This is a genomic window from Arthrobacter sp. zg-Y895, from assembly GCF_020731025.1.
Lineage (GTDB): Bacteria > Actinomycetota > Actinomycetes > Actinomycetales > Micrococcaceae > Arthrobacter_B.
In genome coordinates this window covers 340764-456106 of the sequence record NZ_JAJFZY010000004.1, presented here as the reverse complement: position 1 = coordinate 456106, position 115343 = coordinate 340764, and the positions used below count along the sequence as shown (strand labels likewise).

Sequence of the window (115343 nt, the reverse complement as noted above, 5' to 3'; positions counted from 1 at the left end):
GGCCGGCGTCGGCGGACTCGTACTGGCCGGCAAGGTCGAAGCTGAAGGCGAAGTATCCCGCCGCCGCCAGTTCCGGCAGCATCAGTGAGAAGTCCTCCTTCGACCCCATGGCGCCGGGCACCAGGACCACCGCCGGGCTGCCGGGGTCTCCCATGCTGATGGCCGCGAGGGACCCGCTGGGTGCCGGAAACCGGGAACGGAGGCAGCCGGCGGGAAGAGCGGACCAGTCGACGTCGCCGAGTTGCGCGTCGCGGGCGGCAGCAGGATCGGCCGGGGCAGCCGGTTCGGTGCGCGGCTTTCCGCCCGGCCCCCGGCCGGCGAACCTCCCGCGTATCACCATGGCTAAAAAGATAGCCGCCAAACGGGTCCCCGTCTGCTGGTCCCGGACCTGGGGAGCACGGGGCAAGCCATTTCCCCGCCGCGCGGACAAGCAGGTCAGCGGCCATCGGGCACCGCGGTAGAATTTCGTTGCCTGCCCCGAAATTCCACCGACTCAGGAGCCGACGTTGCCCGCAAAGCGTAACCCCAACAAGTTCGTCTATCGAGGCATCGTATTTACGGGCCTCACTGCCCGCAGCCTCTTCAGGGTTCCCGTGATCCCCTCCGGCCTGGAGAACCTTCCCTCCCACGAGGACATCAGCGGACTGAACCGCGCCGTCGTGCCCGGCAAGGGGGCAGTGGTGGCCATTACGCACTTCGGCTACCTGGACTTCGCGTTCGCGGAGCTCCTGATGTGGAGGAAGCTCAAGGTCCACATGCGATTCCTCGTCACCAAGAAAGCCACGAAAAAGAAGTTCGTCAAGGCTGTCTGCGACTGGTGCGAGCACATCGTGGTGGACCGTGCCGACGGCGCAGCAGCCTACAAGGAGTCCGTAGAAAAGCTGCGCGGCGGTGATTACCTTGCGGTCCTGCCCGAGGCAGGCGTCAGCCGCAGCTTCACCGTGCGGCAGCTGAAGACCGGCGCCGTGCGCATGGCCGCCGAGGCCGGTGTCCCGATCATTCCGGTATCGGTCTGGGGCGGCCACCGCATGCTGACCCGCGGGCACGGCCTAAGCATCAAGGCCGTCTGGAAAACCCCGGTGCGCGTGCACGTGGGTGAAATCATGCGCGTCGAATCGGATGCCGACGTCGTCGAAGAGACCCGCCGGCTGCAGGAGGAACTGCAGGAGGGAATCGATTACTGCATCGATACCTACCCCGTGACGCCCGAACCCGGCGCGTGGTGGATGCCGCGGAGCCGCGGCGGCAGCGCCATGTCCGTGGAGGAACAGCAGGTTCTCGACGCCGCGGACCGCGAAAAGTACAAAATCACGGGTTAACACCAAAGAACTGACAACGGCAGCCGCAGGTGCGGCTGCCGTTGTCAGTTGGCGGACCGGTTAGGCGAGGGAATCCAGGGCCTCGGCAACCGGCGTCGAGCCGTTGTTGAACTCGATGGTCTTTCCGGCGGTTTCGGGGCGTTCGAGGACTTCGGCGGCCACATGGGCAACGTCTTCGCGCGAAACGGACTTGCCCTCGACTCCCGCTCCCGTTTCGATCCGGCCCGTGCCGGGATCCATGGTCAGCGCGCTGGGGCCAAGGATGGTCCAGTTCAGGCCGCTGGCCCGCAGGTGCTCGTCCGCGTCGGCCTTGGCCTCGGCGTAGGCAAAGAACCCGTCGTCTTCGGGGACGCCGTGGTCCTTGCCGGCACCGAAGTAGGAGACCATCACGTAGCGGCTGGCGCCTGCTGCTTCTGCGGCGTCCATGGAGCGGATCGCGGCGTCCCGGTCAACGGCAAAAGTGCGTTCGGGGGTACCGCCCCCGGCACCGGCGCTCCAGACGACGGCGTCCTGCCCGCGAAGCAGTTCGGTGATCTGTTCGGTGGAGAGATTTTCCACGTCGGCGACGACGGCTTCCGCGCCGGTCTGTTCAACATCCGCTGCGTGGTCCGGATTGCGGAAGAGGGAGGTGACGGTGTGGCCCTTGTCGGTCAGCCGTCGGGCCAGGTGCAGGGCGACTTTTCCGTGACCTCCGATAATGGCGATGCGGGACATGCGTTACTCCTTTGGTTGGTGACGGTCCATCCACCATAAGCATGCTGTCGAACCCGTGCAGGGTCCGCGCCCTGCCGTCCGCCAAGGGCTTAGCAGTTCGTGCGAATAGCATCGGCGGGGATAGCGGCGGCCTCCGGGGCTTGGTTATGATCGCGCTGGGCTCGAAAAACCGCGGAAGGAACGCTGTGGCAACAACTACGGCTCAGCCGGACCTCACTGTTTCGACGTCGGACGGAACGGTGCGGGGAACAATAGTGAACGGCGTGCGGGTGTGGCGGGGAATACCGTACGCGGCCCCGCCGATCGGCGGGCTCCGGCTGCGCCTGCCGCGTCCGGTGCAGCCGTGGGAGGGCGTGCTGGACGCCGGCCGTTACGGTCCCGTACCGCCCCAGGAACGCGGGCTGCCGTCCATGGGCGCCGGCCGGAAAACTCCCATGGACGAAGACTGCCTCACCATCAACGTCACCGCACCGTTGGACAAGGCACCGCCGCGCCCTGTCCTGGTGTATTTCTACGGCGGGGCGTTCACCATCGGGGCCGCGTCCGCGCCGGACTATGACGGCCGGAATCTCGTGGAACGCGGGGATGTGGTCTACGTCTGCATGAATTATCGGCTGGGAGCACTCGGCTTCATGGATTTCCGCCGGTATTCGACGCCGGAGCGGCCGTTCGATGTAAACGTCGGGTTGGCGGACCAGGTCGCGGCCCTGCGCTGGGTCCAGCGCAACATTGCCGCCTTCGGAGGGGATCCCGGGAACGTGACGGTTTTCGGCGAGTCTGCCGGGGCTGTGTCGATTACTGCGCTGATGTGCGTTCCGTCTGCCGAGGGGCTCTTCCACCGGGCCTTTGTGCAGAGTTCGGCACCGGCTACTGCCTATGGCCCCGGCCTGCCGGAAAAGTGGGCAGGCAGCCTGATCGAACTGCTGGGGGTCGCCGAAGAGGATGCGTCGAATGCCCTGGCCACGTTGCCTGCCCAGCGCCTGGTGAAGGCAGTCGGCAAGCTCACCGGCAAGGTCACGCCTGAGTCCGAGCCTGGTGCCCTGGCCGTAGCACCGGTGGTCGACGGGGAGTTCCTGCCCCTGCATCCCATCGATGCCTTCCGGACGGGCAAGGCACACCGGATTCCGCTCGTCATCGGCAATATGTTCCGCGAAGGCGCGCTGTTCGACCGGGTGCAGGACATCCTCCCCACCACGGAGGAACGGATCGACACGATGTTTGCCCGCACGGAACCGGAGCTCAAGGAACAGGTCCTCGCCGCCTACCCCGGCTACCCGTCCAAGCGCGCCGCCGTGGACGTAGGCGGGGATGTCGTCTTCTGGCTGCCCAGTATCCAAGTGGCCGAAGGGCACAGCGCGTACGCGCCCACGTGGTCCTTCCGGTTCGACTATGCCCCGCGGATGGCGAACCTGCTGGGAATGGGTGCCACCCACGGTATGGACATCCCTGCGGTGTTTGGAAACTACGACCGCGGACTGGGCAGGTTCCTGACGCTGCTCGGCGGCAAGCGCACTGCCGTTTCCGTTGGCAACCGGTTCCGCGGCGCGCTGCTGCGCTTCGCCCGCACCGGAGGTCCGGGCCTGTGGCCGGCGTACAGCATCGAGACGCGAGCCACCAAAGTCTTCGACGGCACCGACAACGTTATCCATGATCCGCACCGGGACCGCCGGGAAGCGTGGAACGGGTACCGCGGCTACCGCTGACCTAGACCGGCAGGTCCCGCAGCAGTCCGCCCAGGCGAAGGAGCTCCAGCGGCGCGTGCTGGGCGAGCGAGAGACCGACTATCTCCCCGGCATCGCCCAGGGCGTCGATAATCCGAAGCAGGTCCGGCACCCGCATGCCCCGGGTGCCGTTGCCTGTGGTTCCGGTGAAATCCCGCCGGTCCAGCACATCCAGGTCCACATGGATGGCCAGCTTCGTAGCTCCGGTGAGCGCCAGCCAATCCAGGATCCGGCGGGTGTCCTCCGGAGTGTCCGTGATCCCGACGCTGGAGATCCCCAGCCGGCGCTTATTGGCCATGCCGGGATCCTGCCAGTCCTGCAGGCCGACGTGGAGGACGTTCGACGGCGCCACCACTGCCGGCAGCGCGGCCAGGAATTCGGCGTCGCCCTCCCCGGCGAGCGTCGACAGGGACATGGAACGGAACCCGGTATAGCTGTCGCCCGGGGTCCCGGTGTCCGGGTGCGCATCCACCCACAGCACCGCCAGGTCCGGCCCGTACCTGGCGGCCAGGTAACTGAACGGGGCCACGCTCACCGAACATTCCCCGCCGAAAGTGACCACTGACGCCGGATCGGCTTCCGACACCAGCCGGAGCCCTTCCCGGAGCTGGCGCAGGACCGCTTCGCGGGCATAAATGCCGTCCACCGTCTCCACTGCCTCGTCCGTTGTGTCGGTGCTGACCGGCACAAAAGCGGTGGGACCCTCATGGGCGGGGGAGAGCAACTCGAGCAGGGAAGGTCCGAGATGGTACGAAAGCTGGGTCTGGTGCGGCAGACCCGCAGGCAGCGAACCGACAGCGCCTGCTCCGGCAGCACCCTGCCACTGCGGAAAGATCAGCCGAAGGGACCCGGGACCGGATGGATGCATGGAGGTCATGATCGTCCTTAAGTGCGGAACAGATGCTTACCTTACCGCCGCGGACCTGAGCCGAAACAGGTGCGTGCACAAAATAGAATGGAGGCATGACTGCAACCCTCGTCGCCCGGGACCTTTCCGGCGGCCACGCCCACCGCACCCTTTTCGAGCATCTTTCCCTCACCGTCGCGCCGGGAGACGTGGTGGGCGTGGTGGGCGCCAACGGTGCCGGCAAATCGACGCTGCTGCGGTTGCTCGCCGGAGCGGCCGAACCGCAGGCCGGTACGGTCAGCACATCCCCTGCCGATGCCTTTGTCGGCTGGCTGCCGCAGGAACACGAACGGCTCGCCGGTGAAACGGTGGGCGCGTATCTGGCCCGGCGTACCGGGGCGGCGGCTTCTACTGTTGCCATGGAGGCTGCAGCCGAAGCGCTGGGATCCGAACTCCCCGGAGCGGATGACGCCTATGCGGCTGCACTGGACCGGTGGCTGGCGTCCGGTGCAGCCGACCTCGAAGACCGGGCACCCGCCGTACTGGCGGACCTGGGCCTGCAGCTCGGCCTGGACACCGGGATGGCCGGGCTTTCGGGCGGACAGGCGGCACGCGTGGCGCTGGCCGCCCTGCTGCTGAGCCGCTTCGACATCGTCCTGCTCGACGAACCCACCAATGACCTTGACCTGGACGGCCTGGCACGTCTGGAACAGTTTGTCCGCGGACTCCGCGGCGGCGTCGTGCTGGTGTCCCATGACCGTGAGTTCCTCGCCCGGTGCGTAACCACCGTGGTGGAGCTGGATCTGGCACAGAACAGCGTGGCGGTCTACGACGGCGGCTACGAGGCGTACCTGGAGGAACGCGCCGTGGCCCGCCGGCATGCCCGCGAGGCCTACGACGAGTTCGCTGACAAGAAGGCGGATCTGGTGTCCCGCGCCCGGACCACCCGGGAATGGAGCTCGCAGGGCGTGCGCAACGCCATGAAAAAGAACCCTGACAATGACAAGATCAGGCGCAAGGCCAGCACCGAGTCATCCGAAAAGCAGGCACGGAAAGTCCGCCAGATGGAGTCACGTATCGCCCGCCTGGACGAGGTGGAGGAACCACGCAAGGAGTGGCAGCTGCAGCTGCGCATCGGCTCGGCGCCCCGCTCCAGCTCGGTGGTGTCCACGTTGAACGACGCCGCACTCACCCGCGGCGGATTCACCCTCGGTCCGGTATCGGTGCAGGTGAATGCGGGGGAGCGGATCGGCATCACCGGCCCCAACGGTGCCGGCAAATCCACGCTGCTGCGGCTGCTGCTGGGACGCGAGGTGCCCGACGCCGGTACGGCCTCCCTGGGTGCCTCAGTCGCGGTGGGGGAAATCGATCAGGGCCGCGGCCAGCTCCCGCCCGACCTGCCGCTGGGGGAAGCCTTTGAAGCGGCCGTTCCGGAACTCTCGTCCGCGGAGGCACGGACCCTGCTGGCCAAATTCGGGCTCAAGGCGGATCAGGTGGCGAGCCGGGTCGACGCGTTGTCCCCGGGCGAGCGTACCCGCGCTTCGCTGGCCCTCCTGCAGGCCCGGGGCGTAAACCTGCTGGTCCTGGACGAGCCCACCAACCATTTGGACCTGCCCGCCATCGAGCAGCTCGAAGAGGCGCTGGAAAGCTACGAGGGGGCCCTGCTGCTGGTGTCCCACGACAGGCGGCTGCTGGAGAACGTCCGCCTCGATACCCGCTGGGAAGTCGCGGACGGGAAGGTCAACGCAGCCTAGCCCGGGTGGCCGCCGGGCACCCGGCGGATCCGGCACCGGGCTTCGACCCGTCAGCACGGTGCCGGATGTGATACAAAGTATGCTGTGACGCATCCTTGGGAGGTGCGGAACGTAGGTCTCGGACGATTTCACGGAAGAAGTGTCCTCATGGCTCCAAGGATGGAATACCGTAGTGCTGCCTCAGCGGCCTGCGGGAGCAGCGGCATAACGGTTCGGTACAGGTGCGCAGGGAATCCGCGCACTCCATTTGCGCGCGCCGGAAACGCCCTGTGAAGGCGTTAAGGTCGGCGGAGGTACCCGTCCTGATCCTCGTCTGGATCTTGTGCGTCGGAACCGATTGGTCAACCGGCACGAAAATCGCCCTCAACGTTGCAGCAGTTGCTGCGCTTTGCCTTCGGGAAGCCATCCTGCACCGCCGCCTGGGGGCGAGGCCCGCCCATGGACGGCGCAGCGCCGGTTCACGGCAGCAGCTCGCCACCGCAGCCTAGGCGCAAGCCTAGGCACCGGCCCGGATGTCGGACCCGGATGTCGGACCGCGGGGGTGTTGGGACCGCGGTGTTGGGCCGGGGATGTTGGGCCGGGACGGCCGGCAACGGGTCGTGATCTGGTGGCCCAATCGACGCACGCCTATCGTAGGTAGTCGCAAGGCAGCGGTTATCCCGGGCGAAAAGAGTCGATTGTGGCTATTGACGTTGCTTCACTGGTGGTTGAAACCGGCAGCGGGCTGGTTCAGGGCATAGTCGACGAAGGCGTGCGCACCTGGCGCGGCATCCCCTACGCGGCTCCGCCCGTCGGTGGCTTCCGGCTCAGGGCACCGCAGCCGCCGCAGAGCTGGAGCGGTATCCGCTTCGCCGGCAGCTTTGGGCCGGTTCCTCCCCAGTCCAAAGCTCCCAGCCTCACCGGAACCCGGCGCCGGGTGGCCATGGACGAGGACTGCCTCTCACTGAATGTCTCTGCACCGCTGGAACCCGCGGACGGGCTGCTGCCGGTCCTGGTCTACCTGTACGGCGGCGGCTTCAGCTCCGGCTCCTCCGCGGAGCCTACGTACCGGGGAACAAAGCTGGTCCGGGACGGCGGCGTCCTCTATGTCTCGCTCAATTACCGCATCGGTGCGCTGGGATTCATGGACTTCCGTGCGTACTCGACGCCGGAACGGCCGTTCGACGCCAACATGGGCCTGCGTGACCAGCTCGCCGCCCTGAAATGGGTCCAGCAGAACATCGAAGCCTTCGGCGGCGACCCGGACAATGTCACCCTGTTCGGGGAATCGGCGGGAGGGCTCGCCGTCACCACCCTGATGTGCATTCCCGCCGCCCGGGGCCTGTTCCATCAGGCCTACGCGCAGAGCCCGGCACCGTCCGCAGCCTATTCATCGGAGCTGCATGCGGCCTGGGCGGCCGACCTGCTGGAGATTCTGGGAGTGTCACCCTCCGCAGCCGCGGAAGCCCTGACCCGCTTGCCGGCGGCGAAGCTGGTCAACGCCACCCGTAAACTGACAACGAAGATCGGTCCCGTCAAGCAGCCCGGCTCACTCAGCGTCTCTCCGGTCATTGACGGGGATTTCCTGCCCAGGCATCCCATAGACGCCTTCTTTGCGGGCGAGTCCGCTCCGGTTCCCCTGGTGCTGGGCACCATGGCCCGGGAGGGCGCGCTGTTCGCGAAGGTTTCCAACATCCTGCCGTCAACGCCCGAACGGATCGAGAAGATGTTTGCGGGCACCGATCCACTGGCGCGGGACCGGGTGGTTGCCGCCTATCCCGGATACCCGTCCCGCCAGCGTTCAGTGGATATCAGCGGCGACCTGGTTTTCTGGTATCCCAGCCAAATGGTTGCCGAGGGCCACTCACGCGTGGCGCCCACCTGGGCATACCGCTATGACTATGCGACACCGGCAATGAACCTGCTGGGGTTCGGCGCCACCCATTCCTTCGATGTGCCGGTGATGTTCGGGGATATCGGAATCGGAACCGCCAAGGCCTTGACCCTGCTGGGCGGAGCAGAAGACCTGAAAGCCCTGTCCAAACGGTTCCAGGGTTCGTTGCTGAGCCTGGCCCGGCATTCCCACCCCGGCAGTGACTGGCCGGCCTACGACGAAGTCCACCGGCAGACCCGCGTGTTCGACAAGCTGGACCGGATTGAATCGGATCCGTTCCCGGAACGGCGCCGGGCCTGGTCCGGCTACCGGGGCTACACCTGAACGTTCCCCGGCACCCGTGCCCTAGGCGGCACCTGCGTGAGAGCCTTAATCCGGCTGAGAAATTGTCCCGCACCCCCACGCAAGGAGAGTTGGTTCCCATGAGCGAACATTACGACGTCGTGGTCCTCGGGGCCGGACCGGGAGGCTATGTGGCCGCCATCCGCGCCGCGCAACTGGGCTTGAAGACGGCAATAGTGGAGGAGAAATACTGGGGCGGCGTCTGCCTCAATGTCGGGTGTATTCCGTCCAAGGCACTGCTGCGCAATGCCGAACTGGCGCAGCTTTTCACCAACCAGGCCAAGACGTTCGGCATGACCGGTGATGTCACCTTTGATTACGGGGCGGCCTTTGACCGCAGCCGCCAGGTGGCTGACGGCCGGGTCAAGGGTGTCCACTTCCTGATGAAGAAGAACAAGATCACCGAATACGACGGGCACGGCGTCTTCACCGACGACCACACCGTCGAGGTGGACCTGTCCAAGGGCGGCAGCGAGACGATCACCTTCGATAACGCGATCATCGCCACCGGCACCTATGTGCGGCTGCTTCCCGGCGTCGAACTGAGCGAGAACGTGGTGACGTATGAGGCCCAGATCATGGACCGGGACCTGCCGAAGAAGATCGTGATTGTGGGTGCAGGTGCCATCGGAATGGAGTTCGGCTACGTACACCGCAGCTACGGCGTGGACGTGACCATCATCGAGTACCTGGACCGGGCCCTGCCCAACGAGGATGCGGACGTTTCCAAGGAAATCACCAAGCAGTACAAGAAGCTCGGTATCCCCATCCTCACCTCCACCAAGGTGGAAACGGTGAAGGACAACGGCTCGTCCGTCACGGTCACCTATACGGACAAGAACGGCCAGCAGGGCAGCATCGAAGCGGACCGGGTCATGATGTCCATCGGCTTTGCCCCGCGCACCGAGGGATTCGGGCTGGAGAAAACCGGGGTGGAGCTGACGGAACGCGGTGCCATCGGCATTGACGACTACATGCGCACCAACGTCCCGCACATCTACGCGATCGGTGACATCACCGCCAAGCTGCAGCTGGCCCACGTGGCGGAGGCCATGGGTGTGGTGGCAGCAGAAACCATCGGCAAGGCGGAAACCCTGCCGCTGGGCGACTACCGCATGATGCCGCGTGCCACCTTCTGCCAGCCGCAGGTAGCCAGCTTCGGGCTCACCGAACAGCAGGCCCGCGACGAGGGTCACGACGTCATAGTCAGCACCTTCCCGTTTTCCGCCAACGGCAAGGCCCACGGGCTGGGCGAACCGGTGGGCTTCGTGAAACTGGTGGCCGACGCCAAGTACGGGGAACTGCTGGGCGGGCACCTGATCGGCCCCGACGTCTCGGAACTGCTGCCGGAACTGACCCTGGCACAGAAGTGGGACCTGACAGCGGCTGAACTTGCCCGCAACGTGCACACCCACCCGACCCTCAGTGAGGCGCTGCAGGAAGCCTTCCACGGACTGACCGGCCACATGATCAACTTCTAGCCGGGGTACCGCTTTCCATCGAGCGAAGGGCACCGCCATGAATGCAGGCAGAATCGTTCTGATCGTTATTGGTTCCCTGCTCGTCCTTGCCGGACTGACTGCGGGGGCAGGTGCCGCCGGCTTGGGGATACTGGCCGCCGCCCAGCGCGACGACGGCTACTTATCCGTTCCCGAAGAGACCTACAGTGTCGGCTCGTACGCCCTGACCAGCGAGAATGTCGAGGTGAGTCCGGGCATCCGGGCGGAGGACAATATCGGGACAGTGCAGGTCCGGGGAACCGACCCCGACGGCGAGCTGTTCATCGGGATTGCGTCCGAGGCCGACGTCGACCGGTACCTTGCCGGCGTCGCCCATTCGGAACTCGGAGACGTAACCTTCGATCCCTTCTCCGCGGAGTACGAGGAGATCCCGGGTACCGCCGCACCGGCCCCGCCGGGGGAGCAGGACTTCTGGTCCGTCTCTTCCGCAGGAACCGGCACGCAGGAGCTTGAGTGGCCGCTGCAGGAGGGCGAGTGGACCGTCGTCGTGATGAACGCCGACGCCGCGCCCGGGGTCACGGCGGACCTGCAGGCGGGAATCCGGTCGGATGTTCTGGGGCCGCTCGCCTGGTGGCTGCTAATCGGAGCCGTCGTCCTGGTACTCGGCGGCGCGGCGCTGATCCTCGCTGCGATCCTGGCCGGCCGGAAGCATGGAGGCGGATACCCCGGGCCCAACGGCGGGCACGGACCCTACGGCTACACAGCGGCAGGCCCACCACCGGGCACCGCGGAGGCACCGGTGTTATCCGGCGCCCGCGCAGCGCAGCTGACCGCCGGAGGCGCCGGGGCACCGTATCCCGCCCGGCTCTACGGGGAACTGGACCCCGGGCTGTCCCGGTGGTTGTGGCTGGTGAAGTGGTTCCTGGCCATTCCGCACTACATCCTGCTGGCCTTCCTATGGATCGCCTTCTGGGTAGCCACCGTCATTGCGGGTTTCGCTATCCTCTTCACTGCCCGTTATCCGCGGGCGCTCTTCGACTTCAATGTGGGGGTGCTCCGCTGGAGCTGGCGGGTGGCGTTCTACGCCTCCGGAGTGCTGGGCACGGACAGGTATCCGCCCTTCAGCCTGGAGCGGACCAACTATCCGGCGGACTTCGACGTCGCCTACCCGGAACGGCTTTCGCGGGGGCTGGTGCTGGTGAAGTGGTGGCTGCTGGTTATCCCGCAGGCGCTGATCGTGGGGGCCTTCACCGGGTCCGGCTATGTCATTGTGCGCCAAAACGGCCCGTTCGGCGGGTGGGACCGGAGTATGGGCGGCGGCGACGGCGGTTCAGCGGTGAACTGGGCAACGGACCCGGCCGGCGAAGGGCTGCGGTCGGCGGGTGCTTGGACAGTGGGCATATCCCTGCTGTCCCTGCTGGTCCTGGTTGCTGCAGTGGCTCTGTTGTTCACCGGACGCTATCCGCGTCCGCTGTTCGACTTCGTTATGGGCCTGCAGCGCTGGTCCTACCGCGTCCTGGCTTACACGGCGCTGATGCGCGACGAATACCCGCCGTTCCGGCTGGACCAGGGGCCGGTTGACGCGCGGGACCTGCCGGCTGCCGGGGGTGCGGCACGTTCCGGCTAGCCGGCCGATCCGCCTGCGGCCAGGCGGCCCTTGCCGCAGCGGCACCCGCTGCAGGGCCCGGTAGGGCATACTGGGCCGCATGACGAGCTTGGAAGGGCCGCTTTCCGACCCGCAGTCCGGAGTTTGGATCGCGGAGCGGCTGGCTGAGCCCGGTACAGTTGCGGGCACCGTTCCCGGCGGGTTCGAGGCCTACGCGCGGGTTTTCCACCCGATCCGGGCGCAGCTGCTGGGCGGGCAGCAGGACGGGCCGGTACGTGCCGAGTCCCGCCCCATGCGCTGGGAAGAGCTGGCGGGGGTGCGCGGCACGGTGGCCCACCCGATGATGCAGTGGTCCTCCATTCTGGCCGGCTACCGCAATCCGGTATCGAATGAACCGGGGTGGCACTATGAAGACCCGTTGGTCGGCGCGCTCCCGGCGGGCACCCTGGCCGAGGTCAGCCGCATTCTCGGTGCACACTCACAAACCCCCGGCCGTTGCTTCGCCGGGCTGTGGGACGGGTACGGCTGGGTGGCCGGCAGCGGGGAGACCCTTCCCCGGTCCGGCCCGGGCGCCGGGGACCCGGAGGTGCAGCCGCAGCCCTTCCGGGGCTACGACGCCGTGCAGACCGTGCGCCGCCTCGAACTGCCGCTGCGCGACTACCTGTTGTTTGCCGGCAGCCTGGCGGTCTTTGCCGAACCGGGCTGGCAGGAGCTCAACGGCTGGGATCCGATCCAGAGCCCCAATCTGCTCTGGCCGGCCGACGGCGCATGGTTCCTGGCCTCCGAGATCGACTTCGACTCCACGATCGTGGGCGGGTCGGCGGAACTGATCCGGGACCTGCAGCAGGCCGCAGCGCTCGAAGCCATGGAGGTTCCGCCGGACGGTGACCTGACCCACCTCGGCGACCAGCTGAATGAGGCCCCGGACTGAAGCGGCGGCAGCCGGCCCGGGAGCGCCGTCACAGCAGCGTCAGACAGCTAACAGGGGTCTGTGAGCAAGGCGTCCACGGATCCGGCCGATCGGCAACAGTCCTGTGGATAAGCTGAATATATGCCCCTTGAGAACATAAATTTCCACACCCGCAAGTGGGTCCGCCCCGAGGACCTGAACGCCAACGGCACCCTGTTCGGCGGCAGCCTGCTGCGCTGGATCGACGAAGAAGCTACCGTCTATGCCATCCTGCAGATGGGCAACGGCCGGGTGGTCACCAAATTCATGTCGGAGATCAACTTCGTCAGTTCGGCGGTTCAGGGCGACTTGATTGAAATGGGGCTCACGGCAACCAAGTTCGGCCGTACGTCGCTGACCATGCAGGCAGAAGTGCGGAACATGATTACCCGCCGCAGCATCCTGACGATCGACAAGATCGTGTTCGTCAACCTGAATGAAGAAGGCAAGCCCGTCCCGCACGGCTACACCACCATCAGTTACGACCGCGACCGCCTGCCTTCCCACCACATCCCCCCGGTGCCGTTCGGGGCGGAACCGTTCTCCGCCTAGCGGCCCCGACTGGCTGAACCCGCCTGTCAGTACCCGCCTGCCGGCTCAGGTGCGGGACGCGGATACAAGGCATACTTACTAATATGAGTCTTGACTTCCCCCTGCCGCAGGGGCGCGCGGCAGGCGGGAAACCATTGCGCATAGCCGTCCTGTCGCACCTGCACCACCCGATCTCCAGCCCGTTCCAGGGCGGACTTGAAATGCACACCTCGCTGATGGCGGAAGAACTCGTGTCCCGCGGCCACGATGTCACGCTCTTCGCCAAGGCCGGCTCCCTGTCCAGCGGCCGGGTGGTGGAGGTCCTCCCGGAAACCTTCGAATTCCGGCGCGGGCTGGCTCCCGCACAAATGCAGCGGCAGCAGCAGTCCCTCGACGCCGCGCTGGGCTCGGCCGTCGCCGCGGTCCGGGCCGGCGGTTTCGACGTCGCCGTGAACAACTCCCTGAGCCTGCTCCCGTACCTGGAGCTGGCGGATGTGCCGATGCTGACCATCCTCCACACCCCGCCGTTGCCGTGGATTGTGGACGCCGTAGAGGATGGACGTGCCCCGCTCTCACCGCTGCACCGCTTCGTCAGTGTTTCGGCCCGCAATGCCACCGGCTGGTCTCCGCACCTGCCGGACCTGCACATCATCCACAACGGCATCCGGCTGGCGGACTGGCCCGCGGGCACCGGACACCGTACCGGAACCGTCGTCTGGGCCGGACGGGTCACACCCGAAAAAGGCCTGCACATAGCGATTGCTGCGGCCCGGATGGCAGGGATGGAACTGCACTTCGCCGGGCCGATCAGCGACGCGAAGTATTTCGAACGCACCGTCGCCCCGCATCTGGGCCGCGGAGTGCAGCACGTCGGCCACCTCGACCACCGGGAACTGGCCGCCTTCCTTGGGTCCGGAGAAGTCTTCATTGCCTCGCCTGTCTGGTCCGAGCCTTTCGGATTGACCGCGCTGGAGGCGATGGCCTGCGGCACGCCGGTGGCGGCCCTGCCGCTGGGAGCCATGCCGGAGATCATCGACGCCGACGGCGGCCGGCTCGCCGAAGGCCTCGGTGCCGATGCCCTGGCCGCGGCCGTCACGGACGCCCGCGGCCTCGACCGTGAGCGGGTACGGAAATCCGCGGCCCGCTTCAGCGCCTCAGCCATGGTGGATGCCTACGAGGACCAGCTGCACTCCCTGCCCCAACCGGACGGACAGCCCGACTCCGGCCGTCCCGACACCGTCCTCGTGCCGTAACAGGAGCAGCACTTGCCTTCTTCCCGCATGCCCCGCGTGGCCTACTACGCGCACCACCACGGCACCGGCCACCTGCGTCACGCCGCCAACATTGCCCGGCTGGCTGCCGTAGAGCTGCTTGTCACCGGAACCGCCCCGCCCGGGGGACCTCCACGCCTGCCCGGCGGAGCGCGGTTCGCGCCGCTGCCGCCCGACGTCGGACCTGACGGCCCCTTCGAGCCCGGGCCGGGGGACTTCCTGCACTATGCGCCGGCAGGTCCGGCGCTGCAGTCCCGCTTCAGCCAGCTGCACCGGCTCTGGGAAGGATTTGCCCCGGACGTGGTGGTCGTGGATGTGTCCGTGGAGGTCGCCGCCTTTGCGCGGCTCGCTGGCTATCCGGTCATCCACCGCCGGATGCACGGGGAACGGACCGACACGGCACACCGGCTGGCCTACGACTCCGTTCACCGGCTCATCGCCTACTTCCCGAAAGCCGTCGAAGATCCGGCGCATCTGCAGGCTTACGGCTCCAAGAGCACCTATCTGGGCATGCTGGCTCCGGACACCGCTCCCGCCGCCGGGCTCATCCCCGTGCGGCCCCGGACCGTCGCGGTGCAGACCTCCCTGGGCGGCAGCGGCGTAGCGCTCAAGGACGTGCTTGCCGCGGCCCGGCAGACCCCGGGATGGCAGTGGGACGTTATGGGACATACCGCCGGCACCCCGGGCGAGGTTCCCGCGAATGTATCGCTGCTGGGCGTGGTCGCGGATCCGGGACCCCGGCTGGCCGCCGCGGATGTGGTGGTCACCTCGGCCGGCCACAATGCGGTGGCCGCCGCAGCTGCCGCACGCCGTCCGGCGCTGCTGATTCCCGAACCCCGGCCGTTCCGGGAGCAGGCCGTTTTCGCCTCTTCGCTCGCGGCAGCGGGTGCAGCCGCCGCGGCAAGCTTCGCCTCAGTGGCGGACTGGCCGAGCCTGCTGGAAGAACTGCGCGGAACGGATCCGCAGCTGCTGGCCAGGACCCTCCTGGTTTCCCCCGCCCACTACCGGGACCGGTTCCTGGCCGCCGTCGAGTCGGCCGTCTCCGGTGGCGAGGGGGATCCCGTTCCCGGCGGCCGGGACGTCAGTACGGCGCATTGACGCGGGCCGCGGCGAGCTCGTCGGGACCCGGACGGCGCAGCAGCCGCAGGTCCCCGCCGTCGCGCTCCCAGGACACGTAGCCTTCCCGGGCGAAGGCTTCGAGCCAGCCGGTCATCGGCCAGCTGCCCCATTTGGCCCGGAACGCCCTGGCGTTAATGACAATGGAGTTCAGGTGCTGCAGCGGCGGCCGGTGAACGCCGTGGTGCTGGTGGAACATGGTTGCGCCGGAGAACGCCAGCGGGACCGCCTTCCGCTGCGCTGTGAAGGCGAAGTCCGTGTCTTCGCCGCCGTACCCGGCAAAGGACTCGTCAAAGCCGCCGATCCGTTCGAAGATCTCCCGGTGCACGGCAAACCCCAGGGACCAGAACAGGGCGTATTCCTGGGAGGCACGTGCCGGTTCTCCCGGCGCCGGTGCCAGGGCAGCACGTGCGTGGTGCGGCACGGAGTCCCGGTGCAGCACCTGATCGTCGCCGTCGGATACCCACGCCGGCACGTCCGCGTCCGCCGTGAGGTAGCGGGGTGCGGCCATCACCAGTCCGCCGGTGCGGTCCAGATCCGCCAGCAGGTGCCCGAACATGCCAGTTGCGGGAATGCAGTCCACGTCGAGGAAGACCAGAACGGCGGACCGCGCCGCCGCAGCAGCGGCGTTCCTGCCTGCCCCAAGGGGCAGCGGTTCGCCGGGGCCCGACGCCGCGTGGACCACCCGCAGCGGCACGTCACTGGGCGGGGGAACAGCCTCGGGCTGGTTCAGGTAGCAGACCACAATCTCTGCGGGCCGGCGGGTGGAGCGGCTGATCCCTCGGACGGCATTGGCCAGGTGGGCATCCCGTCCCGAGCTGATGATCAGCACCGAAAACGCCTGATCCGGGCCGGTCTGCTGCGGCTGCATTCTTTCCTTCCGCCGGGGGCGCCCTCCGCGGACGCCGCAAAATACTAAGTATACTGAACACGGTTTTTTTACAGCGGCGAAAGAGGATGCGTGGGCAGGCCGGAAGGATCGAACATCAGGGTGGCGTCAGTGCCGCACAGCCAGGTCTATATCCGGCATACCGGCGCAGTCACGGGGGAGCGGAACCCGGTGGTACGCCTGCCGGACCCGGACCCCCGCAACCCCGGCCAGTCCACGGAGGCGGCATGGTGGCCGCCGGTCATGCTGGATGCCGGCTGGATCCGGGAGAACGCCGACAGCTTCGACCTGATGCACATCCACTTCGGCTTCGACGCTATTTCGCCCCGGGACCTGCAGGCGGTTACCCACGAGCTGAAGGCCTCGGGGAAACCGCTGGTCTACACGGTCCACGACCTGCGCAACCCGCACCACCTCACTCCGGAGGCGCACGACGCGCAGCTGGATGTGCTGATTGCCGCAGCCGACGAACTGATCACGCTGACGCCCGGGGCCGCCGCCGTCGTCGAGCGCCGGTGGGGCCGCCGCCCGCAGGTGCTGCCGCATCCGCACGTGGTGGATTTGGCGGAGCTTGAGCGGCGCCAGGCCCTGCGGCTGGCAGCCGGTCCGCGTGAGGAGTTCCGCGTCGGAGTGCACCTCAAGAGCCTGCGGCCGAACATGATGGAGGGGGCCATTCTTCCCGACCTGCTCGACGCCGTGGAACAGCTGCCCGGTGCCGTGCTGCAGGTGAACGGGCATCCGGACATCCTTACTCCCGGAGGGGACAAGTACCGGCCGGAACTCCACCGCTGGCTGTCGGAGGCCGCCGCGGCCGGGCGGCTCGAGCTGCAGGTCCGGGACTACTTCGACGAACCGCAGCTCTGGGACTACCTGTCGAGCCTGGATGTGTCCGTGCTGCCGTACCGGTTCGGCACCCATTCCGGCTGGCTCGAAGCGTGCACCGACCTGGGCACGGCCGTGCTGGCGCCGTCCTGCGGCTTCTACGCCCAGCAGCGCGCCGGCGTCACGGAATTCGTGCATAACGAGGACGGCCTCGATGCCCAGTCCCTGGCAAACGCGCTCAAGCAGGTGCATGCCGCCCGGGGCTGGCCGGGAATGAGCCGCGCGGAGCGGACCGCAGAGCGCCGGCAGGTGGCCGCAGCGCATGAGGAAATCTACCGGTCCCTGCTCAGCGCCTAGCCGGAGTCTCCTCCAGCCGGGCCGGCACCGCGCAATGCCTGTTCCAGTCCGGCCAGCTGGTCCGGAGTAAGGGGGGTGCCGGGGAACCGGGCCAGCCGGCGCAGCGGCATACTGCCCATGAGTGCCAGCGCGTCGGCCATGCCCGGGTCTGCGTTGTCCGGGTCCCCGCCGCCCAGCAGCGTCCGACCCAGCGGATGCGCCAGCCACTCGGCAATGGTCGAGTCCAGTGTCAGCGGTGCCGCCGTGCCGCCGTCGGTGCCGGGCAGGTGGATGCTTCCGCTGAGCCGGATGTCCCGGGAGGAGGACCCGACGTCGATGCGGTAGGTTCCGCCGTCGGTGATCCAACGGTGCGACGCCGGGTCGTACCGCGCCAGCTCCCGCAGCGGTACCGTCAGCGCAACAGGAGCCGAGGCTCCGGGTTCGAGGAAGACCTTGCGGAAGGCCCGGAGCTCGCGCGGCGGCCGTACCGCGGGTCCTTCGGGAGCGCCGGAGTACACCTGCAGGACTTCGGCGCCGGCCCGGCTCCCGGTATTCGTGAGCGTTGCCTCGACTGCCAGGACCGGCCCCGTGTCCGTATCCGCGAGGCGGAGATCCAGGCCGGAGTAGTCGAAAGCGGTGTATGACAGTCCGTGCCCGAAGGCGAAGGCCGGTTCGATGCCCCGCGCGTCATACCAGCGGTAGCCCACCAGCACCCCTTCGCCGTAGCGGACCGTGCCTGCCTCGCCGGGGTAGTTTCCGAACGCCGGAGTATCTTCGATCCGCCGGGGGAAGGTTTCCGCCAGCTTTCCGGACGGGTTCACATCTCCCAGCAGGACATCCGCCAGCGCCTCGCCTCCGGCCTGGCCGGGCAGCCACGCCTCCAGCACGGCCGGTACCTGCTCCACCCACCCGGTCTCCACTGCGCCGCCGTTGAACAGGACCACCACTGTCCAGGGGTTAGCGGAGGTCACCGCCCGCAGCAGCGCCAACTGGTTCTCCGGCAGAGCCAGGTCCGGCCGGTCGAACCCCTCCGATTCCTTGTCCTCGGGCAGCCCAACGAAGAACAGCACTGCGTCCGCAGCGGCGGCAGCGGCCTCCGCTTCAGCCACCAGCTCCAGGTCGGGCGTTCCGTCCAGCCGGTAGCCGGCGGCAAAGACGGCTGCAGCGGTCCGCTCGGACAGGACCTCCAGCGGAACGCTGACCCGCGTGGGGGTCACCTGCGAGGAGCCGGCGCCCTGATACCGCGGGGTGCGGGCCAGCTCGCCCACCACAGCCAGCCGCAGGCCGGGCGAGAGCGGGAGGATCCCGCCCTCGTTCTTCAACAGCACCATGGATGCCGCAGCGGCCTCGCGTGCCAGCCGGTGGTGTTCGTCAGGGTCCGCACTGCTGTGCGCCGGCGAGGAAGTGCGGTCCGCCAGCTGCAACAGCCTCGCCGCGGATGAATCCACCATCTCCTGGTTGACAGTGCCTGCTTCCAGTCCCGCCTGCAGCTCCGACAGCCCCAGTCCGCCGCTGGCGGGCATCTCCAGGTCCAGTCCGGCGTCGAGTGCCGCCGCGCGGTCGGTAACCGCCCCCCAGTCGGACATCACCAGGCCGTCGAATCCCCACTCGCCGCGCAGGACCGTTTCCAGCAGCCAGGCATTCTCCGCGGCGTGGATGCCGTTGACCTTGTTGTAGGCGGCCATCAGGGTCCACGGGTGCGCGGTCCGAACCACCGTTTCGAAGGCCCGGAGGTAAATCTCGTACAGGGTACGTTCGTCCACCGACGCGTCGATGCGCATCCGGTCCGCTTCCTGGTTGTTCGCTGCGAAATGCTTGGGGCAGGCAGCCACCCCCTCGGATTGGAGGGCCCGGATCCAGGCAGCGCCCAGGGCACCGGCGAGCAGCGGGTCTTCGGAAAAGTACTCGAAGTTGCGTCCGCACAGGGGAGTGCGTTTGATGTTCAGCCCCGGTCCCAGCACGACGTCGACATGCGCAGCTGCCGCTTCCTTCGCCGTCGCAGTGCCGAGCCGGGCCAGCAGGTCCGGGTCCCAGGAACACGCCGTGAGGCATTCCGCCGGGAAGCAGGTGGCAGGCAGCGCGTCACCGATTCCCGGCTCTGACTCGCTGCGCGGACGTCGGATGCCGTGCGGCCCGTCGGAGAGCACCAGGGGCCGGAGCCCCGCCGCCGGGGCAGCAGCGGTGGTCCAGAACGAGGCTCCGGACAGCAGGACGGGTCTTTCATCCGGCGGGAGGGAAGACACCCGCTCCCGCAGCGAAGCAGCGGACGGCTGGTCAGATGAGGGCATCGGCATGTGCCGGAGTCTAGGTGCCGTCCGCAGCCGGGAGAAGAGCACCGGGCGGCAGAAGCGGTGCAGGTGCGAAGGACCTGTCGGCGGAACCTGCCCTGCCGCTAGTGTTTCGTTAGCGAACAGCAGCGGAGAACCGGAGCCCCGCGGACGGAGCAGACCAATGATCAGCCAGCTGGACCGTTATCGGCAGATCGCCGAAATCCTCTCCCGCAACGGCCTTGGCTTCCTGGTGTCCGCCCTTGGACTGGAGGGCAGGCTGCCGTTCCGCCGCCAGCACGCGGCCGAGCCGGGAGGGAAACCCCGCACCCGTCCGGAGTACCTGCGTACTGCCCTCGAGGAGCTGGGCCCCACGTATGTGAAGATGGGCCAGTTGCTCTCCACCCGTCCGGACCTGCTGCCCCCGGAGTACCAGCGGGAACTGGCGAAGCTGCAGGATGACGCCGAAGCCGTCCCGTGGCCGCAGATCTCGGAGGAGCTGCGCCAGGAACTGGGCGGAGACCCGCTGGAGGTCTTCCGGTCCTTCGACACCACGGTCATGGCAAGCGCCTCGATCGGGCAGGTTTACGCCGCCGTCCTGAAGGACGGCACCGAGGTGGTGGTCAAGGTACGCCGGCCCGGCATCGCTGCCCAGGTGGAGCAGGACCTGGAAATCCTGCAGAACCTGGCCAACGCGGCCAGCAAGCGCTGGGAAGCCGCCCGCGATTACGACCTCACCGGGCTGATGGACGAGTTCGCCTCCACCCTCCGCTCGGAGCTGGACTATCTCCAGGAAGGCCGCAACGCGGACCGGTTCCGGGCCAACTTCGAAGACGACGCTGCGATAACCATTCCCTACGTCTATTGGGACCACAGCACCTCCCGTGTCCTGACCATGGACCGGATCCGGGGAATGAAGGTCACGGACGTTGCCGCGCTCGACGCCGCCGGCATCGACCGTCCGGCGCTGGCGGTGGCCGCCGCACGCGTCGAAATGAAGATGGTCTTCGACGACGGTTTTTTCCATGCCGACCCGCACCCGGGAAACCTCTTCGTGGAGCCCGGCGGCCGGGTGGGACTGATCGACTTCGGCATGGTGGGCGAGGTGGACGAGAAGCTGCGCAGCCAGCTGTCAGCCCTGTTCATCGGCATTGTGCGCAAGGATCCGGAGCGGATCACCAATGCGCTGGTCCGGATCAACGCGTCCGGAATGCGGGTGAACCGCGTGAAGCTGAGGATGGACCTCGGTCCGCTGATCCGCCTGTATTCGGGCAAGGACCTGGCGTCGGCACCGGTGGGAACCATCATCACCACCGGGCTCGGCATCCTGCGCACGCACCACATCCAGTTGCCGCGGGAAATGGCGCTGCTGCTGAGGATGCTGATCATGACCGAAGGAATGGGCGAGGTGTTGGATCCCCAGTTCCGGCTCGGCCCCACGCTGGGGCCCTATGCGCGCAGGATGGCGGTGCACCAGCTGAACCCGGTGAACTACGCCCGCAGGCTCGGCCGTGCCGGAACGGAGGTCCTGGAGCTGGGAGCCGAACTGCCGGACCAGGCACGCCGGCTGCTCAGCACCCTGGAGATCGAGGGAGTGGAGGTCCACCTCCGCGGCGAGGAACTGCTGCCGCTGGTGATGCGGCTGGAGCGCGTGGGAAACCGGCTGGTGGCGGCAATCTTCGCGTCGGCGTTTATCCGGGGAGTGGGGGAGCTGACGCTGGGTGATTCGTCCCGCTGGAAATCGTGGCAGGCACCGCTGATGAGTGCCGGGCTCGCGTCTACGGGGGCGTTGGGCGGATACATCGCCTGGACCTCGCGCCGGGCGCGGCTGCGCGGCATGTGACACCGCGGTAGATGGCACAGGGGCAGATGACACAGGGGCAGATGACACAGGGCGGGGCGGGAAAAGCTCCCGCCCCGGCCCTGCGGGGTATTGCTTGTGCTGGTGCTGCCGTCCCTATGCAGTGGCCGGACGTACCGGTGCGGCGGTCTTGGCCAGGTTCAGGCCCAGTTCCGCCGTCGGCGTGTGTGCGGTCTCCTTGGCGGTGAGGGCGGAAATCGCAGCGATGGCGCAGATGGCGCCGGTGAACATGCTGGTCACCACCCATCCGCCGGGTTCCAGTCCGCCTATGGCAGCAACGATGGACGGTGCAAAACCGGCCATCAGGAAGCCGAGCTGCGTGCCGATGGCGAGGCCCGAGAAGCGGACCTTGGCGCTGAACATCTCTCCGTAGAAGGACGGCCAGACAGCGTTCGCCGCCGCGTAGCCGCAGGAGAAGACGGCAACGGAGAGGGCGAACTGCAGCAGGGTGTTACCGGACTCCATGGACAGCAGGTAGAACGGCATGATCACCGCGCTGGATACTGCTCCGTAGATGAAGACGGGACGGCGTCCGATCCGGTCGGCCAGCCGGCCGAACAACGGCTGCGTGAACAGCGCGAAGACGTTGCCTGCCACCACGAGCCAGAGCGTGATATCCGCGTCCACGTTGCCCACCTCGGTGCCGTACTTGATGGCCAGTGTCCCGTAGACGGTGGAAACGGCTGCAATGAACGCGCAGCAGATGACCCGCAGCACGTCGCGCCAGTGATCCTTCAGCAGGACGCCCACCGGCAGCTTCGCGATCTCGTTGCGTTCCTTGGCCTCCGTGAAGGTGGGGGTTTCATGCAGCGAGCGGCGGATGAAGTAGGTGACGACGACAACCACGGCGCTCAGCCAGAACGGAATGCGCCAGCCGATGCCGTATTTGATCTCGTCCGGCAGGGCAACCACGGGAATGAACACCAGTGCGGCAAGGATCTGCCCGCCCTGGGTGCCTGTCAGTGTCCAGGACGTGAAGAACGAGCGGCGGTTGTCCGGTGCGTGTTCCAGGGTCATGGAACTGGCGCCGGCCTGCTCGCCTGCGGCGGAAAGTCCCTGCATCAGGCGGCAGAAGACCAGCAGGACCGGAGCCCACCAGCCGATCGTGTTGAAGTCCGGCAGGCAGCCGATCAGGAAGGTGGATCCGCCCATCAGCAGGAGGGTGAACATCAGGACCTTCTGGCGGCCCACCCGGTCACCGAAATGTCCGAGAATGACGGCGCCGACCGGACGGGCAATATAGGCGAAGCCGAAGGTGGCGAGCGACATAACGCTGGCCTGGGTGTCGGCGTCCGGGAAGAATACGCGCGGGAAAATGAGCGCGGCAGCGGAACCGAAGATAAAGAAGTCGTAGTACTCGACGGCACTGCCCATAAAGCTGGCAGTGGCGGCCTTGCGCGGGGTCTTGCCCGTTGCTGGTCCAGCGGGGGCGGATGCGTCCATTGCATCTCTCCTGACGTGGGCTGTGGTTGGGGGGTATGAGGTGTGCGGGTAGTTATGCGGTGACTCTTACGGTGACTCTTACGGTGACTTGTGCAGGACGTGTGCGGGATGCGCACACGTGTGCATTGTCCGTACGCTTGAAGTAATGTAGCCCACAGTCAAGGGACCGGCAAGCAGTGACGCATATAAGTCCTGCGTGTTCGCAAGGCACCGCCGTCCGCAGGTAGGCACCGGAAGGAACAGCGCCATGAGCGGCACCGAGGAATCATTCGTTGTCGGGTTGATCGGGGAAGGCATCACCGCCTCGCTTACCCCGCCCATGCATGAAAGGGAGGCCGATCATCAGGGGCTCCGGTACATTTACCGGCCGATTGACCTCACTCAGCTGGGCCGCCCGGGCACCGACGTTGGAGCGCTGCTTCGCGCCGGTCGGGACCTGGGCTTCAATGCGTTCAACGTGACCCATCCCTGCAAGCAGCTGGTCCTCGCCGAACTTGATGTTGTGTCGGACGACGCCGAGCGGCTCGGTGCAGTAAACACGGTCCTGATCCGGGACGGCCGGTTCATCGGACACAACACTGATTTCTCCGGCTTCGGCGGGGCGCTGGCCGGCGGACTTCCGGATGCCGCGCTGGACAAGGTGGTCCAGCTGGGCGTGGGCGGGGCCGGAGCGGCGGTGGCCTATGCCCTGCTTAAGGCCGGCACCGGCCAGCTGACCCTGCTGGACCTGGATCCCCTCCGCGCTGCGGAACGCGCCGCAGCGTTGTCCGGGCTCTTCCCGGACCAGCGGATCATCTCCGGCACGCCCGCAGACCTCCCGGCCGTCCTGCCCGGAGCCGACGGCCTGGTCCATGCCACTCCGGTGGGGATGCATTCCCATCCAGGCCTCGCCGTGGACCTGGACCTGCTCGACTCCTCCCAGTGGGTGGCCGACGTCGTCTACCGTCCGGTGGAAACGGAACTGATCCTCGGCGCGCAGGCGCGGGGCTGCCGGGTGCTGGACGGCGGGCGGATGGCCGTGGGCCAGGCCGTGGATGCCTTTGAACTGATTACCGGCATCCGGCCCGATGCGGCACGGATGCTCGCCCACTTCCACGAACTGATTAACCAGGGCCGCTGAGGGCCGGGACCGGAGCACCATGCGCACGTCAATTGCCACCGTCTGCCTGAGCGGGACGCTCGAAGAGAAAATGCGCGCCTGCGCCGATGCAGGCTTCGACGGCGTCGAAATCTTCGAACCGGACCTATTGGTGTCGCCGGCCAGCCCGGAGCAGATCCGTGCCCTGGCGGACACCCTGGGACTGACCCTGGACCTGTATCAGCCGTTCCGCGACTTTGAAGGCGTCGACGCACCCCTGCTGGAGGCCAACCTGGACCGCGCCCGGGCAAAGTTCGAACTGATGAACCGTCTGGGGATCGGGACCATGCTGTTGTGCAGCAACGTGGGCACGGCGACCATCGACGACGACGCCGCGGCGGCGGACCAGCTGCGCCGGCTAGGTGAGCTGGCGGCCGGCTACGGGGTAAAGGTCGCCTACGAAGCACTCGCCTGGGGGCGCTACGTAAATGACTTCGAGCATGCCCAGCGCATAGTGGACCTGGCCGACCACCCGCAGATCGGCACCTGCCTGGACAGCTTCCACATCCTCTCCCGCGGCTGGGACCCGGCCGCGATCGAGAAAATCCCTGCGGAGAAGATCTTCTTCGTCCAGCTCGCGGACGCGCCGGAACTCTCCCTCGATGTCCTCTCCTGGAGCCGGCACTACCGGGTCTTCCCCGGTGAGGGCGCGTTCGACCTGGTGCGGTTCATGGCCCATCTGGTCCGCAGCGGCTATGACGGGCCGGTCTCCCTGGAGATCTTCAACGACGTCTTCCGGCAGACGGCCGAGGACCGCACGGCGGTGGACGCCATGCGGTCCCTTATCTGGCTGGAGGAGCGTACGGCGTCGTACCTCGCACAGCACGACGGCGGCGCGCACTATCCGATGTCCCTTGCGACCCTGCCGAGCGTGGCCGAGCCCACCGGGTTCAACTTCGCCGAGGTCAAGGCCGGGAACCCGGACACGGTCTCCGCGCTGCTGCACCAGCTGGGCTTTACCTTCGCCGGGCGGCACCGGACCAAACCCGTGCAGCTGTGGACGTCCGGCGCGGCGCGGGTGATCATCAACGGGCAGCAGGCCGGCGGTATGGAACCGGGCATTTCCGCACTCGGGCTGGACGTGCAGGACCCGCAGGCCGCAGCTTCCCGCGCCGTGCAGCTGCGGGCCCGGCAGGTGAGCCGGCGCAGCCAGGCGGACGAGCAGGTGCTCCAGGCCGTGTTTGCCCCGGATTCCACGGAGGTCTTCCTCTGCGAAGCCACCGCCGACGGCACTGCCGCGTGGGCGGACGAGTTCGGACCCGCGGGGAACCCCGACCCTGGGGAACCCGCCGGGCAGCCGACGCAGCCGCTGATTTCGGCCATTGACCACATCAACCTGTCCCAGCCCTGGCAGCACTTCGACGAAGCGGTGCTCTTCTACGAGTCCACGCTTTCCCTGACCCCTATCGCCTCGCAGGAGGTCCCCAGCCCCATGGGCCTGGTCCGCAGCCAGGTGATGCGCAGCGCCGACGGCGGGGTGCGGCTGGCGTTGAACATTGCCCCGTTGGTCGTGGAATCCGGGCCCGGCGGGGCGGAGTATCCCCAGCACGTCGCCTTCACTTCCACCGATCTGGTTGCCACGGCCCGTCAGGCCGCCGAAAGGGGACTTAGGTTCCTGCCCGTGCCGGCCAATTACTACGAGGACCTGGCGGCCCGGTTCCGGCTTGATCCGGGTTTCCTCGCCGAACTCCAGGACCTGAACCTGCTCTACGACCGCGACGGCGACGGCGAATTCCTGCACTTCTATACGGGCACCGTGGGCAACGTGTTCTTCGAAGTGGTGGAGCGGCGGGGAGGGTACGAAGGTTACGGTGCACCCAATGCACCCGTTCGGCTGGCCGCCCAGTACCTGGCTTCCCGCGGGGAACCGAAAGCGCGTTAAGTGGAGGGCGCAGACGGCTATTACGTGAAATCGGTGGAGAAGGCCTTCGCCGTGCTGGGCGCCTTCACGCTGAACGTGCCCGAACACACGGTCAGCTCCGCAGCCGCGGCAGCAGGCATCAGCCGTGCTGCGTCGCGCCGGTTCCTCCTCACCCTCCGGGACCTCGGCTACCTGGGCTTTGACGGAACCACTTTCCGCCTGGCGCCGAGGACCCTGGACATCGGGTCCTCGTTCCTGGCCCATCTTTCCCTGCCGCACGCCGCCGAGCCGCACCTGAAGCAGCTCTCCGTTGACCTGGGCGAGACTACGTCGCTCTGCATCCTGGACGGGACCGATGTTGTCTATGTTTCGCGGATCACTTCCCCCCGGCTGGTGCGGGTGGCGGTCAACGTCGGGACCCGGTTCCCGGCCTGGGCCACTTCGATGGGCAGGGTGCTGCTGGCGTCCCTGCCCGAGGCGGAGCAGGAAGCCTATTTCAGCACCGTGGAACTGATGCCTTACACGGCGCGCACCGTCCGCACCATCCAGGAGCTGAGGGCGTCCGTTCGGGAGACCGGCGAGAGGGGCTGGTCACGGGTGGCTGATGAGTTGGAGGACGGCCTGCGGGGCGTGGCTGTTCCGGTCCGCAGCGGCGACGGCACAGTGGTCGCGGCCGCCAACGTGTCGCTGCACCTGCACAGTTGGGAACGCGCTGAGGAGACCGTACTTCCGCCACTGCGCGCCGCCGCAGACCGGATAGGCCGGGACCTGGGCTAGTCGCTGTACTCGGTGGCCTTGTAGATACTCAGGCCCAGCGCCGCGGCAACCTGGGCCACCGCACGCTGTGCCTTGACGCTGTTGCCCACCTCGTCCAGCGGCGGCGCAAACCCCGCAATCGCCAGTTTGCCGGGCATGATGGCCAGGATGCCCCCGCCCACGCCGGACTTTCCCGGCAGTCCCACGCGGTAGGCCCAGTCACCGGAGGCGGTATACATCCCTTCCATGGTCATCTCGGCCAGCATGGCCGGGATGTTGGCAGCCTGCACCACCCGGTCCCCGCTCAAGGGGTTGATTCCCTTGTTGGCGATGGTGGCTCCCATGGCCGCCAGGTCACGGGCGGTGACGAGGGTGGAGCACTGCCGGGTATACACATCACACGCTTCCATCGGATCCGAATACATGGTGCCGCCCGAGTACAGCAGCCAGGCAATCGCCCGGTTGTGGAAGTTGGTGGACTGCTCGGAGTTATTCACCTCGTCACTCAGCGTGATTCTCCGGCCGGCAAATGCGCTCTGGACCTGCAGGATCGCCTCCCACCGATCCTCGGCGTTGTCGCCGGGAATCAGGGAAACCGTGGACATGGCCCCGGCATTGACCAAGGGCGAAACCGGTGTGTCACCGTGCAGGACGACGGAAATCACCGAGTTGAACGGCTCCCCGGTCGGATCCGCACCGACCTTTTCCTGGAAGGTTTCCAGCCCCACCTTCTCCATGGCCCACGCCATGGAGAACACCTTGGAAATGGATTCCAGGGCGAATTCGAAGCCTGTGTCACCGGCTTCGAACAACGCTCCGTCCGCGGTCATCACGCAAACCCCGAAGAGGTCCGGGTTCACGGACGCCAGGTACGGGATGTAGCTGGCGTTCCTGCCCCCGGAGTCGTTCCGGTGGTCTGCGTACGCCGTCCGGACCGCCGATTCAATTGCGGCGTCATCGAGTGTCATACCGCCGAGCTCCCGCCGTGCCTGCCCCCGTCGTCGTGCGAGAACATCACCGGCGAACCGGAGGATTCCGCTTCCCTGGTCAACTGTTGGGTGGAAACACTGGACTCCGAGACCGTCCCGGGATGGGAATGCTCAATCTGCCACGTGAACGGAACGAATTCGCTGGTCCGGTCCCGCCAGTGCGGCTTGCGGAAGGCATAAATAAGGAACGGCAGGATGACCATCACCACAGCCCCGCCCACGAGGATGCCCACGTAGACTTCCGGGGATCCTACGGAAATCTGGTCCGGCGGGATGAAGCTGAAGGCGAAAGCCATCAGTGAACCGAGGAAACCCACGCCGCCGATAATCCACATGCCGACGTCGCCTCCGGGCACCCGGTAGGGACGCGGACGGTTCGGCTGGCTGTAGCGCAGGTAAATCGCGGCAGCGAACATCAGCATGTACATGATGAGGTACAGGATCACCGTCAGCTGGCTCAGGATCTGGTAGGCGGCCTGAACCGAGGGCAGCACTACGTAGGTCAGTCCCAGGCCGGTGACCATAAAGGCCTGGAAAAACAGGATGTGGGTGCCCATTCCATTCTTGTTGGTGTGCTGCCAGAAGCGGGGGAGGTAGCCTGCCTTCGCCACGGCAAGCATGCCCGTTGACGGACCTGCCACCCAGGTCACTACGCCGGCGAGCACGCCGATCAGCAGCATAAACGCGACTATGGGTCCAGCCCAGCCAATGCCGGCCCATTCAAACATGTCGTTGTAGGAGGTCAACAGGCTCTGGGTGAGGTTGATATCGGCCTGGGGCACCACGAACGCGATGGCCAGGGTTCCCAGCACGAAGATGATGACGGTCCCTGCCGCCGCGGTCAGCACGGCGATCGGGTAGTCGCGGGTGGGGTTCTTGACCTCTTTGACGTGGATCGCGTTCATTTCCATGCCGGCGTAGAAAAGGAAAATCGACGCCGCGAGCACCACGTTGGAGAAGTTGCCGAAGTCGGGAATGAGTTCGCCCCAGCCCAGCTGGATCTGCGGGGTGTTGCCGGCAAAGAAATAGGAGAAGCCAAGGACGATCAAGATGGCCGCCGGAATGATGGTTCCGATGATGCCGCCCCACTGGCTCACCCGGGAGAAGGCTTTCGCACCGCGGAAGGCAATGAACGTGGCCAGCCAATAGACCACGAGGACCACTGCGAGGACGAAGAGCTTGTTTCCTGCGAGTTGCGCGTCAAGGTTCTGGTTGTCCCCGGTGTAGGCCAGTGACACAGCACCGAACGTCAGCACGGTGGGGAACCAGATGGTCACCTCGATGAAGAGCATGAACATGGCCAGGAAGGCCCACCGCGGTCCGAAGGCCTCGCCGACCCATCGGAAGACGCCGCCCGTCTCCGGCCATCCAGTGGCCAGCTCCGCGGCCACGAGGGAGACCGGAATCAGGAAGACGACGGCGGCCAGGACATAGTAGAAAATCGAGCTCAGGCCGTACTCGGCCTCCGACGGAAGCCCGCGGAGGCTGACCACGGCCACAATGTTCATCACCGCCAGGGCGCCGATGGTGATCTGGGCATTCTGCTTCGATTTCGCCCGCTGCTGATCCGCTGCGGGGGAATTTGCTGCCTTCGAATCGCTCATTTAGGCCACCTCCTCGACTAGTGATGGAATCCGGGATGCTCCGCCTCACGAGGCATCGGGGCACTCAGCTGATCCAGGTACGTGGTTTCCCGTCGGATATCCGCCAGCAGTTTCTCTGCCAGGTCCATGCTCAGCCCGTTGCGGACCACAATCCGTTCCACCGTCAGGTTCGAGAGGTTGTCCGGCAGGGGATAGGCGGGCACGAGCCACCCCCTGGTGCGGAGCCGCTCGGCCAGGTCGTACAGGTTCCACTTGTCCGTGTATCCATCTTTCAGCCGCCAGGCGAACACTGGGATGTCGGAGCCGTCGTTCCACAGTTCGAAGGGGCCCAGCTCAGCGATCGCGCCGGACAGGTGCAGCGCAACGTCCTGCGAGGCCTGCTGGATCCGCGCATAGCCGTCGCGGCCCAGGCGCAGGAACAAGTAAAACTGCAGGACCACCTGTGCACCGGGGCGCGAGAAGTTCAGGGCAAAGGTCGGCATATCGCCGCCGAGGTAGCTCACGTAGAAAATCAGGTCCTCCGGAAGCCACTGCCGTTCCCGCCAGACCACCCAGCCGAGCCCCGGATAGACCAGGCCGTATTTATGGCCGGAAGTGCTGATCGAGTGGACCCGCTCCAGCCGGAAGTCCCACTCCAGGTCCTGCTGGATGAACGGCGCGATCATGGCGCCGGACGCCCCGTCCACGTGGATGGGGATGTCGAGGCCGGTGGAGGCCTGGATCTCGTCCAGCTTGGCCGCGATCTGCTTTACCGGCTCATACATGCCGGTGTAGGTCACGCCCATGATGGCGACGACGCCGATGGTGTTTTCATCGACGTAGTTCTCCAATTCGAAGCCGTCCAGGCATTTGTGCTCTTCACTGATGGGCACCAGCCGCGGCTCGACGTCGAAGTAGTTGCAGAACTTCTCCCAGCACACCTGGACCGCGGAACTCATCACCAGGTTCGGCTTATCAGTAGGCTTTCCCTCGCTGCGGCGCCGATGCTGCCAAAGCCGTTTGAATGCCAATCCGCCCAGCATGCAGGCTTCGGAGGAACCGACCGTCGAGGTGCCGATGGAGTTCTCCGGGGAGGGGGAATGCCACAGATCGGCGAGGATCCGCCAGCAGTTCTGCTCAATCTGCGCAGTCTGCGGGTATTCGTCCTTGTCGATCATGTTCTTGTCGAACGTCTCGCTGTAGAGCCGGTTCGCGTGGTCGTCCATCCAGGTGCTGACAAACGTCGCCAGGTTCAGGCGTGCGTTGCCGTCCAGCATGGTTTCGTCATGGACAATCTGGTATGCCGTTTCCGGCAGCATTTCACCATCATTCAGCCGGAATTTCGGAGCGGCAGTCTCCTCGCCCGGCCGGGCAAAAAGCGGATTGACGGAAAGCGAATCAGGATTTTTCTGCGCCATTTTGGAAGCCTCTCATCGACAGTATGACAACCGGCATCAGGCCGTAGTGAACGGCGGTGGGTCCCCCCAGGGCTGCGCGCAGAAAAAACTCTACGCGCGGCAAAAATCCATTGCTAGGGTGCGGATGCCGGGCGCCGGGATTACTGGCAAAACGGCGGGAAACCCTGTCCCCGGGCCGGGATTTGCCGGTTTTCCGTTGAGGGCCGGCCCGTGCCGGACGTACCCTTGCCGGACCGTTCATTCCGCCCGGCGCCGCGGCGCCCCGGCAGCTCCAATTAGCTCGAACGCCGCCGTACCGGGCAACAGAGAAGGAGATTTCCATGGCTTCCCTTGCACGCCGCGAACGTTTCGAACTGCCGGACCAGGTCCGCAAGTTCTTCGAGGGGGACTGGGAGGTCCCTGCCTTCCCCGTCGAGGAATACCAGGACGGCTCGGCCATGGTGATCCGGGCCGAACTGCCCAATATCAATCCGGAACAGGACCTGGACGTCACGGTGAGCGACGGGGTCCTGCACATCAAGGGGGAACGGAAGGAAAAAACGGAGCACAAGGGACGGCACGGCTACCGTTCCGAGTTCCGTTACGGGTCATTCACCCGGGAAATAGCGCTGCCGTCCGGAGCCAGCCAGGACAACGTCACGGCTACCTACAACGACGGCGTGCTGGAGGTGCGTGTGCCGGTCCCCGAGGTTGGACCATCGTCAACCAAGGTTCCCATCTCGCGGGGCTAGGGCGGCCGCCGAGCTGAAGCCGAAGGAGCCGCATGACTGAACGGCCAGCAGCACGCAAGGGCGCGCGGACGTTCCCGGACTGGCTGGTCATTGCCACGCTGGGCTGCGGCGGCATAGTGGTCTCGCTTGAAAAAACCGCGGTGGTTCCGCTGCTGCCGGAATACCCCCGGATCTTCGGGGTCACCTCCGACGATGTGTCCTGGCTGGTCACCGTAACGCTGCTCTCCGCGGCGGTGGCAACCCCCATCGTCTCCCGGCTCGCGGACATGTACGGCAAACGCCGGATGCTGCTGGTGGCCATGGCCCTGATGGTTGCCGGCGCCTTCACGGCCTCCATCGGCGGGACCTTCGCGTGGGCCCTGGTCGGCCGCGGACTGCAGGGTCTTGCCGGTGCGGTCATACCGGTGGGGATCAGCATCCTCCGGGAAGCCCTGCCGCAGAAGAAGATCGCCGGCGCCGTTGCGCTGATGAGTGCCAGCTTCGGCATCGGCAGCGCCCTGGGCCTGCCGCTTGCCGGGCTGGTCTATGAACGGTTCGGCTGGCAGGGCACCTTTTGGGTGGTGGGAGTGATTGGCGCGTTGCTGATTGCCGCCGTCGTCGTCTTCGTTCCGGAGTCGAAGGTCCGCAGCCCGGCACCGTTTGACTACGTCGGGGCCGTGCTGCTGTCGGCCGCCATGACCGCCGTATTGCTGGCCATTACCAAGGGCGGGGTCTGGGGCTGGACCAGTTATCCGATCCTGGGCCTTTTTGCCGCCGCCGCCGTCTGCTTCGCGCTGTGGTTTCCGGCGGAGCTGCGCAACGGACAGCCTCTGGTGGACCTGCGGACGTCCGCTCTCCGCCCGGTCCTGCTCACCAACATCGGAGCCGTCCTGGTGGGCTTTTCCATGTATGCGAACATGCTGGTCACTACGCAGCAGCTGCAGCTCTCAAAGGAAACCGGTTACGGCTTCGGGCTGAGCGTGCTCGCGGCCGGGCTCACCATGATCCCGTCAGGGCTGGCCATGGTGGCGGTTTCCCCGGTCTCGGCGCGCATCACCAATACCTACGGAGCCAAGGCCACGCTGGTGACCGGCTGCACCGTTATGGCTGCGGGGTATCTGGCACGCATCCTCTTCGTGCACACGGTTCCTCAAATCATCACCGGGGCCGTGATTGTGTCGATCGGCACGGCAATCTCCATGGCCGCCATGCCCACCATCATCATGAGCAACGTCCCGCTCACCGACACAGCAGCAGCCAACGGCCTGAACACCCTGCTCCGGTCCGTAGGCACCTCAACCTGCAGCGCAACAGTGGCCACTATCCTGGCCTCGCTGACAATAACCATCGGCGGCAGCACATTCCCCGGACTGGACGCGTTCCGGACCATCTTCGTGTTGGCCGGCCTGGCCGCACTGGCTGCCGCCGGTGTCGCCTGCCTGATTCCCCGGTCCCGCCGGCACGAGGCCACGCACCCGGACCTGCACGCCGACGCCGGACAGCGGCAGCCGGAACCGGAGGAAAAGCGGGAGATCATGGTCAGCGGCCGGCTGCTGTCCGCTGCGGACGGCAGGGCGGTGGGCCGGGCGACCGTTACTGTGCTGGACAGCGGCGGACGGCCGGTGGACTGGGACCGCGCGGACCACGACGGCGGCTATGCCGTCCTGCTTCCCGGTGAGGGCCGGTACGTCCTGGTTGCGAGCCAGGCCAGCTGGCTGCCGGTTTCGGAAGTGCTTGCCATCCGCGGTGCGACGGTACACCACGACCTCCATTTCCGCCGGCCGCTGGCCCTCACCGGACGGATCCGGCATGCCGGCCGCGCCGTCGCTGATGCACTCGTGATCCTGGTCCGGCCGGGCGGAGAGGTATCCGCGTCGGCCCGTTCAGACAGCAGAGGCAACTACGAGCTGCCTTTGCCCGGATCCGGTGAGTATGTCCTCAGCGTCATTGAACCGGACGCTCGTACCACTCACACCCGGACCGTGGTCCTGCCGGCGCCGGACACCGTGATCGACGTGGAACTCGGAGGGCGGGAGCCCCGCACCGGCCTCAGGATCTGACCGGGCCGCCCCTCACCGAGACCAAGGGCACATCCGCCGCTTTGGTACGCACCTGTCCAAGCGCATACGATCAATCTGGCGTAAAGCGGGCGTCGGCAGCCAAACACGTGCCGAGCTATGTCCCGCTGCGCGGATTCTTTCACTCGTCTTTAGTTAGGGTATGCGGTGGACCTCACCCTTATGGTCGCGCTGGTGATCGCGCTAGCACTATTCTTCGACTTCACCAACGGCTTTCATGACACCGCCAATGCGATGGCTACCCCCATCGCAACCGGTGCCATCAAGCCCAAAACGGCCGTCGCCCTGGCGGCCGTGCTCAACCTGGTAGGTGCCTTCCTCTCCACGGAGGTAGCCAAAACCATCTCCGGCGGACTCATCAAGGAAGGTGAGGGCGGGATCCAGATAACCCCCGTCATGATCTTCGCCGGCCTGATGGGCGCCGTCATCTGGAACCTGATCACCTGGCTGCGGGGACTGCCGAGCAGTTCCTCCCACGCCCTGTTCGGCGGGCTGATCGGTGCCGCGATTGTCGGCGCCGGATTCGGTTCGGTGGATTACTCCGTGCTGATGTCCAAGGTTGTCCTGCCGGCGCTGATCGCTCCGTGCATCGCCCTGTTCGTGGCATACCTCGCCACCAAGCTGGCGTACCGGATCACCCGCCGGCATGATCCCGATTCGGGCAACAAGCTGCCTCGGAAGCGCGGCGGCTTCCGCTACGCCCAGATCTTCTCCTCCTCCCTGGTTGCCCTGGCTCACGGCACCAACGACGCCCAGAAGACCATGGGTGTGATCACCCTGGTCCTGGTTGCCGGCGGCCTGCAGACCTCCGGGACCGGCCCCGAGTTCTGGGTGGTCGCAGCCTGTGCCATTGCCATTGCCGCCGGAACCTACGCCGGTGGCTGGCGCATCATCCGCACAATGGGAACCGGCTTGACCGAGGTCAAGCCGGCACAGGGCTTTGCTGCCGAAACCAGTACGGCCGCTGCCATCCTGGCGTCGTCCCATCTGGGATTCGCGCTGTCCACCACACAGGTCGCGTCCGGCTCCGTGATCGGTTCCGGCCTGGGCCGCAAGGGCGCCGAGGTCCGCTGGGGCACCGCCGGTAGGGTCGGCGCCGGCTGGCTCCTTACGCTTCCCGCCGCCGCCGCTATGGGTGCCATCGCGGCGCTCATCGCGTCCATCGGCACTGCAGGCGTAGTCGCAATCACCGTCCTCGGAACCCTCACCGTCCTGGGCATCTTCCTGTGGTCCCGCCGCAGCCCGGTGAACCACGACAACGCGGTCAGCGACATTGAAAACGCGGGCGAAGTGGTCCGCATCAAGAAGCGCCGCGGCAAGAACACCGGCAAGGGCAAGAACGGCAACTCCGGTAAGAACAGCAACTCCGGCAGGAACGGCCGCGCCGCTGCCAAGGTCAAGGAAGGTTCCAAATGAACATCCATTGGATGGACTACCTGACGGTCTTCGGCGTCACTCTCCTCGCCGCGCTGACCGTGGTCTGCATCTATTCGTTCGGGGTCCGGCTGTACGCGGTCTCGCTCGATGCGGAGACCGGCTCCACCCCGCGCAACCGCGTTGCCCTGGCGAAGGCCGGCGCCTTCGCCTGCTTCGCCCTGAGCGCTGCAGCGGTGCTGTTCGGCATCTACCTGATTGTCCCGGCGCTGCACGGCTAGGCTTTCAGAACCGTAAAAGGCCCGCCGGATCATTAGATCCTGCGGGCCTTTTACGTTGGCGGAGCCTAGTTCTGCGACGCAGCGTCCGGGGCGTAGAACGGGTAATCCGTGTAGCCCTCGGGTCCGAAGGAGTAGAACGTCGTTGCGTCCGGGGTGTTCAGCGGCAGGTCTTCCTGCCAGCGGCGCACCAGGTCCGGGTTGGCGATGGCCGGACGGCCGACAACGACGGCGTCACCCAGTCCGTCGTCCATCATGGCCAGGGCTTCCTCGCGGGTGGTGAGGGGGCCGAAACCGGTGTTGAGCAGTACCTTGCCGCCGAAACGGGTGCGCAGGGCCTGCACCAGCTCACCGGCGGGGTCGCGGTGCAGGATGCTCAGGTACGCAAGCCCGAGCGGAGCCACGGCATCCAGCAGGACGCCGTAGGTGGCAAGCACATCCGCTGCGTCCATCTCCAGGCAGCCCTGGACATTGTGTTCGGGCGAAATACGCAGGCCCACCCGGTCGGCGCCGATCTCGGCCGCGACTGCAGCAAGCGTTTCGATGACGAACCGTGCGCGGTTCTCGGGGGTTCCGCCGTAGTTATCCGTGCGCTGGTTCGCCGTCGGGGAAAGGAATTCATGCAGGAGGTAGCCGTTCGCTCCGTGCAGCTCCACGCCGTCGAACCCGGCATCCACCGCTGCCCGGGACCCGCGCACGAAGTCCGCGGTCACGGACGCCAGTTCCCCGGCCTCCAGCGCGCGGGGCACCGTGTATGCCTGCTTGCCGTCGTAGGTGTGCGACATGCCGTCCACGGCAATGGCGCTCGGGGCTACGGGGTCCACTCCACCGTTGATGTTCGGGTGGGTCACCCGGCCCGCGTGCATGACCTGCGCAACAATGCGGCCGCCGGCTGCGTGTACGGCGTCGGTGACCTTCCGCCAGCCCTCCAGCTGTTCCGGATCCACGAGTCCGGGCTGGCCCGGGAAGCCCTGCCCTTCGCGGCTGGGATACGTTCCTTCGCTGACGATCAGGCCCAGCGAGGCGCGCTGGCTGTAGTGCTCAACCATCATCGGACCCGGGATGCCGTCGCGTCCGGCTCGCTGGCGGGTCAGCGGGCCCATCACGAGGCGGTTGGACAGTTCAAGGCTGCCGGCGGTCATCGGGGAAAACAGGTTCACTAAGTAACTCTTCCTATAGATTGCCGCTGCCTGTGCCTGCATAGGCGGCGCTGACAGCGGCAGTATGGTTCCGTAGGCGGCAACCCGGTACCCCGCGAACCTATTCCGCGGGCGACGCCGACTGTGGCGGAGCCCATACCTGTCCGGCCGCCGGCTGGCTACCATGGCGGCATGGTGCGGACTGTGTACTACGCCTCGGTATCCCTTGACGGATTCACCGCCGACGACGCCGCCGGCCCGGCGGATAACCGCCGGTTCCGGGTGGCCGAATCGCCGGCGAACGCGGGCGCCGTCGTGATGGGGGCGGGAACCTACGGCCGGCTGCAGCGGCAGGTAGGGGAGGGCGGCGTCGGCGCGTGGGACTGCCCGCCCGGGCCTGTCTGGGTCTACACGCATCACGAGTTTCCCGCCGTCGCCGGGGCGGACATCATGTTTGTCCGCGGTCCGGTGGAGGAATTCGCGGCGGACATAACGGACTCGGCCAACGGCGGCGACGTCTGGCTGCGCGGTGCGGACTTGGCGGGCCAGTACCTGCACCACGGGTTACTGGACGAACTACGCCTGGTGGTGCATCCGATCCTGCTCGGCAGTGGCCGGCCGCCGCTGCCGTTGGCGGCTGCACGGCCTGCGGTGCTGCTCAGCGCCCGTCCGTCCGCCGACGGCAGCGTACGGCTGTGTTACGGAATCCGGGCCGGGCAGGAGCCCTAGCGGGACTCGCGGATCATATTCGTGATGCGGGCCGTGGACAGCCTGCGGCCCTCCTCATCGGTGATGACCACTTCGTGCGTGGTGAGGGTGTTGCCCAGGTGCACGGCCGTGGCCGTGCCGGTGACCAGCCCGGAGGACGCGGACCGGTGGTGCGTGGCACCGATTTCTATCCCGACGGCGTGCCGCCCGGGTCCGGCATGGATACCGGCGCCGAAGGAGCCGAGGGTCTCGGCGAGGACCAGGTGCGCCCCGCCGTGAAGGATCCCTGCCACCTGTTCGTTGCCCTCCACCGGCATGGTGGCCACCAGCCGGTCCGCCGACATCTCGAGGAAACGGATGCCCATCTTTGCCACCAGCCGGCCCACGCCGTGCGCGGACAGCCAGTCGTGCATCTCTTCCGGGACACCGGCGTCGATAAGTTCCTGCTTGTGGGGGTTGGTGCCCGCCTGACGGCCGGAAGTGCCCGGCGTGAAAATCTCGCTCATGGCAACTAGGCTTGCATTTGTGAGTGAATCTACCAAACTGGCCACGACCCCCTTGAGCAGCAACATCAACGGCGACATTAACGGCAACACGGAAGACGGCGGCAAAACGAGCGTTGATAACGGCAGCACCGCCGTCGAAAGCCCGGGCGCCCCGGGTGCAGCGGCCGCTTCGCTGGGAACCGTGAACGCCGGGGGACACAACCGCCTGCTGGTGATTGACGGACACTCCATGGCGTTCCGGGCCTTCTACGCGCTCCCGGCCGAGAACTTCTCCACCGACACCGGCCAGCACACCAACGCCGTCTACGGTTTCACCTCCATGCTGATCAACCTGATCAAGGAGGAGAAGCCCACTCACGTGGCCGTGGCCTTCGACCTGGACACACCTACCTTCCGGTCTGAGGAGTACACCGAATACAAGGGCGGACGGAACAAGACGCCCGAGGAGTTCCACGGGCAGATTGACCTGATCATCAAGGTCATGGAAGCCATGCGCATTCCCACGCTGTCCATGGACGGCTACGAAGCGGATGACATCCTTGCGACGCTGGCCGAGAAGGCGTCCGCCCTTAACTGGGACGTCATGGTCGTCTCGGGGGACCGGGATGCCTTCCAGCTGGTGGATGACCATGTCACGGTGTTCTACCCCAAGAAGGGTGTTTCCGACCTGCCGCGCATGGACGCCGCAGCCGTGGAAGCCAAATACCTGGTTCCCCCGGACAAGTACTCCGATCTCGCTGCCCTGGTGGGCGAGAGCGCGGACAACCTGCCCGGCGTCCCGGGCGTGGGTCCCAAGACCGCTGCCAAGTGGATCAAGCTTTACGGCGGGCTCGAAGGCATCCTCGAGAACCTGGACTCCATCAAGGGCAAGGTGGGCGATTCCCTGCGCGAGAACATCGAGGACGTCAAGCGGAACCGGCGCCTGAACCGGCTGCTGCGGGACCTGGACCTGCCGGTGGACCTCGAGGCCATGGCCGCCCAGCGGCCGGACCGGGAGGCCATTGAGGAACTCTTTGACGCCCTGCAGTTCAACGCGCTGCGCAAGCGGCTCTTCGACGTCTACGGGGAGGACGAGGGCGAGGCCGCCGCGCACGCCGAAGTGGCCGCCCCTGAACACAGCATCATCACCGATGCCGCGGAACTGGACAGCTGGTTCCGTGCCGCCAACCAGGCACGCACTGCCGTGCAGTTGGTGACGGAGGGTGCCGCCGGGGCGCGCGACGTCGTCGGCATTGCCCTGGTGACGGACGCCTCGGCCGCCTACGTGCCGCTCACCGAGCTCGACGGCGCCGCCGAGCAGGTGCTGGCGGATTGGCTGGCGGACCTGGACGCACCCAAGGTGGTCCACGATTTCAAGGAAGCCTACAAGGCACTGGCTGCCCGCGGCCTGCACCTGGCCGGCGAGGTCGATGACACCGCCATCTCCGGCTACCTGATCCAGCCGGACCGCCGCAGCTACGAACTGGCGGACCTGGCGCAGTACCACCTGAAGATGAACATCGTTCCCGCGGCGGCTGCCAGCAACCAGCTGGAACTGTCCCTCGGGGACGAAGACGCGGCAACGCCGGCCGTGTCCAAGGCGTTTGCCGCCCTGCGGCTGAGCGAGCACTTTGCCGGCCAGCTTGTGGAGCGCGGCGCCAACCAGCTGCTCGGCGGACTGGAACTGCCGCTGTCCGAGGTCCTCGCGGAAATGGAGCTTGCCGGCATCGCGGTGTCCTCCGAGAAGCTGGACCGGCTGCTGGACGATTTCAGCGCCACCATCACCCGCGCGAGCGAGGAAGCCTTCCGGATCATCGGCAAGGAGATCAACCTCGGGTCCCCGAAGCAGCTGCAGGCCGTCCTCTTCGACGAACTCGGCCTGCCGAAGACCAAGAAGATCAAGACCGGGTACTCCACCGACGCCGATGCGCTGACGGACCTGATCGTGAAGACCGGACATCCGTTCCTGGAGCAGCTGCTCGCCTTCCGCGACGCGTCCAAGCTGCGCTCCACTGTCGAGGGCCTGCGGAAGTCCGTTGCCGACGACGGCCGCATCCACACCACTTACGCCCAGACGGTGGCCGCCACCGGACGGCTGTCCTCGGTGAACCCGAACCTGCAGAACATCCCGATCCGCTCCGAAGAGGGCCGGCGCATCCGCGAGGTCTTCGTGGTCGGCGAAGGCTATGATTCGCTGCTCACCGCGGACTACTCGCAGATCGAAATGCGGATCATGGCCCACCTCTCCGGCGACGAAGGGCTGATCTCCGCCTTCCAGGCGGGCGAGGACCTGCATCGCTTCGTCGGGTCGCACGTGTTCAACGTGGCCCCCGAAGAGGTCACCAGTGCCATGCGCTCCAAGGTCAAGGCCATGTCCTACGGCCTGGTCTACGGCCTGAGCTCCTTCGGCCTGTCCAAGCAGCTGGCCATCCCGGTGGACGAGGCCCGGACCCTCATCCGTGACTACTTCGAGCGGTTCGGTGCCGTGCGCGATTACCTGCGCGGCGTCGTCGAGCAGGCCCGCAAGGACGGCTTCACCTCCACCATCGAGGGCCGCCGCCGGTACCTGCCGGACCTGTCCAGCGACAACCGGCAGCTGCGCGAAATGGCCGAACGGGCAGCACTCAATGCCCCCATCCAAGGATCCGCGGCGGACATCATCAAGAAGGCCATGCTCGGCGTGGACAGTGAGCTGAAGGCGCAGGGGCTGAAATCCCGGATGCTGCTGCAGGTCCATGATGAACTGGTCCTCGAAGTCGCCGCCGGGGAGCGGGACGCAGTGGAGAAGCTGGTGCGGGCGCAGATGGGCTCCGCGGCGGACCTGTCCGTTCCGCTGGATGTCTCCGTCGGCGAGGGCATCAGCTGGCACGAGGCCGGGCACTAGGCGCTGCCGCCTAAACACAGGGGGAACCATGGAGACGGACCACAGCACGGACAGCACCGCGGACGGGCTGCGGTTCGCTTCCTTCCCCGCCGGCTACGACGCCGCGGACCCGGGCAAGGCTGACGAGTGGACGGCCAGGTGGGTCGACGCCGTCAACCTGGGCTTCCACGAGGACCGCACCAAAGAGGACCGGCTGCCGGCCCAGGTGGACGGTTACCTGCGGGACGGCCGTGTCCTGACCGCGGTGTACGACGACAACCTGCCGGAGTATGCCTGGGACCCGGCAGTGCCCGTGGCCACCTACGCCACCATGGTCAATGACCTCAACGTCGGCGGAAGCGACCTGCTGCCCACGCACCTGGTCACGGCGGTTACCGTCCGGCCCACGCACCGGCGCCGGGGCATCCTGCGGCGGATGATTACCGCGGACCTCACCCGGGCCAAAGACTCCGGCCTGGTGCTGGCCGCCCTCACCGCGTCGGAAGCAACCATTTACGGGCGCTTCGGGTTCGGGGCCGCCACGTCCACCGCCGGCGTCGAACTGGACACCCGCGGCGGCCTCGAATTCGCTGCCCCGCCGCGCGGCAGTATCGCGATTGCCGACGCCGACAAGCTCCGGGAGCTCGTGCCGGAAATCTTCCGGGCCCATCTGGAACGCACCTTCGGCGCCCTGGGGCGGCAGCATGCGTACGCCATGCGTGCTGCGGGGAAGTGGAGCGGGGAAAACACTGAACCGGACACGGCCATACGGGGTGTCCTCCGATACAACTCTGACGGCGTCCCGGACGGATATGCGGCCTACAAGTCGCTGGGCTGGCAGAACGAGCCGCATACGGTGAAGATCACCGATCTGGTGGCGGCCAGCGACGAGGCCTACCGCGAACTCTGGCGCTACCTCGGATCCATCGACCTGGTGGACCGGCTGACCTTCTCCGAGGCCCCGGTGGAGGATCCGCTGCCGTGGATGCTCGCCGACCGGCGCCGGTACAAGGTCAAGGACGTCGAGGATGTCCTGTGGCTGCGGATCCTGGACCCGGTGGCCGCCCTGACGGCGCGCGGATACTTCGGCGACGGCACGATAGTGCTCGACGTCGAAGATCCAATGGCGCTGGCTGGGGGGAGTTTCCTACTCGAGGTGCGCGGCGGCGTCGGAACCGCACGTCCGGCCGGAGTCGGAGAAGACGCGGACACGCCGCGGGTGCAGCTGACTGCGGCGGCACTCGGTTCCCTGTATCTGGGGGCCGTGAGCGCGCGGACGCTGGCGGCAGCCGGGTCGGTGCAGGCCGGGGAAGCGGCCCTGGGCGTCCTGGACGAGCTGTTTTCGGCCGGACCGGCGCCTTACTGCAGCACGCATTTCTAATCACCTGAGTGGCAGGCGGGTATTTTTCGACGTCAGCCCGGCAGTTCCCTTTGACCTGCGTTGGCGGGTCCGGCTAGACTGATCGGGCGCGTAATAGCGCAAGTTATAACCAATCCTGTCCATCTCCGGGCAAACAAGCTGTTCGTCTTCGGCACTTTCGTGCCTTCGGCATTCACTTGGGCAAGTATCTTGCCTGCGGGGGCCACCCGGCCCAACCGCCGGTTAGTGGAAACCAGTCCGGAATACAAAACAACTTCCACATCGGAGTCCCAACTACATGACCATCACCACCAACGAGAAGTCCGGTACCCCGCAGGTCGCCATCAACGACATCGGTACTGCCGAGGACTTCCTCGCCGCGATTGACGCAACGATCAAGTACTTCAACGACGGCGATCTCGTCGAAGGTACCGTTGTCAAGGTTGACCGCGACGAGGTCCTGCTCGACATCGGTTACAAGACCGAGGGTGTCATCCCTTCCCGCGAGCTTTCCATCAAGCACGACGTTGATCCCGGAGACGTTGTCTCCGTCGGCGATCAGGTCGAAGCCCTGGTGCTCACCAAGGAAGACAAAGAAGGCCGTCTGATCCTCTCCAAGAAGCGTGCTCAGTACGAGCGTGCCTGGGGCGACATCGAGAAGGTCAAGGAAGAAGACGGCGTCGTTACCGGTACCGTCATCGAGGTTGTCAAGGGTGGTCTTATCCTCGACATCGGGCTGCGCGGCTTCCTGCCTGCATCCCTCGTGGAGATGCGTCGCGTCCGCGACCTGGCTCCGTACATCGGTCAGCAGATCGAAGCCAAGATCATCGAGCTGGACAAGAACCGCAACAACGTTGTTCTGTCCCGCCGTGCCTGGCTCGAGCAGACCCAGTCCGAGGTTCGTTCCACGTTCCTCAACAAGCTGGAAAAGGGCCAGGTTCGTCCCGGCGTTGTTTCCTCCATCGTCAACTTCGGTGCATTCGTGGACCTTGGCGGCGTAGACGGCCTCGTCCACGTTTCCGAGCTGTCCTGGAAGCACATCGACCACCCCTCCGAGGTTGTCGAAGTTGGCCAGGAAGTCACCGTTGAGGTTCTGGAAGTTGACCTTGACCGCGAGCGTGTCTCCCTGTCGCTGAAGGCTACGCAGGAAGATCCGTGGCAGACCTTCGCCCGCACCCACGCCCTCGGCCAGGTTGTTCCGGGTAAGGTCACCAAGCTCGTTCCGTTCGGTGCGTTCGTCCGCGTCGAAGACGGCATCGAAGGCCTGGTCCACATCTCCGAACTGGCTGTCCGCCACGTGGAGCTCGCCGAGCAGGTTGTCTCCGTTGGAGACGAACTGTTCGTCAAGGTCATCGACATCGATCTTGAGCGTCGCCGCATCTCGCTGTCCCTGAAGCAGGCCAACGAGGGCGTCGATCCCGAGGGCACCGAGTTCGATCCGGCTCTGTACGGCATGGCCGCAGAGTACGACGAAGCCGGCAACTACAAGTACCCGGAGGGCTTCGACCCCGAGTCCAACGAATGGCTCGAAGGCTACGAAACCCAGCGCGCAGCTTGGGAGCAGCAGTACGCTGACGCCCAGGCACGTTGGGAAGCCCACAAGAAGCAGGTTGCTCAGCACAACTCCGAGGACATCGCTGCTGCTTCGGAATCCACCGATTCCGGCACCACCAGCTACTCCTCCGAGCCGGCCGTTGCCGAGACGGGTGCCGGCACGCTGGCTTCCGACGAAGCCCTGGCTGCACTGCGCGAGAAGCTCACGGGAAACTAATTCCCACTGGTTCCGCTGTCCGGTAAGTCGGACCGTGTAACTGCCTAAAGCGGGCCTCCACTTCGGTGGGGGCCCGCTTTTGCGTGCCCGGGCGTGTCTGGCTGCCCGTCGGCGATCGGCAACTCTAGGGTAGGGCCGGAGAACGGTTTTTCGATGTCGATCAGGGGGAGATCATGGCGGAACAAGGGGCCCGGCCGGAGCAAGGGGCGTATCCGCCGCAGCAGCAGTCATACCCATACCCGCAGCAGCCTTACCCGCAACAGGTTTTTGCGCAAACGCCTTACGGCCGCCCGGCGAAGGCCAGGTCCGGTGCCGAGTTCGCTGCCCTGATGACCGCCTCAGTGCTCACCGCCGTCGTCGGCGCCTATGCCACGCTCGTCGCATTCGTTGTCTTTATCAATCTCGGCATGACGCAGGGCGGTTCCGACGAGTCCGGGGAACGAGCGAAATACGAGGTTATGGCCCTGCTTCTGTGCCCCGGACCGTTCGTCGCCTTGGGCCTTGCCTGGGGCGGCTATGCCGTGCTCCGCCGGTTGAAGCATCCGACGGCGGCGCGGTGGTGGTTCGGTGCGGCACTGCTCATCTGGTTCATGGTGTTCCTGTTCTGGCTGGGTCCGGAAGTGGCGTTCCCCATGACGGAATCGGTATGAGGAACTTCCACATCACCGCTGACAATTACGACCAGTTGGTGGCGCAGGCCCTGTCCGCCGCCAGGTCCTACGAGCAGACCGACATCGAGGAAATGCCGGACGCCCGGTTCGACAGTCTGCTGGCGGCGATCCTGTCCTACGAAACGGCCAACGGCATCTCCCCGCGCCACGGGCTGCACTCGGCTGTCGGCCATGGGGGTGCCGAAGGCGGGAACGTCGAGCATGCCTCGCCGGCCGGATCCTTGGAAAAGCCCGGCGAGGAGAAGGTCATCGAGTTCGCCGCCGCGCACCCAGATGCAGTGGTTGAACCGAAGATCGACGGCATGGCGATTATTGTCCGGTATGCGGACGGGCACCTGGTTTCTGCTGCCACGCGTGGTGACGGCTACACCGGCGAAGACGTCACCGCCAAGATCCGCGCCGTCGAGGGGCTGCCCGGGTTGGCCGGCGCAGGCGACTTCGAAGTCCGCGGCGAGCTGTACCTGAACGACGGGAACTTGACGAAGGCCAACGCGATCCGCGCCGCGGCAGGCCAGGCGCCGTTCAGGAACGCCCGCAACGGAGTAGCCGGAATGCTGAACAAGGACGGCACCACCTACGCCGGCCTGTTCTCCTTCGCGGCATACTCCGCCACGCGGGACGCCGACGACGCGATGGAAGAGCTTTCAGCCCTGGGCTTCACGACGGCGCGGTCCCTGCTGCCGCGAGTAGTCCTGGCCGCGGAAGACCCGATGGCAGCGGTCGCTGCCCTGGGCGCGGTGCGTTCGGACCTGGGTTTCCCCATCGACGGTGCCGTCCTGAAGGTGCCCGCCGCCGCAGAGCGGAAAACCCTGGGGGAGGGACCGCATGCCCCGAAGTGGGCGGTGGCCTACAAGTACCCGCCGGCTCAGGTGCCTACCGTCATAGAAGACATCGAACTCGATATCGGTAAGACCGGGCAGCTATCCATCCGTGCCCGGTTCACGCCCGTGGACGTGGACGGTTCCACGATCGAATATGCCTCCCTGCACAACGTCCGGGACCTGTTGAAGAAGGACATCCGCATCGGGGACTCCGTTATGGCGTACAAGGCCAATGACGTTATCCCGCAGGTCCACCTCCCGCGCGCCGACCTGCGGGACCCCTCTTCCACGCCGTGGGAACCGCCGGCAGGCTGTCCCAAATGTGGCCGGGAATTCGACAAGTCCACCGAGTTGTGGCGGTGCATCAATCCCGAATGCTCGGTTTCCGGGCGGATTTCCTACGCAGTCTCCCGCGACGCCGGGTTGGATATCGACGGCGTCGGCGGCTCCACCGGGGACGCCCTTATCGAAGCGGATCTGGTCCGGGATGTCTCGGACATCTTTCACCTGACCGAGGACCAGCTAGCCAACCTGAGACTGGGCAGGGCCGAATCGGGTGCTGACCGGGTGCTCGGGGTCAAGAAAGCCAGAAAAATCATGGCCGAAATCGAGCAGGCCAAGTCCCGGCCGCTGAACCGGGTTATCACCGCCCTGGCCATGCGCTACACCGGACGGACCTTCGGCCGCCGGCTGGCCGCGCGCTTCGGGACGATGGAGAACCTCCGGCGCGCCTCGGTGGAAGAGCTCGCGGGTGTCGAAGGCATCGGCAAGGCCAAGGCGGAAGTTATCCATGCAGCGTTGAAGGACAACGGGCCGGTCATTGACCGCCTGGCCGCGGCCGGGGTGAATATGGGCACCCCGGTGTCTGCGCCGATGAAGGCCGCCAAGGCAGCCACGCTCGTCACCCCAGAGGGGGAGGCCATGAATGTGGTCATCACCGGCTCCCTGAAGGGCAGCGCGCTGGGCTCCCTGACCCGGGCGGGTGCCCAGGAACTGATCGAAGCGAACGGAGGCCGCGCTGCCGGTTCGGTCTCGAAAACCACGTCCCTCCTGGTGTGTGCCGAGCCGGGAAGCAGCAAGTTCCTCCGTGCGCAGGAGCTGGGCATCAGGATCGTGACGCCGGACGAGTTCGCCGAGATGCTCGGAGCGGACGACCGGTAGAGCGGCAGCCCCGCGTTGCGAAGCGGTTGAAAATGCGGGGCTCTGCCTAGGCCGAGTCCCGCACCACCAGCGACGTCGGGAGGCGGTTGACCCGTTCGGTCGGCCGGCCTTCAATCAGGTCCACCAGCACCTCCGCCATCTTTCCGCCCAGGGCGGTGATCGGGTGATGGATGGTCGTCAGGGCCGGACTAAGGCTGGTGGCATAGTAGTCGTCGTCGAACCCCACCACGGCGATATCCTCCGGGATGCGCAGCCCGCGTTCCTGCAGCACCGAATACGCACCCGACGCCATCTGGTCGTTTGCCGCGAAGACCGCGTCGATGTCCCTGCCGCGGTCCAGCAGGCGGCGCATCGCGGCCGCCCCGGAGGCTACGGTAAAGTCCCCGGTCTCCACCAGGGCGTCATCCAGGCCTGCACGGCGGACTTCAGCCCGCCAGCCGGCGAGCCGGTCCACACCTGCAAGCATGTCCTGCGGCCCGGCGATTGTGGCAATGCTGCGCCGCCCGGCGCCGGTGAGCCTGGCCGTGGCAGCCGCAGCGCCTTCCTCATTGTCCACTTCCACGAAGTAGCTCTGACCGGCATCCACGAGCGGACGCCCGGCGAAAACCACCGGCAGCTGACCGTTCAACCGCTCCCAGGAATGGTCGCCCGTGTGGTGGGAAACCACGAGCACGCCGTCCACGTTGCCGCCCAGCAGGTAACGGCGGGTTTTCTCCGGGTTGGATTCCGAGGAGGTCACCATGTTGAGCATGTATTCGGTGGTGTTCAGGTAGCGGGCGATTCCTTCCACCACACTGGCGAAGAAGGGATCCGCAAAGACCTTGGAGGTGGACTCCGGAACGAGCAGCGTCACCGTATATGTCCGCCGGCTGGCCAGGGTCCGGGCGGCGCGGTTGGGTACATAGTTCAGCGCCCGGACCGCCTTTTCCACCGAGTCGGCCATGCTCGGGTCAACGGAAGGGGAACCGTTGACCACCCGGGACACCGTGGCCCTGGAAACGCCGGCCAGGGCGGCCACCATTTCCAGGGTCGGCACGGGGCGCGCCTGGCCGGATTCAGCACTCACTGTTTTCTCCTACGCGACTGAGGGGCGAGACGCCCGATCGGTGCCCAGTTTACGGGACGTCACACCATCGAGGCGGCAGCCGTCCCACGGGTGCCGGAATCCTCGCCCCGGCTGGCCGCGATCAGCCGGCTGTAGGCAAGGCCGCTGTCCTTGACCGTGCGTTCCTGGGTGTCGTAATCCACCCGGACAATACCGAAACGCTTGCTGTAGCCCCAGGACCACTCGAAGTTGTCCATCAAGGACCACACGAAGTAGCCGCGGACGTCTGCTCCCGCGTCAATCGCACGGCCGACAGCGGCGATGTGGTCCATGATGAAGCCGGTGCGTTCGGCATCCGGCACGCTCCCGTCATCGCTCACGACGTCGTCGTAGGCTGCCCCGTTTTCGGTGATGTACAGCGGCGGCAGAGCCGGGTACTCCTCGCCCAGGCGGACCAGGAGCCGGCGGAGCCCGTCGGGGTTGACCTCCCAGCCCATGGCGGTACGGGGCAGGCCACGGCTCGGGAACGTGATGTGTTCGGCGCCGATCCATGGGGAGGCCACGGGCCTCCCGGAGCCGCCGGAATGGCCGTCGGCGCCGCTGGTGTCCGGGTGCCCGCTGATCTGGTCATCGTGGTAATGGTTCACTCCCAGGAAATCGATGGGGGTCCCGATGATCTCCAGGTCGCCCGGATGGATGGCCTCGGCCAAGCCAAACGGCTCCAGGTCCTTCAGCGAATCCTCCGGATAGGCGCCCCGAAGGATGGGGTCGAGGAAGATGCGGTTCTGCAGGGAGTCAAAGAGCCGTGCCGCTTCCAGGTCCACGGGATCGGAGGCATCCCGCGGGATGGAGTTGCTGAGGTTCAGCGTGATACCCAGCTGCTGGGCGCCGCGGGAACGGAGTTCGTTGACAGCCATGCCGTGGGCGAGGTGCTGATGGTGGACCGCTGCGATGGCGGCGCGGGGTTCCTGCCGGCCCGGAGCGTGTACCCCGGATCCGTAGCCCAGCAGGGACGAGCAGAACGGTTCGTTGAAGGTGGTCCAGTGCTGCACCCGGTCCCCAAGGGCCGAGTAGACATCATTGGCGTACTCAACAAAGCGGTACGCGGTGTCCCGGTTGGCCCAGCCGCCCTTCTCTTCCAGGGCCTGCGGCAGATCCCAGTGGTAGAGGGTGAGCCAGGGCAGGATCCCGGCGCCGAGGAGTTCATCCACCAGGCGGGAGTAGAAGTCCAGCCCCGCGCTGCTGGTGCCGCGGTCTCCCGGCCGCACCCGTGCCCAGCTGGTAGAGAAGCGGTAGGAGTCCAGTCCAAGGTCCTTCATCAGGGCGACGTCGGCAGGCATGCGGTGGTAATGGTCCACTGCTACTGCCGGAGTGTCGAGATTCTTCACGTTTCCGGGGGTCCGGGCGAACGTGTCCCACACGGAGTCTTCCTTGCCGTCCTCCCATGCGGCTCCTTCGACCTGGGCCGCCGCTGTGGCGGATCCCCAGATAAAGCCCGCTGGAAAATTCTTTCGCTCCGTGGCGTTGTTCGTCATTAACCCTTCACTGCTCCCTGCATGATTCCGGATATAAGTTGTTTTCCTGCCACCGCGAAAAGGATGAGCAGGGGAATGGTTGCCAGCACGGCACCGGTAAGGACCACCGCGTAGTCGGTATACCGGTTGGACTGCAGCTGGCTTAGAGCGGTCTGGAGGGTGGGGTTTCCGGCGTCGAGTACAAGCATCGGCCACAGGAAGTCCGTCCACGCGGACATAAAGGTAAACAGGCTGAGGATGGCCATTGCCGGCCTCGCCGCGGGCAGGGCCACATGCCAGAACGTCTTGATCATGTTGGCGCCGTCCATCCGCGCGGATTCGATCAGTTCGTCCGGAATGACGTCCACCAGGTACTGGCGCATAAAGAACACGCCGAAGGCCGTCACGAGCGTCGGGATGATGACGGCGCCGATATCACCGGTCCAGCCGTAGTGCCGCATCACCATAAACAGGGGAATGATTCCGAGCTGGGTCGGAATGGCCATGGTTGCCACCACTGCGACCATGAGCCCGTTGTTCCCGCGGAAACGCAGCTTCGCGAAGGCGTAACCCGCCAGGGTGGAGAACATCACCACGGAAACAGTGATGATGGTCGAGATCAGGATGCTGTTCCACAACGCCGTCCAGAACGGAATGGTGTCGAATACCTCGGCAACGTTCTTCCAGAAATTCCCGCCCGGCAGCAACGGAGGCCAGGTAAGGCTCAGCGCTTCATTGGACCGGCTGCCCACCACTGCGGACCACCACAGCGGGTAGGCGGACCCGATGAAGAAAGCGAGCAGCAGGCCGTAGGTCAGATAACCGGGGCGAAGGCCGTTGCCCAGGATCCGGTGCCGCAGCGCCGGGCGGCGGCGCGGGGCCCGCGGTTGGGTCCTCGGCGCGGTCTTTTCGACGATACTCACTTTTGTTTCCCTTTCACTGCGGGCCGGCGGCGCTGCCGTTTGCCGTCGGATGACGCTATCCGCCTGGACAAGGCCAGATTGAGGACTCCGAAAAGAATGATGATGAGGAACAGCAGCCAGGCAATGGCCGATGCAGCTCCGAAATCCTGCCGCTGGAAGGCCATCTCCCACAGGTAGAGAACGGTGGTCTGGAACTCGCGCTCCGGGCCGCCGGCATACGTGGGATCGAAGAGGCGCGGCTCGGTGAAGATCTGCAGTCCTCCGATTGTGGAAGTGATGACCACGAAGATCATGGTGGGCCGGATGCTCGGCAGGGTAATGCTGAAGAAACGCCGGACGGCACCGGCTCCGTCAATAGCGGCGGATTCGTAAATATCGCGCGGCACTGCCTGCATGGCGGCCAGGAGGATCAGCGCGTTGTAGCCGGTCCACCGCCAGTTGACCATGGATGCCACCGCCACGTGGCTGGGAAAGGTTTCGGTCCGCCACATGATCGGATCTATGCCGAAGTTGCTCAGGACGCTGTTGATGAGGCCATGCTGCTCGTTGAACATATAGGTGAAAATCAGGGCTACGGCAACCGGCGTAACCACGTAGGGGATGAGCACGCTCATGCGCCAGAACGTCTTGCCCCGGATGTTCTGGTCCAGGACTGCGGCTATCAGCAGGGCGCCCGCCAGCTGCGGAATCGCCGAGAGCAGGAAAATGCTCATCGTGTTGAAAAGCGAGTTCCAGAAGAACCGGTCGGCGAGGACCTCGGCGAAATTCCCCAGCCCGATAAAGTCGCCCTGGCCCTTCAGGAGGTGCCAGTCGTACAGCGAAACGTAGAACGTGTAGACCAGCGGAAACAGGCCCACCAGTGCGAAGAGCACGAAGAACGGTGAAATGTACAGGTAGGGAGAGGCTTTGACGTCCCAGACGTTCAGGCGCTGCCTAAACGTGGGTTTGATTTTCTCCGGCGGCGCGGCGGGCGCGGGCGGCTTCATGGTTACGGTCATATCGATTCTCACAGTCCATCAGGGGGCCTCCGGTTCCCCGGAGGCCCCGCTGGGTACTAGTCCTTGACTACCAGCTCGTTCAGGAGTTGAACTGCTTCGTTCCAGGCTTCTTCGCCGTCGACCTTGCCCGCATCAAGCTGGGTCAGTGCCACACCGAAGACCTTTTCCTGGATTACTGAATCGTCCGGGCCCTTGAACTGGGCAACTACGCCTTCGGCCCGGGAAGCGAGGATCGCGCCGGTGGGGGCGTCGTTGAACATCGGATTGGGAGTCGCGTCCTCCGCCAGCTGTTTCTGCGCCTCAATGGTGCTGGGGAAGTTGTTGGCTGCCGCCGACTGCTTCACCTGCTGCTCGGGGGCGGTGAGCCAGGCTGCGAGTTTCGCGGCTTCCTCCTTGTGCTCGGAGGTTTCGGGGACTGCCAGGAACGCGCCGCCCCAGTTCGAGGCCCCGCCGGGGAAGACATCTGCGAAGTCCCAGCCCGAGTCCGCGCCGCCGCCGGCCGATTCGAGCTGTTCCTGGATGGTGCCCAGCATCCAGCCCGGGCACACGAAGGTCGCGAAGGAACCGTCAGTGAACGCCTTGCCGGTTCCCCAGTCCCACTTGGTTTCGTTGGCGGAGAGCCCTGCCTGGGTTCCGGCAGCAAGCTGCATGAACTGTTCCTTCATGGCGTCATTGCCTTCGATGTTCAAGTCACCGTCGGCAGTGTAGTAGCCCTCCTTCATCTGGTTCACCATGGAGTTCCAGACGAATCCGGACTGGTCGTACCAGGCCTTGCCGGTCTTCTCGTGGTACTGGTTGCCGAGTTCGAAGTAGGTGTCCCAGGTTGCGTCGTCGCCGCCGAAGAGTTCCGCTACGGCCTCGCGGTCGCTCGGCAGACCGGCTTCCTCGAACAGCTTGCCGTTGTAGCACAGGCCCTGCGGTCCGATGTCGGTGCCGTAGCCGATGACCCGGCCGTCGGCGTCGGTGCCCTGCTTGTACTTCCAGTCCACCCAGTTGTCCTTGATATCTTCCGCGCCGTACTCGTTCAGGTCCACGAACTGGTCCGAGACGTCCATGACCGCACCGAGCCAGCCTTCTTCGAGGGCCACCACGTCGCTGACGCCGGAACCGGCCGCGAGCTTGGTGAAGAGGTCCGTCTGCGCATTGGCGCCGCGGTCGATGTTGTTGGCCTGGATGTCGATGCCGGGGTTGGCTTCCTCGTATTCGGCATACAGATCGTCGTAGCCGAAGGTTCCGAAGGTGGTGACGGTCAGCTTCAGGGGATTGTCTTCACTGGCAGCTTCGCTGTCGCCGCCGCCGCAGCCTACGGCCAGCAGGGCTACTACGGCAGCACCTGCAATCGCCGCCGCGGGATGTCGGAAATTCTTCACGGTCACTCCTTTGTGTGTGGGTAAAGCAGTTGATGATCCCGGGTGGTAGACCGTGCCTGGTGCTTGGGTGGCGTGATCCGACGAAAGCGGGAGGAAAGAAAAGCGGTTCCTGCGGCGGGAGCGGAGTCTGAGAGAGCGCTCTCTACGCGTCGGTTACAGGCTAGGAGTGATCTGCGCCACTGTCAAGAGAGCGCTCTCTCCGGTTCGAAATCCGCGCCCTGGAGGGGCCGTTCGGCGGGTGCGGCGTTAGCGCCGGGTGCTGACCGTGACCGTGAACTTGGGGTTGCGGGCTACTTCCCGGGTGGGACCCACCAGCCTGGTCAGGGCGGGCCGATACAGCAGGTGGCTGTTCCAAACCGTCCAGAGTTCGCCGCCCGGTTGCAGGACACGTCCGGCATCGGCAAAAAGCTTGAGTGCGATTCCGGCATGCACCGCGGCGCCGATATGGAACGGCGGGTTCAGCACCACCAGTTCTTCCGAGCTGTCCGGCAGCGGGCCCAGCGCATCGGCCCGGGTGACGACGGCGCGGTCCGCCACGCCGTTGGCCGCCAGGGTGCGCACGGCGGAGGCCGCAGCAGCGGCTGACTGGTCCGTGGCCAGCACGGTGAGGTCCGGTCGGGTCAGTGCAAGGTAGGCGGCGATGGTGCCGGTCCCGCAGCCAAGGTCCACGGCGCGTCGGGCAGCGCGGGCGGAGGCCAGGTGCGGCAGCAGGAACCGCGTGCCGGGATCCAGTGCGGTACCGCCGAACGCCGCGCCGTAGGCCCAGAGTTCCAGCGGCTGCGCCAGGCCGACGTCGTGCCGCTGCGACACCGGGAAGGACGGTTCCGGGAGCTGCTCTGACGGAAGGGGTGAGCGGGCCGTCAGGACCCGGGATTTCTGCCGGCCCAGCCCGGCGGTGACGGAGCCGAAGTACCGGGCGAGGACCTCGTTCATGGCCGGAGTCATGTGCTTGACCCGTCCGCCGGCGTAGACCGTGACATCCGGTGCGGCGGAGGCCGCGATCAGCGCAGCGATCTCTTCCAGCGCGGCCAGCGAGCGGGGGAGCCGCAGCAGCACCAGGCGGGCATCCTTCACAAGCGGTGCCGTGAGGGAATGGTGGCTGAAAACGTCCGGCAGCCCCAGATCCGCGGCGTTGGCATCCAGTGCCTGTTCGCCGCTCAGCGGATCCTGGTGCACACGGAGGCGGCGCAGCCCGTGCCGGGCCGCAGCTCCCAGCGTGAGCGCGCCGTAGGAATCGCCGATGACGACGACGCCGGGCTGGTCCGGGTCCGCTGCTGCGGAGAGATCTGCTGCGGCAGTATCGAGCAGCAGGGTGTCGGCGGCGTCCCAGGCCTGCAGGTTGGGGGCTTCGACGTCCGGCCTGCGGCGCAGGCGGGAAAAGTCGAAATCGGTCCGGCCCGGTGCGGGGTCAGTCACGGTCGATCCATTCTGTTCCAAGGGGGACCGGCTCGGAGGCTCCGGCGGTCAGGGAAGCGAGCCTGGCATGGAAGGCATCCAGGGCGTCGGGGATGTCCGGCAGGGCGACGTTGATGGAGGCGCCGGCGGCCGAATAATCCGTGCCCAGCACGCTGACGCCTGCGGTGCGGAGGTCGTTTTCCAGCCGTCCGGCCGCGGAGTGTCCGGCCGGAATGCCGTAAAGCTGCATCCGCCGTCGCCTCAGCAGGGGAGCGGTGTCGAGGGCCGAGGAGACGGACTCGGAGTAGGCACGCACCAACCCGCCCGCACCGAGAAGGATCCCCCCGAAGTAGCGGACGGTCACGGCGGTGATATCGCTGAGATCCGTCGCTCCGTTGAAGGTCTCCCGCTTGGTCAGCGCTTCCAGCATCGGAATGCCGGCGGTGCCTGAGGGTTCGCCGTCGTCGCTGGAGCGTTGGACTTCGCGACCGGGCCCCAGCACGAAGGCGCTGCAGTGGTGCCGGGCGTCATGGAACTCGCGGCGCAGGTCCGCCACCAGGGCCCGCGCCTGCTCCTCCGTTTCGGTGCGGCGCAGCACGGTAATGAAGCGTGAGCGTCGGATTTCAAGTTCAGTGCGGTGTTCACCGGCGATGGTGGTGTAGCGCCCCGCCGCCGCGTCGATATCGCTCACTCTTCCAGTCTAGTAGGCGGTTCCGGACCGGGACGGCGGTAGGGTGGGGGCATGCTCAAGGTTGGACTCACCGGCGGGATCGCTGCCGGAAAATCCCTGGTCGCCCGGACCCTCGTTCGGTGCGGCGCCGTGCTGGTGGACGCCGATGCCCTGGCCCGTGAAGTGGTCGAGCCGGGCACCGAAGGCCTGGCCGCCGTCGTCGAGGCTTTCGGCCCTCAGATCCTGGCCGCAGACGGCTCGCTGGACCGCCCGGCGCTGGCCGCCGTGGTCTTCGGCGACGAGGAACGCCGTACGGTGCTGAACGGCATCATCCATCCGCTGGTCCGGGCGCGGGCCGCGCAGCTTGCGGCGGAGGCCCCGCCGGACGGGATCCTGGTCCAGGACATCCCGCTGCTGGTGGAAACCGGCCAGGCCGGGAACTTCGACTTCGTCGTCGTGGTGGAGGCGCCCGAGGACGTGCGGCTGCAGCGCATGGTGCAGGACCGGGGGATGGATCCCGAGGCCGCGCGGGCCCGGATCACCGCGCAGGCAACTCCCGAACAGCGGGCGGAGGCCGCCGACGTCGTCCTGCACAACACCGGCACCCCCGAGGAACTGGTGACTGCCGTACGCGACCTCTGGGAGACCCGGCTGGTGCCGCTGAACGAGGCGCGGAGCCGGGCCGGGCGGTAGTTCAGCCCCTAGCAAAGCGGACCACAGCTGTCCGCGGACCGGAGTAGTTTTATAGGCATGAGTCTTGCGCAGGACATCAAGAGAGTCGTGGCACCGTTTGAGGTCATCAGTGACTACAAGCCCGCCGGTGACCAGCCCACCGCCATCAAGGAACTCGCCGAGCGGATCAAAGCCGGCGAAAAGGACGTTGTCCTCCTGGGCGCCACCGGTACCGGTAAGAGCGCGACGGCGGCCTGGCTGGTGGAGCAGGTGCAGCGGCCCACACTGGTGATGGTCCAGAACAAGACGCTGGCTGCCCAGCTGGCGAACGAGTTCCGGGAGCTGCTGCCCAACAACGCGGTGGAGTACTTCGTTTCCTACTACGACTACTACCAGCCGGAAGCCTACGTCCCGCAGACGGACACCTTCATTGAGAAGGACTCCTCGATCAATGAGGAAGTCGAACGCCTGCGCCACTCGGCCACCAACGCCCTGCTGACCCGGCGTGACGTGATTGTGGTGGCGACGGTGTCCTGCATTTACGGCCTGGGCACCCCGGAAGAGTACATCGAAGCAATGGTGACCCTGCGCCGGGGCCAGCAGATGAACCGTGATGACCTGCTGCGCCGCTTCGTAGCGATGCAGTACGTCCGCAATGACATGGACTTCCACCGCGGCACCTTCCGCGTGCGCGGCGACACTGTGGAAATCATTCCGATGTACGAAGAGAACGCGATCCGCGTTGAATTCTTCGGCGACGAGATCGAGAACATCTACACCCTGCATCCGCTGACCGGGGACGTTATCCACGAAGAGACGGAGATGTACGTCTTCCCGGCGTCGCACTACGTGGCCGGCGAGGACCGGATGCACCGGGCCATCCGCCAGATCGAGGACGAGCTGCAGGTGCGGCTGAAGGAACTGGAATCGCAGAACAAGCTGGTGGAAGCCCAGCGGCTGCGGATGCGGACCACCTATGACCTGGAAATGATGCAGCAGATGGGCTTCTGCAACGGCATCGAGAACTACTCGAGGCATATCGACGGCCGCGGTCCGGGCACTGCCCCGCACTGCCTGCTGGACTATTTCCCGGACGACTTCCTGCTGGTGGTGGACGAATCCCACGTCACCATTCCGCAGATCGGTGCCATGTACGAGGGCGACATGTCCCGCAAGCGCACCCTGGTGGACCACGGCTTCCGGCTGCCCTCTGCAATGGACAACCGGCCGCTGAAATGGGACGAGTTCCTGGAACGGATCGGCCAGACCGTCTACATGTCCGCCACCCCGGGCAAGTACGAGCTGTCCAAGTCGGACGGCTTCGTGGAGCAGATCATCCGGCCCACCGGCCTGGTGGATCCGCAGGTGGTGGTCAAGCCGAGCAAGGGCCAGATCGATGACCTGCTGGGTGAAATCCGCACCCGGACCGAACGGGATGAACGCGTCCTGGTGACCACGCTGACCAAGCGGATGGCCGAGGACCTGACCGGCTATCTGCTGGAGCACGGGGTCAAGGTGGAATACCTTCACTCCGACGTCGACACGCTGCGCCGTGTGGAGCTGCTTCGGGAACTGCGGATGGGCACCTTCGATGTGCTGGTCGGCATTAACCTGCTTCGAGAGGGCCTCGACCTTCCCGAGGTCTCGCTGGTGAGCATCCTCGACGCCGACAAGGAGGGCTTCCTGCGCTCCTCCACCTCGCTGATCCAGACCATCGGCCGTGCTGCCCGTAACGTTTCGGGCGAGGTGCACATGTATGCGGACCGGATCACCGATTCCATGGCCAAGGCCATCGACGAGACCAACCGCCGGCGCGAAATCCAGGTTGCGTACAACAAGAAGCACGGTGTGGACCCGCAGCCGCTGCGCAAGAAGATCGCGGACATCACCGACCAGCTGGCCCGCGAGGATGCCGACACCAAGGCTCTCCTGGCAGAGGCGGCCAAGCAGAAGACGAAGGGCAAGGGCAAGGGGGTCCGTAAGGACGGCCTGGCTGCTGCTCCCGCCGAGGACCTCACCAGCCTGATCGCGTCCATGACCGAGCAGATGCATGCCGCTGCCGCCGAGCTGCAGTTCGAGTTGGCCGCCCGGCTCCGCGACGAGGTGGGGGACCTGAAGAAGGAACTGCGGCAGATGCAGGCCGCCGGGCACGCCTAGGCGGGATGCGGGTTGCCGGGATGCAGCAATAAAATCGTCGCCGAATGATTTCAGCCATCGCCCAGACCGCGCTTATGGTTGCAGGATGACTGAGCCGGGAGGAAACGCACGCCGGACGAACCTACCGGAAGCAGGGCAACACCGTGGTTGACGCTGGTGGCTCACAACCGCTCCAAATGAAGCGGACCCTGGTTTTCGACTTCGACACCGTGGAGCAAAAGAACACCTTTCGTTCGTTGGTCTCCGACGAGGCGCTCTTTGCCGACCCGGATGTGGCCCCCACACCGGAAAATCGGGTGTCCTTCCCGGGCATGCTGCGCGCAGCCGACCTGCTGAGCCGGGAGATTCTCCTGCTGGATGTGCAGCTGCTCGACGGCGCCTTCTTCCTGGATCGGGGCCCCGACGCTGTCCGGACACTCCTCGCGCGCACCGGTTCCTTCGACCAGACGTTCTCGGTCGTGGCGCGGAAGCCGTCCTTGGAAGAGAGCCTGCGTTTCCTCCTGCTGGGCGCAGACCCGTTGAGTCCGGTCCTGGCGGAGTTCGAGTTTTCTTCGTTGGCGATGTTCTGGGAAGCGCCGCGCCCGTTGGCGGCCGCCCTGCATGCCAGGAGCAGTGCCAGGCTTCGCAGCTGCCCGGCGTCCGAGGTCGCCCGGACGGTGGCGGCCGAGCTGCAGGCTGCCTGGGAAGGCATGGATGCAGACCAGCATGTACAGGCGCCCACGGGAGAATTCGCCCGGCTCGCCCGGGCCTGGGAAGCATGGTTTGCCGAAGCTGCCGCAGATCAGATACGTGTCCGTGAAAGGACCCGGGAATCATTCGACCTGAGGGGAGCATTGTCCCGGCGGGCCGCCGTCGTACGGGAACTCCGCGCTTCGGAACCGGAAGCCGACGCCGCCGTGCAGTTCCTGTCGGAAACCGTGATCCGGACTGCCGCACTGTCCTACCTTGACGCACAAGCGCCCCAACTGGCCGGCAACGCGACGCTTCTGCAGGACTGGTGGATGGGCGCGTATTTCGACGCCATGGCTGAGCAGCACGAGACCAACTGGCTCCGGTTCCGCGAGGACACCGTAATGCAGGAGGCACAGCGCCGCGGACGGGGCCTGAGCGGAGGTGAGACTATCCAGTTCCAGGGGAGCCTGGTGGCTACCCTCCACGATATGCCGCCGCAGGTCTACGCAGTCCTGCGGCATCAGGCCCGGTCAGCCATCCACGATTGGCAGACTCGGCCAAGCCAGAAAACATCCGACGCGCTTGCCTATGCCGTCGCCAGATCGAATGCCGCGGTCAGCCTGGGGGAGGACCGGAAAGCCATGTGGACGAGGATTGCGCTGACGCTCCTCCCGGCGGTCGTCGGCACCTTGACGGCGGGCTTTTTCTCCAACCTGCTCGCCGGCGTCGGTTCAGCCATAGCGACTGTTGTCCTGGGTGTCCCCCTGGTGGAGTTTACCGAGCTGCACGCAACGCGAAAGAAGAAAATGAGAGCACATATCCACTTCCCGGCAGTCCCGCGGTGATGCCGGAGCCTCACCCGGGCCAGCGCCTGGTGTATGCCTGGTCCGGGCCGCCAAGCCTTGAATTGTGGACCGAAGAGGTCTCCCGCAACGGAAGGTCCTGGCTGCAGCACCGGCTTGTTGCGGAACACGGCACCCCCGGCGTGGTCATCGTCGCGGAGTCCGACGGCCACTTTGCCATGGTGGAGCACTGGCGGCCTGCAGCCGGGCGCAGTTTCCTCGAGTTTCCGAGGGGGTTCGGAAGCCCCGCCGGCTCCGGACCGGACCGGGCCGTCCACGACGCAGCGCGCGAGCTTGAAGAGGAAACCGGAGTGCAGGGTACCCGCTTCCGGGTACTGGGGTCCGTGTGGGCAGACAGCTCTCTCTTGCAGGGCCATGCAGTGGTTGTCGCGGCCACCGTGGACCAGTCCGCGGAACCGCTCACCCGCGACGGTGAAATAGATGAATTCCGCTGGGTACCGGTGGACAGCGTCCCGGCCCTGATGGCGGCAGGAGAGATAGCCGACGGCCTGACGTTGTCCGCCTACGCGTTCTGGGCGGGCGACCGGACAACCGGCCAGTAGCAGCACCTGGTGTCCGGGAGTGTCACAGGCGGCGGCTAAGGTGTGGATATGTTCTCTCCGCCACCCACCCCGCCGCCGGAGGCGGCTGCGTCAGTTCTTCCCGGCGGCGCACCCTGGTGGGAAATCCTCGCTGCCCTGGGCCCGCTGGCGGTCCTGCTCGCCGGCGCCCTGACCTTCTTCGTGGGTTGGAAGACGCTGGAGCAGCGCCGGAAGGCGGATCAACGCTCGGAATGGTGGACCCGTGCCCAGTGGGCCATCGAAGCCTCCCTGTCGGATGATCCCCGCCGGCAGGAGACAGGACTGGGCGTCCTGGACCTGCTGGCCCAGAGTGACCTTGCCGGAACCGAGGAAGCGGCTATCATCAGCATTGCGTGGGCACGCCCGCTGACTGCGATAGTGGACTCGACCGGCGATATGAGCCAGAATGAAAACATCACGAGCGCACCCGGAACGGAGGAGGCTGACGATGACAACAGCAGCACTGCCGCTGGCACGCGGTTCTAAGGTCCCCGCCGATCAGGCCGAACGCGATCGGGACCGCGAACGGGTGCAGATCCGGGCCGCACGGCTCCGCCTCACCACCGACCGCAAGCTCGGCAAGCCCACCCCGGAATGGGTCCGGAAACTCGCTGACCGTCCGCTGTAGCGGCCACCAAGACAACAAAGGCAGGTCCCCGGTACGCCGGTGACCTGCCTTTCTCTTTGGACCCTACGCGTCCTTGCCCCGGACCATGCCCAGCAGGCGGTTGAAGATAGCCTCGCCGTCGTCCGCAATTCCGTCGTGGTGGAAATCGGCGGTTTCCCAGACCTGCAGTCCCTTCACGGCGCCTGCCGTCTCCAGGGACAGCTCCCGGTCCACGTAAATGTCGTCCGTGTAGACGGCGGCGGCCACCGGCACGGCGTTGCGCGCCAGTTGAGCGGTGTCGTAGAGGGGATCCCAGTCCGGCTTCCGGGCCAGCAGTTCTGCCGTGTCCCGAAGCGGGAGGAGCGCCGGATCCTCGTCGAAGTACCAGGGGTAGACCATCTCACCGGTGAAGAGCGGTTCCGGGGCCGTGGGTTCGAACTCAGGGAAGGACTTCAGGACGCGTTCCGCCGCCCAGTTGGTGGCTTCGCCCTGGCCGTAGATGGACTCGTGCATCACCGCGTACAGCGGATTCGGGGCACGGGTGACCAGCCCGTGGACGGCCTCCAGGAAGGTATCGGAGAGGCGTTCGCCGTCCGGCGTGGGAACGAAGGCTTCCTGCAGCAGGTAATGCAGCCCGTCCACCCGGGTGTTGCCGCCCAGATAGGACCCGGCCATCTGGAAACGACGCACGGTCAGCCGCTCCCCGGAGGGCAGGAACTCCGGGACCGACTCGAGGTGCCGGGCAATCCGCGTGGTGGTCTCCCGGTCTTCCGGGTAGCGCCCGAAGTACTCCGCGTTGCGTGCCGCCACCCGCCGGAAGGTTGCCTCGTAGACCCGGTCCGCGGGCCCCGCCAAGGGGGCCAGTCCGCCGGTGATGAGGCATTCGCGCAGTCCCTCGGGGGCGAAGGAGAGGTAGGTCAGGGTGCAGAAGCCGCCGTAGCTCTGCCCGTAGGTGCTCCACGGACCCGAGCCGAGGGCCTGCCGGATGAGCTCGGCATCGGCCACAATCGAATCTGCCCGGAAATGGGTGAGGTACTGCGCCTGCGCCGCGGCGTCTCCGCGGCGCGGCAGGGTCTGACGGTCCGCCGGAGTGGAGAGCCCGGTCCCACGCTGGTCCAGCATCAGGATCCGGAAGTGCTTGGACGCAGCCTTCGTCCAGCCGCCGAACTGCAGCAGCCGGTTGCCCTTGCCGCCAGGGCCGCCCTGCAGGTACAGCAGCCACGGCAGCTCCTGCGCTTCGGCGGCGGGCAGTTCGGCGTCGACGTATTCGCGGGCAAAGACGGTAATGGTCTCACCGTCCGGTACAGAGTGGTCCAGCAGAACGGTAAACCAGTGGTCCGTCACGTTCATGCCGCGGACTGGGTAGGTGCGCGAGGCCGTGTGCGGAACGGCCGCCGTCACTTCGCCTCCTCCGGGGAGGCACCGAAGGAGGCCAGCGCGTCCCCGGTGAGCCGGAACGTGGTCCACTCATCCTGCGGGAGCGCACCAAGGGACTTGTAGAACGCGATGGACGGTTCGTTCCAGTTCAGTACGCACCACTCCACACGGGCGTAGCCGCGTTCGACGGCGATTTCCGCCAGCGTGCGCAGCAGTGCCTTGCCGATGCCCCCGGCCCGGGCCTCGGGGCGGACATAGAGGTCCTCCAGGTAGATGCCGTGCACACCCTCCCAGGTTGAGTAGTTCAGGAACCAGAGGGCAAAGCCCTGTATCGCTCCGTGCTCCACCGCCACGTGGGCGAAGATGGCCGGGTGCTCTCCGAAGAGGTTCGCTTCCAGGGCCTCCACGGTGTTTTTTACCGCGTGCGGCTCTTTTTCGTAGACGGCCAGGTCATGGATCAGCTCGAGGATGACGGGAACGTCTTCTCGACGCGCGGGACGGATCTGCATGCTGCCCAGCCTAATCCAGGCGTCCGGCGGTGATCACCTTGATGACGGGGCTGCCGGCTTCATCCGACGCCGCCAGGTCCACTTCCGCGGTGATGCCCCAGTCCAGGTGGTTGGCCGGGTCCTTGAAGATCTGCCGGACTTCCCATTTGCCGGGGAGTTCCTTGATGATCAGCAGGTTCGGGCCGCGGCCGTCGGGCCCGTCGTCGATGTCCTCGTGTTCCTCGAAGTACGCGTCCAGGACCTCCGCCCAGCGGTCGGCGTCCCAGCCGGCGTCGCCGTCGAGCTCTCCAAGGGCGCGGTCATCCTCGTCCGCAAAAAGCTTCACCCGGGAGAACATCTCGTTGCGCACCATGACCCGGAAGGCCCGTACGTTGGCGGTCAGCCGGTCCGGAACCGGCGGAAGCACCGGTTCATCCGAGGCGTCGGGGTTGATGCCGTTGGTCAGCTCTTCCCATTCGTCCAGCAGCGAGGAATCGGTCTGGCGGACCAGTTCGCCGAGCCACTCGATGATGTCTTCGAGATCTTCGCGGAGCCGTTCCGGCGGCACGGTGTGCAGGAGTGCCTTGTAGGTGTCCGAGAGGTAGCGCAGCAGCACGCCTTCCGAGCGCGCCAGCGAGTAGAACTGCACGTACTCGCCGAAGCTCATGGCCCGCTCGTACATGTCCCGGACAATCGACTTGGGACTGAGCTCGAACTCGCCCAGCCAGGGTGCACCGGAGCGGTACACCTCGAAGGACTGCTCCAGCAGTTCCGCCAGCGGCTGCGGATAGGTGACTTCCTCCAGCAGGGCCATCCGCTCGTCGTACTCGATGCCCTGGGACTTCATGGCGGCGATCGCTTCGCCACGGGCCTTCTTCTCCTGGGCGGAGAGGACCTGTCGGGGCTTTTCCATGATCGCCTCGATCACGGAGACCACGTCCAGTGCGTAGGACGGGCTGTCCGGATCCAGGATCTCCAGGGAGGCCATGGCAAACGGGGACAACGGCTGGTTGAGGGCGAAGTTCGGCTGCAGGTGCACCTTCAAGCGGACGGTGCGGCCGTCGGCGTCGGGCTCGGGCAGCACTTCGACAATGCCGGCGGTCTTCAGTTCCCGGTAGATGCTTAGGGCCTTCTTCATCAGGGCCAGCTGGGAGGACCGGGTCTCGTGGTTGTTCGTGAGCAGTTTCTTGGCCGCTGTGAACGGGTCACCCGGACGCTCCAGCAGGTTCAGCAGCATGGAGTGGGTGATGTTGAAGCTTGAGGTCAGCGGCTCCGGGGTGCCGTCCACCAGCTTCTCGAAGGTGGGCTTGCCCCAGGACACAAAGCCGGCCTGCGGTTTCTTCTTCACCACCTGGCGCAGCTTCTTCTGGTCATCACCGAACTTCGCCTGCGCCTTGGCCATGGCCTTGACGTTTTCGATCACGTGTTCCGGTGCCTGCACGACGACGGTGCCTGCCGTGTCATAGCCGGCCCGCCCGGCGCGTCCGGCGATCTGGTGGAACTCCCGGACCTTCAGGGGCCGGGTGCGCGTGCCGTCGTACTTTGACAGGGCGGTGATCAGCACGGTGCGGATGGGCACATTGATGCCGACCCCCAGGGTGTCGGTGCCGCAGATGACCTTAAGCAGGCCGGCCTGTGCCAACTGCTCCACCAGGCGGCGGTACTTGGGCAGCATGCCGGCGTGGTGCACGCCGATGCCGTGCCGGACCAGCCGGTTCAGGGTCTTGCCGAAGCCGGGAGCGAACCGGAAGCCGGCAATCAGCTCGCCGATCTTGTCCTTTTCCTCGCGGGTGCAGACGTTGATGCTCATCAGGGCCTGGGCCCGGTCAATGGCTTCGATCTGGGAAAAGTGCACTACGTAGACCGGCACCTGCTTGGTGGCCAGCAGCTCCTCCAGGGATTCCTGGACCGGGGTCTCCACGTAGTAGTAATGCAGGGGGATGGGCCGCTGCACGGAGGAGACCGTGACGGTGTCCCGGTTGGTGAGCTCGCTGAGCTCGTTCGCGATCCGGGTCATATCGCCCAGCGTGGCGGACATCAGCAGGAACTGGGCCTGCGGCAGCTCCAGCAGCGGAACCTGCCAGGCCCAGCCGCGCTGCGGGTCCGAGTAGAAATGGAACTCATCCATGATCACGGTGCCCAGGTCCGCATCGAGGCCTTCGCGCAGGGCAATGTTGGCCAGGATCTCCGCGGTGCAGCAGATGATCGGGGCGTCCTTGTTCACGGAGGAGTCACCGGTGACCATGCCGACGTTCTCGGCGCCGAAAATCTCGCACAGTGCGAAGAACTTCTCGGAGACCAGGGCCTTGATGGGGGCGGTGTAGTAACTGCGCTCATCGTGCGCCATGGCATGGAAATGCGCAGCAATCGCCACCATGGACTTGCCGGAACCGGTGGGGGTGGCCAGGATGACGTTGTTCCCCGTCACCAGCTCCATCACTGCCTCGTCCTGCGCCGGGTACAGCGACATGCCCCGGCTCTCCACCCACTCCAGGAAGGACGTGTAGGTCTCGTCGGGATCGATGGTGCGGGTGCTGGACGGGCCGGAGGCAAGCTGCTCAAGAAGTTTCATGTCCATACCAGACTAACGGGGCCGTGCCGCTCCCGTTTTCCGCGGGGTGCGGCGGCTAGGCTCGGGGCCATGAAATGGGATCCCGAAAAGTACACACAGTTCTCCTCGCACCGCGACCGCCCGTTCTTCGACCTCACGGCCCGGGTAGCTGCTTCTTCTCCCGCCCGTGTGGTGGACCTGGGCTGCGGCACGGGCGTCCTCACCGCCGCACTCGCTGCCCGCTGGCCGCAGGCGCAGGTCACCGGCGTCGATTCCTCGGAGGAGATGATCGCCTCGGCCCGCGCATTGGAGGGCGCGCCGTCGAACCTGGACTTCGTACAGGGCCGGATCGAGGACTGGGAACCGGAGCCCGGCACGGACGTGGTGGTGTCCAACGCCGCACTGCAGTGGGTGCCGGGTCACCAGGAGCTCCTGCGCCGCTGGGCCAAGCAGCTCGACGACGGCGCCTGGCTGGCCGTGCAGGTCCCCGGCAACTTCACTGCACCTTCCCATGTGCTGATGCGGGAACTGGCGGCGAGCGCCGCCTGGGCCCCGAAGCTGGAGGGGGTGCTGCGCCATGCCGACGCCGTGGACGAGCCCGGGGACTACCTGGCCCTGTTCACCGAGGCTGGATTCGAAGCGGATGTCTGGGAGACCAGCTACGCCCAGGTCCTGGCCGGTGAGGACCCGGTGCTGGAATGGGTACGCGGCACCGCCCTGCGTCCGGTCATCGACGCATTGTCCGCCGAAGACTTCGCCGCTTTCGAAACCGAATACGCGGCGCTGCTGCGCCAGGCCTATCCGCGGCAGGCCTGGGGAACCGTTTTCCCGTTCCGGCGCCTGTTTATGGTGGGGCGGAAAAAGGCCTAGCAACTCCGAAGAGCGCGGCTGCTACCAGCCGCGTTCCTTCCATTCCCGCAGGTGCGGCCGCTCGGCGCCCAGGGTGGTGCCGGCCCCGTGTCCCGGGTGCACCACGGTGTCATCCGGCAGATAATCGAACACACGTTCGAATACGTCCTGATACAGCTGCGCAAACCGTTCCGGGTCCTTCTGCGTGTTGCCCAGCCCGCCGGGAAAGAGGGAATCCCCGGTAAACAGGTGGGCGGGACCGTGCGGGTCCCGGTAGAGCAGGGCCACGGAGCCCGGGGTGTGTCCGCGCAGCGAGATCGCCTCCAGCTCAAAGTCGGGGAACGTGCCGGTGTCCCCGTGGTCCAGGGGAACAGTCGTGGGTACCTCGATGTCGGGGATGTCCGCCGTGCCGGCTGCGGTCCTCGCACCGGTGGCCGCCACCGTTTCGGCGAGCGCCCGGACGTGGTCCCAGTGGCTGTGCGTGGTGATGACCAGTTCCAGCTTCACCGGCACCGCGGCGTCCTGCGCCCCGTCGGCCAGCAGCCGCTCGATGGCTGGGAAGTCGGCGGCGGCGTCGATAAGCACCTGCGCACCGGACGCCTTCCCGGTGAGCAGGTAGACGTTGTTGTCCATTTCGCTGACGGACACGCTGCGAATAGTGATGTTCTCCAGATCCTCCATGCCGCCAGTGTAGCGATCCGGCCCCGGCATCGCCCCGGGACACCAGTCTTACCCGGGTATTGTCTGCGCTCGCGGACGGGCGTAGGTTGCAAGGATGCTTCTGAGGCTGGTCCGGGAAAACCTGGCCCCCTATAAAGGCGCGGTGGCCGCCGTCGTTCTCCTGCAGCTGCTGCAGACCGTCGCCACGCTGTATCTCCCTACCCTCAATGCGGACATCATTGACCGCGGCGTGGTCACCGGAGATACGGCCGTCATCATGCAGGTGGGCGGCTGGATGCTTGCCGTCACGGCGGGCCAGGTCCTGTGTTCCGTTTCGGCCACCTATCTGGCTTCGCGGGTGGCCATGAGCGCCGGCCGCAATATCCGGGCCGCGCTGTTCACCAACGTGGAGACCTTTTCCTCCCGGGAAGTCGGCCTGTTCGGGCCGCCGTCGCTGATCACCCGGACCACCAATGACGTGCAGCAGGTGCAGATGACCCTGCTGATGACCTTCACCATGATGGTTTCGGCTCCCATCATGGGAGTGGGCGGGGTACTGCTGGCATTGAACCAGGACATACCGCTCTCCGGCATCCTGCTGTTGATCCTGCCTGCACTGTTCCTGGTGATCGGGCTGGTGCTGAAGCGCCTGATTCCCCTGTTCCGCCGGGCCCAGCGGCAGATCGACCGGGTCAACTCGGTCCTGCGGGAACAGATCATGGGCATCAGCCTCATCCGCGCGTTCATCCGGGAGCACTCCGAGCAGGAACGCTTCGCCGGGGCGAACAGGGACCTCACCTCCACCCAGCTGCGGGTGAGCCAGCTGCTGGCCCTGCTGTTTCCCGCCGCCATGCTGGTCGCCAACCTCGCCACGGTCGCGGTGATCTGGTTCGGTGCCTTCCGGATTGACGCCGGGCAGATGCAGATCGGCGCCCTTACGGCGTTTATTGCCTACATCATGCAGATCCTGATGGCGGTGATGATGTCCATGTTCATGGTCATGATGCTGCCCCGCGCAGCGGTCTGCGCCGAACGGATCTTCGAGGTGCTGGATACCCGTACCAGCGTTGCGGATGCTCCCGGGGCGGGGACGCTGGCGTACGACGGCGGACGGCTCACCTTTACCGACGTCGGGTACAGCTACCCGGGCGCGGAGGATCCGGTGCTGTTCAACCTCAGCTTCGAGGCCCTGCCCGGGGAGACCACGGCCATCATCGGTTCCACGGGGGCGGGGAAGACCACGCTGCTCAACCTGGTCCCGCGGCTGCTCGACTCCACCTCCGGCAGCATCGCCGTCGACGGGCAGGAGATTGCCGGGGTTACCCTCTCCTCGCTGCGCCGCGGTATCGGGCTGGTGCCCCAGCGGGCCTACCTCTTCAGCGGCACCATCGCCTCGAACCTGCGCTTCGGCCGGCCGGACGCCACCGACGCCGAACTCTGGGAAGCCTTGGAGACCGCCCAGGCGGCGGACTTCGTCCGGACAGCCGAGGGAGGACTGGACCACAAGGTGGAACAGGGCGGAGCCAACTTCTCCGGGGGACAGCGGCAACGCCTCGCGATTGCCCGGGCCTTGGTGGTCCGGCCGTCCATCTACCTCTTCGACGACAGCTTCTCCGCCCTCGACTTCGCCACGGATGCCCGGCTCCGTGCGGCGCTCAAGCCGCAGACCCGGGATGCCACGGTAATTGTCGTGGCACAGCGGGTGAACACCATTACCGACGCCGCGAAGATCCTGGTGCTGGAAGAGGGCCGGATCGTGGGTCAGGGAACCCATGCGGAGCTGATGGGGTCCTCGGACACCTACCGGGAAATCGTCGCTTCACAGCTGACCGCGGAGGAAGTGGCATGAGTACGCCGGGGGTACGGGGGCGCCCGGGAGCTGCCGCAACCGTCAAGCCGGAGAACTTCGCCGCCAGTGTCCGTCGGATCCTGGTGCTGATGGCACCGGACCGGGTACGGGTAGCGGCGGTATTGGTTGCCGCCGTCGTCTCCGTGGCGCTCGCCGTCAGCGCGCCACGGATCCTCGGGGAGGCCACCAACGTCATCTTCGACGGCTTCATCGGCCAGGGCCTGCCCGCAGGGATGTCCAAGGAGGCACAGGTCCAGGCGCTGCGGGACTCGGGGGAGCGGGAACTGGCGGACATGCTCGCGGCGATGGATGTGGTCCCGGGGCAGGGACTGGACTTCGGCAGGCTGGCGGGGATCCTGCTCGGCGTGCTGGGCATCTATCTGGCGGCCTTCGCGTTCGGCTGGTTCCAGGCACGGGTGACCGCCCGCATTGTGCAGAACGCCATGTACCGGCTGCGCCGCGACGTCGACGGCAAACTGTTCCGCCTGCCCATGTCCCACTTCCAGCAGCAATCGCGGGGAGACGTCCTCAGCCGGGTCACCAACGACATCGACAACCTGGCCCAGACGCTCTCCCAGAGCCTGACCCAGATCATCACCTCGGTCCTGACCATCGTGGGCGTGCTCGCAATGATGGTTTCCATCTCCCCGCTGCTGGCACTGATCGCCGTGATTACCGTGCCCGTCTCGGCGCTGGTCACCGTCCTCATTGCCCGGCGCTCGCAGGCAGAGTTCAAGACCCAGTGGAAGTCCACCGGCGAGGTAAACGGCTATATCGAGGAAATGTTCACCGGCCAGGACGTGGTGAAGGCCTTCGGCCAGCAGGAGCGGGTCATCGAAGGCTTTGCCCCCGCCAACAACCGTTTGTACCGCTCCGCCTTCCGCGCCCAGTTCGTTTCGGGCATCATCATGCCGGCCATGATGTTCATCTCGAACCTGAATTACGTGGCCGTGGCGGTTGTCGGCGGCCTGCAGGTCGCCAACGGGCAGCTGTCCATCGGCGGCGTGCAGGCCTTCGTGCAGTACAGCCGACAGTTCAGCCAGCCGCTGGGACAGCTTGGCGGGCTGATCAACATGCTCCAGTCCGGCGTCGCGTCCGCCGAACGGGTGTTCGCCCTCCTTGACGCGAAGGAACAAGAACCGGACCCTTCCCGGCCCGACCACCTGAAGGCGGTGCGGGGGCGGGTGGCCTTCGAAGACGTCTCCTTCAGCTACAGCCCCGATGCGCCGTTGATCCGGAACCTGTCCTTCACCGCGGAGCCCGGGCAGACCGTGGCCATCGTGGGTCCCACCGGTGCCGGCAAGACCACGCTGGTCAACCTGCTGATGCGTTTCTACGAGGTGGACGCGGGCCGCATCACCATTGACGGCATCGACATTGCCCGGCTCCGCCGCGAGGAACTGCGCGGACACATCGGCATGGTGCTCCAGGACGCCTGGCTGTTCGAGGGCACGGTGCGGGAGAACCTGGCCTACGGCGCACCCGGTGCAACCGAGGAGCAGATTGTCGAGGCGGCGCAGGCCACCCACGTGGACCACTTCGTCCGGTCCCTGCCGGAGGGCTATGACACCGTGCTCGGGTACGACGGCGGGGCGTTGAGCCAGGGCCAGCGGCAACTGCTGACGATCGCCCGGGCCTGGCTTTCGAACCCGTCCATCCTGGTGCTGGACGAAGCGACCAGTTCCGTGGACACCCGCACGGAAATCGCCATCCGGCTGGCGATGAACGCCCTGCGGCAGGACCGCACCAGCTTCGTGATTGCCCACCGCCTGTCCACCATCCGGGACGCGGACATCATCCTGGTGGTGCGGGACGGGCAGATCGTGGAGCAGGGAACCCATGATGCACTGCTGGAGGCCGAGGGGTTCTACACCGAGCTCTACCGTTCACAGTTCGCCGGACCGGCACAGGATGGCGCGGCGGGTGGCGCGGCGGAGGCCGACGTGCCGGCGCCTGCCGATCCGGCCGGGCACTAGCATTGCACCATGACGCCTGACACAACCCCCGCAACCGCACCGACCCCCGCCGGCAACGACGCCGGTGTGCTGGCAGGGGTCCGGATTGACGCTTCCAGCTCGGTCCCGCCCTACGAACAGCTGCGCCTGCAGATCCTGGACGCCGTAAACGAGGGGCGCCTCGCCATTGGGACCCGGCTTCCACCGGTGCGTGCACTGGCCGGATACCTCGGACTGGCCGTGAACACGGTGGCGAAGGCCTACCGGGAGCTGGAGCAGGCGCAGGTCGTCACCACGCGGTCCCGCGCCGGCACTGTTGTCGCGGCGGGCGGCGACACCGGCCGGGGACGGGTGGCCGAAGCTGCCGCCGCGTATGCCGCAGCGGTGCGGGCCAACGGCGTCTCGGATGACGACGCCGTGTCCCTCCTGCGTGCGGCCCTGGGCTAAACGGTCACTCAGCTTCCGGGCTGCTCCCCAGCACAGCATCCCACTCGGTGGTGCTGCTGGTGCCGGCGGGACCTCAGGAACTACCAGCAGCCCCAAGCCGTGGGACCCCCGCACCGGCTCCGCTTCGCCAGCGGCGAAACCCGGGGGGTCGAATACTTTTTCGAATCGGCGTTTGAACTACAGTGGAAAACGTGCCTAAATCGACTCTTCCGACGGCTGACACCACGTTCGTGCCGCATAAAGCCAATGACCTTTCCCGCCTGGTAGTGAAAGGTGCGCGCGAGCACAACCTCCGCAACGTTGACCTGGACCTGCCGCGGGACGCCATGATCGTGTTCACCGGCCTGTCCGGCTCGGGTAAATCCTCCCTGGCGTTCGACACCATCTTCGCGGAGGGGCAGCGGCGTTACGTCGAGTCCCTGTCCGCCTATGCGCGCATGTTCCTCGGCCAGGTGGACAAGCCCGACGTCGACTTCATCGAGGGGCTTTCACCCGCCGTCTCGATTGACCAGAAGTCCACCAGCAAGAACCCGCGGTCCACGGTGGGAACCATCACCGAGATCCACGACTACATGCGCCTGCTCTGGGCCCGTGTGGGGCGGCCCTTCTGCCCGGTCTGCGGCGAGCCCGTCAGCCGGCAGACCCCGCAGCAGATCGTGGACCAGCTCCTCGAACTCGAAGAGGGAACCCGGTTCCAGATCCTTGCCCCGGTGGTCCGCGGCCGGAAGGGCGAATTCGTCGACCTGTTCAAGGAACTCGCCGCCAAGGGCTACTCGCGTGCCCGGGTGGACGGCAAGCAGGTCCAGCTGTCCGATCCGCCGAAGCTTGGCAAGCAGTACAAGCACAACATCGAAGTGGTCGTGGACCGCCTGGTGGCCAAGGACGGCATCCGGCAGCGGCTCACGGACTCCGTGGAAACCGGACTCGGCCTGGCCGACGGCCGCGTGGTGGTGGACTTCGTCGACCTGCCCGAGGACAGCAGCGAACGGACCCGCACCTTCTCCGAGAACCTCGCCTGCCCGAACGAGCACCCGCTGGCCATCGACGAAATCGAACCGCGGTCCTTCTCCTTCAACAACCCGTTCGGGGCCTGCCCGGTCTGCACCGGCATCGGCTCCCGGCTGGAAGTCGATGAGGACCTGATCATTCCGGATCCTTCCAAGTCCCTGGCCGAGGGCGCCATCGCCCCGTGGTCCCTGGGCACCGCCACCACCGAGTACTGGAACCGGCTGCTCGACGGCCTGGCCAAGGACATGGGCTTCTCGATGGACACCCCCTGGAAGAAGCTCCCGGCCAAGGTGCGCGAGGCAGTGCTCCACGGCAAGGACCACAAGGTGGTGGTCCAGTACCGGAACCGCTTCGGCCGCGAACGCAAGTACAGCACCGGCTTTGAAGGCGTGATCCAGTACATCCACCGCAAGCACGGGGAAACCGAATCGGACCACGCCCGTGACCGGTACGAAGAGTACATGCGGGAAATCGCCTGCCCCGAGTGCGGGGGAGCGCGGCTGAACCCGGCGTCCCTGTCCGTGCTGATCAACGGCCGCAACATCGCCGAGATCAGCGCCCTGCCGCTGCGCGAAGCCGCGGACTTCCTGAACACCCTGGTCCTGACCGGACGCGAAGCGCAGATTGCCAACCAGGTGCTGAAGGAGATCCAGGCCCGCCTGACCTTCCTGCTCGACGTCGGCCTGGAGTACCTGAGTCTGAACCGCCCGGCGGCCACGCTGTCCGGCGGCGAGGCCCAGCGCATCCGCCTGGCCACGCAGATCGGCTCCGGCCTCGTCGGCGTGCTGTACGTCCTCGACGAGCCGTCCATCGGCCTGCACCAGAAGGACAACCGGCGCCTGATCGACACCCTGATCCGGCTGCGCAGCCTGGGCAACACCCTGATCGTGGTGGAACACGACGAAGACACCATCCAGGAAGCGGACTGGATTGTCGACGTCGGCCCCGGCGCCGGAGAGCGCGGCGGCGAGGTTGTGCACTCCGGCCCGTTGGCCGAGCTGCTCACCAACGAGCGCTCCATCACGGGCGCCTACCTGTCCGGGCGCAAGAAGATCGAAATCCCGGCGAAGCGGCGCAAGGTGGACAAGTCCCGCCAGCTGAAGATCGTAGGTGCGCGGGAAAACAACCTGCAGAACCTGAACGTGGATGTTCCGCTGGGCGTCTTCACCGCCGTGACGGGTGTCAGCGGGTCCGGCAAGTCCACGCTGATCAACGACATCCTCTACAAGACGATGGCGAACAAGCTCAACGGCGCGAAGCACGTGGCCGGGCGGCACACCCGTGTGGAGGGCCTGGAGCAGCTGGACAAGGTCATCCACGTGGACCAGAGCCCGATCGGACGGACCCCGCGGTCCAACCCGGCCACCTACACCGGCGTCTGGGACCACATCCGCAAGCTGTTCGCCGAGACCAACGAGGCGAAGGTGCGCGGCTACCTGCCGGGCCGCTTCTCCTTCAACGTCAAGGGCGGCCGCTGCGAAGCCTGCCACGGCGACGGCACGCTGAAGATCGAAATGAACTTCCTGCCCGACGTGTATGTTCCCTGCGAGGTGTGCCACGGCGCCCGGTTCAACCGGGAAACCATGGAGGTGCACTACAAGGGCAAGAACATCGCCGAGGTGCTGGACATGCCGATCGAAGAGGCAGCAGAGTTCTTCGCCGCCTTCGGTCCCATTTCCCGGCACCTGAACACGCTGGTGGACGTGGGCCTGGGCTACGTCCGGCTGGGCCAGCCCGCCACCACGCTCTCCGGCGGTGAGGCGCAGCGCGTGAAGCTCGCCAGCGAACTGCAGAAGCGGTCCAACGGCCGCAGCATCTACGTCCTCGACGAGCCCACCACGGGCCTGCACTTCGAAGATGTGCGCAAGCTGCTGGAGGTGCTGCAGGGACTGGTGGACAAGGGCAACACCGTGATCACCATCGAGCACAACCTGGACGTCATCAAGAGCGCCGACTGGATCATCGACCTCGGCCCCGACGGCGGTACCGGCGGCGGCAAGGTGGTTGCCTCCGGCACCCCGGAGAAGGTTGCCAAGGTGGAGGGCAGCCACACCGCGACGTTCCTGGCGGAGATCCTCAACCAGTAGTTCGATGAAGGCCGGTGGCTGCCCGAGCGGGCGGCCACCGGCCTTCGGCGTGCCCGGCACGGTCGCGGAGAAATATACGCGCCCGGAAGATATGCACCGCAGGGCATACCTTTTTCCCTTGGGACGCCCGGATATGCAAAACTTAGGCCCGTGACTTCTCCCCGGCTTTTAGTGCTGTTCGATCTCGATGGAACGCTGGTTGATCCGGCCGGTGCCATCACGGGCGGCATCCGTTCCGCCCTCACGGCCTGCGGGCTGCCGCAGCCGTCAGAGGCGGACCTGTTCCGGATGGTCGGACCCTCCCTGGTGACGTCCCTGCGTGAAATCGCCGGCGTTCCCCAGGACCGCCTGGAAGCGGTGATCCGCCACTACCGGCAGGGTTACCGGCAGGCAGGCATGGCACAGAGCCGGCCTTACCCGGGCATCCGGGACCTGGTGGAGAATCTGCGCACGGAGCACACCGTTGCCGTGGCCACCCAGAAACCCGGGCACTTGGCGGTGGAACTCCTGGATGTGCAGGGCATGGACAGCCTCTTCGCTTCCGTTCACGGCTCGCCCGCCGACGAGCAGGCCGCCGCCGCACTCAACGGCAAAGCCGGCATTATCCGTGCCGCCCTGGAGCGGCACGCGGGTTCCTTCGACCGGGCCGTGATGATCGGCGACCGCAGGCACGACGTCGAGGGAGCCGCTGCCAACGGAATCGACTGCATCGGAGTCTCCTGGGGCTTCGCTGCCACCGGCGAGCTCGACGCGGCGGGGGCCGCCGTCGTCGTTGACACCGCGGAAGAACTGGCCGATGCTGTGCTGGCCTATGCGCAGAACGGAGCGGCACTGAATGGTTCTGTATAACCTGACCCGGGCAAGCACCCGCGGGCTTGTCGCCGGTCTGTGCCGGCCCACGATCACCGGACTCGAGCATGTTCCGGCTCACGGCCCTTTCATTGTCGCCTGCAACCACCAGTCCTTCCTGGACAGCGTCCTGGTCCAGGCCCTGCTGCCGCGCCGCGTGGGTTTCTTCGCCAAGGCCGAATACTTCACCGGGACCGGCCTCAAGGGGCTCGCGATGAAAAGCTTCTTCGAAGGCGTGGGTTCCATTCCGGTGCAGCGCGACCAGCAGGCCGCCAGCGTTGCGGCGCTCAAGACCCTGCTGGACATCCTCGAGGAGGGCGGCGGCGTCGGAATTTACCCCGAAGGCACCCGCTCACGCGACGGACTGCTCTACCGCGGCCGCACCGGCGTGGGCTGGCTGGCACTGACCTCCGGGGCTCCGGTGGTACCCGTGGGGCTCATCGACACCGACAAACTGCAGCCCGCCGGCAAGAAAACGGTCAAGCCCGGACACTTCACCCTGAAGGTGGGGCAGCCGCTGTACTTCCAGAAGACCGGACCGGAGCATGCGCTGCCGGCTCGCCGCCAGGCCACCGACCGGGTCATGGACGCCATCGCCGAGCTCAGCGGCCAGCAGCGCTCGGACAGCTACAACCGGAACCGGCCGGAGGGGTAGCCAGGCGGCCCGGGCGTCCCTAGAACTGCGCGCTGGTTATTTGGTCATGCGGACCCGGGATGTCCAGGCTTCCCCGTCCCAGTATCGGAACGGTGCAACCCCTTCGGGGTCCGGATAGAAACCGGCTTCTCGAGCTGCATATGACGTGGGAGCGGTCTGCTCATCCGTCGCTGCAGGCGCCTCCATGTCGCTGTCATCACTGAGGCTTATGACGCCGGTTTCGATGACCGGCGTACTCCTGAGCGCGAGTTTTGCTGCGGCCTTTTCCTCACGAAGGCGCTGCGCTTCCGCGGCCTTTTCCTCACGAAGGCGCTGCGCTTCCGCGGCCTTTTCCTCACGAAGGCGCTGCGCTTCCGCGGCCTTTTCCTCACGCACACGGTTCTTTTCAGCGGCCTGTGCCGCAGCGGACGCTAACTTACTCTGTTCGGCTTCATGCTTTGCCTGATTGATATGTGCAATAGCCTCATTGATCCCCAGAATCTGCGAGTTTTCAGCCAGGATTTTCTCCAGGTCGGCAACAGCCCGTCCGTACGCCTTCTCTTCCAAGCTGACATTTGAACGGACTACCAAAGCCCTGAAACGTAGATTCTCGGAGAACTTCTTGCTGGCTGTAAGCGGTTTCAGACACTCCTTGGCTGCAATCAATTGACCGAGTTCCAGGTGTGCCTGCGCTCTTAGGATGGATAAAAACGCGGTCATTTCCGAGTCCACCGCCACACGATCGGTCAGGCGGAGGACTTCTTCCCAGTCGTGCCTCTCTGAATAAAGCTCCGTCAAGCTCAGCAACGCGGGGTAAGTCGGATCGAGCTGTTCCACATACTGGATCGCTTCAGAAACCCTTTGGAGCGACTGAAGCGCCTCTGCAAGTATCAGAGTCAACGCGGCTTTGCTCAGGGGGAGCCGAACGATAACCCCTCCTGCTATGTCCAGGTCGTAGGAGGCGCTGGGTAGATACTTCAAGACAAACGGATTGTTCTCTATGAGCTCTGGACCGTGGATAACACTTTGCAGTTGCTGGACAGCCGCATGAGTGTTCCCCGCTTGGAACTGCTGCATCCCCAAGAGAGCTGCTGCGGCCGGACCGTAAACAGGGTGCTTCATGACGGCCGAATCCAACTCGGTGGTTTGGCGGGACACCGCGTAGGCGTAGAGAGCCTTCTCCTCTTTAGGTGCAAGTAAGCCTGGTTTACTGAGGGGTGCGGGGCGGGCTGCAGGAGCCGGAGTCCTGTTTCTCGATTGACTAGCCGTGCTGCGGGCAGGTGCCCGCCGAGCGCTTGATGCCGTGGATGTTCCAGCCAACTTTGTCCGTCCTGCGTACGCGCTGACACCGCTAGTGGAAACGCGGATGGTCACCCCCGGCATCATTTTGAATGACGTGCTTTTCTTAAACCCCATTATTTTCCTTCCGTCAGAGACAAGCTGAGCCTAAACTCCGTAGCTTCCGATTCTTCTTTAAATTCCAGCGTCGTAACGCCCACCAAGCGTTTGACCGCTTCCCTGACTTCAGAGGGAGACGCATAGAAGAACTCCCGCCTCAGATTCACCTTATTCACGCGTTGTGACTCAAATTCACGGTGCAACTGAGCCTCCAAGGCTGCAGCGTCCTCACTAAAGAAGAGGACATGAATGTCGTAGAGGAAGGGAACGCCTGCACCGCTGAGCTCTCGAATGCGTTCTGTGGGTTCCAGCCTCCGCGTCATGCCGATTTTCACAATGCGGTCACCGAATGCACCAAGATTCGAGATGACGTAGACGTACCCGGTCCTCACGTTCGCTTGCCGGTTCTCTATATCGCGAAGCTTCGACTCGGCTTCGTCGACAAAACGCTGCATGGCAGCGACGGCATCAGGTTGACCGCGCTCAAGGGCGATGGCAAGTGCCGCCTGGTATTTACTCCGCTCCTGCTCCATCTTCTCTCGTGCTTTCTGGAGCTCCTTTTCAACCTTCTCCTGCTCACGAGCTTCCTCGCGTAATGCCCGCTGAGTCTCCCTCTCACTCGCCACCTTGGCGTGATAGTCAGCCGTCAGCTTTAACTCGTCCATTCTCAGCTTGTGGTAGTCATTGGTTATCTCGATAGCCATGCTCTTACCGAGGTTTTCAATTGATTTCTTGGCACGCTCAAGTCTGTTGACGTTCGCATCCAGTGAGTGTGCCCGCACCGTTCGCACACAGTTGTCAGCTTCCGCGTTATAGGCCCTCAGCATCAGCTTGCATTGTTCCTTGACCATCTGAGCACCCTTGGCAAGGTTCCCGTTCACTGCCCAGTTGGTGGCACCGGTGACTGCTCGCTCCTTGACCAGTTCCTTCACCGACGTCCGTAACTGAGCCAGACGATCCTTGTACTGAAGCGCGTCCTCGAGTGGATGAGCGAAGTTGTAGATACCTAGATCTTGAAGGAGGTTGATTTCCCGGGTTTCAACGATCCGAGACTCCAGTTCAGCCAGGACGGCTTCTCGCTCACGGATACGGTGATTCAGATCCTGCAGCTGCGAGAGCGTCGCCCCGTTCGAACCCGATTCCGGGCCAGAGGGTCGTGACATGGCATGGTCGCTGGGTGTCTGTGGCACTTGCGCCGGGTCCTCGTCGAGGACAGCCCCGTGGTGGGTGAGAAGATCAGGTAAACCACCGTCCCATCCCTGGGATACAGAGCGGACTTTCCAGTCGCCGTGCCGTCGATAGATTTCACCCACCACAGCAACGCGTTCAGTGGACAACCCTTCGGCGACAATGCTGCATAGGGTTCCGGAGCTACTAATCAACGAGAGCCTCAGGGAGGACAATTTCCCGAGACTGGAGTCGTCGGAGTCCAATGCAGCGGCAATCGCAACAGTGTGTACCTCGTCAGGCAGGCGGGCAAGCAAGATCTCCGCTTTGTGTGCGTGTCCGCGGGCGGTGTCGATCCGTCCTACATACCGGGCCGCCCCCTCGAGGTAGTCCGGCTGGTTATAAAAAACAACCCCGGAGTTATCTGTTACCCGTCCATTCTTATCGAGCATCAGTATGAACAAGTCGAGCTCGTCCGTCGCGGAGGGTGCAGTCCACGCAAGCTCTAGCTGGAGCGGTGCATGAAGCGGCGACGAAATAAGGGCGTTCGCCCCTTTGGGCAGTGAGACTTGGGGCATGTATCGACCATACAATGTCGCCGGATAAATCGGGCAGATGCCGAAACTGCGGCAACTGCTGCGACGTGTTGGTCAGATGGGTCAGTGACGAGATTTGTGTACCCTGTCCAGCCGTTCTGACAGTGAAACCCCCGTACTGTTCAGCGCCGCGCGAAACCCCATGCCGCCGTCCGGGGCCGGCGAAAGGCGAACGTAGGATGGAGACGTGGCAGATCCAGCAACCTACCGGCCGAAAACAGGGGAGATCCCCACGGCACCGGGCGTATACCGCTTCCGGGACGAGCACGGCCGGGTCATCTATGTGGGCAAGGCGAAGAACCTCCGCTCCCGCCTGAACTCCTATTTTGCGAACCCGCGCGGGCTGATGCCCAAGACCCGGGCCATGGTGCATACCGCGGCCGGCGTCGAGTGGACGGTGGTCGGCACCGAACTCGAAGCGCTGCAGCTGGAATACACCTGGATCAAGGAATTCAATCCCCGGTTCAACATCATGTTCCGGGACGACAAGTCCTACCCCTACCTGGCCGTGACCATGGGGGAGAAGTACCCCCGCGCCCAGGTCATGCGCGGGGACCGGCGCAAGGACACCCGCTACTTCGGCCCGTTCTATCCGGCCAAGGCAATCCGCGAAACCCTGGACACACTGCTCCGGGTCTTCCCCGTCCGTACCTGCAGCAGCGGCGTCTTCAAGCGCGCAGAGCGCACGGGCAGGCCGTGCCTGCTCGGCTACATCGACAAGTGCTCCGCCCCCTGCGTCGGACGGATCAGCCCGGAGGACCACCGCGAGCTGGCCGCGGAACTCTGCGACTTCATGGCCGGCGAGGGCAAGCGCTTCATCTCCAGCCTCGAGAAGGAAATGCAGGCCGCCGTCGCCGAACTGGACTACGAAACCGCTGCCCGGCTCCGCGACGACATCTCGGCCCTGCGGAAAGTATTCGAACGCAACAACGTGGTCCTCAGCGAAGACACCGACGCCGACATCTTCGCGCTGGAGGAAGACGAACTCGAGGCGTCGGCCCAGGTGTTCCATGTCCGCGGCGGACGTATCCGCGGCCAGCGCGGCTGGGTCGTGGAAAAGGTCGAGGACAACGACACCGCCGACCTCGTGGAGCACCTGATCCAGCAGGTCTACGGCGAGGCGAACTCGACCGACCGCATTCCGCGCCAGGTCCTCGTCCCGGTGCTGCCGCCTAACGCGGAGGAGCTGGCCGAATGGCTGGGCGGGCTGCGCGGCGCCCGGGTGGACATCCGGGTGCCCATGCGCGGAGACAAGAAGGCGCTCATGGAGACCGTTGCCCGCAACGCCGCGGATGCCCTGCGGCTGCACAAGAGCCGCCGGGCCGGGGACATCACCACCCGCTCCGCCGCCCTGCAGGAACTGCAGGAGGCCCTGGACCTGCCCTCGCCGCCGCTGCGTATCGAGTGCTACGACATTTCCCATGTGCAGGGCACCAATGTGGTGGCCTCCATGGTGGTGGCCGAAGACGGCCTGCCGAAGAAATCGGACTACCGCAAGTTCTCGATCACCGGCGACGCCGCCCGGGACGACACGTCCTCCATGTACAACGTCATTTCCCGCCGTTTCCGCAATTACCTCGCGGAGAACGCGGATCCCGCCGCCGATCCCGATGCCCCGGTGGACCTGCCTGACGAGCGCGGCGGCGACGGCGACGTCCAGCCGTTGACGGACACACTCACCCCTGCGCCCAAGGCAAAGTTCGCCTACCCGCCGAACCTGGTGGTGGTGGACGGCGGCCAGCCCCAGGTCGCGGCGGCGTCGAAGGCCCTCGCGGATCTGGGCATCACAGATGTGCAGGTCGTCGGACTGGCCAAGCGCCTCGAGGAGGTCTGGGTTCCGGACAGTGACTTCCCGGTGATCCTCCCGCGCGCCTCCGAGGCACTGTTCCTGCTCCAGCGCGTCCGGGACGAGGCGCACCGCTTCGCCATCACCTTCCACCGGCAGAAGCGGGGCAAGTCCATGACCGCGTCACTGCTCGATGAGGTGCCCGGACTGGGACCGTCGAAGCGGCAGGCACTGCTTAAGCACTTCGGCTCCGTGAAGAAACTGCGTGCCGCGACCGAGGAGGAACTCCTGGAGGTGCCGGGCATCGGTCCGGCCATGGCCGCCAACCTGCGCAGCCGCCTGGCGGACAAGGAAACGGCGGGAGTTCCGGCGGTCAATATGGCCACCGGCGAAATCCTGGAAACTTAGTTAGGCTTGGGAACCGGCGTGTCGGCTTCGAACCGTTCGGAGTTCTTCGAAAAGCAGGACAATCAGGATGGGATCACAGTAATGACGCAAGAGGACGGCTTGACCGTAGTCAAACCGGAGGAATCGGAGCTGCTCGTAGTTACGGGCATGTCCGGCGCCGGGCGCAGTACCGCCGCCAATGCGTTGGAAGACCACGGCTGGTACGTCGTCGAGAACCTGCCTCCGATGATGCTTGGTACCCTCACCGAGCTGGTTTCCCGGATGCCGCAGTCCATTCCGAAGCTGGCCGTGGTGGTCGACGTCCGCAGCAAGGAACTCTTCCAGGACATCCGCGAAGCCCTGCGCAACCTGCGTGCCGCCGGCGTCACCTACCGCCTGCTGTTCCTCGACGCCGATGATTCCACCCTGGTCCGGCGCTTTGAACAGGGACGACGCCCCCATCCGCTGCAGGCCGACGGCAGCATCCTGGACGGCATCGCCTCCGAACGCGAGGTCCTGACGGAGCTGAGGGAGTCCTCCGACATCGTCCTGGATACCTCCAAGCTGAATGTCCACGCTCTGGCCACCGCCGTCACGGAGCTGTTCACGGAGTCCGGCCCGATTGTGCTGCGCCTGAACGTGATGAGCTTCGGTTTCAAATACGGACTGCCGGTGGACGCGAACTACGTTGCCGACGTCCGCTTCATCCCCAACCCGCACTGGGTCCCGCAGCTGCGCCCGCACACCGGGCTGGACGAAGACGTCCGCGACTACGTCCTGCAGGCCAAGGGCACCGCGGAGTTCCTGGACCGTTACGTCGACGCCCTGGAGCCCGTCATTGACGGCTACCGCCGGGAAAACAAGCACTACGCCACGATCGCCGTCGGCTGCACCGGTGGCAAGCACCGCTCCGTTGCCGTGACGGAGGAACTGGCCAAGCGCCTGGCCCAGCTTCCGCACGTGACGGTCAGCTCCCACCACCGGGATCTGGGGCGCGAGTAATGTCCTTCCTCACCGGACCCCTGCCCCTGATTCCGGAGGGGAAGGGACGTGAGAGCGGGAGCGGGAGCGGATCGATCGTCGCGCTCGGCGGCGGCCACGGGCTGTCCGCCTCCCTCTCGGCCCTCCGCCTGCTCACCACCGACCTCACCGCCATCGTTACGGTGGCGGACGACGGCGGCTCCTCCGGCCGCCTCCGCCGGGAACTGGGCGTCCTTCCGCCCGGGGACCTGCGGATGGCCCTGGCGGCGCTCTGCGACGACACCGACTGGGGACGCACCTGGCGTGACGTCATGCAGCACCGCTTCCGGTCCCAGCCCGGTGTCGAAGGCTCGCTGGATGACCATGCCCTCGGCAACCTGCTGATTGTCACGCTGTGGGAGCTGCTGGGGGATCCCGTCGCCGGACTCCAATGGGCCGGCGCCCTGTTGGGTGCCCGCGGCCAGGTACTGCCGATGTCCACCCTGCCGCTGACCATTGAAGGTGACGTCCTTCGGCGCACCGCCGACGGAGACCTGCTCGAGACCATCAGCGGCCAGGCCAGCCTCGCCGCTGCCGGCTCCCGCAGCAACGTCAGCGACGTCCGGCTGCTGCCCGTCGACGCCCCGGCCTGCCCGGCCGCGCTGGAAGCAATCGACCTGGCCGACTGGGTGGTCCTGGGGCCCGGCTCCTGGTACACGTCGGTCCTGCCGCACCTGATGCTGCCGCAGCTTAGGGACGCGTTGTGCGCCACATCCGCCAAACGCTGCCTGACCATGAACCTCAGCAATGAAACAACCGAAACGTCCGGGATGACCGCCGTCGACCACTTGGCCGTTATCCGCCGCTACGCGCCGGAGTTCAAGGTGGATGCCGTGCTCGTGGATCCGTCGGTGGTGGCGGACAAAGCGGCCTTCGAGGATGCTGTAGCAGAACTGGGCGGCCGTCCGGTCTTCGGTAAGGTGGGGGCAGCGTCGGGGCGTCCGATCCATGATCCGCTCCGCCTCGCGACCGCCTTCCACGATATTTTTGGGGAGAATTAGGAGTGTATTTGTGGCGTTAACCGCAGCTGTAAAAGAGGAACTGTCGCGTCTGGACGTGAAGAAATCCTCAGTCCGCAAGGCCGAGGTGTCGGCAATGCTGCGTTTTGCCGGCGGCCTGCACATCATTTCCGGACGGATAGTCATCGAAGCCGAGGTAGACCTCGCGTCGACTGCCCGACGGCTGCGTGCAGCCATTGCCGAGGTCTACGGCCACGCCAGCGACATCATTGTGGTGTCCGGCGGGGGACTGCGCCGCGGCAACCGCTACGTGGTTCGGGTGGTCAAGGACGGCGAATCACTCGCACGGCAGACCGGCCTCCTGGATGCCCGCGGGCGTCCGGTGCGCGGGCTGCCCTCCGTCGTGGTGAACGGTTCCGCGGCCGATGCGGAGGCCGTCTGGCGGGGAGCCTTCCTCGCCCACGGTTCGCTCACCGAACCCGGACGGTCCTCCTCGCTTGAAGTCACCTGCCCGGGACCTGAAGCTGCCCTGGCCCTGGTCGGATCCGCCCGCCGGATCGGCATCGCCGCCAAGGCACGCGAGGTGCGCGGCGTGGACCGCGTGGTGATCCGCGACGGCGACACCATCGCCGCCCTGCTCACCCGGATGGGTGCGCATGACGCGCTCATGGTGTGGGAAGAGCGCCGGATGCGCAAGGAAGTACGCGCCACGGCGAACCGGCTTGCCAACTTCGACGACGCCAACCTCCGCCGCTCCGCGCAGGCCGCCGTCGCGGCCGGCGCCCGGGTGGAGCGCGCCCTGGAGATCCTCGGCGAGGACGTCCCTGAGCACCTGCGCTACGCCGGCGAACTGCGCGTGGCCCATAAGCAGGCCAGCCTGGACGAGCTCGGCCACCTGGCCGACCCGCCCATGACCAAGGACGCCATTGCCGGCCGGATCCGGCGGTTGCTGGCGATGGCTGACAAGCGGGCAGCGGAATTGGGTATTCCGGGTACTGAGTCGAGCGTCACTCCGGAAATGTTGGACGAATAGCGTTATTGCATAGGATGGAAGCCTGCTGCCTTTCGGCGGCACAACGAGTTTCCGGACGGGAATTCCGTCCGGAACATTGATCCGACACCAACGGAGGATTTTTCGTGAACGAATACACACTGCCGGAACTGCCGTACGATTACGCGGCCCTTGAGCCGCATATTTCCGCACGCATCATGGAGCTGCACCACGACAAGCACCACGCCACCTACGTGGCCGGCGCCAACACCGCCCTGGCCCAGATGGCAGAGGCACGCGAAAAGGGCGAGTTCGGCACCATCGGCAAGCTCTCCAAGGATCTGGCCTTCCACCTGGGCGGCCACACCAACCACAGCATCTTCTGGAACAACATGTCTCCGGACGGGGGCGACAAGCCCGAGGGCGAACTGGCAGCCGCCATCGATGAGTTCTTCGGATCCTTCGACGGTTTCCGCGGCCAGTTCACTGCCGTGGCGAACTCCATCCAGGGCTCCGGCTGGTCCATCCTGGCCTACGAACCGCTGGGCAAGAACCTCGTCATCGAGCAGCTCTACGACCAGCAGGGCAACATCCCGGTGGGCACCATCCCGCTGCTGATGCTCGACATGTGGGAGCACTCCTACTACCTGGACTACGCCAACGTTAAGGGCGACTACGTCAAGGCCTGGTGGAACATCGTGAACTGGGCCGATGTCGCCGCGCGTTTCGACGCCGCCCGCACCGGCGCCAAGAGCCTGATCGTCCCGGCTTAGTCTTGAGCCCCTGCCGCACATTTGTGCGGGTGCCCCGGTCCCTACGGAGACTGTGACGCGTAAGATAAATCCGTAGGTCCGGTCCCGTCCGGTGCTTTCGTGGCACCGGCGGGACGGGGCCACGGCGCCGCGGCCGGAAGGGTTTCCCAAGCGGAAGTGTCAGGCCGCAGTCAGTCCGGTGGCTTCTTACCATGAGGTCACGCAGCTCTCGATTGAACCCCTACTCAAGGAGACAGAACAGTGACTACTCGTGTTGGAATCAACGGATTCGGGCGTATCGGCCGCAACTACTTCCGGGCGGCCCTGGAGCAGAACGCCGACCTCGACATCGTCGCGGTAAATGACCTCACCAGCCCCGAGACCCTCGCCCACCTCCTCAAGTACGATTCCGTCACCGGACGCCTGGGCGCCGACGTCAAAGTCAGCGAGGGCAACATCGTCGTCGGGGGCAAGACCATCCGTGTCCTCGCCGAGCGGGATCCCTCGAACCTCCCCTGGCGCGATCTCGGCGTGGATGTCGTCATTGAGTCCACCGGATTCTTCACCAAGGCCGAGGACGCCAGGAAGCACATCGACGCCGGCGCCAAGAAGGTCCTGATCTCCGCGCCGGGCAAGGGTGCCGACCTCACGGTCGTGATGGGGGTCAACGACGGCGACTACGACCCGGCGTCGCACAACATCATCTCCAACGCCTCCTGCACCACCAACTGCCTCGGCCCGCTGGCCATGGTCCTGCATGAGGCGTTCGGCATTGAACGCGGCCTGATGACCACCGTCCACGCGTACACCGCCGACCAGAACCTGCAGGACGGCCCGCACCGCGACCTCCGCCGCGCCCGTGCCGCAGCCCTGAACATCGTGCCGACCACCACGGGCGCCGCCAAGGCCATCGGCCTGGTCCTGCCGGCCCTCGACGGCAAACTGGACGGCTTCGCGCTGCGCGTGCCGGTACCCACCGGTTCGGTCACCGACCTCACCGTGACGGTTTCCAAGGAGGCCACGGTGGAACAGATCAACGATGTCTACAAGACCGCGGGCAACGGACCGCTGGCAGGCATCCTGCGCTACACCGACGAGCCGATTGTCTCTTCCGACATTGTCACCGATCCTGCCTCGTGCATCTTCGACTCCGGCCTGACCCGCGTTATGGGGAACCAGGTGAAGGTCGTGGGCTGGTACGACAACGAGTGGGGCTACTCCTGCCGTCTCGTGGACCTCACCAAGCTTGTTGGCTCAAAGCTTTAATCAACCAAGTACGCAAAGGTAGACATGACTGTCAAAACTCTCCCCGACCTGATCAGCGAAGGCGTTGACGGCAGGTACGTCCTCGTCCGCTCCGACCTGAACGTCCCGCTCGACGACGGCCGGGTTACCGACGACGGACGCATCCGGGCGTCGATTCCCACCCTGCAGACCCTCGTGGAGCACGGTGCCAAGGTCATTGTGATGGCCCACCTCGGCCGCCCGAAGGGCAAGCCGGATGAGAAGTACTCGCTGCGTCCCGCCGTCGACCGCCTCGCCGAACTGTCCCCGTTCCCGGTGGAGTTCGCCGACGACGTGGTGGGCGACAGCGCCCGCGAACTGGCATCCTCGCTTGCCGCCGGTTCTGTCCTGGTGCTGCAGAACATCCGCTTCGATCCGCGCGAGACCTCCAAGGACGACGCGGAACGCCAGGCGCTGGCAGGGGAGCTGGCAGCCCTGACCGGCGGCAACGGCGCGTATGTGGATGACGCTTTCGGTGCCGTGCACCGCAAGCACGCCAGCGTTTACGATGTTGCCGAGGCGCTGCCTGCCTACGAAGGAGGGTTGGTGCACACCGAGGTCGAGGTCCTCAAGCGCCTCACCGAGAACCCGGAGAAGCCCTACGTGGTGGTTCTGGGCGGCTCCAAGGTGTCCGACAAGCTGGCAGTGATCGAGAACCTGATGGACCGGGCCGATTACCTGCTGGTGGGCGGCGGCATGGTCTTTACCTTCCTGGCCGCACAGGGCCACAAGGTCGGCGCATCCCTGCTCGAGGCAGACCAGATCGAAAACGTGAAGGGCTACCTGAACCGGGCCAAGGAGGTCGGCTGCGAGTTTGTGCTGCCCACCGACATTGTGGTGGCGGATAAGTTCGCTGCGGACGCCGACGTCGAAACCGTTCCTGCCGAGGGCATGGAGGACAGCCGCTTCGGTGCTTCCGGCATCGGCCTGGATATCGGCCCCGATTCCGCTGCGGCCTTTGCCGAGCGGATCCGCCACGGCAAGACCATCTTCTGGAACGGCCCGATGGGCGTGTTCGAGTTCGAAGCCTTCGCCAACGGCACCCGTGCCGTGGCCCAGGCCTTGAAGGACTCCAGCGGCTTCAGCGTCGTCGGCGGCGGCGATTCAGCAGCGGCCGTCCGCAAGCTGGGCTTCTCGGAAGCCGACTTCGGGCATATCTCCACCGGCGGCGGCGCCAGCCTCGAGTATCTCGAAGGCAAGGCCCTTCCGGGCCTTACCGTCCTCGACAAGTAAAACCCCAGGTGCGGGTCCGCTGTCCCAGCGGGCCCGCACCCGCATGTCCCATCCCGCCCGGCTCTTAGCGCCGGCGCACCGCGAGTAAGAAACCGGAGTAACCATGACTACCTCCACGAACGGCAAGTTCGACCGCACACCCCTGATCGCCGGCAACTGGAAGATGAACATGGACCACGTCCAGGGCATCACCCTCTTGCAGAAGCTGGCGTGGACGCTGAGCGACGCACGGCACGACTACGGCCGCGTGGAAGTAGTGGTGTTCCCTCCGTTCACCGACCTGCGCAGCACACAGACCCTGGTAGCGGGCGACAAGCTGAAGGTGGAATACGGCGCGCAGGACCTGTCGCCCAACGATTCCGGCGCATACACCGGTGACATCTCCGGCCAGTTCCTCGCCAAGCTCGGCTGCAGCTACGTCCTCGTAGGCCACAGCGAACGCCGGTCCGTCCACGGCGAGAGCGACGAGCTGCTGAACGAAAAGCTCAAGGCCGCCTACCGCCACAACCTCGTGCCCATCCTCTGCGTTGGCGAAGGGCTCGAAGTACGGCAGGCCGGGGATCACGTGATCCACACCCTGGAACAGGTCCGCAGGGACCTGGCAGGACTGGATGCCGAGCAGGTGTCCCGCCTCGTCATTGCCTACGAACCCATCTGGGCCATCGGCACCGGTGAAGTTGCCGGCCCCGAGGATGCCCAGGAAATGTGTGCCGCCATCCGTGCCGAAATCGCCGACCTGTATGACGATTCCGTTGCTGCCAAGACCCGCCTGCTCTACGGCGGCTCGGTCAAGGCCGCTAATGCAGCAAGCATTCTGGGGGAGCGGGACGTGGACGGCGTGCTGGTGGGCGGTGCCAGTTTGGATGTAGGCGAATTTGCTAATATTGTCAGGTTCGAACAACATCTGGTGACTGACTGAACTGCAGCTGAAGGGCGCCGCAGCGGCGTCTCCAATCCATGAGTCACCCGAAAGGCCGTAAGTGGAAATTCTGAAGATCGTCCTGCTGGTGCTCCTTGCGATCACGAGCCTGCTGCTGACGCTGCTCATCCTGCTCCACAAGGGCCGCGGCGGCGGCATGTCGGATATGTTCGGCGGCGGCATGACCAGCAGCCTCGGATCCTCCGGTGTTGCCGAAAAGAACTTGAACCGCTTTACGGTGGCGCTGGCGATCTCCTGGGGCGTGGTCATCGTGGCACTCGGGCTGATCCAGCGCTTCGCCGGCGAAGCGTAGGCAGCAGCGCAGCAATAGCTCCAAAGGAATGGCCCCCGGACGTGTCCGGGGGCCATTCCTTTTTAAGCGAGTCGGGCCTAGTCCTCGTCGCCGGCGTCGCGGTCGTCCGAATCGAAGAGCCGCTGGGACAGCTGCGATGCCGCGGCCTGGTCAATCAACCACCGGGTCTTGGTGCGGCCGTGGGCACCCGCCGCCGGGACCTGGATTTCCCCCGCGCCGGCGAGGGCCAGGCCCACGGCACCGGCCTTGTCATTGCCGGCGACACCCAGCCAGACCTCGAAGGCCGTGTTGATGCTCTCCAGGGTGAGCGAGATCCGCTCGGGCGGCGGCTTGGGTGCATCACGGACGGCTACCGTGGTGGCGCCGACGGTCCGAACGCCCGGGGTTTCCGGGAAGAGGGACGCTATGTGCGCGTCCGGCCCTACCCCGAGCAGCAGGACGTCAAAGCGGGGGAGCCGCGGGTCGACAGGTTCGAACCCGGTTGCAAGGTGCTCGGCGGCAGCGGCGTCGGCCAGCTGCCGGGCATAGTCGGCTGCGGCGTCTTCCACCGTCTCCGCCTCATCGGCGGAAGCGACGGCGTGGATGCGGCCGGCCGGGACGCCAAGCGGATCCAGCATCGCCTGCCGCGCCTGCACTGAGTTCAGCTCCGGATCGCCGGCCGGGAGGAACCGTTCATCGCCCCACCAGAAGTTGACCTTCGTCCAGTCCACCGCTGTCCGTGCCGGATTGGCCGTCACGGCCTCCAGCGTCGCGATGCCCACGGTTCCGCCCGTGAGCACCACGGTGGCCTCTCCGCGCCGGCTCTGGACGTCCACGAGCTTGGTGATCAGCCGCGCTGCCGTTGTGGACACGAGCGCCTGGGGATCCGGGTGGATGCTGACGCCTTTGGGGGAGTGCTTCATGCGTCCGCCCCTTCCTTGGACAGGCACGCGGCCAGTCCCTCGGTAAGTACTTCTCCGAACACCTCGTCCGGATCCAGCCGGCGCAGTTCCTCCGCCAGGCAGTCCCGCAGGGTGCGGCGCGGCAGTGAAATCTGCTGCTCCGGCTGCCCCGGCTGGGTCAGATGGGCGGTGACCTGGTCCGGCCGGGCCAGTTCCACGTCTCCGTCGCCGCGGCTAAACACTACCCTGTGGATGCCGGTTCCGGCTTCCCCTTCGATGATCTCCAGCGGTACTTTCAGTGCCTTTTTCAACCAGGCGGCCAGCAGGAAGGTGCTGGCCGAGTCTGAAGCGCCCTCGACGACGACGGACCGGACCTGGGCCGCTCCACCACCGTCCAGGACGGCGGCCAGCTGGACGCGCCAATTCGTCAACCGGGTCCAGCTGAGGTCGGTATCCCCGGCAGCGTAGCTGTCCGCCAGGCCCAGCAGCGCCTTTTTCGGATCATCCTCGGTTGCTGCATCGGTAATCCGGCGGTGGGCAATGCAGCCCAGCGGTGTCTGCGCCGGATCGGAGGGAACTCCGTGCGGCCACCAGACCACTATGGGAGCGTCCGGCAGCAGCAGGGAAGACACCAGGGATTCACTTTCGCCCGTAAGTTCGCCGTACCCGGACAGCACAATCACTTCCGAGGCACCGGCGTCGCCGCCCACCCGGATCTGCGCGTCAAGGCGGGTCTTCTCGTCCGGGCTGCCCTCGGCCAGCACGATGATGCGGCACGGGTGTTCCCTGCTGGCCTCGTTGGCGGCGGCGATGGCCTCCTCGACGAAGTCCGGCTGGGTATCCACCACCAGGGTCAGCACGCGGCCGAGGGTGACCACGCCGCCCCTTTCACGCATGGCGACTATTTCCTTGGACACCTTGGAGGTGGTGGTGTCCGGCAGTTCTACTATCACGGCCTTCTCCAGGTCCTTCCGTCTTGGGCGAGCAGCTCGTTGGCGGAGTCCGGCCCCCAGCTGCCGGGAGCGTAAGGCTCGGGCTGGGTGTCGAGCGACGCCCAGTATTCTTCGAAGGGATCCACGATCTTCCAGGACAGCTCGACTTCCTGGTGCCGGGGGAAGAGCGGAGGCTCACCCAACAGCACGTCCAGGATCAACCGTTCATAGGCCTCGGGGCTGGACTCGGTGAAGGAATGCCCGTAGCCGAAGTCCATGGAAACGTCGCGGACCTCCATCTGGGTACCCGGCACCTTGGAGCCGAAGCGGATGGTGGCACCTTCGTCCGGCTGGACACGGATGACCACGGCGTTCTGGCCGAAGTCGTCACCGTTGTGTTCGCGGAACAGCAGATTGGGGGAGCGCTTGAAGACGACGGCGATCTCGGTGACGCGCCGGCCCAGCCGTTTGCCGGCCCGCAGGTAGAACGGTGCTCCGGCCCATCGGCGGGTATTGATATCGAGCCGGATCGCGGCGAAGGTCTCGGTCTTGGAATCCGGGTTGAAGCCTTCTTCCTCCAGGAAACCGGTAACCTTCTCACCGCCCTGCCAGCCGCCTGTGTACTGCCCGCGGGCGGAACTGCGGGAGAGGTCCTCCGGCAGCCGGACGGCCGCCAGGACCTTTTCCTTTTCCGCGCGGAGGTGCTCCGCATTGAAGGAAATGGGTTCCTCCATGGCGGTCAGCGCCAAAAGCTGCAGCAGGTGGTTTTGGATCACGTCACGGGCGGCGCCTACGCCGTCGTAATAGCCCGCACGGCCGCCGATGCCGATGTCCTCGGCCATGGTGATCTGCACGTGGTCCACGTAGTTGGCGTTCCAGATCGGTTCGAACAGCTGGTTCGCGAAACGCAGCGCCAGGATGTTCTGGACCGTCTCCTTGCCCAAGTAGTGGTCGATGCGGAACACCGAATCGGCGGGGAACACCGATTCCACCACGTTGTTGAGTTCCCGGGCAGAGGCGAGGTCGTGGCCGAACGGCTTTTCGATGACCACCCGCCGCCATTTGCCCTCGGAGGTCTTGGCCAGTCCGTGTCCGGAAAGCTGCTGGCAGACCTCTTCAAAGGACTTGGGCGGCACTGAAAGGTAGAACGCGTGGTTGCCGCGGGTTCCGCGTCGTTCGTCCAGGTCCTCGAGGGTCGCCTTCAGGTCCTCGAAGGCTTCGTCGCTGTCGAATCCGCCTTCGACAAACCGGATGCCCTCTGCCAGCTGCTTCCACACGCCCTCATCGAAATCGGTCCGGGCATGTGCCTGCACCGATTCCTTCACCTGGGCGGCGAACTCCTCGTGGCTCCACGGTCGGCGGCCGAAGCCCACCAGCGAGAAGCTGGGCGGAAGCAGGCCGCGGTTGGCCAGGTCATAGACAGCCGGAATGAGCTTCTTCCGGGCCAGGTCTCCCGTCACGCCAAAGATCACCAGGGAGGACGGACCGGCGATCCGGCTCAGCCGGCGGTCCCGTGGATCCCGGAGCGGGTTGCCCTTCCTGGTCTTTCCCACGGCGGGCATTTACTTGCTGCTCGCTTCGGCGGCCAGGGCCCGCACGACGTTTTCGATTTCGCGGACCCCTTCGTCGCGGTTCAGCAGGTGCAGCCGCAGTACGGGGCGGCCCTGGTCCGCGAGGACCTGCGCGTCACCGGCGGCCTGCGCGCTGATGAGTTCGCCGAAGGAGAAGGGCCGGTCCGGGATGCCGATGTCCTGTGCGGGCTTACCTGTGATCTGCAGGTAGACTCCCTGCGCCGGGCCGCCCTTGTGGAACTGGCCGGTGGAGTGCAGGAAGCGCGGACCCCAGCCGAAGGTCACGGGACGGCCGGTGGCTGCAGCAAGCTCCGGACGGATCTGCTCCAGGTCCGCCTGCCGGAAACGGTCGAGGTAGGCCTGGACGCTGAGGTAGCCGTCCGTGCCGAGGTGCCGGAGCAGGGCCGCCAGCGCGCCCCTCAGGGTGTGCGCCGTGCCAAGGAGATCAGCCGGCCCGCGTACCTCGACGGACCCGTCAATGAAGGACGGTTCCGTGGGCTCCGGGGTAGCGTCAAGCAGTCCGCGTGCCGCCTTCTTCGCAGCTTCGACGTCCGGCTGGTCAAACGGATTGATGTTCAACAGGCGTCCGGCCACCGCCGTCGCGAATTCCCAGAGCATCATGGAACTGCCCAAGCTGCCGGAAACCACTACCTGGTCCCCTTCGGGGAGGACGTCGGAATCGACGGGGACAATCCGGACGGTGAGTACGTCGCCGGCACCGGAAACCATCTCCGGGGCGCCGGGTTCGACGGCGACGGGCAGCAGGCCCGTGCCGAGCTTGCCGGTGGATTCCGCGATCAGCTGCTCTGCCCAGTCGGGGAAGCCTGCCAGTCCGGAGCCTTCGTCCACAATCACGATCTTGTTGCGCAGCGGGTCGGTTCCGCCGAGGGCCGCTCCAAGTTCCAGGCCGATGTTGTCCGGTGCGTCGTCCCGGAGGATTTCCGCTGTCATCTCGGCGTCGTCCAGCAGGGTTTCAATGTCCGCGCCGGCCAGGCCCGAAGGCACCAGCCCAAACGCCGTCAGGGCGGAGTAGCGCCCGCCAACGTTGGGGTCGGCGTTGAACACGGCGCGGTAGCCGGCCTCGCGGGCCGCTGCGTCCAGCGGCGACCCCGGGTCGGTGACGACGACGATGCGGGACTTGGCGTCGATACCGGCGTCGGTGAAGGCCTGTTCGAACACCCGGCGCTGCGAATCCGTCTCCACCGTGGAACCCGATTTCGAGCTCACGACAATGACGGTCTCGGACAGCCGGTCGCCGAGGGCGGCCGCAACCACGTCCGGGTCGGTGGAATCCAGGACTGTCAGGTCCACGCCCGCAGTGCGGGTAATGACCTCGGGCGCCAGGGAAGAGCCGCCCATGCCGGCCAGGACCACGCGGGTCACTGACTCGGCGGCGAGCTCTTCCCTCAGCGCCGCGATCTGTCCCACGAGCGGCCGGGAGCTTTCTCCGGGGTTGAGCCAGCCGAGGCGGATGGACGCCTCGGCTTCGGCATCTGGTCCCCAGAGGGTGGGATCCTGGGCCACGAGGCGGGAGGCGACTTCATCCCCCACGAGTTCGGGCACCTTGGCGTCGACGGCAACGCTGGCCGCCCCGGCTGCTTCAAAGGACAGTGTGGTCATTTTTTCCTATGCCTCTTTCGCGGTATCCAGTGCGGTCTGAACGGTCTGGAGGAGTTCGCCCCAGCTGACCACGAACTTATCCAGGCCTTCGGTCTCCAGCTGCTCCACAACGTCGTTGTAGGAGATGCCAAGGCCGTCCAGCTGGTCGAGGACTGCATTGGACTCCGCGTACGTGCCGGTGATGGTGTCACCGGTGACTTCGCCGTGGTCCGCAGTGGCTTCCAGCGTCTTTTCCGGCATGGTGTTAACCGAGTTCGGTGCCACGAGGCCGGTGACGTACAGGGTGTCCGGCAGGGCCGGATCCTTCACGCCGGTGGAGGCCCAGAGCGGGCGCTGGGCGTTGGCACCGGCCGCGGCCAGCACCTGCCAGCGTTCGCTGGCGAACTGCTCTTCGAAGACCTGGTAGGCCAGGCGGGCGTTGGCCAGGCCGGCCTTGCCCTTCAAGCCCTTGGCCTCGTCGGAGCCGATGCCGTCCAGGCGCTTGTCGATTTCAGCGTCGACGCGGGAGACGAAGAAGGACGCCACCGAGTGGATGGTGGAGAGATCGTGTCCGTTTTCCTTCGCCTGCTCAATGCCGAGCATGTACGCGTTGATGACCTCGCGGTAGCGCTCGAGGGAGAAGATCAGGGTCACATTGACGCTGATGCCCGCGGCCAGCGTGGCGGTGATGGCCGGCAGGCCTTCCTGGGTGGCGGGAATCTTGATCAGGACGTTGGCTCGGCCAACCTTGTCGAAGAGTTCCTTCGCCTCGTTGATGGTGCCCTGGGTGTCACGCGACAGGCGCGGATCCACCTCGATGGAGACGCGGCCGTCGACGCCGTTGGTTGCTTCGTAGACCGGTGCAAAGACGTCGCACGCCTGGATGACGTCGTCGGTGGTGATTTCGAAGACGGACTTGTCGACGTCGGCACCCGAACGCGAGAGCTGCTGCACCTGGGCGGCGTAGGACTCGCCGTTCGCCAGTGCGGCTGCGAAGATGCTCGGGTTCGTGGTCACGCCGACCACGTCGCGCTCATCGATGAGCTTCTTCAGGGAACCGGAAACAATCCGTTCGCGGGAGAGATCGTCGAGCCAGATGGAGACTCCGGCTTCGGAAAGCCGGGCGGTGGGAGTGGAAGTCATTGTTTGATGCTCCTTTAAGTAAGGGGATTACTGCTGGTCGCCGGTCTCGGTGGACTGTGCTCCGGAAGCGGCACCGGTTGTGCCGTCGGGAGCGGATCCGTTGCCGCCGACAGCGGCGAGGGAATCGCGGGCAGCCTGGGCCACGGCGTCGGCAGTGATGCCGAATTCGCGGAACAGCGTCTTGTAGTCGGCGGAGGCACCGAAGTGCTCCAGGGAGACGCTGCGGCCCGCGTCGCCGACGATTTCACGCCAGCCGAGGGCAATTCCCGCCTCGACGGAAACCCGGGCACGGATGTCCTTGGGCAGTACCGACTCGCGGTATTCCTTGTCCTGCTTGTTGAACCACTCGATGCTCGGCATCGAGACCACGCGGGCGGCTACGCCTTCGGCAGCGAGTGCTTCGCGGGCTTCAACAGCCAGCTGGACCTCGGAACCGGTGCCGACCAGGATGACGTCCGGCGTCACCACGCTGCCGTCGCGGACGGCTTCGGCAAGCACGTACCCGCCGCGGGCGGCACCTTCGGCGGAGCCGAACTCGGTGGCGGTGGCCGCGCCGGCGCCCCGGGCATAGGTGGGGATGTTCTGGCGCGTCAGCACAATGCCGGCCGGGTTCTCGGTGTTCTCCAGGATGGTCCGCCAAGCGACGGCCACCTCGTTGGCGTCGCCCGGGCGGACGACGTCGAGCCCCGGGATCGCGCGCAGGGAAGCGAGCTGCTCCACCGGCTGGTGGGTGGGACCGTCTTCGCCCAGGCCGATGGAGTCGTGGGTCCAGACGTAGATGGCAGGCACGCCCATCAGCGCGCCCAGGCGGATGGCCGGACGCTGGTAGTCGCTGAAGATCAGGAACGTACCGGAGAAGGCACGCGTGTTGCTGTGCATCGTGATGCCGTTGACGATTGATGCCGCGGCGTGCTCGCGGATGCCGAAGTGCAGCACCCGGCCGTACGGGTTGCCGGACCAGGCGTTGGTCTGCTTCCCCGCGGGGATGAAGGAGGGGGAGCCTTCAATGGTGGTGTTGTTGGACTCGGCGAGGTCGGCGGAGCCGCCCCACAGTTCCGGGAGTGCCGGACCTATGGCGGAGAGGACCTTGCCCGAAGCCGCACGGGTGGACATGTCCTTGCCGGCTTCGAAGACGGGCAGCGATGCCTCCCAGCCCTCCGGCAGCTCGCCCTTTTCCAGGCGGGCCAGCAGTGCGGAGCCTTCAGCGTTTGCTTCCTCCCAGGCCTTGAAACCTTCGTTCCACTTCTCGTGTGCCTCGGCGCCGCGGGCTACTGCCTGGCGGGCGTGCTCGAGGACCTCGGGGTCGACGTCGAAGTTCTTGGCCGGGTCGAAGCCCAGGGTTTCCTTCAGCGCGGCCACTTCGTCGGTGCCCAGGGCGGAACCGTGGATCTTGCCGGTGTTCTGCTTGTTCGGTGCAGGCCAGCCGATGATGGTGCGCAGGGAGATGATGGACGGCCGGCTCGTTTCGGCCTTGGCTGCCATCAGGGCGTTGTAGAGCTCGTGAACGTCCTCGACGTATTCGCCCGTCTTGGTCCAGTCCACCCGCTGGGTGTGCCAGCCGTAGGCTTCGTAGCGCTTGAGCACGTCTTCGGTGAAGGCAATGTCGGTGTCATCTTCGATGGAGATGTGGTTCTCGTCGTACAGGACCACGAGGTTGCCCAGTTCCTGGTGCCCCGCCAGCGAGGAGGCCTCGGCCGTAACGCCTTCCTGCAGGTCGCCGTCGGACGCAATGACCCAGATCGTGTGGTCGAACGGGCTGGTGCCTTCGGCAGCGTCGGCGTCGAGCAGGCCGCGCAGGCGGCGCTGGGCGAACGCGAAGCCAACCGAGGACGCCAGGCCCTGGCCCAGCGGGCCGGTGGTGATTTCGACGCCGTCGGTGTGGCGGTATTCGGGGTGGCCGGGGGTCTTGGAACCCCAGGTGCGCAGGGACTGCAGGTCCTCGAGTTCCAGGCCGTAGCCGGAAAGGAAGAGCTCGATGTAGAGCGTGAGGGAGGTGTGCCCGGGGGAGAGGACGAAGCGGTCGCGGCCAATCCACTGCGGATCGGACGGGTCGTGGCGCATGACCTTCTGGAACAGAAGGTAGGCGGCCGGAGCCAGGCTCATGGCCGTACCGGGGTGGCCGTTGCCGACCTTCTCCACGGCGTCGGCAGCCAGGACGCGGACGGTGTCCACTGCCTTGCGGTCTGTCTCGGTCCAGATCAGTTCTTGCTCTTCCATATGTGGCACGTTTACCGGGCCCCTCTCTCTACAGACAACCGGCGCCGTACAGCGCCGGAGATGCCCGGAAGCCCCCGTGAACGGGGTGCGTCCGGTTCCTTTACCACTACAACCAACGGCAGACGCAAATCGATACCGCGTTCACGGCATAACTTGTTCCGCGTTCCGCAGCCGACGCCGCGGATACTGCTTAATACTGTTTGTTGCTTTTCCCGTGCCGCAGCGTAATTAGCCGCGGGAAAGGTCCGTTCCAACCTTATCGTCTAAGGCTGCTTCCTGCCCGCCCCCGCGGCATGATCCCGGCCTTCGGGCCGCGGCTGTTCCGTTTCCTGCAGGTGTGCGGGCGCATGCGTATTCCATACTTCGATTTCTACAGCCGATAGAGGTTATGATTAGGACGGATTTTTCGTTCCAGATTGGATAAAGTGATCGCTTCGTGACTACCCAGCATGCCGAGTCTCCGGTCCACACGGGGAAGATGACGGCGGGCCGCAAGGTCCGGGCATACGTGGCGCTCACCAAACCGCGCGTCATCGAACTCCTGCTCGTGACCACGCTCCCCACCATGATCTTCGCCGAACAGGGACTTCCGTCCCTGGGCCTGATCCTGGTCACCATGATCGGCGGCGCACTGGCAGCAGGAAGCGCCGGTGCCTTCAACTGCTATATCGACCGCGACATGGACAAGCTGATGAAGCGGACCAAGAACCGTCCGCTGGTCACCGGCGAGGTGTCCCCGCGGGAGGCCATGGTCTTTGCGTGGGTGCTGGGTGTTATCGCCATTGCCCTGCTCTGGTTCGGGGCCAACCCGCTCACCGGCCTGCTGGGCCTCGGAGCCATCCTCCTGTACGTGGTCTTCTACACGCTGATCCTCAAGCGCCGCACCACCCAGAACATTGTCTGGGGCGGCGCCGCGGGCTGCATGCCCGTACTCATCGCGTGGGCCGCCGTCACCGACAAGGTGGAATGGCCGGCCATCATCCTGTTTATGATCATCTTCCTGTGGACGCCGCCGCACTACTGGCCGCTGTCCATGAAGTACGGCGAGGACTACCGCAACGCCAGCGTGCCGATGCTCGGCGCAGTTGCCGGCGCCAAGCTCGTCTCCGTCCAGGTGGTCCTGTACGCCTACGCCACCGTGGCCTGCTCGCTGCTGCTCGTTCCCGTTGGCGGTGCCGGCTGGGTCTACACCATCGCCGCCCTGCTCTCCGGCGGCTGGTTCGTGGCCGAGGCACACAAGCTGCATTCCCGGGCCCAGCGCGAAGAGCTCAATGACAAGTCCGCCATGAAGGTCTTCCACCTGTCCATCAGCTACCTCACGATCCTCTTCCTGGCCCTGGCCGTGGATCCGTTCGTGGGCGGCGCGCTGGTCTAGTCTTTCCGCTTTACTGTGGCCGGATCCCTTCGGGGGTCCGGCCATTGTTGTGTCAGGGGTTTGCCTCTCATCCGGTGAGCAGATAACGGGCTTTAGAACTCCGCATGACCCCGTTATCTGCTCAGTCGATGGCGGCGGCCGGGTGCGGCCGGTCCGGGTCCGGGCCGGGTCGGCCCGTCCGCCTCCTCCCGTGCACAGCATCCCAGGCTTTGGGACTCCTGTTGTTGCCGGGGTCACACCCGCAACAGGAGCACCAGGGCGTGGGACACCCTGCGGGAGACAGCCCTTGCGTGCACAGCATCCCAGGCTTTGGGACTCCTGTTGCTGCCGGGGTCACACCCACAACAGGAACACCAGGGCGTGGGACACCGTGCGGGAGACAGCCCTTGCGTGCACAGCATCCCAGGCTTTGGGACTCCTGTTGCTGCCGGGGTCACACCCGCAACAGGAGCACCAGGGCGTGGGACACCGTGCGGGAGACAGCCCTTGCGTGCACAGCATCCCAGGCTTTGGGACTCCTGTTGCTGCCGGGGTCACACCCGCAACAGGGGCACCAGGGCGTGGGACACCGTGCGGGAGACAGCCCTTGCGTGCACAGGCCCCGAACACAGAAGAAGGGCCGGACCCCGTCAGGAGTCCGGCCCTTCTTCGGCAAATGCACCCGTTACAAGAGGCGCCCGCTACTTCCGAACAGCCCGGGTCTTGCGCGCCCGCCGGGCCTGCTGGACCGCGATGGCGGCCCCGCCGGGAACCTGCTTGTTGAAGCCGATGTAGACGGCCTGGGCCGCTGCGGCCGTCAGCAGGCATGCACCGAACATGTGCAGGGCCACCAACGCAATAGGCAGGTGCAGGAAGTGCTGCACGTAGCCGATGGCGGCCTGAGCCAGTACGACGACGGCCAGCACCATCACGGCCCGGCGCACCCGGGCATCGGTCGCCCTGCGGAGCACCAGGTAAAGGGCCACGGCCAGCGCAAAGACCAGCAGGTAGACGGGAACCACGTGGATGCGGGTGATCAGGTCCGGGTTCAGGCCGTTACGCGCAGCTCCGTGGTCGCCGGCGTGCGGGCCGGAACCGGTCACTACTACACCCAGCACCACGGTCAGGGCGGACAGGACGCCGATGGCGCCCAGCACGGGGCGGAGGCTTTTATCCGCCAGCGGAGCATGGCGTGCCTGGAGATCCATCGCGGAAAGCCTTGAGCGGTTCACCATGACCACGGCCACGGTGATCATGATGGTGGAGGCAAGGAAGTGCAGGCCCACAACCCACGGGTTGAGGTCCGTGAGGACGGTGATCCCGCCGATGACGGCCTGTGCCGGGACTCCGGCCAGCAGTGCAATGGAAAGCCACCAGAGATCACGGCGTTCGGACCGCAGGCGCCACACGGAGAAGACCATCGCAAAGGCAATGGCCGTAAGCACGAAAGTGAGCAGCCGGTTGCCGAACTCGATGACGCCGTGCAGCCCCATCTCGGGCGTCGTGACGAGGGAATCGGCCGTGCACAGCGGCCATTCAGGACAGCCCAGCCCGGACGCTGTCAGGCGCACGGCACCGCCGGTCACCACGATTACTATGTTGGCCACCAGCGAGGCCACGGCAAGGTTGCGGATAAGGCGTCCGGCCACCGGCAGCTGGCTGTTCGATTGCCGGGAGGGGACACCGGCCGAGGTTGATGACACGGTTTCTAACTCCATTTGAACCAGCGGACAGCACCCAGGCCGCCCAGTATTGTCCACGCCAGAAGGATCAACGTGGCGGAAATGTTGAACTGCGAATCGATCAGGGCCGAGCGCAGCGCGTCGCCAAGGGCCGCGGAGGGGAGGACCTCGATAAACGGCTGCAGTACCTGGGGCAGGTTGCCTACGGGGATGATGATACCGCCGGCGGCAGCCAGGAGGATCCACAGGAGGTTGGTTATGGCCAAGGTGGCCTCAGGCCGTACGGTCCCGGCGACCAGGAGGCCGAGGGCCGTGAAGGCCACCGCGCCGAGCACCAGCTGCACGGCGGCCGGCAGCAACCCGCTCAGCTCCGGCTGCCAGCCGAACAGCAGCGCCGCTACGGAGACCAGAACCACCTGGATGGCCAGGACGGCCAGGACCGCAATGACCTTCCCGGCAATCAGGCCGGTGCGGCCCAGGGGAGTGGTGGACAGGTAGCGGAGCACGCCGTACCGGCGGTCAAAGCCGGTGGCGATGCCCTGCCCGGTAAAAGCGGTGGACATGGCGCAGAGCGCGAAGATGCCCGGGGCAGCCATGTTGATCCGGCTGGGTCCGTAGCCGTCCAGCAGGGGAGTGACCACCAGGGCCACCATGGCCAGCAGCGGCAGGACCACGGCGAGGATCAGCTGTTCGCCGTTGCGCAGCATCGTCAGGGCCTCATAGCGGCCCTGGTTCAGGATGCGCGCCGGCAGCGATGCGGGAGCACTCAACGGATGGTCCTTCCGGACAGGTCGAGGAAAACGTCCTCGAGGGTACGCGAAGCCATATGTACTGAAGAAGGCAGGATGTTCCGTTCCGCCCACCACGAGGCCAGTGCGGCCAGGTCGTGGGGAGTCAGCGCCCCGCGGACGGCGTAGTGTCCGGGTGCGGCCTCCTGCACCTCCAGATTGTGCAGCCGCCCGGAGGAGAGGGCGACGACGTCGAGCCCGGGTTCGGCGTCGAACGTCAGCAGCCGCTGCTCGGCGGGTGAGCCGGGGGAGCCGGTGGCGGACGTGAGCTCGGCTACGGTGCCCGAGGCGACGGTCTTGCCGGCGTCGATGATGTAGACGTAGTCGGCCAGCTTCTGCGCGTCGTCCATCAGGTGGGTGGTGAGGATGATGCCGAGCCCCTCGTCCCGCAGCTCGGTGATCAGGTCGAACACGATCTGGCGTGACTGGGGATCCAGTCCGGCGCTGGGTTCGTCCAGGAAGAGGACCTCGGGGCGGCCGATCAGCGCCGCGGCCATGGCCAGTCGCTGCTTCTGCCCGCCGGAGAGACGCCGGATTCCGGTGTTGGCGAAGCTGCGGATGCCCAGGCGGTCCACCAGCTCGGCGACCGGCCGGGGCGCCTCATACATGCGGGCCACATGCTCAAGCAGGGCCACGGGACGGGCCGACGGCGGTAGTCCGCCTTCCTGGAGCATCACGCCTACGCGGCTGCGGAGGCGGGCGTCTGCACGGTAAGGATCCTGTCCGAGCAGGCGGATTTCCCCGCCGTCAATGGACTGCAGTCCCTGGGCGCATTCAAGCGTGGTGGTCTTTCCCGCTCCGTTGGCACCAAGGAGGGCAGTGACGGATCCGCGGCGGGCAGTGAAGTCGACGCCGGCCAGCACACGGATCATTTTGCCGTCGAGACCAGCAACCGGGCCGCAGTCCTTGATCAGACCTTTAATGGTCAGGCAGGGTTCATCGATAGGCACCTGCATATTCTACGTTAGGTAGTACAGGACGCCGGCACGGGCGGACACGCGCGATGGACCATGGCGATGGGAAGCCTTGCCTTAGTGGAATCGGGGAACAGATTAGGTCATGCTTGTGTTGTGTATTCTGTGAGCAACTCTGAGACTAAGGCGGCGGCCGTGCCGAGCGCTGCCCGCGAAGCGGAGGAGCGTACGCGGGACAAGGTGCTGGGTGCGGTTCTGGAGCACGGCCCGGTCAGTGCCGCGGAGCTGGGGGAACGGTTGGGCTTCACGCCCGCCGCCGTGCGCCGCCACCTTGACGCCCTCTCGGGGAAGGGCCTGATCCAGGTCAAGCTTGTCCGTAATTCCTCTTCCGGTGCAGGAAGGCCGGCCCGGCGGTACGTATTGAGCCCGCAGGGACAGGCCCATCTCGGCAACGACTACCTCGACATCGCCACTGAGGCGCTGCGCCAGCTCGGTGCAGCCCTTGGACCCCAGGCGATCGAGGCGTTTGCCGCGGAACGGTTCGGCCGGATGGAGGAGCGTTACCGACCCGTCGTCGACGCCGCCGGTCCCGAACTCGCCGACCGCGCCGAGGCGCTGGCCGCCGAACTGACGAAGGACGGTTTCGTCGCGTCGACCACCATGATCGGCGCCGCGGCGAAAAAGAGCACGCTGCTGAGTATCCAGCTGTGCCAGGCGCACTGCCCCATCCAGGGACTCGCCACGGCCTACCCCGTCTTCTGTGACAAGGAGACCGAAGTTTTTGCCCGCCTGCTGGAGGTGGACGTCCGCCGTCTGTCCACGCTCTCCCGCGGCGGCCATGTTTGTACGACCCACATCCCCGTGGGTCGGACCCGATCCGCGCCGCAGGTTCCTCTGCACGCCGAGACCAACCAGTCCACATCCATTCATCAGCAAGAAAGGCCGTGATGACGGATCAAGTAACCCAGAAGCCAACGGCACCTTCCATGGTGCCGGAGTCTGTGATTTCAGACATCCTGGAGAAGAACCCTGAACTCGAGGGCATCGGTACATACGAGTACGGATGGGCAGACTCGGACGTCGCCGGTGCTACGGCCCGCCGCGGCCTGAGTGAAGAAGTCGTCCGCGACATTTCGGCTAAGAAGAACGAGCCGCAGTGGATGCTGGACCTTCGCCTGAAGGGCCTGAAGTACTTTGAGCGCAAGCCCATGCCGACCTGGGGTGCAGACCTCTCCGGCATCGACTTCGACAACATCAAGTACTTCGTCCGTTCCACGGAGAAGCAGGCCAACACCTGGGAAGACCTCCCCGAGGACATCCGCAACACGTACGAGAAGCTCGGTATCCCCGAAGCTGAGCGCGGCCGCCTGGTTTCCGGCGTCGCAGCGCAGTACGAGTCCGAGGTTGTCTACCACCAGCTCCGCGAGGACCTGGAACGCCAGGGCGTCATCTTCCTGGACACGGACACCGCGCTGAAGGAACACCCGGAAATGTTCCAGGAGTACTTCGGCACCGTCATCCCTGTCGGTGACAACAAGTTCGGCTCGCTGAACACTGCCGTGTGGTCCGGCGGTTCCTTCGTATACGTCCCCAAGGGCGTCCACGTAGAGATCCCGCTGCAGGCCTACTTCCGTATCAACACGGAGAACATGGGCCAGTTCGAGCGCACCCTGATCATTGCGGACGAGGATTCCTACGTCCACTACATCGAGGGCTGCACCGCGCCGATCTACACGTCGGATTCGCTGCACTCCGCCGTCGTCGAAATCATCGTGAAGAAGGGCGCCCGCGTCCGCTACACGACCATCCAGAACTGGTCCAACAACGTGTACAACCTGGTGACCAAGCGCGCCATTGCACACGAGGGCGCCACCATGGAATGGATCGACGGCAACATCGGCTCCAAGGTCACCATGAAGTACCCGGCTGTCTACCTGGTCGGCGAGCACGCCAAGGGTGAGACCCTGTCCATCGCCTTTGCCGGCGAGGGCCAGCACCAGGACACCGGATCCAAGATGGTCCACATTGCGCCCAACACCAAGAGCTCCATCATTTCCAAGTCCGTGGCCCGCGGCGGCGGCCGTGCCGCTTACCGCGGCCTGGTCCAGGTCCGCGAAGGCGCCACGCACTCGGCCAACACCGTGCGCTGCGACGCCCTCCTGGTGGACACCATCTCCCGCTCGGACACGTACCCGTACGTGGACATCCGCGAAGATGACGTCACCATGGGCCACGAAGCCACTGTCTCCCGCGTCAGCGAGGAGCAGCTGTTCTACCTCATGTCCCGCGGCCTTCCCGAGGACGAGGCAATGGCAATGATCGTGCGCGGCTTCATCGAGCCGATCGCGCGCGAACTGCCGATGGAATACGCCCTTGAACTCAACCGCCTCATCGAACTCCAGATGGAAGGAGCCGTCGGTTAATGTCGAAGCTTAACGACGTCGTCGAAACCGTGACCGAAAAGGTCAGCAATGTAGTGGAGGAGGTCAAGGCGAAGGTAGGTTCCCCTCGGGAAACCAACCGTGTGCGCATTGACGGCTTCACCGAGGAGGGCGAAAACCTCTCCCCGCTGAACGAGGACTCCTCACCGCTGGGCGGCGACAGCAGCAAGTCCCACAGCCACGGTGGCGGAGAGGGCATCCCGGACAGCTCACGCGCCGGCCGCACCACCTCCTTCCACCGGGCTGACTTCGGCAGAATGACCGGTCGCGAAGAAGACTGGCGGTTCACCCCGCTCAAGCGCCTGCGCGGACTGCACACCGCGGACCTCGATGGAACAGCTCCCGAGCTGGCCGTCGTGGCCCCCGACGGCGTGCGGGTCGAGAGCATTGCCCGCACCGACTCCCGCATCGGCTCCGCCGGCATCCCCGAAGACCGGGTTGCCGCCGCCGCGTGGGAAGACTTCCGCGAGGCCACTGCCGTAACCATCCCCGCCGAGACCGTAGTTGACGGCAGCGTCACGCTGACCATCAACGGTGTCAGCAAGGATCCGGCCGCGCAGCACATCGTCATCACCGCGGAGAAGTTCTCCAAGGGCGTTGTGGTCCTGGACCACAAGGGTTCGGCTGTGCTGTCCCAGAACGTGGAAATCGTCGTCGGCGACGGTGCTGAACTGACCGTCGTGTCCGTTCAGGACTGGGACGACGACGCCGTGCACGCCTCCGCGCAGTACGCCAAGATCGGCCGCGACGCGAAGTTCAAGCACGTCGTCGTCAGCCTCGGCGGCGACCTGGTGCGCGTCACCCCGTCCTCCAAGTTCACCGCCACCGGCGGCGACGTGCAGATGTTCGGCCTGTACTACGCCGACGCCGGCCAGCACCTGGAGCAGCGCCTGTTCGTGGACCACGCAGTGGCGAACTGCAAGTCCCGCGTGATGTACAAGGGAGCCCTGCAGGGCCGCGACGCGCACACCGTCTGGGTTGGCGACGTCCTGATCCGCAAGGAAGCAGAAGGTACCGACACGTACGAAGTCAACCGCAACCTGCTGCTGACCGACGGCGGCCGCGCCGACTCCGTACCGAACCTGGAGATCGAAACCGGACTGATCGAGGGTGCCGGCCACGCCAGCGCCACCGGCCGGTTCGACGACGAGCACCTGTTCTACCTGATGGCACGCGGCATCCCCGAGGACACCGCCCGCCGCCTGGTGGTCCGGGGCTTCCTCACCGAGATCATCCAGCAGATCAAGGTACCTGCCCTGGAAGAGCGTCTCACCGACGCCGTCGAGCGCGAGCTCGAAGCCTCCGGAGCCTACTGAGACCAAGTCCGGGTGCCGGATAATCCCGGCGCCCGGACCCTCTCGCCTTCCATCCCCAAAGCTTAGTAACGCACCCGCGGGTGCAAAGGAGAAAGCCAACTCGCATGTCTACTCTTGAGATCAAGGATCTTCACGTCAGCATTGAGACCGAACAGGGCCGCAAGCCGATCCTGAAGGGTGTCAGCCTGACCATCAAAACCGGTGAGACGCACGCCATCATGGGCCCCAACGGCTCCGGCAAGTCCACCCTGGCCTCCACCATTGCCGGTCACCCGCGCTACAGCGTGGACAGCGGCTCCATCACGCTCGACGGCGAAGACGTCCTGGCCATGAGCGTGGACGAGCGTGCCCGCGCCGGTCTCTTCCTGGCCATGCAGTACCCGGTAGAGGTTCCCGGCGTCACCATGACCAACTTCCTGCGCACCGCCAAGACCGCGCTCGACGGCGAAGCCCCCTCCCTGCGCCACTGGACCAAGGACGTCAAAGCGGCCATGGCCGACCTGCGCATCGATGCCGACTTCGCCCAGCGCAACGTCAACGAAGGCTTCTCCGGCGGCGAGAAGAAGCGCGTCGAGATCCTCCAGATGGAACTCTTCCACCCCAAGATCGCCATCCTGGACGAGACCGACTCCGGCCTCGACGTCGACGCCCTGAAGATCGTTTCCGAAGGCGTTAACCGCGAGCACTCCAAGGGCGGCATGGGCACGCTGCTCATCACGCACTACACGCGTATCCTTCGTTACATCAAGCCCGACTATGTGCACGTCTTCGTCGACGGCCACATCGCCGAGCAGGGCGGCCCCGAACTTGCCGACCGCCTCGAAGAAGAAGGCTACGACCGCTTCACCGGCGCCAACGCCGCAGCCGGCGCGTAGTAAAGACAGCTGAAGGAGCAATAATGAGCGACTCCGATCTGGCCTCCACGTCCCTTGAGGACGTCGAAGAGGCCCTCAAGGACGTCATTGACCCCGAGCTCGGGGTGAATGTCGTTGACCTTGGCCTGCTCTACGGGTTGAAGTACGCCGAGGACGGCGCACTGCTGATCGACATGACGCTGACGACGGCGGCCTGCCCGCTGACCGATGTGCTTGAAGAGCAGACCGCTCAGGCCCTGGACGGCGTCGTTGATGAGTGGCGCCTGAACTGGGTATGGATGCCGCCGTGGGGACCTGACAAGATCACCGACGACGGCCGCGACCAGATGCGGGCCCTCGGCTTCAACATCTAAAGGTTCGGCAGCTAGCAGTCGAACCGGCACGCAGGCAGGGCCGCTTCCCCAATGCGGGGAAGCGGCCCTGCCTGCGTGCTAGCGTGTCCGCCATGGGGAACAGCATCCATTTTCATGACCAATATCTGGCGGCCTGGAACGAAGCCATGGCAGCGGGCGACAGCGCTCCGATCGAAACCTTCCTGTCGCCGGACTACCACGGCTGGCTGGGACAGGAAGCAGCTGCCGCTGAGCCGTTTGACGCGGCGACGGCACGCGCAGGGTTTGGCGGCACCGTGGCCGCCCTGCGGGGGAGTACCGTGCATGCGGACTTCCGGACAGTCACGCCCCGCGGCCGGGACGAGGCGGTGGTGTTCTACGAGATGACCTACCGTTCGGGCGGCGAGGTGACCGGGCGTGCCCTGCTGATGGAATCCTGGCGGCTCCAGGACGGCCGGTGGCAGCTTTGCCGCGATTTCACCGAAGTGAACGTCGGGCAGCCGGCTGCCTAGGATGCCGGGGCAGTCCCTGCCGCCGCTTTACGCCCATATGATCGAGTGCGGCGTGGTCGATCTGGATCCGTGGCACCTCTTACAGGGAGGGGATCAGGTGTGGCGCGCCCGGCACATTGAACAGGTATTTCCCGGCTGGGCCATCGTCCCCTTTGCCCGCAGGACTGATAACGACGACGTTGCGTGCTGGACAGGCAGCGGCGTTGTCGTGATCGATGACTGGGACTTGACGTGGAAAAACGGGATGCCGATACGTCATGTGCAGGATGAATACGCCACGATGGGTGAGTGGCTGGTGGCGGCCGTGCAGGATTTTGTCGAGTTCGAGTGGAGTTGAGGAACGTGGGATCGATGGCTAAGCCACTGAGCCGGACAGAGATCAGCCGGGTGTTGTCCCATGCGCTGCGTCATGCTCCGGAAGAGTATGCGCTGGAGCTGGATGCGGAGGGTTGGGCGCCGGTTACTGAGGTACTCAGCGCCCTGCACCGACTTGGCCCGGAGTGGGAGTCTGTTGACAAGCAGGTGCTCGTTGAAGTGCTGGAAGCCGCGGAGAAGAAACGGCACCAGATGAGCGACGGGCGGATACGCGCCGTGCACGGCCATTCCGTCCCGGTACAGCCTGCGCAGGCACCCAGTACGCCCCCGCCGGTGCTTTTCCACGGCACCGCGCCTGCTGCTGTGCCGCAGATTCTCGCGGCCGGGATACTTCCGATGCGGCGGCAGTACGTCCACCTGTCGGACTCCGTGGAGCAGGCGCGTCAGGTGGGACAGCGCAAGGACGCCGATCCCGTGATCCTTACTGTGGATACCGGTGTCGCCGTGGCCCAGGGGACTAGTTTCTACCGATCGGATTCAGGAGTCTGGCTGGCTGAGTCCGTTCCGGCTTCCGCTGTGTCCGTGCCGGGAGCCTGAGCTGAGGGGGCAGGGGTCAGGTACGGTCGACGTCGGCCCTTATGCCCGAGTCGATGGTCCGGAAACAGCCAACGGAACTGGCGTGTCCGGGGTAGGTAGTAGCTTTTGAAAGACGGGTATTTCCGGTTTTCGGATCAGGCCGGTTTGGGCCGGTTTTCGGGCCTGGAATGTCAGTGCGGGATGAAATCCTGAGGTATGGATCAGCTCGGAAACACCGAACGGACAACCGAAGTACCAGGCAGTGAAGACCGGCAGCCCGAGGGGCAGGCCGGGAAGGCGGAGGCGCCCCGTGCGGCCTGCACCCTGGCGGTCTATCGGGCGGAACTGGCCGCCGAGCCTTCCGTGGCCGCTGATGGTGCTACTCAGGTCGGAAGTCCCGACGCCGAATATCCGGACGGCTTTACCGGGACACTGGTGCTGCAGAACCTTGAGGCCTTTGACGTGCAGACGGTCGGCGAAGCCCTGTCCCGGATGGCACATTTGATGTCCTGGGTGCAGGCGCTGGAGGCCCGCTTGGTCAACCGCATGGAGGAGCTTTTCCGGGAGGACTTTCGTGCGGCCTCGGGGCGGCTTGAGCCCGGGATGGCATTCAGCCTGGCGTCTTCCGAATGCGCCGCGATCCTGAATGTCCCGCAGGTCACCGCCCAGCGGATGATGTTCGAAGCGGAAAGGCTGTGCAGCACCCATGCGGCCACCCTGACCGCCTTGGAAGAAGGACAGCTTAGTTACCAGCACGCGCAGGTAGTGCTGGACCAGTGCCTGAACGTTCCACCGGATCAGCTCCCGGAGTTCGAGGCGGACCTGCTGGCGGCTGCGTCCGGACAAACCCGGGCACAGTTCTCCTGTAAGGCCCGGCGTCTGCGGGAAAGGAAGTTTCCGGAGACCGTCAGCAAGCGGCACCTGACCGCGTTCGAACAGCGCAAGGTCACTCTGGACCGGGAAGAGGACGGCATGTCCTGCCTTTCCGCGCACCTGCGTGCGGCCGAAGCCCAGCAGATCTACACGGCACTCAGTAGTGCTGCCCGGGGCGAGCAGTCCGCGGGGGATTCCCGGACTGTGGATCAGCTGCGTGCGGATATTCTGGCGCAGCTGCTGATGGGCGGCAGCCGTGGACTCTTCGCCGCGGCCGAAACCCAACGTGGGGCCGGACCCCGACGCGGGGCCGGGCACGCCGAGGGTTCCGGGTGCTCCGCCGGTGGCGGAGACGCCGGAGGCGACACCCGGGGTGACGGAGGCATCGTCTGCCCGGAAGGCACCACCGTTTTAAAGACCGGGCCGGACGAGGGGATCGTCCCACGAACCGAAATCATGGTCCTGATCAACGCTGAAACCCTCTTCGGCGCCGACGACCAGCCCGCTGAACTGCACGGTTACGGGCCCATCAGCGCAGAAGCAGCACGCACGCTGGCCCGTAACGCCGTCGGGTGGACCGGGCTGGCGCAGGATCCGCAGACCGGAGAAATCCTCGGGGTAGGACGGCGGCGGAAGGTCCCGGCCGGGCTCCGACGCTGGCTCCGCGCAAGGGACGGAACCTGCAGATTCCCCGGTTGCCGGGTCAGTACGGCGAATTCGGACGTTGACCACACCATCGACTGGGCCCAGGGCGGCCCTACAGACCATGGGAACCTGGAACACCTTTGCCGCCGGCACCACCGGTTCAAGACCCTCGGTTTCTGGAAGGCCGGCCAGCCTACGCCGGGAGTCATCGAATGGACGTCCCCGACCGGACGCATCTACCGGACCGAGCCCTTCCTGGAACTCGGACCACCGGAAGGTGGTCCGGGGCCGGGGCCGGAAGCGAGTCCGCGTCCGGGTCCGGCGCCGGGTACAGATTCCAAGCAAGTGCCACAGACGGACTCGGTGCTGCAGGACGACGTGCTGCAGGACTCCCTGCCGGAACAAGGGCCACCATTCTGATGCCGCCTTCCTCGCCCGCTAAACGCCACCGGAGATCAGGCCCAGGGACGAGACAGCCATCCGGCCAGACCCTACGGGCGGGACAGGTCCGCAGCGCTGAAGGTATCGCACTTTTCCAGGCTGCCGCCGTCGTTGTAGCCAGCCAGGAACCACGCCTGGCGCTGGGCACTGGAACCGTGGGTCCAGCTCTCCGGGTTCACCTGACCGGTGGCCGAAGCCTGGATCCGGTCATCGCCGATGGCGGACGCCGCAGAGAGTGCGTCGCTGATATCGGCTTCGGTGAACGGAGTCAGGAAAGGCACGTCCGAGCCCGGAGCCGGCTGGTCCGCCGCATGCCGTGCCCACAGGCCCGCATAGCAATCGGCCTGCAGCTCGGTGCGTACGGAGGCAGAGTCCGCACCCTGAGGATCGGCGTTCCGGCCCGCACTGGAGCCGGTGATCTGCTGGATGTGGTGGCCGAACTCATGCGCCACCACGTATTCCTGTGCCAGCGGACCGCCGGAGGAACCGTAGTTGGTGACGAGGTCGGAGAAGAACGCGGTGTCGTAATAGGTCTGCTCGTCTGCCGGGCAGTAGAACGGCCCGACAGCGCTGGTCGCCGTGCCGCAGCCGGTGGTGGTCCGGTCGGTAAAGAGCACCACGCCGGGCTCCGTGTAGGTCAGGCCGTAACCGTCCAGATACGGTGCCCAGAAGCTGTCCAGGCTTTCGGCGGTGCCCAGAATGCGGCAGTCCAGCCGTTCGTTGGCGTCTTCGCCGTTCAAGCAGGTATCGATGCTCTCGGACTGCGCCTGGCCGGCAGCTTCACCGGAGCCGTCGCTCAGGCCGAGGCCGTCAATGATGTCCGACCCGAAGAACAGGGACAGGATCAGCAGAAGCCCGCCGCCCAGTCCGCCGCCGACTGCAATGCCCTTGCCTTTGCCGCGCCGGTCACTGACCCGCGAGGAATCCAGGCGCGCGTTGTTATTGAAACTCATGCCCTCAGGTTATCGGTTGCCTTGGTCAACCTTCGTGTCGGAGCTTTCCCCGATACCGCGTGCAGCCAGGGCATCGCCGGTCTGCCGGGCATAGGCAACCGCACGGATCACCACCGGGACAGTCAGCGCCCGGGGATTACGCTCCAGTCCGCGGGCCATGGCAGATTCACGGACATCCCGGGCGGACCCGAGCAGGAACGGAATGCTGCGCAGCATCAGCGCCAGGGTCAGCCCGAAACGTTCCGGGTCCGCACCGAGCGGTTCCAGCGGACGGGCCAGCGACACGAGACCGTCCAGCAGCACCTGCGGCGCAGTGGTCAGCGTCAGCAGCCGTGCCGCCACTACGCAGACCGCAATACTGCCGGTCACCAGGACCGCTGCCAGCACGCCGGACGCCCACCACTGGAAAGCCCCCAGCAGCACCAGGACCGGCCACATCAGCTTCAGCGGCACCCAGGCCTCCCGCAACAACCGGGCGCCGGCATAGGCCGCCAGCACCAGGACTGCGGCAACCACCAGCACCACAGGGGAGCGCAGCGCCAACACAGCAACGGACAGCACAACCAGAGCGCCCGCCTTCAAGCCCAGCGGTGCCGCATGCACGGGCGAAACGCCGGGGCGGTAGGCGCCCAGCAGATCGTAGGAGCCAGTGGAACGCTTCATCCCACCCCCAGCGCCAGCGCACGGTACGCCGCAATAGCTTCGCGAGGGCCGCCGTCGAACACCACCGCGCCGGCATCCATCACCAGCACCCGATCCGCGTCGGCGGCGAACTCCAGATCATGGGTGGTGTAGATGACCTGCTGCGGCAGGGAGGCAAAGACTTCCCGCAGCCGGGCGGTGTTCCTCAGGTCCAGGAGCGTGCTGGGCTCATCTGCCACCAGCACGGCAGGCTCAACGGCCAGCACCGATGCCAGGGCCATCAACTGGCGTTCGCCGCCGGAAAGGTCGTAGATGCTTCGGTCCGCCAATTCCAGCAGCCCCAGGGCCGCCAGCCGGGCCTCGGCAGCTGCGCGCCGCTGGGACCTGTTCCGGATCGAGGCACGCAGGGACAGCTCGACGTCGTCCCGTCCCGTGGGCATCACGAGCTGCGAGAGGGGATCGGTGAAAACGAACCCGACCCGCCGCCGCACGTCCGCTCCGTGCCGGGCAGTGTCCAGGCCGTCCACGCTGACCGTGCCGGTATCCGGCAGCACCAACCCGTTCAGCAGCTTCAGCAGCGTGGACTTCCCGGAACCGTTGGCGCCGACGACGGCGGTGCGGGGAGTGTCCAGCGTCAGCGACAGCAGGTGCAGGATCGGTTCCGCAGATTCCCCTGGCACCCCGGGAGGAATGACGGAAACGTCCTGCAGCTTGATGCAGGACATCAGCGGCCGCCGCGGTCCCGAACAGCCATTCGTGGAAAGGCCTTGAAGACACTGACGGCCACCGCAGCGGCAAGCAGGTTCTTCACCACGTCACCGGGCCAGAACGCCATGTCCGCTGCCAGCGCTGCGGGGAACGAGAGATGCCCGTTGAGCATGAGTCCCGCGATGCCGGCCGGATGCACCACGGCGAAGCTCGTGGCCAGTCCCGCGGCGAACAAGAGAACCGTCCGCCCCTTCCGGGCGCGGCGCAGCACCAGGCCGGCAAGCAGTCCGACGACGGCGGCCGCCACCGGGAAGGACAGCAGGTACCCCGCCGACGGCCCGGCCAGGACACCCAGGCCACCTCGGAAACCGCTGAAGACCGGCAGGCCGGCCAGGCCAGCCACCAGGAAGAGGCCCACTGCCGCTGCCCCGCGCCCGGGGCCTAGGAGCATCCCGGTAAGCATCACCGCCAAGGTCTGCAGGGTGATCGGCACGCCCGCTCCCAGCGGCACGCCGGGAAGGATGGAGAAGACGGCGGTGAGGGCGGCGAAGACGGCAATCAGGGACAGGTCCGCCGAGGTCCACCTGGAGCGCCTCGTACCGGTGGAACCGTGAGTGCCAGGAGAGCCGGGGGAGCCGTGCGTGCCGGTGCCGGGGAGGGGGCGCGGCGCGTTGGCCGATGTGTTGTTCATCGCTGCACTTTTCCTTGTAGGGGAAGAAAAACGGTCCGGATTTCGTTTCGAACATTAGCTGCGCCGGAGCGGGATTCCATTGGAGGTTTTCTACAAATGGGCCAGGGCGGCTAGACTGGAAAGGCTGTTACGGCCAACCAGGCCCCCATGACCGGTCATTGTGACCCTTCCCGCCTCGGTGGAATCCCACCGTTCAAGGCCCGCGCGCCGCGCAGCGTATCTGCAATACCAAAAACCTTCGAAAGGTCCACTGAGTGATTTCCGTATCTGGTCTCGAGCTGCGTGCAGGCGCACGGCTGCTCATGGAAGCGGTTTCATTCCGTGTTGACAAGGGAGACAAAATCGGGCTGGTTGGCCGCAACGGCGCCGGCAAGACCACCCTGACCAAGGTCCTGGCCGGCGAAGCCCTCCCGGCAGCCGGCCACGTCAAGCGCGTGGGCGACATCGGCTACCTGCCCCAGGACCCGCGCACCCCGGACATGGACCAGCTGGGACGGGATCGGATCCTCTCCGCCCGCGGGCTGGACAAGGTTTCGGCGCAGCTGAAGAAGTGCCAGGACGAGATGGCCAGCGATGATCCGAAGATCTCGCAGAAGGCAATGAACCGCTATGACCGGTTGGAGTCCGAGTTCCTCTCCGCCGGCGGGTACGCCGCGGAGTCCGAAGCGGCCACCATCTGCTCCAACCTCGCCCTGCCGGACCGGTTGCTGAACCAGCCCCTGAAGACCCTCTCCGGCGGCCAGCGCCGCCGCGTGGAACTGGCGCGCATCCTGTATTCCGACGCCGAGACGATGCTCCTCGATGAGCCCACCAACCACCTCGACGCCGACTCCATCGCCTGGCTGCGGGAGTTCCTGAAGAACCACACCGGCGGCCTGATCGTGATCAGCCACGATACCGAGCTGCTCGAAGCGACCGTCAACAAGGTCTTCAGCCTGGACGCCAACCGCGCCACCATCGACATCTACAACATGGACTGGAAGCGCTACAAGGTCCAGCGCGAGACCGATGAGCGCGCCCGCAAGCGCGAGCGTGCCAACACCGAAAAGAAGGCCGGAATCCTGCTGGCCCAGGCCAACAAGATGAAGGCCCGCGCGTCCGGCGCCTCCGCGGCCCAGAGCATGCTCAAGCGCGTGGACCGCCTGATGGGCGGCCTGGACGCCGTCCGCGCCAATGACCGCGTGGCAGCCCTCCGCTTCCCGGATCCGGCCCCTTGCGGCAAGACCCCCATGACCGCTGAGGGCCTCAGCAAGAGCTACGGGTCCCTGGAAATCTTCACCGACGTGGACCTCGCCATTGACCGCGGTTCAAAGGTAGTCATCCTGGGCCTCAACGGCGCCGGCAAGACCACCCTGCTGCGGATGCTGGCCGGCGTCGACAAGCCGGACACCGGCAAGGTCATTGCCGGACACGGGCTGAAGGTGGGCTACTACGCCCAGGAGCACGAGACCCTCGATACAGACCGGACCGTTCTGGAAAACATGCGTTCCTCCGCGCCCGATATGGACGACGCCGAGGTCCGCAGCGTGCTGGGTTCCTTCATGTTCAGCGGCGACGACGTCGAGAAGAAGGCCGGAGTCCTTTCCGGCGGCGAGAAAACCCGTCTGGCGCTGGCCACCATCGTGGCCTCCTCCGCCAATGTCCTGCTGCTGGACGAACCCACCAACAACCTGGACCCCGCGTCGCGTGCCGAGATCCTGGGCGCCCTGAGCAACTACACCGGTGCCGTGGTGATGGTCAGCCACGATGAGGGCGCCGTTGCGGCGTTGAACCCGGAACGCGTAGTGCTCCTGCCGGACGGCGACGAGGACCACTGGAACGAGAACTACCTCGACCTGGTGACCCTGGCCTAACCTCCGGCCCATCCCGTACACAAAGGCGGCCCCGCTCCGATCGGAGCGGGGCCGCCTTTGTGTCAGTGGGAGCAGGTGTCTGCGGAAGCGGTGGGTTAGAACCCCTGGGCGTCCAGGATCGCGTCCTCTTCCTCTTCGCCGGTGGGCCCGCGCTTTTTGCGGCGCGGCGGACGACGCCGGGACGGAGTCGGGTGGGCGGCGATTATTTCATCGTCGTCCTCCTCGTCATCGTCGATGCCGTCGTAATACCGGTTGAGGGCTTCCTGGCGGGCGGCGTATCCCAGCCCGATGAACATCATCAGCGCGAACCCGTACCACTGCAGTCCATACGAAAGGTGCAGGCCCTCGTCCACCTCCGGCCGCGGTGCGCTTTCGGGTGCGACGGCGGCACCCGGGTCCTCGCTGGCCATGAGTCCGTAGGAGCCCTGGTGCAGCGGGTAGTCCAGCTGCTCCGCGAAAGCCTCCAGGTCGATGGAGGGGAGCTGGCCTTCAGGGGCGCTGCGGGTCAGGGTGGGTTCGGCGGCCTTGATCCGGGCCACCACGCTCACCCGTCCCTCGGGGGCGGCAGGGATGCTGTCCGGCCGGCCGGCCTCGTCGTCGCCGATCGGCAGCCAGCCGCGGTTGACCGCCACGCTGGTGCCGTCATCAAGCTTCAGCGGCACCAGGACCTCGTAGCCGGGCCGGCCCTTCAGCGGGCGGTTGCGGATGATGCGCTGCTCGGAGGAGTCGTACGTTCCCTCAAGCTTCACGGGCAGCCATTCGGCTGCTTCGTCGTAGGTGTCGAAGTAATCCCTGGCCTCGTCATAGGGGACCGGCGCGGCGTCGTAGTTGGATTCGATCCGGGCGCTGTCGGCGAGGGAGGCTTCACGGCGGTCCATCTGCCACTGGCCCAGCCCTACACAGGCGGCCGCAAGGATGCAGACGAGGACAAACCAGCCCAGCCAGCGGGCCGAAAGGAGGAAACGGTACATTTACGCCGTACCGCCTTCAGTGCTGCCGTCCAGGGGGAGGGTTTCCTTCCAGAGGCCGCGGGTACGCAGGTAATCCTCCAGCCAGTCACGGTGCTCATCGCAGGCAAGCCAGGTCTTGCGGCGTTCCGGGGTGTGGATGCGGGGGTTGTTCCACAACAGCTGCCAGCTTGCGTTGAGCCGGCAGGCCTTCCGGGAGCACACCGGGGTGCCGGCGCCTGCGTCCGGGTTGCCGGAGAGGGAATCGAGGAGGTTCATGCTGGGGGATCAGGCCTTGTCTTCGTTGTCATTGATGTCGTCGTTGTCTACGATTTCGCCCGACAACACAGTGGTTTCGGGACTTTCACCGGGTTCTTCGGCCGCCCGCGGAGCGTCCAGCGCGGTGGCCGGCGGACGCTCTATCATCGCATCCGAGCCGGTCATCAGCCGGGTATCCGAGCCGCCGTTGGCGATGATGACCGCGAAGTAGGGGAGCACCACCGCTCCGGCAATCACCACCCACAGCAACCAGCCGTGCACGAAGAACATCAGGAACAGGCAGACCACACGGATGCCCATGGACACGCTGTACTTGATCATGCGTGCGCGCATTTCGTCCGTGTGCGGGCTGGGTGCGTCGGTGATTCTGGGGACGCTCTCCCCGCGGTTTGTGTCCCTAGCCATCAGTAGTCTTCCTCGCCCTCCAAACAGGTCCGTTCATTCTCTCACTAGCAGCGGCGTTGCAGAAGTTGAATCCGGCGCACGTAGGATCGAGACAACCCCCAATCGCTGGCTGAAAGAAGGAACATCCGTGCAGAACACAACAGAAAACGAGTCCGGCCGCAGCGTCCT

At 65.8% G+C, this 115343-nt stretch carries 99 protein-coding genes (2 of these 99 cut by a window edge); 59 read left to right on the top strand and 40 right to left on the bottom strand.

Going from position 1 to position 115343, the window contains the following annotated elements; all coding sequences use genetic code 11:
• Positions 1 to 340 carry the start of an alpha/beta fold hydrolase gene (locus LJ760_RS08815; RefSeq protein ID WP_227921855.1) on the bottom strand. 605 nt of this gene lie to the left of the window's left edge, so 340 of the gene's 945 nt are visible here — the first part of the coding sequence; the start codon lies at positions 338 to 340; its stop codon lies off the left edge, out of view.
• Between the two features lie 166 nt (positions 341 to 506).
• On the opposite strand from LJ760_RS08815, the gene LJ760_RS08810 reads away from it, so the two are divergent.
• On the top strand, positions 507 to 1319 hold the full coding sequence (locus LJ760_RS08810; protein WP_227921853.1) for a lysophospholipid acyltransferase family protein: 813 nt from the start codon (positions 507 to 509) through the stop codon (positions 1317 to 1319).
• Positions 1320 to 1379: 60 nt separating this feature from the next.
• On the opposite strand, the gene LJ760_RS08805 is transcribed toward LJ760_RS08810, so the two are convergent.
• Complete coding sequence (locus tag LJ760_RS08805; RefSeq protein WP_227921851.1) at positions 1380 to 2033, bottom strand: SDR family oxidoreductase; 654 nt, start codon at positions 2031 to 2033, stop codon at positions 1380 to 1382.
• 185 nt (positions 2034 to 2218) lie between these two features.
• On the opposite strand from LJ760_RS08805, the gene LJ760_RS08800 reads away from it, so the two are divergent.
• Positions 2219 to 3736, top strand: a complete 1518-nt coding sequence (locus LJ760_RS08800) for a carboxylesterase/lipase family protein (RefSeq protein ID WP_227921849.1) — start codon at positions 2219 to 2221, stop codon at positions 3734 to 3736.
• A 1-nt stretch (position 3737) separates the two neighbouring features.
• Here the strand turns inward: LJ760_RS08800 and LJ760_RS08795 are convergent, their stop codons facing one another.
• Positions 3738 to 4631: an arginase family protein gene (locus tag LJ760_RS08795; RefSeq protein ID WP_227921846.1), complete on the bottom strand. Its 894-nt coding sequence runs from the start codon at positions 4629 to 4631 to the stop codon at positions 3738 to 3740.
• 86 nt (positions 4632 to 4717) lie between these two features.
• Between LJ760_RS08795 and LJ760_RS08790 the strand changes: the two genes are divergently transcribed.
• From LJ760_RS08790 to LJ760_RS08755, 8 genes are all read left to right on the top strand, one after another.
• Complete coding sequence (locus LJ760_RS08790) at positions 4718 to 6355, top strand: ABC-F family ATP-binding cassette domain-containing protein (RefSeq protein ID WP_227921844.1); 1638 nt, start codon at positions 4718 to 4720, stop codon at positions 6353 to 6355.
• 679 nt (positions 6356 to 7034) lie between these two features.
• A complete protein-coding gene (locus tag LJ760_RS08785) occupies positions 7035 to 8552 on the top strand; it encodes a carboxylesterase/lipase family protein (protein WP_227921841.1) in 1518 nt (505 codons plus the stop codon).
• 98 nt (positions 8553 to 8650) lie between these two features.
• Complete coding sequence (gene lpdA, locus LJ760_RS08780; RefSeq protein ID WP_227921839.1) at positions 8651 to 10051, top strand: dihydrolipoyl dehydrogenase; 1401 nt, start codon at positions 8651 to 8653, stop codon at positions 10049 to 10051.
• 37 nt (positions 10052 to 10088) lie between these two features.
• A complete protein-coding gene (locus tag LJ760_RS08775) occupies positions 10089 to 11657 on the top strand; it encodes a DUF4389 domain-containing protein (protein WP_227921838.1) in 1569 nt (522 codons plus the stop codon).
• A gap of 79 nt (positions 11658 to 11736) precedes the next feature.
• Entirely contained in the window at positions 11737 to 12567 is an 831-nt protein-coding gene (locus tag LJ760_RS08770) for a hypothetical protein (RefSeq protein WP_227921837.1), read from the top strand.
• A 120-nt stretch (positions 12568 to 12687) separates the two neighbouring features.
• A complete protein-coding gene (locus LJ760_RS08765; RefSeq protein ID WP_227921835.1) occupies positions 12688 to 13137 on the top strand; it encodes an acyl-CoA thioesterase in 450 nt (149 codons plus the stop codon).
• Positions 13138 to 13220: 83 nt separating this feature from the next.
• Positions 13221 to 14369 carry a glycosyltransferase gene (locus LJ760_RS08760; protein WP_227921834.1) on the top strand — a complete coding sequence of 383 codons (1149 nt, stop codon included), beginning with the start codon at positions 13221 to 13223 and terminating at the stop codon, positions 14367 to 14369.
• 12 nt (positions 14370 to 14381) lie between these two features.
• Entirely contained in the window at positions 14382 to 15485 is a 1104-nt protein-coding gene (locus tag LJ760_RS08755; RefSeq protein ID WP_227921833.1) for a glycosyltransferase, read from the top strand.
• Here LJ760_RS08755 and LJ760_RS08750 read toward each other — a convergent pair.
• Positions 15469 to 16374 carry a glycosyltransferase family 2 protein gene (locus LJ760_RS08750; RefSeq protein ID WP_227921832.1) on the bottom strand — a complete coding sequence of 302 codons (906 nt, stop codon included), beginning with the start codon at positions 16372 to 16374 and terminating at the stop codon, positions 15469 to 15471. The genes LJ760_RS08755 and LJ760_RS08750 overlap by 17 nt on opposite strands.
• A 129-nt stretch (positions 16375 to 16503) precedes the next feature.
• Here LJ760_RS08750 and LJ760_RS08745 point away from each other — a divergent pair, with 129 nt between their 5' ends.
• Positions 16504 to 17571, top strand: coding sequence for a glycosyltransferase family 1 protein (locus tag LJ760_RS08745; RefSeq protein ID WP_227921831.1), 1068 nt, complete (start codon positions 16504 to 16506; stop codon positions 17569 to 17571).
• Here LJ760_RS08745 and LJ760_RS08740 read toward each other — a convergent pair.
• A complete protein-coding gene (locus tag LJ760_RS08740; protein WP_227921830.1) occupies positions 17568 to 19844 on the bottom strand; it encodes a glycoside hydrolase family 3 C-terminal domain-containing protein in 2277 nt (758 codons plus the stop codon). The genes LJ760_RS08745 and LJ760_RS08740 overlap by 4 nt on opposite strands.
• Positions 19845 to 20001: 157 nt before the next feature.
• On the opposite strand from LJ760_RS08740, the gene LJ760_RS08735 reads away from it, so the two are divergent.
• Positions 20002 to 21660, top strand: coding sequence for an ABC1 kinase family protein (locus LJ760_RS08735; RefSeq protein ID WP_227921828.1), 1659 nt, complete (start codon positions 20002 to 20004; stop codon positions 21658 to 21660).
• Between the two features lie 114 nt (positions 21661 to 21774).
• On the opposite strand, the gene LJ760_RS08730 is transcribed toward LJ760_RS08735, so the two are convergent.
• Entirely contained in the window at positions 21775 to 23121 is a 1347-nt protein-coding gene (locus LJ760_RS08730) for an MFS transporter (RefSeq protein ID WP_227921827.1), read from the bottom strand.
• Between the two features lie 247 nt (positions 23122 to 23368).
• Here LJ760_RS08730 and LJ760_RS08725 point away from each other — a divergent pair, with 247 nt between their 5' ends.
• The 3 genes from LJ760_RS08725 to LJ760_RS17490 are packed head-to-tail and all read left to right on the top strand — an operon-like array spanning position 23369 to position 26897.
• Positions 23369 to 24241, top strand: a complete 873-nt coding sequence (locus LJ760_RS08725) for a shikimate dehydrogenase (protein WP_227921822.1) — start codon at positions 23369 to 23371, stop codon at positions 24239 to 24241.
• Between the two features lie 19 nt (positions 24242 to 24260).
• Positions 24261 to 26141, top strand: coding sequence for a bifunctional sugar phosphate isomerase/epimerase/4-hydroxyphenylpyruvate dioxygenase family protein (locus tag LJ760_RS08720; RefSeq protein WP_227921820.1), 1881 nt, complete (start codon positions 24261 to 24263; stop codon positions 26139 to 26141).
• Positions 26142 to 26897 carry an IclR family transcriptional regulator domain-containing protein gene (locus tag LJ760_RS17490; RefSeq protein WP_227921818.1) on the top strand — a complete coding sequence of 252 codons (756 nt, stop codon included), beginning with the start codon at positions 26142 to 26144 and terminating at the stop codon, positions 26895 to 26897.
• Here LJ760_RS17490 and glsA read toward each other — a convergent pair.
• Genes glsA through LJ760_RS08700 form a run of 3 tightly spaced genes read right to left on the bottom strand, consistent with a single transcriptional unit; the run spans position 26894 to position 30866 of the window.
• On the bottom strand, positions 26894 to 27844 hold the full coding sequence (glsA, locus tag LJ760_RS08710; RefSeq protein ID WP_227921816.1) for a glutaminase A: 951 nt from the start codon (positions 27842 to 27844) through the stop codon (positions 26894 to 26896). The genes LJ760_RS17490 and glsA overlap by 4 nt on opposite strands.
• Positions 27841 to 29469, bottom strand: a complete 1629-nt coding sequence (gadC, locus tag LJ760_RS08705; protein WP_227921813.1) for a putative glutamine/gamma-aminobutyrate antiporter GadC — start codon at positions 29467 to 29469, stop codon at positions 27841 to 27843. The genes glsA and gadC overlap by 4 nt, the downstream gene beginning before the upstream one ends.
• 17 nt (positions 29470 to 29486) lie before the next feature.
• Positions 29487 to 30866, bottom strand: coding sequence for a glutamate decarboxylase (locus LJ760_RS08700; protein ID WP_227921811.1), 1380 nt, complete (start codon positions 30864 to 30866; stop codon positions 29487 to 29489).
• Between the two features lie 320 nt (positions 30867 to 31186).
• Here LJ760_RS08700 and LJ760_RS08695 point away from each other — a divergent pair, with 320 nt between their 5' ends.
• From LJ760_RS08695 to LJ760_RS08680, 4 genes are all read left to right on the top strand, one after another.
• A complete protein-coding gene (locus LJ760_RS08695; RefSeq protein WP_227921809.1) occupies positions 31187 to 31597 on the top strand; it encodes an Hsp20/alpha crystallin family protein in 411 nt (136 codons plus the stop codon).
• Positions 31598 to 31629: 32 nt separating this feature from the next.
• Positions 31630 to 33636 (top strand): MFS transporter, encoded by a 2007-nt coding sequence (locus LJ760_RS08690; RefSeq protein ID WP_227921807.1) that lies wholly within the window; start codon positions 31630 to 31632, stop codon positions 33634 to 33636.
• A 165-nt stretch (positions 33637 to 33801) separates the two neighbouring features.
• Positions 33802 to 35070 carry an inorganic phosphate transporter gene (locus LJ760_RS08685; RefSeq protein WP_227921804.1) on the top strand — a complete coding sequence of 423 codons (1269 nt, stop codon included), beginning with the start codon at positions 33802 to 33804 and terminating at the stop codon, positions 35068 to 35070.
• Entirely contained in the window at positions 35067 to 35309 is a 243-nt protein-coding gene (locus LJ760_RS08680) for a hypothetical protein (protein WP_231709325.1), read from the top strand. The genes LJ760_RS08685 and LJ760_RS08680 overlap by 4 nt, the downstream gene beginning before the upstream one ends.
• Before the next feature lie 65 nt (positions 35310 to 35374).
• On the opposite strand, the gene LJ760_RS08675 is transcribed toward LJ760_RS08680, so the two are convergent.
• Positions 35375 to 36508 (bottom strand): alkene reductase, encoded by a 1134-nt coding sequence (locus tag LJ760_RS08675; protein WP_442860649.1) that lies wholly within the window; start codon positions 36506 to 36508, stop codon positions 35375 to 35377.
• Positions 36509 to 36637: 129 nt separating this feature from the next.
• Between LJ760_RS08675 and LJ760_RS08670 the strand changes: the two genes are divergently transcribed.
• Entirely contained in the window at positions 36638 to 37174 is a 537-nt protein-coding gene (locus LJ760_RS08670; RefSeq protein WP_227921802.1) for a dihydrofolate reductase family protein, read from the top strand.
• Here the strand turns inward: LJ760_RS08670 and LJ760_RS08665 are convergent.
• Positions 37171 to 37659, bottom strand: a complete 489-nt coding sequence (locus LJ760_RS08665; RefSeq protein WP_227921800.1) for a hotdog fold thioesterase — start codon at positions 37657 to 37659, stop codon at positions 37171 to 37173. The two genes, LJ760_RS08670 and LJ760_RS08665, sit on opposite strands and share 4 nt — an antisense overlap.
• Before the next feature lie 19 nt (positions 37660 to 37678).
• Between LJ760_RS08665 and polA the strand changes: the two genes are divergently transcribed.
• From polA to ligA, 5 genes are all read left to right on the top strand, one after another.
• A complete protein-coding gene (gene polA, locus LJ760_RS08660) occupies positions 37679 to 40522 on the top strand; it encodes a DNA polymerase I (protein ID WP_442860648.1) in 2844 nt (947 codons plus the stop codon).
• Between the two features lie 28 nt (positions 40523 to 40550).
• The gene (locus tag LJ760_RS08655; RefSeq protein WP_227921794.1) at positions 40551 to 41882 is read left to right on the top strand and encodes a GNAT family N-acetyltransferase; all 1332 of its coding nucleotides are present in this window, start codon (positions 40551 to 40553) and stop codon (positions 41880 to 41882) included.
• A 277-nt stretch (positions 41883 to 42159) separates the two neighbouring features.
• Complete coding sequence (gene rpsA, locus LJ760_RS08650) at positions 42160 to 43632, top strand: 30S ribosomal protein S1 (RefSeq protein WP_227921792.1); 1473 nt, start codon at positions 42160 to 42162, stop codon at positions 43630 to 43632.
• Between the two features lie 329 nt (positions 43633 to 43961).
• Positions 43962 to 44282 (top strand): hypothetical protein, encoded by a 321-nt coding sequence (locus tag LJ760_RS08645; RefSeq protein ID WP_227921790.1) that lies wholly within the window; start codon positions 43962 to 43964, stop codon positions 44280 to 44282.
• Entirely contained in the window at positions 44279 to 46285 is a 2007-nt protein-coding gene (ligA, locus tag LJ760_RS08640; protein WP_227921788.1) for an NAD-dependent DNA ligase LigA, read from the top strand. The genes LJ760_RS08645 and ligA overlap by 4 nt, the downstream gene beginning before the upstream one ends.
• Before the next feature lie 46 nt (positions 46286 to 46331).
• On the opposite strand, the gene LJ760_RS08635 is transcribed toward ligA, so the two are convergent.
• The 7 genes from LJ760_RS08635 to LJ760_RS08605 all read right to left on the bottom strand — a co-directional run bounded on the left by LJ760_RS08635 (position 46332) and on the right by LJ760_RS08605 (position 54221).
• Positions 46332 to 47306 carry a LacI family DNA-binding transcriptional regulator gene (locus LJ760_RS08635; protein WP_231709403.1) on the bottom strand — a complete coding sequence of 325 codons (975 nt, stop codon included), beginning with the start codon at positions 47304 to 47306 and terminating at the stop codon, positions 46332 to 46334.
• A 104-nt stretch (positions 47307 to 47410) separates the two neighbouring features.
• The gene (locus LJ760_RS08630) at positions 47411 to 48865 is read right to left on the bottom strand and encodes a GH1 family beta-glucosidase (RefSeq protein WP_227921784.1); all 1455 of its coding nucleotides are present in this window, start codon (positions 48863 to 48865) and stop codon (positions 47411 to 47413) included.
• Entirely contained in the window at positions 48865 to 49767 is a 903-nt protein-coding gene (locus tag LJ760_RS08625; protein WP_374200041.1) for a carbohydrate ABC transporter permease, read from the bottom strand. The genes LJ760_RS08630 and LJ760_RS08625 overlap by 1 nt, the downstream gene beginning before the upstream one ends.
• On the bottom strand, positions 49764 to 50765 hold the full coding sequence (locus LJ760_RS08620) for a carbohydrate ABC transporter permease (protein WP_227921781.1): 1002 nt from the start codon (positions 50763 to 50765) through the stop codon (positions 49764 to 49766). The genes LJ760_RS08625 and LJ760_RS08620 overlap by 4 nt, the downstream gene beginning before the upstream one ends.
• Positions 50766 to 50821: 56 nt before the next feature.
• Positions 50822 to 52135: an ABC transporter substrate-binding protein gene (locus LJ760_RS08615; protein ID WP_227921778.1), complete on the bottom strand. Its 1314-nt coding sequence runs from the start codon at positions 52133 to 52135 to the stop codon at positions 50822 to 50824.
• A gap of 246 nt (positions 52136 to 52381) precedes the next feature.
• Complete coding sequence (locus tag LJ760_RS08610) at positions 52382 to 53551, bottom strand: class I SAM-dependent methyltransferase (protein ID WP_227921775.1); 1170 nt, start codon at positions 53549 to 53551, stop codon at positions 52382 to 52384.
• Positions 53544 to 54221: an IMPACT family protein gene (locus LJ760_RS08605; protein WP_227921773.1), complete on the bottom strand. Its 678-nt coding sequence runs from the start codon at positions 54219 to 54221 to the stop codon at positions 53544 to 53546. Before LJ760_RS08605 ends, LJ760_RS08610 begins: the two co-directional genes overlap by 8 nt.
• A gap of 51 nt (positions 54222 to 54272) precedes the next feature.
• On the opposite strand from LJ760_RS08605, the gene coaE reads away from it, so the two are divergent.
• The 6 genes from coaE to LJ760_RS08575 all read left to right on the top strand — a co-directional run bounded on the left by coaE (position 54273) and on the right by LJ760_RS08575 (position 59752).
• Complete coding sequence (gene coaE, locus LJ760_RS08600; RefSeq protein ID WP_227921771.1) at positions 54273 to 54893, top strand: dephospho-CoA kinase; 621 nt, start codon at positions 54273 to 54275, stop codon at positions 54891 to 54893.
• 57 nt (positions 54894 to 54950) lie between these two features.
• Entirely contained in the window at positions 54951 to 57029 is a 2079-nt protein-coding gene (gene uvrB, locus LJ760_RS08595) for an excinuclease ABC subunit UvrB (protein WP_227921769.1), read from the top strand.
• Positions 57030 to 57205: 176 nt separating this feature from the next.
• On the top strand, positions 57206 to 58546 hold the full coding sequence (locus LJ760_RS08590; RefSeq protein ID WP_227921767.1) for a hypothetical protein: 1341 nt from the start codon (positions 57206 to 57208) through the stop codon (positions 58544 to 58546).
• Positions 58546 to 59106, top strand: a complete 561-nt coding sequence (locus tag LJ760_RS08585; RefSeq protein ID WP_227921765.1) for an NUDIX hydrolase — start codon at positions 58546 to 58548, stop codon at positions 59104 to 59106. Before LJ760_RS08590 ends, LJ760_RS08585 begins: the two co-directional genes overlap by 1 nt.
• Before the next feature lie 48 nt (positions 59107 to 59154).
• Entirely contained in the window at positions 59155 to 59610 is a 456-nt protein-coding gene (locus LJ760_RS08580) for a hypothetical protein (protein WP_227921761.1), read from the top strand.
• Positions 59573 to 59752, top strand: coding sequence for a hypothetical protein (locus tag LJ760_RS08575; RefSeq protein WP_227921760.1), 180 nt, complete (start codon positions 59573 to 59575; stop codon positions 59750 to 59752). The genes LJ760_RS08580 and LJ760_RS08575 overlap by 38 nt, the downstream gene beginning before the upstream one ends.
• Before the next feature lie 63 nt (positions 59753 to 59815).
• On the opposite strand, the gene LJ760_RS08570 is transcribed toward LJ760_RS08575, so the two are convergent.
• The 3 genes from LJ760_RS08570 to LJ760_RS08560 are packed head-to-tail and all read right to left on the bottom strand — an operon-like array spanning position 59816 to position 64168.
• Complete coding sequence (locus LJ760_RS08570) at positions 59816 to 61081, bottom strand: alpha/beta fold hydrolase (protein ID WP_227922782.1); 1266 nt, start codon at positions 61079 to 61081, stop codon at positions 59816 to 59818.
• A 47-nt stretch (positions 61082 to 61128) separates the two neighbouring features.
• Positions 61129 to 61617: a GNAT family N-acetyltransferase gene (locus tag LJ760_RS08565; RefSeq protein ID WP_227921759.1), complete on the bottom strand. Its 489-nt coding sequence runs from the start codon at positions 61615 to 61617 to the stop codon at positions 61129 to 61131.
• Positions 61618 to 61627: 10 nt separating this feature from the next.
• Entirely contained in the window at positions 61628 to 64168 is a 2541-nt protein-coding gene (locus LJ760_RS08560) for a DEAD/DEAH box helicase (RefSeq protein ID WP_227922780.1), read from the bottom strand.
• Positions 64169 to 64237: 69 nt separating this feature from the next.
• Between LJ760_RS08560 and LJ760_RS08555 the strand changes: the two genes are divergently transcribed.
• Positions 64238 to 65017 carry a trans-aconitate 2-methyltransferase gene (locus LJ760_RS08555; RefSeq protein ID WP_227921758.1) on the top strand — a complete coding sequence of 260 codons (780 nt, stop codon included), beginning with the start codon at positions 64238 to 64240 and terminating at the stop codon, positions 65015 to 65017.
• Positions 65018 to 65038: 21 nt separating this feature from the next.
• Here LJ760_RS08555 and LJ760_RS08550 read toward each other — a convergent pair whose 3' ends face one another.
• The gene (locus tag LJ760_RS08550) at positions 65039 to 65677 is read right to left on the bottom strand and encodes an MBL fold metallo-hydrolase (protein WP_227921756.1); all 639 of its coding nucleotides are present in this window, start codon (positions 65675 to 65677) and stop codon (positions 65039 to 65041) included.
• A gap of 94 nt (positions 65678 to 65771) precedes the next feature.
• Here LJ760_RS08550 and LJ760_RS08545 point away from each other — a divergent pair, with 94 nt between their 5' ends.
• The 6 genes from LJ760_RS08545 (at position 65772) to LJ760_RS08520 (ending at position 74506) form a co-directional block, all read left to right on the top strand.
• Positions 65772 to 67505 (top strand): ABC transporter ATP-binding protein, encoded by a 1734-nt coding sequence (locus LJ760_RS08545; protein ID WP_227921752.1) that lies wholly within the window; start codon positions 65772 to 65774, stop codon positions 67503 to 67505.
• Complete coding sequence (locus LJ760_RS08540; RefSeq protein WP_227921749.1) at positions 67502 to 69481, top strand: ABC transporter ATP-binding protein; 1980 nt, start codon at positions 67502 to 67504, stop codon at positions 69479 to 69481. The genes LJ760_RS08545 and LJ760_RS08540 overlap by 4 nt, the downstream gene beginning before the upstream one ends.
• A gap of 9 nt (positions 69482 to 69490) precedes the next feature.
• Entirely contained in the window at positions 69491 to 69907 is a 417-nt protein-coding gene (locus LJ760_RS08535; protein ID WP_227921747.1) for a GntR family transcriptional regulator, read from the top strand.
• Between the two features lie 191 nt (positions 69908 to 70098).
• On the top strand, positions 70099 to 73002 hold the full coding sequence (uvrA, locus tag LJ760_RS08530) for an excinuclease ABC subunit UvrA (RefSeq protein WP_227921746.1): 2904 nt from the start codon (positions 70099 to 70101) through the stop codon (positions 73000 to 73002).
• Between the two features lie 150 nt (positions 73003 to 73152).
• Positions 73153 to 73851, top strand: coding sequence for an HAD hydrolase-like protein (locus LJ760_RS08525; protein ID WP_227921745.1), 699 nt, complete (start codon positions 73153 to 73155; stop codon positions 73849 to 73851).
• Entirely contained in the window at positions 73838 to 74506 is a 669-nt protein-coding gene (locus tag LJ760_RS08520; protein WP_227921743.1) for a lysophospholipid acyltransferase family protein, read from the top strand. Before LJ760_RS08525 ends, LJ760_RS08520 begins: the two co-directional genes overlap by 14 nt.
• Positions 74507 to 74542: 36 nt before the next feature.
• Here LJ760_RS08520 and LJ760_RS17485 read toward each other — a convergent pair whose 3' ends face one another.
• Positions 74543 to 75643, bottom strand: a complete 1101-nt coding sequence (locus LJ760_RS17485) for a DUF2510 domain-containing protein (protein ID WP_227921740.1) — start codon at positions 75641 to 75643, stop codon at positions 74543 to 74545.
• Positions 75644 to 75900: 257 nt separating this feature from the next.
• Complete coding sequence (locus tag LJ760_RS08510; protein ID WP_227921738.1) at positions 75901 to 77628, bottom strand: DUF4041 domain-containing protein; 1728 nt, start codon at positions 77626 to 77628, stop codon at positions 75901 to 75903.
• Between the two features lie 205 nt (positions 77629 to 77833).
• Between LJ760_RS08510 and uvrC the strand changes: the two genes are divergently transcribed.
• The 9 genes from uvrC to secG all read left to right on the top strand — a co-directional run bounded on the left by uvrC (position 77834) and on the right by secG (position 87290).
• The gene (uvrC, locus tag LJ760_RS08505) at positions 77834 to 79840 is read left to right on the top strand and encodes an excinuclease ABC subunit UvrC (RefSeq protein ID WP_227921736.1); all 2007 of its coding nucleotides are present in this window, start codon (positions 77834 to 77836) and stop codon (positions 79838 to 79840) included.
• Between the two features lie 81 nt (positions 79841 to 79921).
• Entirely contained in the window at positions 79922 to 80821 is a 900-nt protein-coding gene (gene rapZ, locus LJ760_RS08500; protein WP_227921734.1) for an RNase adapter RapZ, read from the top strand.
• Positions 80821 to 81840 carry a gluconeogenesis factor YvcK family protein gene (locus LJ760_RS08495; protein WP_227921729.1) on the top strand — a complete coding sequence of 340 codons (1020 nt, stop codon included), beginning with the start codon at positions 80821 to 80823 and terminating at the stop codon, positions 81838 to 81840. The genes rapZ and LJ760_RS08495 overlap by 1 nt, the downstream gene beginning before the upstream one ends.
• Before the next feature lie 10 nt (positions 81841 to 81850).
• Positions 81851 to 82831, top strand: a complete 981-nt coding sequence (gene whiA, locus LJ760_RS08490; RefSeq protein WP_227921727.1) for a DNA-binding protein WhiA — start codon at positions 81851 to 81853, stop codon at positions 82829 to 82831.
• 104 nt (positions 82832 to 82935) lie between these two features.
• On the top strand, positions 82936 to 83562 hold the full coding sequence (locus LJ760_RS08485; RefSeq protein ID WP_227921726.1) for a superoxide dismutase: 627 nt from the start codon (positions 82936 to 82938) through the stop codon (positions 83560 to 83562).
• Positions 83563 to 83802: 240 nt separating this feature from the next.
• Positions 83803 to 84807, top strand: coding sequence for a type I glyceraldehyde-3-phosphate dehydrogenase (gene gap, locus LJ760_RS08480; protein ID WP_227921725.1), 1005 nt, complete (start codon positions 83803 to 83805; stop codon positions 84805 to 84807).
• 24 nt (positions 84808 to 84831) lie between these two features.
• On the top strand, positions 84832 to 86058 hold the full coding sequence (locus LJ760_RS08475) for a phosphoglycerate kinase (protein ID WP_227921724.1): 1227 nt from the start codon (positions 84832 to 84834) through the stop codon (positions 86056 to 86058).
• A 103-nt stretch (positions 86059 to 86161) separates the two neighbouring features.
• On the top strand, positions 86162 to 86977 hold the full coding sequence (gene tpiA / locus LJ760_RS08470; protein ID WP_227921721.1) for a triose-phosphate isomerase: 816 nt from the start codon (positions 86162 to 86164) through the stop codon (positions 86975 to 86977).
• Positions 86978 to 87038: 61 nt separating this feature from the next.
• Positions 87039 to 87290, top strand: coding sequence for a preprotein translocase subunit SecG (secG, locus tag LJ760_RS08465; protein ID WP_227921719.1), 252 nt, complete (start codon positions 87039 to 87041; stop codon positions 87288 to 87290).
• 77 nt (positions 87291 to 87367) lie between these two features.
• Here secG and pgl read toward each other — a convergent pair whose 3' ends face one another.
• From pgl to tkt, 6 genes are read right to left on the bottom strand one after another with little or no spacing between them, the layout of a single operon-like run.
• Positions 87368 to 88192, bottom strand: coding sequence for a 6-phosphogluconolactonase (gene pgl, locus LJ760_RS08460; protein WP_227921717.1), 825 nt, complete (start codon positions 88190 to 88192; stop codon positions 87368 to 87370).
• Entirely contained in the window at positions 88189 to 89124 is a 936-nt protein-coding gene (locus LJ760_RS08455; protein WP_227921716.1) for a glucose-6-phosphate dehydrogenase assembly protein OpcA, read from the bottom strand. The genes pgl and LJ760_RS08455 overlap by 4 nt, the downstream gene beginning before the upstream one ends.
• Positions 89121 to 90656, bottom strand: coding sequence for a glucose-6-phosphate dehydrogenase (gene zwf / locus LJ760_RS08450; protein ID WP_227921715.1), 1536 nt, complete (start codon positions 90654 to 90656; stop codon positions 89121 to 89123). The genes LJ760_RS08455 and zwf overlap by 4 nt, the downstream gene beginning before the upstream one ends.
• Before the next feature lie 9 nt (positions 90657 to 90665).
• Positions 90666 to 92294 carry a glucose-6-phosphate isomerase gene (locus LJ760_RS08445; protein ID WP_227921714.1) on the bottom strand — a complete coding sequence of 543 codons (1629 nt, stop codon included), beginning with the start codon at positions 92292 to 92294 and terminating at the stop codon, positions 90666 to 90668.
• A gap of 6 nt (positions 92295 to 92300) precedes the next feature.
• Positions 92301 to 93416, bottom strand: a complete 1116-nt coding sequence (tal, locus tag LJ760_RS08440) for a transaldolase (RefSeq protein ID WP_227921713.1) — start codon at positions 93414 to 93416, stop codon at positions 92301 to 92303.
• 27 nt (positions 93417 to 93443) lie between these two features.
• On the bottom strand, positions 93444 to 95633 hold the full coding sequence (gene tkt / locus LJ760_RS08435) for a transketolase (protein ID WP_227921712.1): 2190 nt from the start codon (positions 95631 to 95633) through the stop codon (positions 93444 to 93446).
• 436 nt (positions 95634 to 96069) lie between these two features.
• On the opposite strand from tkt, the gene LJ760_RS08430 reads away from it, so the two are divergent.
• A complete protein-coding gene (locus tag LJ760_RS08430; protein ID WP_227921710.1) occupies positions 96070 to 97008 on the top strand; it encodes a heme o synthase in 939 nt (312 codons plus the stop codon).
• Between the two features lie 680 nt (positions 97009 to 97688).
• Here LJ760_RS08430 and LJ760_RS08425 read toward each other — a convergent pair.
• The 3 genes from LJ760_RS08425 to LJ760_RS08415 are packed head-to-tail and all read right to left on the bottom strand — an operon-like array spanning position 97689 to position 100413.
• On the bottom strand, positions 97689 to 98690 hold the full coding sequence (locus tag LJ760_RS08425) for a COX15/CtaA family protein (protein WP_227921707.1): 1002 nt from the start codon (positions 98688 to 98690) through the stop codon (positions 97689 to 97691).
• A 5-nt stretch (positions 98691 to 98695) separates the two neighbouring features.
• A complete protein-coding gene (locus LJ760_RS08420; RefSeq protein WP_227921705.1) occupies positions 98696 to 99439 on the bottom strand; it encodes an ABC transporter permease in 744 nt (247 codons plus the stop codon).
• The gene (locus tag LJ760_RS08415; RefSeq protein ID WP_227921703.1) at positions 99436 to 100413 is read right to left on the bottom strand and encodes an ABC transporter ATP-binding protein; all 978 of its coding nucleotides are present in this window, start codon (positions 100411 to 100413) and stop codon (positions 99436 to 99438) included. Before LJ760_RS08415 ends, LJ760_RS08420 begins: the two co-directional genes overlap by 4 nt.
• Before the next feature lie 153 nt (positions 100414 to 100566).
• Here LJ760_RS08415 and LJ760_RS08410 point away from each other — a divergent pair, with 153 nt between their 5' ends.
• The 9 genes from LJ760_RS08410 (at position 100567) to LJ760_RS08370 (ending at position 108676) form a co-directional block, all read left to right on the top strand.
• Positions 100567 to 101319 carry a helix-turn-helix transcriptional regulator gene (locus tag LJ760_RS08410; protein WP_227921701.1) on the top strand — a complete coding sequence of 251 codons (753 nt, stop codon included), beginning with the start codon at positions 100567 to 100569 and terminating at the stop codon, positions 101317 to 101319.
• Positions 101319 to 102794: a Fe-S cluster assembly protein SufB gene (sufB, locus tag LJ760_RS08405; protein ID WP_269436537.1), complete on the top strand. Its 1476-nt coding sequence runs from the start codon at positions 101319 to 101321 to the stop codon at positions 102792 to 102794. The genes LJ760_RS08410 and sufB overlap by 1 nt, the downstream gene beginning before the upstream one ends.
• Positions 102794 to 104128, top strand: coding sequence for a Fe-S cluster assembly protein SufD (gene sufD, locus LJ760_RS08400; protein WP_227921698.1), 1335 nt, complete (start codon positions 102794 to 102796; stop codon positions 104126 to 104128). Before sufB ends, sufD begins: the two co-directional genes overlap by 1 nt.
• 104 nt (positions 104129 to 104232) lie before the next feature.
• Entirely contained in the window at positions 104233 to 105003 is a 771-nt protein-coding gene (sufC, locus tag LJ760_RS08395) for a Fe-S cluster assembly ATPase SufC (protein WP_227921696.1), read from the top strand.
• A 23-nt stretch (positions 105004 to 105026) separates the two neighbouring features.
• The gene (locus tag LJ760_RS08390) at positions 105027 to 105356 is read left to right on the top strand and encodes a metal-sulfur cluster assembly factor (RefSeq protein ID WP_227921694.1); all 330 of its coding nucleotides are present in this window, start codon (positions 105027 to 105029) and stop codon (positions 105354 to 105356) included.
• A gap of 92 nt (positions 105357 to 105448) precedes the next feature.
• Positions 105449 to 105847 (top strand): nuclear transport factor 2 family protein, encoded by a 399-nt coding sequence (locus tag LJ760_RS08385; protein WP_227921692.1) that lies wholly within the window; start codon positions 105449 to 105451, stop codon positions 105845 to 105847.
• Positions 105848 to 105899: 52 nt separating this feature from the next.
• Complete coding sequence (locus tag LJ760_RS08380) at positions 105900 to 106184, top strand: hypothetical protein (RefSeq protein WP_227921689.1); 285 nt, start codon at positions 105900 to 105902, stop codon at positions 106182 to 106184.
• A gap of 14 nt (positions 106185 to 106198) precedes the next feature.
• A complete protein-coding gene (locus tag LJ760_RS08375) occupies positions 106199 to 106759 on the top strand; it encodes an RNA 2'-phosphotransferase (RefSeq protein ID WP_227921687.1) in 561 nt (186 codons plus the stop codon).
• 195 nt (positions 106760 to 106954) lie between these two features.
• A complete protein-coding gene (locus LJ760_RS08370) occupies positions 106955 to 108676 on the top strand; it encodes an HNH endonuclease (protein WP_227921684.1) in 1722 nt (573 codons plus the stop codon).
• A gap of 71 nt (positions 108677 to 108747) precedes the next feature.
• Here LJ760_RS08370 and ypfJ read toward each other — a convergent pair whose 3' ends face one another.
• The 4 genes from ypfJ to LJ760_RS08350 are packed head-to-tail and all read right to left on the bottom strand — an operon-like array spanning position 108748 to position 111691.
• A complete protein-coding gene (gene ypfJ / locus LJ760_RS08365) occupies positions 108748 to 109650 on the bottom strand; it encodes a KPN_02809 family neutral zinc metallopeptidase (protein WP_227921683.1) in 903 nt (300 codons plus the stop codon).
• Positions 109651 to 109659: 9 nt separating this feature from the next.
• A complete protein-coding gene (locus tag LJ760_RS08360) occupies positions 109660 to 110313 on the bottom strand; it encodes an energy-coupling factor transporter transmembrane component T family protein (RefSeq protein ID WP_227921682.1) in 654 nt (217 codons plus the stop codon).
• Positions 110310 to 111017, bottom strand: a complete 708-nt coding sequence (locus LJ760_RS08355) for an energy-coupling factor ABC transporter ATP-binding protein (RefSeq protein WP_227921681.1) — start codon at positions 111015 to 111017, stop codon at positions 110310 to 110312. The genes LJ760_RS08360 and LJ760_RS08355 overlap by 4 nt, the downstream gene beginning before the upstream one ends.
• A complete protein-coding gene (locus LJ760_RS08350) occupies positions 111017 to 111691 on the bottom strand; it encodes a biotin transporter BioY (RefSeq protein ID WP_227921680.1) in 675 nt (224 codons plus the stop codon). The genes LJ760_RS08355 and LJ760_RS08350 overlap by 1 nt, the downstream gene beginning before the upstream one ends.
• Positions 111692 to 111945: 254 nt before the next feature.
• On the opposite strand from LJ760_RS08350, the gene LJ760_RS08345 reads away from it, so the two are divergent.
• Positions 111946 to 113544: an ABC-F family ATP-binding cassette domain-containing protein gene (locus LJ760_RS08345; RefSeq protein ID WP_227921679.1), complete on the top strand. Its 1599-nt coding sequence runs from the start codon at positions 111946 to 111948 to the stop codon at positions 113542 to 113544.
• Positions 113545 to 113639: 95 nt separating this feature from the next.
• Here the strand turns inward: LJ760_RS08345 and LJ760_RS08340 are convergent, their stop codons facing one another.
• Genes LJ760_RS08340 through LJ760_RS08330 form a run of 3 tightly spaced genes read right to left on the bottom strand, consistent with a single transcriptional unit; the run spans position 113640 to position 115175 of the window.
• Positions 113640 to 114515, bottom strand: a complete 876-nt coding sequence (locus LJ760_RS08340) for an SURF1 family cytochrome oxidase biogenesis protein (protein ID WP_227921678.1) — start codon at positions 114513 to 114515, stop codon at positions 113640 to 113642.
• A complete protein-coding gene (locus tag LJ760_RS08335) occupies positions 114516 to 114770 on the bottom strand; it encodes a hypothetical protein (protein WP_227921675.1) in 255 nt (84 codons plus the stop codon).
• A 9-nt stretch (positions 114771 to 114779) separates the two neighbouring features.
• Positions 114780 to 115175 carry a DUF3099 domain-containing protein gene (locus LJ760_RS08330; RefSeq protein WP_227921672.1) on the bottom strand — a complete coding sequence of 132 codons (396 nt, stop codon included), beginning with the start codon at positions 115173 to 115175 and terminating at the stop codon, positions 114780 to 114782.
• A 127-nt stretch (positions 115176 to 115302) separates the two neighbouring features.
• On the opposite strand from LJ760_RS08330, the gene LJ760_RS08325 reads away from it, so the two are divergent.
• A protein-coding gene (locus tag LJ760_RS08325) for a beta-ketoacyl-ACP reductase (protein WP_227921670.1) crosses the window boundary here: on the top strand, positions 115303 to 115343 show its beginning. It continues 688 nt past the right edge of the window; 41 of the gene's 729 nt are visible here — the first part of the coding sequence; its start codon is at positions 115303 to 115305; its stop codon lies beyond the right edge, outside the window.

Bases quoted from the DNA above. Each gene is read 5' to 3' on its own strand.
- LJ760_RS08740 (WP_227921830.1), bottom strand. From the start codon at position 19,844: ATGCCGATGCCCTCATCTGACCAGCCGTCCGCTGCTTCGCTGCGGGAG.
- LJ760_RS08390 (WP_227921694.1), top strand. From the start codon at position 105,027: ATGAGCGACTCCGATCTGGCCTCCACGTCCCTTGAGGACGTCGAAGAG.
- LJ760_RS08790 (WP_227921844.1), top strand. From the start codon at position 4,718: ATGACTGCAACCCTCGTCGCCCGGGACCTTTCCGGCGGCCACGCCCAC.
- rapZ (WP_227921734.1), top strand. From the start codon at position 79,922: ATGACGCAAGAGGACGGCTTGACCGTAGTCAAACCGGAGGAATCGGAG.
- LJ760_RS08680 (WP_231709325.1), top strand. From the start codon at position 35,067: ATGAACATCCATTGGATGGACTACCTGACGGTCTTCGGCGTCACTCTC.
- LJ760_RS08750 (WP_227921832.1), bottom strand. From the start codon at position 16,374: ATGCAGCCGCAGCAGACCGGCCCGGATCAGGCGTTTTCGGTGCTGATC.
- LJ760_RS08695 (WP_227921809.1), top strand. From the start codon at position 31,187: ATGGCTTCCCTTGCACGCCGCGAACGTTTCGAACTGCCGGACCAGGTC.
- LJ760_RS08510 (WP_227921738.1), bottom strand. From the start codon at position 77,628: ATGCCCCAAGTCTCACTGCCCAAAGGGGCGAACGCCCTTATTTCGTCG.
- lpdA (WP_227921839.1), top strand. From the start codon at position 8,651: ATGAGCGAACATTACGACGTCGTGGTCCTCGGGGCCGGACCGGGAGGC.
- LJ760_RS08520 (WP_227921743.1), top strand. From the start codon at position 73,838: ATGGTTCTGTATAACCTGACCCGGGCAAGCACCCGCGGGCTTGTCGCC.
- LJ760_RS08415 (WP_227921703.1), bottom strand. From the start codon at position 100,413: ATGCAGGTGCCTATCGATGAACCCTGCCTGACCATTAAAGGTCTGATC.
- LJ760_RS08385 (WP_227921692.1), top strand. From the start codon at position 105,449: ATGGGGAACAGCATCCATTTTCATGACCAATATCTGGCGGCCTGGAAC.
- LJ760_RS08645 (WP_227921790.1), top strand. From the start codon at position 43,962: ATGACCGCCTCAGTGCTCACCGCCGTCGTCGGCGCCTATGCCACGCTC.
- LJ760_RS08675 (WP_442860649.1), bottom strand. From the start codon at position 36,508: ATGCAGGCACAGGCAGCGGCAATCTATAGGAAGAGTTACTTAGTGAAC.
- LJ760_RS08760 (WP_227921834.1), top strand. From the start codon at position 13,221: ATGAGTCTTGACTTCCCCCTGCCGCAGGGGCGCGCGGCAGGCGGGAAA.
- tal (WP_227921713.1), bottom strand. From the start codon at position 93,416: ATGACTTCCACTCCCACCGCCCGGCTTTCCGAAGCCGGAGTCTCCATC.
- LJ760_RS08795 (WP_227921846.1), bottom strand. From the start codon at position 4,631: ATGACCTCCATGCATCCATCCGGTCCCGGGTCCCTTCGGCTGATCTTT.
- tpiA (WP_227921721.1), top strand. From the start codon at position 86,162: ATGACTACCTCCACGAACGGCAAGTTCGACCGCACACCCCTGATCGCC.
- LJ760_RS08575 (WP_227921760.1), top strand. From the start codon at position 59,573: ATGACAACAGCAGCACTGCCGCTGGCACGCGGTTCTAAGGTCCCCGCC.
- ligA (WP_227921788.1), top strand. From the start codon at position 44,279: ATGAGGAACTTCCACATCACCGCTGACAATTACGACCAGTTGGTGGCG.
- LJ760_RS08720 (WP_227921820.1), top strand. From the start codon at position 24,261: ATGCGCACGTCAATTGCCACCGTCTGCCTGAGCGGGACGCTCGAAGAG.
- coaE (WP_227921771.1), top strand. From the start codon at position 54,273: ATGCTCAAGGTTGGACTCACCGGCGGGATCGCTGCCGGAAAATCCCTG.
- ypfJ (WP_227921683.1), bottom strand. From the start codon at position 109,650: ATGAGTTTCAATAACAACGCGCGCCTGGATTCCTCGCGGGTCAGTGAC.
- LJ760_RS08635 (WP_231709403.1), bottom strand. From the start codon at position 47,306: ATGGTGGCCGCCCTGGCCGGCGTTTCCAGGGCCACGGTGTCCCGGGTG.
- LJ760_RS08580 (WP_227921761.1), top strand. From the start codon at position 59,155: ATGTTCTCTCCGCCACCCACCCCGCCGCCGGAGGCGGCTGCGTCAGTT.
- gadC (WP_227921813.1), bottom strand. From the start codon at position 29,469: ATGAGCGATTCGAAGGCAGCAAATTCCCCCGCAGCGGATCAGCAGCGG.
- LJ760_RS08735 (WP_227921828.1), top strand. From the start codon at position 20,002: ATGATCAGCCAGCTGGACCGTTATCGGCAGATCGCCGAAATCCTCTCC.
- tkt (WP_227921712.1), bottom strand. From the start codon at position 95,633: ATGGAAGAGCAAGAACTGATCTGGACCGAGACAGACCGCAAGGCAGTG.
- LJ760_RS08550 (WP_227921756.1), bottom strand. From the start codon at position 65,677: ATGGAGGATCTGGAGAACATCACTATTCGCAGCGTGTCCGTCAGCGAA.
- LJ760_RS08330 (WP_227921672.1), bottom strand. From the start codon at position 115,175: ATGGCTAGGGACACAAACCGCGGGGAGAGCGTCCCCAGAATCACCGAC.
- LJ760_RS08725 (WP_227921822.1), top strand. From the start codon at position 23,369: ATGAGCGGCACCGAGGAATCATTCGTTGTCGGGTTGATCGGGGAAGGC.
- LJ760_RS08360 (WP_227921682.1), bottom strand. From the start codon at position 110,313: ATGAAGCGTTCCACTGGCTCCTACGATCTGCTGGGCGCCTACCGCCCC.
- LJ760_RS08445 (WP_227921714.1), bottom strand. From the start codon at position 92,294: ATGACCACACTGTCCTTTGAAGCAGCCGGGGCGGCCAGCGTTGCCGTC.
- LJ760_RS08765 (WP_227921835.1), top strand. From the start codon at position 12,688: ATGCCCCTTGAGAACATAAATTTCCACACCCGCAAGTGGGTCCGCCCC.
- LJ760_RS08370 (WP_227921684.1), top strand. From the start codon at position 106,955: ATGGATCAGCTCGGAAACACCGAACGGACAACCGAAGTACCAGGCAGT.
- LJ760_RS08670 (WP_227921802.1), top strand. From the start codon at position 36,638: ATGGTGCGGACTGTGTACTACGCCTCGGTATCCCTTGACGGATTCACC.
- LJ760_RS08340 (WP_227921678.1), bottom strand. From the start codon at position 114,515: ATGTACCGTTTCCTCCTTTCGGCCCGCTGGCTGGGCTGGTTTGTCCTC.
- LJ760_RS08375 (WP_227921687.1), top strand. From the start codon at position 106,199: ATGGCTAAGCCACTGAGCCGGACAGAGATCAGCCGGGTGTTGTCCCAT.
- glsA (WP_227921816.1), bottom strand. From the start codon at position 27,844: ATGACACTCGATGACGCCGCAATTGAATCGGCGGTCCGGACGGCGTAC.
- LJ760_RS08655 (WP_227921794.1), top strand. From the start codon at position 40,551: ATGGAGACGGACCACAGCACGGACAGCACCGCGGACGGGCTGCGGTTC.
- LJ760_RS08665 (WP_227921800.1), bottom strand. From the start codon at position 37,659: ATGAGCGAGATTTTCACGCCGGGCACTTCCGGCCGTCAGGCGGGCACC.
- LJ760_RS08535 (WP_227921747.1), top strand. From the start codon at position 69,491: ATGACGCCTGACACAACCCCCGCAACCGCACCGACCCCCGCCGGCAAC.
- LJ760_RS08495 (WP_227921729.1), top strand. From the start codon at position 80,821: ATGTCCTTCCTCACCGGACCCCTGCCCCTGATTCCGGAGGGGAAGGGA.
- rpsA (WP_227921792.1), top strand. From the start codon at position 42,160: ATGACCATCACCACCAACGAGAAGTCCGGTACCCCGCAGGTCGCCATC.
- LJ760_RS08590 (WP_227921767.1), top strand. From the start codon at position 57,206: ATGAAGCGGACCCTGGTTTTCGACTTCGACACCGTGGAGCAAAAGAAC.
- LJ760_RS08805 (WP_227921851.1), bottom strand. From the start codon at position 2,033: ATGTCCCGCATCGCCATTATCGGAGGTCACGGAAAAGTCGCCCTGCAC.
- LJ760_RS08475 (WP_227921724.1), top strand. From the start codon at position 84,832: ATGACTGTCAAAACTCTCCCCGACCTGATCAGCGAAGGCGTTGACGGC.
- LJ760_RS08565 (WP_227921759.1), bottom strand. From the start codon at position 61,617: ATGCAGATCCGTCCCGCGCGTCGAGAAGACGTTCCCGTCATCCTCGAG.
- LJ760_RS08770 (WP_227921837.1), top strand. From the start codon at position 11,737: ATGACGAGCTTGGAAGGGCCGCTTTCCGACCCGCAGTCCGGAGTTTGG.
- LJ760_RS08555 (WP_227921758.1), top strand. From the start codon at position 64,238: ATGAAATGGGATCCCGAAAAGTACACACAGTTCTCCTCGCACCGCGAC.
- LJ760_RS08775 (WP_227921838.1), top strand. From the start codon at position 10,089: ATGAATGCAGGCAGAATCGTTCTGATCGTTATTGGTTCCCTGCTCGTC.
- LJ760_RS08355 (WP_227921681.1), bottom strand. From the start codon at position 111,017: ATGTCCTGCATCAAGCTGCAGGACGTTTCCGTCATTCCTCCCGGGGTG.
- LJ760_RS08540 (WP_227921749.1), top strand. From the start codon at position 67,502: ATGAGTACGCCGGGGGTACGGGGGCGCCCGGGAGCTGCCGCAACCGTC.
- LJ760_RS08730 (WP_227921827.1), bottom strand. From the start codon at position 23,121: ATGGACGCATCCGCCCCCGCTGGACCAGCAACGGGCAAGACCCCGCGC.
- LJ760_RS08700 (WP_227921811.1), bottom strand. From the start codon at position 30,866: ATGGCGCAGAAAAATCCTGATTCGCTTTCCGTCAATCCGCTTTTTGCC.
- sufB (WP_269436537.1), top strand. From the start codon at position 101,319: ATGACGGATCAAGTAACCCAGAAGCCAACGGCACCTTCCATGGTGCCG.
- LJ760_RS08630 (WP_227921784.1), bottom strand. From the start codon at position 48,865: ATGACGAACAACGCCACGGAGCGAAAGAATTTTCCAGCGGGCTTTATC.
- LJ760_RS08570 (WP_227922782.1), bottom strand. From the start codon at position 61,081: ATGAACGTGACGGACCACTGGTTTACCGTTCTGCTGGACCACTCTGTA.
- LJ760_RS08620 (WP_227921781.1), bottom strand. From the start codon at position 50,765: ATGACCGTAACCATGAAGCCGCCCGCGCCCGCCGCGCCGCCGGAGAAA.
- sufC (WP_227921696.1), top strand. From the start codon at position 104,233: ATGTCTACTCTTGAGATCAAGGATCTTCACGTCAGCATTGAGACCGAA.
- LJ760_RS08350 (WP_227921680.1), bottom strand. From the start codon at position 111,691: ATGAACAACACATCGGCCAACGCGCCGCGCCCCCTCCCCGGCACCGGC.
- LJ760_RS08560 (WP_227922780.1), bottom strand. From the start codon at position 64,168: ATGAAACTTCTTGAGCAGCTTGCCTCCGGCCCGTCCAGCACCCGCACC.
- LJ760_RS08545 (WP_227921752.1), top strand. From the start codon at position 65,772: ATGCTTCTGAGGCTGGTCCGGGAAAACCTGGCCCCCTATAAAGGCGCG.
- LJ760_RS08690 (WP_227921807.1), top strand. From the start codon at position 31,630: ATGACTGAACGGCCAGCAGCACGCAAGGGCGCGCGGACGTTCCCGGAC.
- LJ760_RS08335 (WP_227921675.1), bottom strand. From the start codon at position 114,770: ATGAACCTCCTCGATTCCCTCTCCGGCAACCCGGACGCAGGCGCCGGC.
- sufD (WP_227921698.1), top strand. From the start codon at position 102,794: ATGTCGAAGCTTAACGACGTCGTCGAAACCGTGACCGAAAAGGTCAGC.
- uvrB (WP_227921769.1), top strand. From the start codon at position 54,951: ATGAGTCTTGCGCAGGACATCAAGAGAGTCGTGGCACCGTTTGAGGTC.
- LJ760_RS08585 (WP_227921765.1), top strand. From the start codon at position 58,546: ATGCCGGAGCCTCACCCGGGCCAGCGCCTGGTGTATGCCTGGTCCGGG.
- pgl (WP_227921717.1), bottom strand. From the start codon at position 88,192: ATGAAGCACTCCCCCAAAGGCGTCAGCATCCACCCGGATCCCCAGGCG.